This is a genomic window from Ignavibacteriota bacterium (genome assembly GCA_016218045.1).
Lineage (GTDB): Bacteria > Bacteroidota > Ignavibacteria > SZUA-365 > SZUA-365 > JACRFB01.
Genome location: JACRFB010000010.1, coordinates 57,672 through 173,014, shown reverse-complemented (window position 1 = coordinate 173,014; position 115,343 = coordinate 57,672). Strand labels below are relative to the sequence as shown.

Annotated in this window: 95 protein-coding genes, 2 tRNA genes and 1 riboswitch (2 of these 98 cut by a window edge); of the genes, 65 read left to right on the top strand and 32 right to left on the bottom strand. The window is 59.2% G+C overall.

Features of this window, described 5'->3' with window-relative positions:
- From HY962_03100 to HY962_03035, 14 genes are all read right to left on the bottom strand, one after another.
- Positions 1-1,121 carry the 5' portion of a VWA domain-containing protein gene (locus HY962_03100; protein ID MBI5645894.1) on the bottom strand. 2,014 nt of this gene lie to the left of the window's left edge, so 1,121 of the gene's 3,135 nt are visible here — the first part of the coding sequence; it begins with the start codon at positions 1,119-1,121; its stop codon lies beyond the left edge, outside the window.
- Positions 1,122-1,165: 44 nt separating this feature from the next.
- A complete protein-coding gene (locus HY962_03095) occupies positions 1,166-4,000 on the bottom strand; it encodes a T9SS type A sorting domain-containing protein (GenBank protein ID MBI5645893.1) in 2,835 nt (944 codons plus the stop codon).
- A 237-nt stretch (positions 4,001-4,237) separates the two neighbouring features.
- Positions 4,238-6,043 (bottom strand): M14 family metallopeptidase, encoded by a 1,806-nt coding sequence (locus HY962_03090; protein MBI5645892.1) that lies wholly within the window; start codon positions 6,041-6,043, stop codon positions 4,238-4,240.
- 63 nt (positions 6,044-6,106) lie between these two features.
- Positions 6,107-7,081, bottom strand: coding sequence for a flippase-like domain-containing protein (locus HY962_03085; GenBank protein ID MBI5645891.1), 975 nt, complete (start codon positions 7,079-7,081; stop codon positions 6,107-6,109).
- A complete protein-coding gene (maf, locus tag HY962_03080) occupies positions 7,065-7,670 on the bottom strand; it encodes a septum formation inhibitor Maf (protein MBI5645890.1) in 606 nt (201 codons plus the stop codon). Before maf ends, HY962_03085 begins: the two co-directional genes overlap by 17 nt.
- 175 nt (positions 7,671-7,845) lie before the next feature.
- Entirely contained in the window at positions 7,846-11,664 is a 3,819-nt protein-coding gene (locus tag HY962_03075; GenBank protein ID MBI5645889.1) for a HAMP domain-containing protein, read from the bottom strand.
- 19 nt (positions 11,665-11,683) lie between these two features.
- Positions 11,684-12,151, bottom strand: coding sequence for a DUF4783 domain-containing protein (locus HY962_03070; GenBank protein MBI5645888.1), 468 nt, complete (start codon positions 12,149-12,151; stop codon positions 11,684-11,686).
- A 168-nt stretch (positions 12,152-12,319) separates the two neighbouring features.
- Positions 12,320-13,999, bottom strand: a complete 1,680-nt coding sequence (locus HY962_03065; GenBank protein MBI5645887.1) for a DUF4384 domain-containing protein — start codon at positions 13,997-13,999, stop codon at positions 12,320-12,322.
- 43 nt (positions 14,000-14,042) lie between these two features.
- The gene (locus HY962_03060; GenBank protein ID MBI5645886.1) at positions 14,043-14,861 is read right to left on the bottom strand and encodes a hypothetical protein; all 819 of its coding nucleotides are present in this window, start codon (positions 14,859-14,861) and stop codon (positions 14,043-14,045) included.
- A gap of 223 nt (positions 14,862-15,084) precedes the next feature.
- Positions 15,085-16,785 (bottom strand): TIGR03790 family protein, encoded by a 1,701-nt coding sequence (locus HY962_03055; GenBank protein ID MBI5645885.1) that lies wholly within the window; start codon positions 16,783-16,785, stop codon positions 15,085-15,087.
- Between the two features lie 455 nt (positions 16,786-17,240).
- Positions 17,241-17,888 carry a hypothetical protein gene (locus tag HY962_03050; protein MBI5645884.1) on the bottom strand — a complete coding sequence of 216 codons (648 nt, stop codon included), beginning with the start codon at positions 17,886-17,888 and terminating at the stop codon, positions 17,241-17,243.
- 92 nt (positions 17,889-17,980) lie between these two features.
- Positions 17,981-18,057 (bottom strand) — tRNA-Arg (locus HY962_03045).
- 208 nt (positions 18,058-18,265) lie between these two features.
- A complete protein-coding gene (locus HY962_03040) occupies positions 18,266-18,934 on the bottom strand; it encodes an MBL fold metallo-hydrolase (GenBank protein ID MBI5645883.1) in 669 nt (222 codons plus the stop codon).
- Between the two features lie 45 nt (positions 18,935-18,979).
- Positions 18,980-19,052: transfer RNA gene (locus HY962_03035), tRNA-Asn, on the bottom strand.
- A 442-nt stretch (positions 19,053-19,494) separates the two neighbouring features.
- Here HY962_03035 and HY962_03030 point away from each other — a divergent pair.
- The 7 genes from HY962_03030 (at position 19,495) to HY962_03000 (ending at position 31,253) form a co-directional block, all read left to right on the top strand.
- Positions 19,495-20,208 carry a DUF4397 domain-containing protein gene (locus HY962_03030; protein MBI5645882.1) on the top strand — a complete coding sequence of 238 codons (714 nt, stop codon included), beginning with the start codon at positions 19,495-19,497 and terminating at the stop codon, positions 20,206-20,208.
- A gap of 74 nt (positions 20,209-20,282) precedes the next feature.
- A complete protein-coding gene (locus HY962_03025; GenBank protein MBI5645881.1) occupies positions 20,283-23,384 on the top strand; it encodes a TonB-dependent receptor in 3,102 nt (1,033 codons plus the stop codon).
- Positions 23,385-23,446: 62 nt separating this feature from the next.
- Positions 23,447-26,605, top strand: coding sequence for a T9SS type A sorting domain-containing protein (locus HY962_03020; protein ID MBI5645880.1), 3,159 nt, complete (start codon positions 23,447-23,449; stop codon positions 26,603-26,605).
- 78 nt (positions 26,606-26,683) lie between these two features.
- Positions 26,684-27,733, top strand: coding sequence for a PorV/PorQ family protein (locus HY962_03015; GenBank protein ID MBI5645879.1), 1,050 nt, complete (start codon positions 26,684-26,686; stop codon positions 27,731-27,733).
- A gap of 185 nt (positions 27,734-27,918) precedes the next feature.
- Positions 27,919-29,286: a GWxTD domain-containing protein gene (locus HY962_03010; GenBank protein MBI5645878.1), complete on the top strand. Its 1,368-nt coding sequence runs from the start codon at positions 27,919-27,921 to the stop codon at positions 29,284-29,286.
- Positions 29,287-29,307: 21 nt separating this feature from the next.
- Positions 29,308-30,237 (top strand): hypothetical protein, encoded by a 930-nt coding sequence (locus tag HY962_03005; protein ID MBI5645877.1) that lies wholly within the window; start codon positions 29,308-29,310, stop codon positions 30,235-30,237.
- A complete protein-coding gene (locus HY962_03000; GenBank protein ID MBI5645876.1) occupies positions 30,234-31,253 on the top strand; it encodes a glycosyltransferase family 9 protein in 1,020 nt (339 codons plus the stop codon). The genes HY962_03005 and HY962_03000 overlap by 4 nt, the downstream gene beginning before the upstream one ends.
- 31 nt (positions 31,254-31,284) lie before the next feature.
- Here the strand turns inward: HY962_03000 and HY962_02995 are convergent, their stop codons facing one another.
- The 11 genes from HY962_02995 to HY962_02945 form a co-directional block, all read right to left on the bottom strand.
- The gene (locus HY962_02995; GenBank protein ID MBI5645875.1) at positions 31,285-31,599 is read right to left on the bottom strand and encodes a zinc ribbon domain-containing protein; all 315 of its coding nucleotides are present in this window, start codon (positions 31,597-31,599) and stop codon (positions 31,285-31,287) included.
- A 73-nt stretch (positions 31,600-31,672) separates the two neighbouring features.
- The gene (coaD, locus tag HY962_02990; protein MBI5645874.1) at positions 31,673-32,155 is read right to left on the bottom strand and encodes a pantetheine-phosphate adenylyltransferase; all 483 of its coding nucleotides are present in this window, start codon (positions 32,153-32,155) and stop codon (positions 31,673-31,675) included.
- Positions 32,152-32,721: a 16S rRNA (guanine(966)-N(2))-methyltransferase RsmD gene (gene rsmD / locus HY962_02985; GenBank protein MBI5645873.1), complete on the bottom strand. Its 570-nt coding sequence runs from the start codon at positions 32,719-32,721 to the stop codon at positions 32,152-32,154. The genes coaD and rsmD overlap by 4 nt, the downstream gene beginning before the upstream one ends.
- Positions 32,718-33,641: a hypothetical protein gene (locus tag HY962_02980; GenBank protein ID MBI5645872.1), complete on the bottom strand. Its 924-nt coding sequence runs from the start codon at positions 33,639-33,641 to the stop codon at positions 32,718-32,720. The genes rsmD and HY962_02980 overlap by 4 nt, the downstream gene beginning before the upstream one ends.
- A gap of 36 nt (positions 33,642-33,677) precedes the next feature.
- Complete coding sequence (locus HY962_02975) at positions 33,678-34,160, bottom strand: helix-hairpin-helix domain-containing protein (GenBank protein MBI5645871.1); 483 nt, start codon at positions 34,158-34,160, stop codon at positions 33,678-33,680.
- A gap of 52 nt (positions 34,161-34,212) precedes the next feature.
- Positions 34,213-35,370 carry a molecular chaperone DnaJ gene (gene dnaJ, locus HY962_02970; GenBank protein MBI5645870.1) on the bottom strand — a complete coding sequence of 386 codons (1,158 nt, stop codon included), beginning with the start codon at positions 35,368-35,370 and terminating at the stop codon, positions 34,213-34,215.
- A gap of 26 nt (positions 35,371-35,396) precedes the next feature.
- The gene (grpE, locus tag HY962_02965) at positions 35,397-35,936 is read right to left on the bottom strand and encodes a nucleotide exchange factor GrpE (GenBank protein MBI5645869.1); all 540 of its coding nucleotides are present in this window, start codon (positions 35,934-35,936) and stop codon (positions 35,397-35,399) included.
- Positions 35,937-35,944: 8 nt separating this feature from the next.
- Positions 35,945-36,997 carry a heat-inducible transcription repressor HrcA gene (gene hrcA / locus HY962_02960; protein MBI5645868.1) on the bottom strand — a complete coding sequence of 351 codons (1,053 nt, stop codon included), beginning with the start codon at positions 36,995-36,997 and terminating at the stop codon, positions 35,945-35,947.
- 188 nt (positions 36,998-37,185) lie between these two features.
- On the bottom strand, positions 37,186-37,557 hold the full coding sequence (locus tag HY962_02955) for a hypothetical protein (GenBank protein ID MBI5645867.1): 372 nt from the start codon (positions 37,555-37,557) through the stop codon (positions 37,186-37,188).
- Positions 37,554-38,324 (bottom strand): hypothetical protein, encoded by a 771-nt coding sequence (locus tag HY962_02950; protein MBI5645866.1) that lies wholly within the window; start codon positions 38,322-38,324, stop codon positions 37,554-37,556. Before HY962_02950 ends, HY962_02955 begins: the two co-directional genes overlap by 4 nt.
- A gap of 9 nt (positions 38,325-38,333) precedes the next feature.
- The gene (locus HY962_02945; GenBank protein MBI5645865.1) at positions 38,334-38,867 is read right to left on the bottom strand and encodes an NUDIX domain-containing protein; all 534 of its coding nucleotides are present in this window, start codon (positions 38,865-38,867) and stop codon (positions 38,334-38,336) included.
- A 399-nt stretch (positions 38,868-39,266) separates the two neighbouring features.
- Between HY962_02945 and lon the strand changes: the two genes are divergently transcribed.
- From lon to HY962_02885, 12 genes are all read left to right on the top strand, one after another.
- Entirely contained in the window at positions 39,267-41,603 is a 2,337-nt protein-coding gene (gene lon / locus HY962_02940) for an endopeptidase La (GenBank protein ID MBI5645864.1), read from the top strand.
- 70 nt (positions 41,604-41,673) lie between these two features.
- Positions 41,674-41,913: a hypothetical protein gene (locus HY962_02935; protein MBI5645863.1), complete on the top strand. Its 240-nt coding sequence runs from the start codon at positions 41,674-41,676 to the stop codon at positions 41,911-41,913.
- A gap of 223 nt (positions 41,914-42,136) precedes the next feature.
- Positions 42,137-44,782, top strand: a complete 2,646-nt coding sequence (locus tag HY962_02930; GenBank protein ID MBI5645862.1) for a hypothetical protein — start codon at positions 42,137-42,139, stop codon at positions 44,780-44,782.
- Between the two features lie 25 nt (positions 44,783-44,807).
- The gene (locus tag HY962_02925; protein ID MBI5645861.1) at positions 44,808-45,950 is read left to right on the top strand and encodes a glycosyltransferase family 4 protein; all 1,143 of its coding nucleotides are present in this window, start codon (positions 44,808-44,810) and stop codon (positions 45,948-45,950) included.
- Entirely contained in the window at positions 45,947-47,422 is a 1,476-nt protein-coding gene (locus tag HY962_02920; GenBank protein MBI5645860.1) for an oligosaccharide flippase family protein, read from the top strand. Before HY962_02925 ends, HY962_02920 begins: the two co-directional genes overlap by 4 nt.
- Complete coding sequence (locus HY962_02915; GenBank protein MBI5645859.1) at positions 47,412-48,173, top strand: methyltransferase domain-containing protein; 762 nt, start codon at positions 47,412-47,414, stop codon at positions 48,171-48,173. Before HY962_02920 ends, HY962_02915 begins: the two co-directional genes overlap by 11 nt.
- Positions 48,170-49,201: a glycosyltransferase gene (locus HY962_02910; protein ID MBI5645858.1), complete on the top strand. Its 1,032-nt coding sequence runs from the start codon at positions 48,170-48,172 to the stop codon at positions 49,199-49,201. Before HY962_02915 ends, HY962_02910 begins: the two co-directional genes overlap by 4 nt.
- A 7-nt stretch (positions 49,202-49,208) precedes the next feature.
- Positions 49,209-50,384, top strand: a complete 1,176-nt coding sequence (locus tag HY962_02905; protein MBI5645857.1) for a glycosyltransferase family 4 protein — start codon at positions 49,209-49,211, stop codon at positions 50,382-50,384.
- Positions 50,381-51,511, top strand: coding sequence for a glycosyltransferase family 4 protein (locus HY962_02900; protein MBI5645856.1), 1,131 nt, complete (start codon positions 50,381-50,383; stop codon positions 51,509-51,511). The genes HY962_02905 and HY962_02900 overlap by 4 nt, the downstream gene beginning before the upstream one ends.
- A 368-nt stretch (positions 51,512-51,879) precedes the next feature.
- Entirely contained in the window at positions 51,880-52,665 is a 786-nt protein-coding gene (locus tag HY962_02895) for a hypothetical protein (protein MBI5645855.1), read from the top strand.
- A gap of 278 nt (positions 52,666-52,943) precedes the next feature.
- The gene (locus tag HY962_02890; protein ID MBI5645854.1) at positions 52,944-53,852 is read left to right on the top strand and encodes a proline dehydrogenase family protein; all 909 of its coding nucleotides are present in this window, start codon (positions 52,944-52,946) and stop codon (positions 53,850-53,852) included.
- A 7-nt stretch (positions 53,853-53,859) separates the two neighbouring features.
- Positions 53,860-54,810, top strand: a complete 951-nt coding sequence (locus tag HY962_02885) for an ABC transporter substrate-binding protein (GenBank protein MBI5645853.1) — start codon at positions 53,860-53,862, stop codon at positions 54,808-54,810.
- 41 nt (positions 54,811-54,851) lie between these two features.
- Here the strand turns inward: HY962_02885 and HY962_02880 are convergent, their stop codons facing one another.
- From HY962_02880 to HY962_02870, 3 genes are all read right to left on the bottom strand, one after another.
- Entirely contained in the window at positions 54,852-55,472 is a 621-nt protein-coding gene (locus HY962_02880; protein MBI5645852.1) for a hypothetical protein, read from the bottom strand.
- 127 nt (positions 55,473-55,599) lie between these two features.
- The gene (locus HY962_02875) at positions 55,600-57,786 is read right to left on the bottom strand and encodes a PBP1A family penicillin-binding protein (GenBank protein MBI5645851.1); all 2,187 of its coding nucleotides are present in this window, start codon (positions 57,784-57,786) and stop codon (positions 55,600-55,602) included.
- Entirely contained in the window at positions 57,762-58,583 is an 822-nt protein-coding gene (locus HY962_02870; GenBank protein MBI5645850.1) for a UDP-2,3-diacylglucosamine diphosphatase, read from the bottom strand. The genes HY962_02875 and HY962_02870 overlap by 25 nt, the downstream gene beginning before the upstream one ends.
- A gap of 274 nt (positions 58,584-58,857) precedes the next feature.
- On the opposite strand from HY962_02870, the gene HY962_02865 reads away from it, so the two are divergent.
- Entirely contained in the window at positions 58,858-61,626 is a 2,769-nt protein-coding gene (locus HY962_02865) for a T9SS type A sorting domain-containing protein (GenBank protein MBI5645849.1), read from the top strand.
- 454 nt (positions 61,627-62,080) lie between these two features.
- Positions 62,081-62,506, top strand: a complete 426-nt coding sequence (locus HY962_02860; GenBank protein MBI5645848.1) for a hypothetical protein — start codon at positions 62,081-62,083, stop codon at positions 62,504-62,506.
- Positions 62,507-62,751: 245 nt separating this feature from the next.
- Here the strand turns inward: HY962_02860 and HY962_02855 are convergent, their stop codons facing one another.
- Complete coding sequence (locus HY962_02855) at positions 62,752-64,113, bottom strand: insulinase family protein (GenBank protein ID MBI5645847.1); 1,362 nt, start codon at positions 64,111-64,113, stop codon at positions 62,752-62,754.
- Positions 64,114-64,261: 148 nt separating this feature from the next.
- A riboswitch (TPP riboswitch) is annotated at positions 64,262-64,367 on the top strand.
- Between the two features lie 91 nt (positions 64,368-64,458).
- Here HY962_02855 and HY962_02850 point away from each other — a divergent pair.
- From HY962_02850 to HY962_02830, 5 genes are all read left to right on the top strand, one after another.
- On the top strand, positions 64,459-66,906 hold the full coding sequence (locus HY962_02850; protein MBI5645846.1) for a TonB-dependent receptor: 2,448 nt from the start codon (positions 64,459-64,461) through the stop codon (positions 66,904-66,906).
- Positions 66,907-66,962: 56 nt separating this feature from the next.
- A complete protein-coding gene (locus tag HY962_02845) occupies positions 66,963-67,613 on the top strand; it encodes a thiamine diphosphokinase (protein MBI5645845.1) in 651 nt (216 codons plus the stop codon).
- A gap of 230 nt (positions 67,614-67,843) precedes the next feature.
- Positions 67,844-68,128 carry a co-chaperone GroES gene (gene groES, locus HY962_02840; GenBank protein ID MBI5645844.1) on the top strand — a complete coding sequence of 95 codons (285 nt, stop codon included), beginning with the start codon at positions 67,844-67,846 and terminating at the stop codon, positions 68,126-68,128.
- Positions 68,129-68,179: 51 nt separating this feature from the next.
- The gene (gene groL / locus HY962_02835) at positions 68,180-69,808 is read left to right on the top strand and encodes a chaperonin GroEL (GenBank protein ID MBI5645843.1); all 1,629 of its coding nucleotides are present in this window, start codon (positions 68,180-68,182) and stop codon (positions 69,806-69,808) included.
- Between the two features lie 212 nt (positions 69,809-70,020).
- Positions 70,021-70,527: a GyrI-like domain-containing protein gene (locus HY962_02830; GenBank protein ID MBI5645842.1), complete on the top strand. Its 507-nt coding sequence runs from the start codon at positions 70,021-70,023 to the stop codon at positions 70,525-70,527.
- 270 nt (positions 70,528-70,797) lie between these two features.
- Here the strand turns inward: HY962_02830 and HY962_02825 are convergent, their stop codons facing one another.
- Together HY962_02825 and HY962_02820 are read right to left on the bottom strand one after the other, a co-directional pair.
- Positions 70,798-71,718, bottom strand: coding sequence for a TPM domain-containing protein (locus tag HY962_02825; GenBank protein MBI5645841.1), 921 nt, complete (start codon positions 71,716-71,718; stop codon positions 70,798-70,800).
- Positions 71,715-72,374, bottom strand: a complete 660-nt coding sequence (locus tag HY962_02820; protein ID MBI5645840.1) for a hypothetical protein — start codon at positions 72,372-72,374, stop codon at positions 71,715-71,717. The genes HY962_02825 and HY962_02820 overlap by 4 nt, the downstream gene beginning before the upstream one ends.
- A gap of 288 nt (positions 72,375-72,662) precedes the next feature.
- On the opposite strand from HY962_02820, the gene HY962_02815 reads away from it, so the two are divergent.
- The 28 genes from HY962_02815 to HY962_02680 all read left to right on the top strand — a co-directional run bounded on the left by HY962_02815 (position 72,663) and on the right by HY962_02680 (position 103,589).
- Positions 72,663-73,142 carry a hypothetical protein gene (locus HY962_02815; GenBank protein ID MBI5645839.1) on the top strand — a complete coding sequence of 160 codons (480 nt, stop codon included), beginning with the start codon at positions 72,663-72,665 and terminating at the stop codon, positions 73,140-73,142.
- Positions 73,143-73,203: 61 nt separating this feature from the next.
- Positions 73,204-75,444: a caspase family protein gene (locus HY962_02810; GenBank protein MBI5645838.1), complete on the top strand. Its 2,241-nt coding sequence runs from the start codon at positions 73,204-73,206 to the stop codon at positions 75,442-75,444.
- Positions 75,445-75,557: 113 nt separating this feature from the next.
- Complete coding sequence (locus HY962_02805; protein MBI5645837.1) at positions 75,558-76,556, top strand: hypothetical protein; 999 nt, start codon at positions 75,558-75,560, stop codon at positions 76,554-76,556.
- Positions 76,557-76,778: 222 nt separating this feature from the next.
- Positions 76,779-79,199 carry a CHAT domain-containing protein gene (locus tag HY962_02800; protein ID MBI5645836.1) on the top strand — a complete coding sequence of 807 codons (2,421 nt, stop codon included), beginning with the start codon at positions 76,779-76,781 and terminating at the stop codon, positions 79,197-79,199.
- A gap of 67 nt (positions 79,200-79,266) precedes the next feature.
- On the top strand, positions 79,267-79,926 hold the full coding sequence (locus HY962_02795; GenBank protein ID MBI5645835.1) for a hypothetical protein: 660 nt from the start codon (positions 79,267-79,269) through the stop codon (positions 79,924-79,926).
- A gap of 23 nt (positions 79,927-79,949) precedes the next feature.
- The gene (locus HY962_02790) at positions 79,950-81,257 is read left to right on the top strand and encodes a bifunctional folylpolyglutamate synthase/dihydrofolate synthase (protein MBI5645834.1); all 1,308 of its coding nucleotides are present in this window, start codon (positions 79,950-79,952) and stop codon (positions 81,255-81,257) included.
- 319 nt (positions 81,258-81,576) lie between these two features.
- The gene (gene rho / locus HY962_02785; protein ID MBI5645833.1) at positions 81,577-82,824 is read left to right on the top strand and encodes a transcription termination factor Rho; all 1,248 of its coding nucleotides are present in this window, start codon (positions 81,577-81,579) and stop codon (positions 82,822-82,824) included.
- A gap of 163 nt (positions 82,825-82,987) precedes the next feature.
- Positions 82,988-84,166 carry an acetyl-CoA C-acetyltransferase gene (locus HY962_02780; GenBank protein MBI5645832.1) on the top strand — a complete coding sequence of 393 codons (1,179 nt, stop codon included), beginning with the start codon at positions 82,988-82,990 and terminating at the stop codon, positions 84,164-84,166.
- 29 nt (positions 84,167-84,195) lie between these two features.
- Positions 84,196-85,047, top strand: a complete 852-nt coding sequence (locus HY962_02775; protein MBI5645831.1) for a 3-hydroxybutyryl-CoA dehydrogenase — start codon at positions 84,196-84,198, stop codon at positions 85,045-85,047.
- A 17-nt stretch (positions 85,048-85,064) separates the two neighbouring features.
- Positions 85,065-86,207 carry an acyl-CoA dehydrogenase family protein gene (locus tag HY962_02770; GenBank protein ID MBI5645830.1) on the top strand — a complete coding sequence of 381 codons (1,143 nt, stop codon included), beginning with the start codon at positions 85,065-85,067 and terminating at the stop codon, positions 86,205-86,207.
- A 7-nt stretch (positions 86,208-86,214) separates the two neighbouring features.
- Positions 86,215-86,352, top strand: coding sequence for a hypothetical protein (locus HY962_02765; protein ID MBI5645829.1), 138 nt, complete (start codon positions 86,215-86,217; stop codon positions 86,350-86,352).
- 48 nt (positions 86,353-86,400) lie between these two features.
- A complete protein-coding gene (locus HY962_02760; protein ID MBI5645828.1) occupies positions 86,401-86,934 on the top strand; it encodes a hypothetical protein in 534 nt (177 codons plus the stop codon).
- A 133-nt stretch (positions 86,935-87,067) separates the two neighbouring features.
- Complete coding sequence (locus tag HY962_02755) at positions 87,068-87,592, top strand: hypothetical protein (GenBank protein MBI5645827.1); 525 nt, start codon at positions 87,068-87,070, stop codon at positions 87,590-87,592.
- A gap of 245 nt (positions 87,593-87,837) precedes the next feature.
- On the top strand, positions 87,838-88,419 hold the full coding sequence (locus HY962_02750) for a hypothetical protein (protein ID MBI5645826.1): 582 nt from the start codon (positions 87,838-87,840) through the stop codon (positions 88,417-88,419).
- 305 nt (positions 88,420-88,724) lie between these two features.
- On the top strand, positions 88,725-90,428 hold the full coding sequence (gene acsA / locus HY962_02745; protein ID MBI5645825.1) for an acetate--CoA ligase: 1,704 nt from the start codon (positions 88,725-88,727) through the stop codon (positions 90,426-90,428).
- 41 nt (positions 90,429-90,469) lie between these two features.
- Entirely contained in the window at positions 90,470-90,721 is a 252-nt protein-coding gene (locus HY962_02740; protein ID MBI5645824.1) for an acyl carrier protein, read from the top strand.
- Positions 90,722-90,731: 10 nt separating this feature from the next.
- Positions 90,732-91,976 (top strand): glycine C-acetyltransferase, encoded by a 1,245-nt coding sequence (gene kbl, locus HY962_02735; protein MBI5645823.1) that lies wholly within the window; start codon positions 90,732-90,734, stop codon positions 91,974-91,976.
- Between the two features lie 95 nt (positions 91,977-92,071).
- A complete protein-coding gene (locus HY962_02730; protein ID MBI5645822.1) occupies positions 92,072-92,638 on the top strand; it encodes an acetate uptake transporter in 567 nt (188 codons plus the stop codon).
- 119 nt (positions 92,639-92,757) lie between these two features.
- Positions 92,758-94,059, top strand: coding sequence for a hypothetical protein (locus HY962_02725; protein ID MBI5645821.1), 1,302 nt, complete (start codon positions 92,758-92,760; stop codon positions 94,057-94,059).
- A 135-nt stretch (positions 94,060-94,194) separates the two neighbouring features.
- On the top strand, positions 94,195-94,617 hold the full coding sequence (locus tag HY962_02720; protein MBI5645820.1) for a hypothetical protein: 423 nt from the start codon (positions 94,195-94,197) through the stop codon (positions 94,615-94,617).
- Between the two features lie 104 nt (positions 94,618-94,721).
- On the top strand, positions 94,722-94,928 hold the full coding sequence (locus tag HY962_02715; GenBank protein ID MBI5645819.1) for an AbrB/MazE/SpoVT family DNA-binding domain-containing protein: 207 nt from the start codon (positions 94,722-94,724) through the stop codon (positions 94,926-94,928).
- A complete protein-coding gene (locus HY962_02710; GenBank protein MBI5645818.1) occupies positions 94,925-95,299 on the top strand; it encodes a type II toxin-antitoxin system VapC family toxin in 375 nt (124 codons plus the stop codon). Before HY962_02715 ends, HY962_02710 begins: the two co-directional genes overlap by 4 nt.
- A 68-nt stretch (positions 95,300-95,367) precedes the next feature.
- Positions 95,368-96,141, top strand: coding sequence for a hypothetical protein (locus HY962_02705; protein ID MBI5645817.1), 774 nt, complete (start codon positions 95,368-95,370; stop codon positions 96,139-96,141).
- A 119-nt stretch (positions 96,142-96,260) separates the two neighbouring features.
- The gene (locus HY962_02700) at positions 96,261-98,819 is read left to right on the top strand and encodes a sodium-translocating pyrophosphatase (GenBank protein MBI5645816.1); all 2,559 of its coding nucleotides are present in this window, start codon (positions 96,261-96,263) and stop codon (positions 98,817-98,819) included.
- Positions 98,820-99,009: 190 nt separating this feature from the next.
- Complete coding sequence (locus HY962_02695) at positions 99,010-99,390, top strand: cupin (GenBank protein MBI5645815.1); 381 nt, start codon at positions 99,010-99,012, stop codon at positions 99,388-99,390.
- Positions 99,371-100,780: an MFS transporter gene (locus HY962_02690; GenBank protein MBI5645814.1), complete on the top strand. Its 1,410-nt coding sequence runs from the start codon at positions 99,371-99,373 to the stop codon at positions 100,778-100,780. The genes HY962_02695 and HY962_02690 overlap by 20 nt, the downstream gene beginning before the upstream one ends.
- A 106-nt stretch (positions 100,781-100,886) precedes the next feature.
- On the top strand, positions 100,887-101,834 hold the full coding sequence (locus HY962_02685; protein MBI5645813.1) for an NAD-dependent epimerase/dehydratase family protein: 948 nt from the start codon (positions 100,887-100,889) through the stop codon (positions 101,832-101,834).
- 3 nt (positions 101,835-101,837) lie between these two features.
- Entirely contained in the window at positions 101,838-103,589 is a 1,752-nt protein-coding gene (locus HY962_02680) for a hypothetical protein (protein MBI5645812.1), read from the top strand.
- Between the two features lie 7 nt (positions 103,590-103,596).
- Here the strand turns inward: HY962_02680 and HY962_02675 are convergent, their stop codons facing one another.
- Positions 103,597-105,087, bottom strand: a complete 1,491-nt coding sequence (locus HY962_02675; protein ID MBI5645811.1) for an aldehyde dehydrogenase family protein — start codon at positions 105,085-105,087, stop codon at positions 103,597-103,599.
- A 168-nt stretch (positions 105,088-105,255) separates the two neighbouring features.
- Here HY962_02675 and kbl (HY962_02670) point away from each other — a divergent pair, with 168 nt between their 5' ends.
- From kbl (HY962_02670) to HY962_02620, 11 genes are all read left to right on the top strand, one after another.
- Positions 105,256-106,524 carry a glycine C-acetyltransferase gene (gene kbl, locus HY962_02670; protein MBI5645810.1) on the top strand — a complete coding sequence of 423 codons (1,269 nt, stop codon included), beginning with the start codon at positions 105,256-105,258 and terminating at the stop codon, positions 106,522-106,524.
- A 57-nt stretch (positions 106,525-106,581) separates the two neighbouring features.
- A complete protein-coding gene (locus tag HY962_02665) occupies positions 106,582-107,550 on the top strand; it encodes an NAD-dependent epimerase/dehydratase family protein (GenBank protein ID MBI5645809.1) in 969 nt (322 codons plus the stop codon).
- A 92-nt stretch (positions 107,551-107,642) separates the two neighbouring features.
- Positions 107,643-108,233, top strand: coding sequence for a LemA family protein (locus HY962_02660; protein ID MBI5645808.1), 591 nt, complete (start codon positions 107,643-107,645; stop codon positions 108,231-108,233).
- Positions 108,234-108,989 (top strand): TPM domain-containing protein, encoded by a 756-nt coding sequence (locus HY962_02655; GenBank protein MBI5645807.1) that lies wholly within the window; start codon positions 108,234-108,236, stop codon positions 108,987-108,989.
- 101 nt (positions 108,990-109,090) lie between these two features.
- Complete coding sequence (locus HY962_02650) at positions 109,091-110,002, top strand: hypothetical protein (GenBank protein MBI5645806.1); 912 nt, start codon at positions 109,091-109,093, stop codon at positions 110,000-110,002.
- Positions 109,999-110,601: a hypothetical protein gene (locus HY962_02645; protein MBI5645805.1), complete on the top strand. Its 603-nt coding sequence runs from the start codon at positions 109,999-110,001 to the stop codon at positions 110,599-110,601. The genes HY962_02650 and HY962_02645 overlap by 4 nt, the downstream gene beginning before the upstream one ends.
- Positions 110,601-111,377 carry an outer membrane protein assembly factor BamD gene (gene bamD, locus HY962_02640; GenBank protein MBI5645804.1) on the top strand — a complete coding sequence of 259 codons (777 nt, stop codon included), beginning with the start codon at positions 110,601-110,603 and terminating at the stop codon, positions 111,375-111,377. The genes HY962_02645 and bamD overlap by 1 nt, the downstream gene beginning before the upstream one ends.
- A gap of 13 nt (positions 111,378-111,390) precedes the next feature.
- Entirely contained in the window at positions 111,391-111,906 is a 516-nt protein-coding gene (locus tag HY962_02635; GenBank protein ID MBI5645803.1) for an acyl-CoA thioesterase, read from the top strand.
- The gene (locus HY962_02630; protein ID MBI5645802.1) at positions 111,903-113,627 is read left to right on the top strand and encodes a hypothetical protein; all 1,725 of its coding nucleotides are present in this window, start codon (positions 111,903-111,905) and stop codon (positions 113,625-113,627) included. The genes HY962_02635 and HY962_02630 overlap by 4 nt, the downstream gene beginning before the upstream one ends.
- A gap of 3 nt (positions 113,628-113,630) precedes the next feature.
- On the top strand, positions 113,631-114,242 hold the full coding sequence (locus HY962_02625; protein MBI5645801.1) for an ABC transporter ATP-binding protein: 612 nt from the start codon (positions 113,631-113,633) through the stop codon (positions 114,240-114,242).
- A 198-nt stretch (positions 114,243-114,440) separates the two neighbouring features.
- Positions 114,441-115,343: the 5' end (the start) of a PAS domain S-box protein gene (locus HY962_02620; GenBank protein ID MBI5645800.1), read on the top strand. It continues 2,205 nt past the right edge of the window; 903 of the gene's 3,108 nt are visible here — the first part of the coding sequence; the start codon lies at positions 114,441-114,443; its stop codon lies off the right edge, out of view.

Below are 115,343 nucleotides of genomic sequence, written 5' to 3'. Positions count from 1 at the left end.
CCCGAAAAGGGACTGTACGAAGGAAGCATGACGGAATCGACAGTAACCTGACCGGTATCATAGAGACAGCGGAAATGGACACTGTCTGTCGACTCGTTCGCGAAGTATCCGGCCCAGCGGCGGCGGAGCAGCACCTGACCGGACCTGTTGAGACGCGCTGGTGTTGTCGCAAGTTCCAGTTGGTCCTTCATTCGTGGCGCCCTGTATGACTTCGTCCTGCTGTCACTTCCGCTGCAGAAATCCAGGAGTGAAAGATCCACCGACCGGAACGATCCATCCGTGCAGGACGCCTCATAGGTGATGATGCACTCCGGGAGTCCTTGGAGGATGATTGCAGACAGTTCCTGATAGATCGCGGACATCTGCGCCGCGTTAGGCCTATCGTAGTATCTCGCTCCGGTGAGATCTGCGACTCGCTGCAGTGCGGAAGCATCGATGCTTCGTCCGAAACCCAGGGTGAAGATGCGGATGCGGTTGCGATTCGCCAGAGCGATGACATCGTCCTGTGTATGAATACTGCTATTGTCGACGCCGTCAGTGAACACGAGAAGCCCGCGGCAAGGATTAACTCCGTCTCTGATTAACACGGTGAGTCCCTCGTACACAGCATCCCAGATCGACGACGAAGCGGTTGCCGGCACCTGATCAATTGCCTGATAGAGCACATCGTGAAACACCGTCATCGGCTGGGCGACGTGCGGATCCGTGCGGCCCCAGATCACCGTCGCTTCGTCATTCACGCCATCCATGAGATTGACCATGTCTCTGCCAGCTCGTATCGCAGCCGTCCGTGGCGCTCCCGCCATCGATGCACTGGCATCGAACACCAGGGACAGCGAAAGAGCACAGCGTATAACCGAATCCGGACACCAAAGCTCGAAGTCCGGGATGTCAACCCCGTTTTCCCGCACGCGAAACTTCTCTTTGTTGTAGATATAGGTCGGATGGCCGTTGCACGCCACGGTGAAGTACAACTCGATCGTGGGCCAGTTGTTCACCACACGTTTGAAGTTGAGCACGGGTTGTGCCGAGGCGGTGGAAACAAGCGCACACCATGATATGCATACAGCGATGATACATACAGCCGTATTGCTGTTTCCACGAATCTTTGACGGCTTCATAGGTGCTCCTTCTGCATGTTTCCGACCTCGAATGAGTTCCGGGCCTAATACACGACAATGAATTGCCGTGTCAGAATCGTACGTCCACTGCGCACTACCGCCGTGTACACGCCACGCGGCCACGAGCGCACGTCGATGCTGGCTGTTTTGTATACAACTCCGGCTTTTACCTCGCGCCCGAGCGCATCAATGATGTGATACGCGGACGTTGTCCCTGTACTGCCGGGGAGCCGCAGGGTCAGGCTCGACGCAACAGGATCGGGGAACAGCACGAGCGTGTGGGCGGGCGATTCCGTGTTCTCGATAGTTGTTGTCATGTCGACCTGCACATACTGCGTGCGCGCGCTGCATCCGCCGCCCCACGGTGTGACATCGGCATAGTAGATGCCCGGTTTTGTCACGGTGATGTGATCCGAGGGGGAGCCCGTATTCCACGTATATACTGCATAACCCGGATCGACGACGAGTGTCTGACTTGCGCCCGGTTGCAGGTGGATCGGGCCATCCGGATGAATGCGTGGTACGATGGGCTCGTTCGCGATGACACGCAGCGTGTCGGACTCCATCTCGCAGCCGTGTGAGTCGATGACACGCACGTGATACATGCCGCTGTTCTGTACATCGATGACCTGCGACGTCTCGCCTGTGGACCAGACATAGCTCGCGTTTTGTGCCCCGGTTCCCACGGTCTCCACGCCGTTCGGGCATAGTACGATAACTCCGCCAGGAGTGAGTCGCGGTCTCTGCGAGGCGGTTATCCGCACCGGCTCGGTTCTCAGGCGACAGCCATCGGCGAAACGTACCCATCCTCCGTACGACCCTTCCGTGTGAACGGTCAGCCGACGTGTCCGCTCGCCTGTATCCCAGATGTACTCAATGGGCTCGTCTCCCATGTCGAGCTGTGCCGTTTCACCCGGACAGATGTGACGGTCGCCATCCACCTGTATCCGCCAGGGTACGTCTGCGCCGGTGGTTACGAACACGACTTTCGCGGAGGACGCGCATAGTGAATCGATACGCAAATCGACAGTATCGGTGCCGCCGTCCGGACAGGGATCCTCGTACAAAAGTATACAATCCGTGGATTCACCCTGGCATGTAATTGACGATACCACGGCCTGCCTGCCGTTGACGGACACGTGCGCTGCTCCCTCGGCTGTCTGCTGCATCCCGTCGCAGTAGGCGCGATAACGGAGTTCGACACGGCCCCCGCGTACCGACGTGCCATGAACTTCCACAAGAGGACCTTGTTGCATGAGCCGCACCACAGCATCGCAGTACACCGTGTCATCGTGCTCGAAAACCAGCACCAGCCGGATACCGTAGGTGCCGGACGGTGCGGATGCCCGCGCATGGAACCTTCGTTCGATGTAGACGGATCCGCCCGCACTGATCACCCGGCTATCATTCCAGACCGAATCACTATCCGCGTGTAAAAACGAAGTGCTGTCGTATTCGAAGCGGAAGGATGCGAGGCGGGCGGGAACAGCACCGATGTTCTTCATCCTGTAGCGGAGGATGCACGGATTGGGCGAGTACGTGCCTCCGGCGGCATCCCATGCCAGCGTGATCGAATCCCGCATATCCGAGACGGGAACCGGATCAGGTCGCGTCAATTGTATATCCGCGGCTGCATCCCGAATCTGCAGACACCCCCGCTCGAAAACCCAGCGGGAGATTTTCACCTGAAGAGATCGGCTCGAATCGACACAGGATGCGCTGGTGAAATGGATGTCGACGAACGTTGACGGAGTCGAAAAGGCCGACAGATACGTGCTCCCGATGATACTGACGATGCTCCCTTGATCATTCGGCCGATGCCACAGCGCGACCGATGCCAGCGGCGAATCCGGAGGAATGCTGATGCTGTCGAGTCGTGCCAGACTCGTGTCGAACTCGACGCGGAACTCGGCGGGATGCAGTACTGTGCGTTTGGACAACGATGGGAGAGAAACACGTAACACACTGCGCCCGCCCGCTGAAGGTGCTGCCTCCGAAAGCCTCAGTTCGGCGGTCTGTAGATCGTTCCCATCGAGAGACGGGCTATACCAGGCATGCTCGATCGCAGTTCCGCCGCACATGCTGTCGGCGCGTAATACAACCTCCCGTACGAGGCCATCGGCGCAAATGCCCGAGTATGTGAGGACGGTGCACGCAGCATACCGACGCAACGCTGTGAAAGCATTCGCGAAAACACTGAGAAATTGGTCCCTGTCGTAGGCGGCGTAGAGCTGTCCGCCGCTCTGTGTGGAGAGGGCGCTCAATTCTGTCACAGGCGCTCCGCCCCCGGATCCGATCGCAAAAATACGCACACGGTGCTGCCGCGCGAGTGTTATGATTTCCTGCTGTTTGTGTGTGCTTCCGACATCCGTCGAAGACGCGGTTACAAGGATTGCGCGAGCGCGCGCTTCTGAATATTGCGACAAATCCATGATGGCCGTGTACAACGCGTCCATGCGGGCACCGGATCCACCTCCGAGATTCAGCGAAGACAGCACGCCGCGAAGCGAATCAACCGAGGTGATCGCAGACATATTCCTGCGTGTGCTTTGATCATACTGGTTCACCGAGGCACGATCGCAGATACCGTCGAGTCCTTCGAGAAACCGCATACTCCCTTCGCGAACGTTCTCGAAGCGGGCTGCTCCCTGCATACGATTCCCATCGAGCACCAGCGCCACCGCGATCCCGTTCGGGCAGGAATCACCCGGAGCGGAAACATGCAACGAATCGACGGCGAGCCCGAATTCGTGCGCGGTGACAGGCCCCTTCGTCATGGATGTGTCGAGCACACCGGCGCAATATTTTTCGAATGCAATCTCGACTCGCGGCCAGACGACGTGTGTCTGCAGAACTCGCAACTCGGGCTGTGCGGTCACCGCCACCGCACATACGCACATCCAGAATATGGCGGCACACGTCGCTGTCAGTATCCCATCGCGCCTGCTGACCGAACACGAACGGCTTTCCCGTGTAGAGCATGGTCGATGAATTGTGTCAGAAGGGATACACATGGCTCCAAGGGAATTTGCCGGCCTGCAGCGGATTGGGTCCTTGGAATGACAGCGCAAGGGCTGAATTCCTGACCATGCGCCTCAACGACGATGTCGGAATTTTCAGCGCCGCCGAACGGGGTCTTCAATCGCCTTGAGCGCGCTCGGATCGAACACTCTACCGACCGGATACACGTTCAACTTTGAATCATACCACGGCGAACGTTCGTAGAAAAAATTCAACCGAGCACGCGGATTTTTCGCGAACAGACTGTCCGACGCGACCTTCGCCGAGAATTCTGTTCGCAGTGCCGAGTCCGCTGCGAGCATGTCGCGGGCAACGCCCTCCATCACGTAACTCTCGAAATACTCCTTCTGCTCGAAGATGGTGTTGAAAAATCCCCAACCGAGGAAGGAGTCCGGCGCGTCGGGTTCGAGCAGGTGCACGGCGACGCGGGCTCCAGGCTGATCGAGGCGCACGATCCACGTTCCCGCGGGGTAGGTCACAGTGTCGAGACGCGTCGAGGACGTTGCCCTCACTGTGTGCCGACCTTCGTATGGCTGTTCCCGCCACTTTGGTTTGGAGAATACAGTGCCAGCAACAGGAAGCCGCTGTTCGCGCGACAGCCGCGTCATGTGCAGGCCGTGCGCTTGGAGCACGACGATCACATCGGACCATTCCTGCGGGATCATATACGCCCGCGGTGTACGCACACGCCTTGTGGGTGTGACCTCGTCGAAGAAGGGCACAGTGACCTTCATCGGTGCGTTTCTGTCCCACTGCACGTACGTACCACCGCTGATGTCGCTTGTCCGGATGGCGCTCTGATAGCCGAGAAAGTCGATCGGACGCGTGAATTCCGTCTGCTGGAAATCAACGGGAAACCAGGCGCTGTCGCGTGGCGAGGAGAACAGCCGTATCGTTTCGCGGTCGGCCTCGTCGATTGCGCGCCGCAACGCCGATGGATCGGCATGGATGTGCCCGAGTATTTCAACGAGCAGGCGGTAGGTGGACGTCACGCGTGTCGCGTACGGCTTGAGCATGTGTGTTTCCACAAGCACCGCCGCGCGGTTGCGCACCGCCGCGTAGCCCGTGCTGAAGCGGGGAGGCGCCGCATAATTCAGCAGGCCCTTCGAGAGGTCGAGGTCCTCACGCGGGAATACATACGGACATACCGGATCACCGAGCGCAGCCATGCCGCGCACAAAGGCCTCCCGTAATCCCTTCTGCCATGCAACTACTGAAGGAGGGCAGTTCTCGAACAGCTCCATCGAATATGTCAGATTGTACTGGAAGTCGATGCCGTCGGTCACGTGGCAGTCGATCAGCAATTCCGGTTGCCAAACGTTGTAGCAACGGAGCCAGGCGCGCATCTCGGGCGCGTCGGCTTTTATATAGTCGCGATTCAGATTCAGGTTTTGCGCCGTTGTGCGCCAGCCCTGAATATCGGGACCATTCTGGTTGATACGGTTTGTCGGACTGCGCCGCTCGTGCCCGTCCAGATTGAAGATGGGCATGATGAGAAGAGTGACGCCGTCGGCGAGATGGGCAAGTGATTTAGTGACGGCAATCTCGCGCAACAGCATGAGACTCGCATCTTTCCCGTCGATTTCCCCTGCATGTATGCCGCTTTGCACGAGCACCACGGGCTTGCCCGATGCACGCGCGCGATCGGGAGTAAAAACACGGTCTTTCGACACGATGATCAGAGGCAGGCGGCGTCCCTGCGGAGTTGTGCCGAAGTCCGTCACGCGTATCCAGGGCGATGCCTTCTCAAGCCGCCGGGCGTATGACATCGTCGCGGCAAAGTCGGGCGAGGACTTGCCGCCCGATTTCTCGAAATCGGTGCGCCAGTCCAACCCCTGTGCGGGCGATTCGGTGAATGCTGCAGCAATGATGCAGGCCGCCAGCGCGAAGTACCATCGCATGGAATACTCTCCAAGACTGTGAGGATAAACCGGTGACGCTCCGCGTTTCCTGCGGAACGGGCTTCAGCGCTCCTTGACGGCGTCGAGTTCTAAATCGGTGATACGCACGCGCAGGCGGTGCTGAAAACCGAAGGTGACGACAATGCCTATAAGAACCGCGAACCACAGCGTGGCGACCCGGATTATGAAGGTGGACGCAACGGCAACGTCCTTCGATGCGCCCGCAAGCATGGTGAGGCCGGTCAGACTGCCCTCGGTTGTTCCGAGTCCGCCGGGCAGCATCGTCACCGCGCCGACTATGGTCGAGAACGCGTAGATGAAGGCCGCTTTCAGGACCGTGGGCGGCGCCTGGAATTCGTGAAGAACAAGCCAGTAACCGAAACACTCGAACGCCCAGGCAACGACGCTGAGCAGCACTGCAACAACAAGAGCACGAGGACGCACAAGGGCGTACATGCTTTCGTATGCCGTGCGCGCGTGAGCGGTAAGTGTGCGAAGCCGCTTCACGCGTTCAAGTGCGGCTATGATACCCAGGGAACCCTTCCGCCAGCTCAACAGCACAGTAACGCCGGCAAAAAACACCGCAAACGCCGCCACCACACCACGGGCGTATCCGAACACCGAAGCCCCCGCGATGATGATGACCATCAGGCCGATAAAATCCGTCAACCGCTCCGCGAGTATGATCGGTGCCGAGATCGCGATAGGCGTGTTGTTCACTTCCTTGAGCAGATACGACTTTAACACCTCGCCGAGTTTACCGGGTGTCACCGCCATCACAAAGGCCGCAAAAAAAATGATGATATTTTCGCCGAGTGCCGGACGCACCCCAAGGAGGCGCGTGTAGTAATCCCATTTGAGGTATCGGAACGTGTAGTTCGCGCTTGTGCAGAGAAGTAGCAGCGGGACGACCGTGAGGGAGAAGCGGCCGAACGCGGACGCGAGTTTTTCCGCGTCGGCGAAAACCGTAAACCCGAAGAAGACGAGTGCGCCGAAGGCGAGGGACAGCAGCAGCCGCTGCTTAAATTTCTTCCTCACCCTGCGGACTCCCGTTCTTGATGAATTTCATGAAGGTGCAATAGAAATGCGAGAGTGGGAGCCCGACGACGTTGTAATAATCACCGTTGATGCGCTCCACGAACACCGCGCCGAAATCGTCCTGTATCCCATATCCGCCGGCCTTGTCCATCGGGCTTCCGCTGTTCACGTATGCGAGGATTTCTTCGGTGGAGAGTTTCCGGAACCAGACTTCTGTTTTTACGAATTCGGTGGCACGGCGCCAGGTGGGAATTTCGAGCAGAGAATACCCGGTGTACACTTCATGGCGCTGGCCGCTGAGCCGTTGCAGCATGCGCACGGCATCATCCTTGCTCACCGGCTTTTGCAGGATTTCACCGTCGATCACTACAATCGTGTCGGCCCCGAGCACAATGCCGGATGGAAGATGGAAGGCCACGTCACGCGCTTTGCGCTCGGCGAGGATCCGGACATGGTCCGCCGGCGGCACGTCGTCAACGATGGTCTCGTCGGTGGAACTCGGAATGATATGGAATTTCAGTCCGATCTGGCGTAGCAGTTCCTTTCGGCGGGGCGATTGGGACGCGAGTATGAGGCCTGATGGTTGCATGTCTCGATTCGATTCACTCCAATTTACCATAGTACGAAAAAGAGACTTCATCCGAAAGGGCAGGGCCTGTCCGGTATAATACGGTCCTGCTACGCCCCCCCCCCCCTCGATCAACGCCTCATGTCGCAAGTCGGGGCGCCCAACACGCGGGCGAGACCCGCACAAATCGGGACGGTCAGCGTACAGGCAGTAGAATGACGACCGTGGTGCCGTGTCCCGGTTCGCTGTCGATCGTAATGCTGCCGCCCATGTCGTCGAGTATTTTTTTTACGATCGCGAGGCCCAGTCCCATGCCTTCTGTCTTTGTCGAAAAGTTCGGTTCGAAAATCCGAGGCAACGCTTCGGCCGGGATGCCGATGCCGGTATCGCGCACAAGGACGGTCAGCGCGTCACCTTCCAGCCTGGCTTCAACATCGATGCGTCCGGCTCCGTTTATCGCTTGGACGGCATTGCGCAGGACGTTTGTCACGGCGCGGGAAAATTCCTCGCGATCCCCGGCCACGGCGGGGAGGGGAGTAGAAAGCGCGAGCCGCCACTCGATGGATTCATGATGCCGGAACAGGTCGACCGTCTCCGCGAGGATAGCGGCGATGTCGAGCCGCACGATCGCGCGGCGTGGCATGCGCGCGAAGCGCGAGAATTCGTCGGCGATACGGGAGAGCGATTCGATCTGATCGATTATCGCGTGAGTCACTTTCGTGATGATCTCGTCGAGATTTTTTGCACCGTCGTGCTGCGCCCTCTGGAGATGTTGCGCCGCCAGTTTCATCGGCGTGAGCGGATTCCGGATTTCGTGCGCGACCTGTTTCGCCATCTCCTTCCAGGCGAGATCGCGCTCGGCTGCTGCAAGTTCTTCGCGGCTCTGCCGCAGTTGGTCCGTCATCGTGTTAAAGGACGATACAAGCTCACTGATCTCGGGCGACGAGGCGACGGACACCCGCTTGTCCAGATTACCCGCGGCGATATCGCGGGTGGCGGCTGTAAGTGCGCCCAATGGCCGTGAAATCTGCCGCGCAAGGGCCAGACTGGCAATGCCGACCAGCAGCATGATGAACGCGCTGCCGAGCAGTATTGCGGCCGAGGAACGGATTGTCGCCTCCTCGGCCCGATCGCTCTCGAAGAGTGTGGGCGAGGCCAGCAAACCGAGCGCTTCACCGCCCGCGTCACGCAAGGCGACATACCCCACGAAATACGAGAAACGGCCGATGCGTTCGGTGCTGAGATAAAAATCCGCACCATCGAGAAAGACCGCGCGGTATGCCTCGGGATTCGCCCGTCGTGGCAACAGGCCGGCTGTGTACAATTCTGGCCGGCTTGATGCGCGCAGATCGGGGCCGCGGAAAACGGTTATCTCGCGTCCTGCTCGCGCCGCAATGTCAATACACGCGTCGTCGCGTAACGTGTCAAGAGCAGTGGCCGCGCTTGAGCCGCGTGGCGAAAGGGTGACGCGCAATGCGGAGAGTCCTTCCCGGAGCTGTGCCTCGGCGACACGCCTCTGGCTTTCCGCGAAAAATCCCTTGGCAAAAATCCATACGAGGAGGACGGGGATGGCGGCAACAGCGAGAAACGCGATGCGCAGTCGTGTGGAAAAGCGTAATGATCGCGGGACTCGAATCCGTCTGCAGCACAACGCCGCCGCGGCGAAGATGAGGGCGAGCACACTCGCATGTACCAGCGCGGATCGAACCCACCGATATACGCTGAACAGGAATTCCCCACGACCGGGCGCGAGGCAGATGACGCCGTCGTCCACGGCGATGAAGAGCGAGAGCCGCGCCCCGTCCGGCGCGCTAAAATCCGCCCAGATCCGGTCGCTGCCGGAGGAGAAGGCGTGCCGCACGACCTCCGGCAGTTTTGCTCCGCGCGGGAAAGCTGCGTCTGATGAGGCCGAGAGCCGCCCACCGCGGAACGTGGATATGACAAACCTGTCTTCAGGGACGGATGTGGACGGGGCAGCCGTGTTGCGCAGGACTTCGACGCCCTGCTGCGACAGCGCGAGCGGATCGAGCCGTTCAACCAGCACCGCCGCGATCCATCCCGAGCCGCCGCGTGTGATGCCGAGCGAGAAATTGCGCCGCAGAGGATCGTCGCTCTGCTGTATGACAAAACTCGTGTCGCGCGCGCGCAGAAGCGCCGCGTGCAGACGTTCATCGCGCAGTACGCGCGGATGAATGCCCGCGCTGAATTCCGACACAGTCCCGCCGCGCGCGTCGCGTAAGATGATGGCGCTGTTGTTGCGCTGTGCGCTGAGTGGCGACGTGGCCCAGAGTGAGTACGCGAGCGCGCTCCCTTCGAGGATGCGCCGGTCGTCCGCTGAGGCGAATGCCGCGCGGCCCCCAATGTCGAAAAGTGTCTGCGCGACGAGCGCACCGGCCCAACCATCCACCGGACGCGCAAGCTGTTCGCCCATCGCCTCCATGTCGCTATGTCGTCGCTCGCGCATGAACATGTCGAGCATTGTTGCGCTGCACAGCGTCGCGATGAGCAATAGGAGGATCGATCGTGTAAACCACCCCCGTTGATGAAGACGGCGCACATGTTCCGCGTCGACGCTCAACAGGAGAAAAACAAAACTCAAGGCCGCTGTGATTGACAGCGGGAGCAGCAACCGCTGTGTTGTTCCTGCGTAGAGCGCGATGCCAGCCGCAGTGAGCAGCACCACCAACAGGATTTGTGCCGACAAACGAATGTGCAAGCCAAGCATGGCGCGGCGTGCAAGACCGAGCAGCAGACCCCATGCGGCCACACAACCGCCTGCGAGTAAAAACACGTTCGCGGTCATGATCACATACAGCGGATCCGAGAACAGGGGCGCGACGGTGTCGTAGTTCAACGACGAATCTGCAACAAAGCTCTGGAGACTTGCAGCCAACGCCCGGACGAGGAATGGGAACGCCAGGGCCAGACCTGTGATAATTCCGGATGCCGCTGCACGCGACATCGGCGGCCGTGTCGCGTCGCGAGTGAGTATCACAACGGCCGCGGCGATGTTCCACACAAAGAGGAGGAGAGTGACCGTCAGCTCACCCAACGAGCTTGCGATTCCAAATCCGAATGACGAGGCGAACACGGCGGGATTCAGCATGCTGTCGGGCAACAGGGATCCCGCGGCGTCGAGAGCGAGCAGCAGCGCGCGTGCGCTCCAGAATGCGACGCTGATCACCGCCACACGCGCCGCAGGATGCATGTCGCGCGTCAGACGTATGAGGAGCACGAGCGCGAGGAACGAAACGGCGAGGGCGAGGAAGCCGACAACCCGCGCGAACGATGCGTTGATCGACTGTGCATGCACGTCGGCGCGCGCGCGCAGTACCGCTGCGCGCGCGATGAGAACACCGTTGTGTTCAACGGGTGCGGACAGGTAGCGCCCATCCTTCAACAACGGGGCGTCGGGATAAAAAAGGAGTGAAACATCCGATATGTCTTCATCGTGCAGATACCCCTGCAACGACAACTCCCGCGTTATCCGATCCGACACCGGCGGAGGCGCGATCAAGGCCCGGCCCGCTATCAGCGCACCTCCGCACTGCAGCGGAGCCGAGGCCATGAAGAGCACGCGCGCACCATCGTGCGCGACCCAGACGCTGTTGACGCCGGGTGCCGGGAACGGCCCCGGAAGCGCGCGCCCGCGGTACACGAGCAGGCGTCCCGACGAGTCCCGCGCTTCGATCGACACACCGTCAGGGAGTTTTGCGGCCAGCAGGGCTGTCATGGCCGCAACCCGTGTTGTTCGATTCCGCGGGTCGATCGCCGCGAAGGCCGGGGTTGCGCGCAGTTCGCGCAGCACGTCCGTGGTTTCGCGCAGATACTCCGCACTGCGACTCTGTACTCGTGCCACCGTGGCGCTGTCCAATTCGGCCGACAGTTTCGGCCATGACGCGGATACGCGCGATACAAAGATCTCCCTGCCGCCCAGGACTAGAACCAGGCACACGGCCGCGGTGAGCGTCGCAGCCGCCAGTTGCCTTTCGCCGCCCGGAAGGAAATGCGCCATGGGTGAGCCGCGCCGCGTCTCAGCGCTGCGCGATTGTGATCTGGTTGATCCGCCAGCCGCGATCGGAGGCGGCAAGTGACACAAACACCTGCGCCGTGCCGCGTTGTCCGCGCTTCGTGTATTTCAGCGCACCGACGCCGTACACACTCTCCGACGACACGTTGGTGGTTGTGAATTCGAAAGCAAACGGCATGTGAACGGAGAGGAAATTCCTGAGGATGAAGAAGCTCTGCTCGCCGCTGTAATATCCGTTTTCACCGGTGGGGAGCGTCAGGAATACTTTGCCCGAAAAATATCGCTGCAATCCCTTTGTGTCGCCATGTGCCAATGCTTCCCCGATCGCGGTCAGAGATTGTCGGGCTCCCTGTTCGTCGACGGCCTGGAAGATGCGGAGCGAATCAGAGCCCGTGCCGCTTGCCATGCCAACGGTGGCCTGTGTCCACAGGTACACGAGCAAGAGTGGCGCTATCGTCCATCGAATCCTCATCCTGCTGTCCTCATGCCTGCCAACTTACTTCCATCTCGTCCGTAAAATCAATTCCCGGCACCGAAACGAGCCGGGACCGGCGTTGCGCGTAAGAACGTCACGACGCCGGTCCCGCCCGGTCTCAGCGCTCCGTCGGGCAGGCCGGAGCACCGAGTGCATCTATCGTTGTCATCTGCTTCTCTGCGAACGTCCGCCCGGGGCGCCGTCGTCGCGTGTGCGTGTGTTGGTGTTCGACGCAGGCGCCTCGACACGGGGCGAGGAGCTTCTGTCTCGCACAGACTCGTCTCTGCCTCGCGAGGAGGGGACATCGACTGATTCGGCTCTTGCCCGTTCCTGGCGTGCCCGTTCCTCGCGCACCCTTTCCTCACGTGCCCTCTCCTCGCGCACCCGTTCCTCACGTGCCCTCTCCTCGCGTGCCCGTTCCTGGCGTGCCCGTTCCTCGCGCACCCGTTCCTCACGTGCCCTTTCCTCACGCACCCGTTCCTCACGCACCCGTTCCTCGCGTACGCGTTCCTCGCGCGCCCGTTCGTTTTGGATACGCACTTCCTCCGTGCGAGCACGCGCCCGTTCGTTCTCGAGACGTGTCTGCTCTTCGCGGGCACGCGTCCGTTCTCTCTCGGTGCGGAGCTGCTCGTCGCGCGCTCTCGCACTTTCCTGCCGTGCCTGTTCTTCCCGGACGCGCTCTCTCTCACTTTGCAACTGTCCATCGTTCGTGCGGGAACGGTCGGTCTCAGTCCGTATTTGTTCATCCTGAACGCGTGCGCGGTCGTTTTCGGTGCCGGCGCGGTCGACGCGGTCGCGCGTTGTCCCGTCGCTGCGCACACGGTCGCGTGTATTCCCGGGGGTAGAGACGCCACTGCCGTCACGATCGCGACCGCTTCCCGGCACCTCGTCGCGGATCCGCTCGTTCCGCGAACGTGTGGTGCCGTAATCGCGGCTGCGCGTCTGTCTGTATGTGACGGGTTCGTAGTTCCGGACGTATCCACGACGTGTTTCGATGCGCGGATCCACACGCACGATGCGTGTGTGCGGGCGGATCGGCACGACGTGCGGCCGGTAATTTCCGAATCCCCACGCGCAATTGAGGTAGCCGTGTCTATGCGGTCTGCGCACGCCGGGTCCGCGGAGTTCGAAGCGCCAGAACGGGCCGTCGAAACGCAGGTGTACACGCGCGGGATAGTAATCGTACCCCCACCAGTAATCGTATCCGTGCGTTACAACCACATCGTATCTGCCGCATGAGGAGTTGTAGGGATCGAAACCTCGCGCATTGTGGTGACAGCTTCCACACATGTAGCGGGGATACCAGACCAGGCCGTCCACAAAATACCAGGTGGTCGCGGACGCGCGGATAACGTGCGGATGCGCGATACGCTCGTTGATGGAGTTGATGGCCACGAAGGGGTCGCCTGTGATGGGGGATATGCCGAGGTGATAGCTGCGACCGCGGACTCCGTAGCGCAGTCCGTCCCAACGCGAGGTCGCGATGGCGTGAATGTATTCGACGCCGCGCGGTCCCGACACGCGCAGGTCTTCGACCTCATAATACTCGGGCAAACGATACGTGATCCCTCCGTACACGAAGCCATCGTCGGGATAGCGCGGGAAGAGGATGCGCACATCACCTTCCGTCGAGATGGAATAGATGGTGACATGGCAGTCGTCGCTTGCGCGGAAGTAGATTGACAGAGGATCGCCGTCGCGGTACACGGCGCCCTCGCCCCGGTCGGTCCAGACGTCGACGTCGAGATCCATGCCCGAGCCGGGGATGGGGCGGGGTGGCGCCGCCGCGAGCGGGAGGGCGAGCGCAAGAGCTAGCAGTACGCAGATATGTCCGATCGTTTTCATGGCTGCCTCCGTCATGGGATGCGAATGAGTCGTGTCGTTGTGCTTAGTGGCCCGCCCGCGCCGACGCCGAGCCGCGTGCGCGTTTGCTGAGGGAACCCTTGCCGCGATGGAAGAGCTCGGGATTGCCCGTCGCCGTCTGGTATGCCCAATCGAATGTTATCGCTGTCGCTCCCACATCCACGACGCGAACCTTGGCGAAATGGTTGTCGAATGTCTTCACGACATATGTGTGGCCGCGCACGATGGCCGCATCTTTTGTCGGATTCCAGCCGGCCTCAGGCGCGGCCGAAATCTCGTCGATGTTGCGTGTGTATCCCATGTCTTGAATCTCTCCGTCGTCCCATACGACGAAGTAGGGCACGTTCTTCGTGTCAATTTCGAGATACAGATCCGTGTTGTCTGTGTCGTAGTGGACGATCCGGTAATCGGAAAAATCGTACCCGCCGCGCCCGGGATCACGGAAACGGTCGGTCATCACAACATTGCGTCCTTCCGGCCGGGGCGTGTCGTACACGACGTCGCGGCTCAGATCGCTTTCGTTGCCGTTGATATCGTAAGCCGCAACCGCGTAGTAGTAGGTGACGCCGTTCACTGCATCGAGGTCAACGAATGATGCAGTGCGTGTGTTTCCGATCAAATCGTAGCGCCCGCGATAGCTGCTGCTCACGTACACGTTGTACCCCGCGATGTCCCCCTCCTGGTTCTCGATCCAGCGCAGCTCCACCGCGCGGTCGAGCGAGGTGCTCGTGATGCCGACGGGCGGAAGGGGCGGGACGACGTCGTAGTCGGGACCGTGCCCCTCATCGCAGGCCGACAACAAGAGGATCGGAAGGACGATGGAAAGAGTGACGAGGCGTTTCATGATTGGCTCCTGCTTGTGCGGTTCTTGAGTGTATGCGGCAATTTCGATGCCAGTTTCATTGCGACCGGTGTTGATCCTTTGACGCGAATTCCGCGCTTTCGTTGCACGAGTGTCTTGGGTGTGTCGTGGAAAATGGACGCATGCGTCCTGCGGGACATAAAAAAAGCCGGCTCTCGAAGGAGCCGGCTTGTGCCCTGAATAGAGCCGGTGATTGTGTTCGTGATTACCGCACGACGGTGAGGATTTTGCTCTCGGCAAATATCTGATCCTCGCCGCGCGTCACCTGCATCCGATAGATGTAGCGGCCGGCGGCAACCGGTGCTCCGCTGAGATCGGTTCCATTCCAGAATGCCACGTGTGTGCCGGTGCCGCGTGTCTCGCCCGGGACCAGCCGTGCTATTTCCTGCCCCGTGACGGAATAGACGCTGATCGAAACCGCGCCTTCCTCGGGAAGAGTGTATGCCACGGACGTCGTATTCATACAGGGATTGGGATAATTCTGTGTCAGCACAAATCCGTTCTGCACCTGGCCGGCGACATTGATGACTGCGCTCGACGACACTGTGCCGTCACGATCGATCTGCATGAGACGATAGGTGTTGTCGCCGCGGACATCGCGGTCGTTGAAGCGGTAATACTGCGGGGTGCTGACAGTGCCCATGCCCTGAACGAAACCGAGCGACTTCCACACGCCGCCGACGCGCTTCTGCACGTCGAATCCGTGATTGTTTGATTCAGTCGCTGTCTTCCACGAAAGCACGATTTCTCCGCCACGCAGTGCGCCGCTGAACGAAACCAGTTCGACGGGCATGTGACCGTCACCCGCAAACGTCGCTTTCGGATCGCCGATAATGACGTCCATCCAACCCATGTATGCGGAGGCCATGTAATAGGTCTCGGCAAGGTTGTAGCTCTGCGCGTTGGTCCAACGCTCGTACAGATAATCGACGCGCGTCATGGCGCCGCTGTACGGCTCCCACACGTATCCCTTTGTGCCTGTCACGCCCTGCTCGTGAATGAGGTCGGCGACCATCGACTGCCATCCGATTGTCGGTTCGACAAAAGTCGAGTCCGCAAAGGAGCGCCCGCTCGAGCTGACGTATGTGTCACCCAGCGCCTTGGCCGACCAGTTGAAGCACGGTTTTGCTTCGGAGGTGTACGACGACCAGTTGGCGTCGTTGCTGCCCCAACTGACGTAGCCGAGCACGTTCGTCTGGTTGGTGACGAAGGTGGTGGTGGAATCGAGGTAGGTATTGTATCCGCGATTGCGGAGCAGGTTGCGTGCAGTGATCATGTTCTGGTTCAGGAGCGCGCTTCCACGCGTGATATCGATATCGAACACAAAAGTACCGGCCGATTTGTACGGTTGGCGCGCGCGGTCGATAAGTCCGACGATGTCACTGTATGAGTAACCCGCAAGTCGTGTGACCAGATACACGTTCGAGTACGTGGAACTCCTCGTGAAGTGTGCATTTGCAAATCCGTACGGATTGGACACGGGACCGTTTTTCCCGATCTGTGCTTCAAGGGAACTGTTCAAGAGGCACAGATCGCTGTCGAAGGATCCCGCATTGGACTGAAGACTGAAAACGCCCGATGACCGACGCACCTTCAAAGGCACGCCCTGTGTCGTCACGATGTACTTGATGGACGTGGTCAAGCTGTTCGACTGCATGTAGACTTTGATCTGCTGCAGAATGCCAGCATACGTGGTGGAATCGATTTCCTCGGTTGTTGGCATCGATATCGAACAGATGTTCTGTGTCGGTATCGAGCGCTGTGTCTTGAAATATGTTGCGACATCCTGTGAGATCGTGCTGTTGGAATTCACCACCACAAGTACATCGGAATATCCTTGCGCACGAACGGTTGCATAAGCAAGAGCGCAAAGGGTCAGGAGGGCGAAGAGTGTCGTTCTGTTCATGGGGATTCTCGGTGCTTGGTTCAAGTTTCTAACCTCACACACCCCTTATACATTTGACGGGCCAAACCTCCATTCAAGTCACACACGTTTACCAAAGTCGTTGATAATTAAAGATATAACGGCTGCAGTTCTTGCCATTCGGTGGCGGATTACCCCTCGATCCGTGTAATTACTGCAATGCGCGGGTCTATTCTCGCAGCCGTAATGCAAGTCGGGGTGCGAGAATTGCATAAATCGATTCGTTTGCGAGTATTTTAATGCAATTTCCGTCGAAGTCTGACCTGAGAGAATCCCAGATTCCCCTCGTTTGCGCCAATTTGAGGGTGTTATATCGGTGCCGATGCGGAATTTGCAGTAACCGACATCGAACCGTCGACGGTCCCAGGCTGCCGTCAGCAGTGATTCAAAAAAAAGCCACCCATTCGGGTGGCTTCACAGACTTTTATGAAAAAGGTCTACTGTTCCGGCTCGAGATCGTACTGGCTGACCAGTCGCTCCACATCTTTTTCGAAGCGCGGTGTTTTTGCTTCCCGCACCTTCTCAATGGCGGCGAGGGCCTTTTCCTTGTTACCGGAGAGCGCCCATGCGCGTGCTGCGCTGAAATAGCGACTCGCCGTGAGGAAATCATTGGTAAACATCCCGGCCGCATCTTCAAAGAGGGCTGCTGCTTCTGCGAATTGTTTTTTACCCTCGTAGCCTGCCGCCTTGCCCGCCACTGCGTTCGACTTCAGCAGATCACCAGAGGGGGAGGCCTTATCGAAGGCGTCAATCGCCAGATCGTACTGCTCCGTGTTCAGATAACAGGTGCCGAGAAGCAGCGAGGCTGTTTCACCGGACGTGGTACCGCTGTACGTGTCGGCAATACTTTTCAGGCCCGTGATACCCTGTGCAGGATCGCCGTCGATGGCAAGCTTGAACTGCTGTTGCTGAATGAGCACCTGCACTTTGCGCAACTGCATACCCGCATCAGCTTCTTCCTCGGCCTTGCCGGCAGAATAGATGTACGCGAACACGATGATTGCGGCGACAAGCACAACACCGCCGATGATGAACCGGCTGTACTGCGCATAAAACGACTTGGCGCGATCCATCGTCGTTGCCATTTCGGACGTCGGGACCACTTCGCGGACGGAAATTTTCTTTTTCGCGGTTAACACTGCCTCTCCAGTATCGGTATTGTATGCGTGCTCGTAAGTGGTACGCCTGGGGGGAATCGAACCCTCAACCTTTGGCTCCGGAGGCCAACGCTCTATCCGATTGAGCTACAGGCGCATCGAATCACAAAGATAGATAGAATCTGCGGGAAAAACAATCAGTGGTGTTCGTTCGACAGCGAGCCGAATCTTTTTCCTGGATGCCGACAAGAGATAGGTGTGTGAGGATGTCCGCTGTTACACGTGAAGATGAATCGTCCGCGAAAAATCCCGCGTCACACGAGCTGCAATTCAGTAAAACCCTGCGCGTGAAATATTCCGGACGGTTATCCAAAGTGATCGAGGTAGTCCGAGATGAAAGGATTATCTCGACGCTCGCTGCCAATAGTTGTGAACGGACCGTGACCCGGATACACGGTGGTCTCGTCCGGCAATGGCAGCAAAACCTCGACGATGGATTCCAGAAGTTGGTCGTATGATCCGCCGGGGAGATCGCTTCGGCCGATGCCTCCGCGGAACAGAACGTCGCCCGCGAAGAGTATCCCCAGCCCCGCTTCGTGGAGCGCAATATGTCCGGGAGTGTGACCAGGCACGCACAACACGCGAAAACGCAGCGTGCCGCATTCGATGATGTCGTTTTCCCGCAGGAGTCGCTCCGGAACATGTGCGCGGAGCGGGTATGGAAGCGGGTAGCCGAGCAAGTCCGGCGTCTCCAGCATCGCGGCGTCTTCCGCGCCTAAATACACGGGGATTCCAAGAGTTTCGGCGAGTTCGTCGGCGTCACCCGTGTGGTCCCAATGACCGTGGGTCAAGACCAACGCCCGAGTGTCGAATCCGGTGCACTGCAGACGGAGGTCCGTGGCGCTCGCGAGCGGAGCGTCGATGATAAGAGCGGCGCCGGCGTTCGGATCGCGTACGATGTAAGAAATGGTGTCGAGAGGACCACGCGGGAGAGCGAGTACTTCGGCGTATGAATGCTGGTAGCGGGAAATCATGGCTGTGTGGATGCGAAAAAAAAGGTCCGCCTGTGGCGGACCGTGCTCCTCGAGTAGGACTCGAACCTACAACCCTGCGGTTAACAGCCGCATGCTCTACCTATTGAGCTATCGAGGAATATAAGGACTACAAAAATAGCCACGGCCGCATACGAAGTCAAGTTCACCGGCCATTTTTTCCTTGCCCTGTTTCCCTCGAAGCGGCGGGGTTTCGGTGGACGAAACATCGCTTTCTTCGGTTACCGATTCGCTTCTCGCGTGTCCCCAGAGAAAGCGGGCTATTTTGTCCCGGAACTTAGAAACCCGGATTCACCACGGCACTTTTGGTGATACGGAGGAACTGCTTCCAATCGGTTGCATTTTGCTTCATGTCATTGTATGTTCCTCGAACTGATCGACGGTGTTTTCAAAAACTCCGCCCCCCCCACACAACGTACTTGAACCTTATGAACAGGAAGGATCCGCCTCGTCGGCGGAAGCTTGTGCTCCCGCCTGCATCACGCCCTTCCGCAATAATTGTTCATACTTTCCTTCCATATCTCACTTACAAGGAGGACGATATGCAACAAAAGCTGCTACGAAAGGCTGGGTTGCTCGGGGTCGTCGCGACTGCCCTCGGCTTTTTCATTGCAGGCTGCGTGGACGAGCCCACACCGCCGGTGGCCCCGCCCGTCACAAGTTCCGTGCGCTTCGTGCACGCGGTGGTCGGCGCACCTGCTGTGGACATCTGGGTTGACAGCCTGAAGGTCTACTCGAATGTGTCTTATTCGCAGAACACGCCGTACAAAACGGACGTCAAATCGGGTAATCGGTTCATCCGCCTCGTGCCCGCCGGCAGCGACACCGCCTCTGCCGTGTTCCGTCAACTGGTCAGCATCCGCTCATTCACGAAGATGACCGCGGTGTTTGTCGGCGATGTAACCGACATGGGACTCCTCCTGACGCAGGAACGTTTCACGTATTCCAACGAAACGAAGAAACTGGCAGACACCGCGCAGGTGAAATTAATCAACACCTACCTCGTCGGAAGCCCGGTCAAGATGGTGAAGGATGCAGTGACGGGTCCGACGGTGATTGGCGCAGTTAACGCCTTCGCACCGTCATCGTACACGAACGTGCTTGGTGGCGCGTACAAGTTTTACGTCGTCACAGCGGCCGATGAAGAAGTAAAGGAAGTGAACATTACCCTGACCGGCAAGACACGTTACACATTCATTCTTGTTGGCGACCTGGCTTCCCCCCAGGTACTGACACTGGAGGATGACAAGGACTGAGTTCCCGGATAGGATGCTCACGTCCATCTTCGGCTTTCGACTGTACTGAAACACACAGTTCTTAGGAGGATATTATGCACAAAAGGATGCTGATTGCCATCCTCTGTTTTGTGTTCATCCCAGCAGCGCTGTTCGCGCAGACGGGCAAAATAGCAGGAAAGGTAATGGATCGCGAGACGGGCGAACCGTTGATCGGCGCGAACGTCAAGATCGACGGCACATCGCGCGGCGCGACCACCAACATCAATGGTGAGTACGTAATTCTGAACGTACCCATCGGTAAAGTCACTCTGGTCGCCACATATGTGGGCTATCAGAATATCACCATCCGCGACGTGCTGGTTCGCAGCCAGGAAACGACGCAGAAAGATTTCCAGCTTCCGTCCGAGGCCTACAAGGTCGGCGAAGTGGAGATTATCGCCGAGCGCCCGCTCGTCGATAAAAACGTGACGAACAGCAAGAGCACCGTCACGCAGGAAGATATCGAGAACCTGCCGGTCCGCGGTGTCGAAAGCATCGCGGCCCTTCAGGCCGGTGTTGTTTCGTCTGGTGGCACACTGTTCGTCCGCGGCAGCCGCGGCGACGCGACGGGGTACGTGGTTGACGGCGTGGTTGTGAACAACCCGCTCGCCGGCGGACGCGCCCTGACCGTGATTCAGAATTCCATCGCGGAAGTAAACTTCCAGGCCGGCGGTTACTCCGCTGAATTCGGCGGCGCCAACGGCGGTCTGATCAGCACCACCACCCGTTCGGGCGGTCGTCGTCTGCAGGTCGGTTTTGAAGCGTTCACCGACGGATTTTACTGGACCGGTTGGGATTACAGCAAGCGTCCCGTGACGCTGTCTGATGTGCCCGGCTATTATGATGCCGCCACCGGTAAATACGATCTGAGCAAACTCAATGCCGCGATCCCCGATCGCGAATCAGCACTTGGCACATACAGCACTGGTACGAGCGTCTATACGATGACGGTCGGCGGCCCGCTGTGGGGCCCGGTGAAATTCTTTGTTGCCGGCGAGAATTCGTTCGCGCGCACAGGCGGTATTAACCGCCGCGCGATCAACCTCACGCAGATGTACGACGCGGCGCTTCGTAGCACCGCGGCGCACAGTCTCCTTCCGGAGTCCGAGAGGAACAAGATCGGCATCTTCGATCCGTCCAATGGCCAGAATGCCGAGAAAGTGAACGTGAGCTTCCCGGCCGCGTATATCCCGAATCAGGCGGGTCAGAACTGGGCCAGCAATGGTAACCTGACCATCGATCTCAGCCCGATCAATTTCCGTCTCGGTGGATCGTATTCTTACAGCACCAGCCGTGGTGGCGTGGGAATCGGCGCGCTGGCAAACGAGCGACGCGCTAGTCTGAATGAGGGTGAGAACTACGCGGGTAACCTCAAGATGACGCATCTCCTGAACAACAGTACGTTCTATGAAATCTACTTGAATTACTTCGGCAGCTTCGGCATCACCTACGATCCCGATCACAAGCACAACATCTTCGCGTACGGCGATTCCATTGCCAACGCCGCTTTCGGATACACGTATCGCGCGGGCGACAACCTTCCGTTGACGACCGCCCTGTTCGACGGCAGCTTCACGCCGTTCGGTTATCCGATGACCAATTACGCGAAGACCCGTTACAATTCGATCGGTGGTAAGATCAACTTCGTGCACCAGATCGGCCGTACCCACGAAATCAAGGTGGGCGGCGAGGCGACAAAGTACACGATCCGCAGCTACGGTATCGACGCCATCAACCTGTGGCGCAACATCCGCGTGACGCCCGACATTTCCGCCGAGCAGCTCGCGGTTACAGCGCGTTCCAACTACTACGGGTATGACATGTATGGCGCGACCGACGATACGGAATTCGACGGTCCGAAAGAGCCCGTGTTTGCTGCGTTCTACGCACTTGATAAAATCGAACTCGAGGACCTCGTCATCAACGTCGGTCTCCGCTACGATTATATCAACACCGCGTCGAAGCAGTTCAAGGATCCGCGCAAGGTCCTGTTTGATGACAATGGAAACATCGATCCCGCCGGCATGGAAGACGTGCCCGCCTCCGAAACAGTGAGCCCGCGTCTCGGCTTCTCGTTCCCGGTGACGGATCAGACCGTGTTTTATGCACAGTACGGCAAGTTCGTGCAGCAGTCGCGCCTCCGCGACGTGTATCTCGGCAATTCCGTGAGCGCGTCGAATATCCGCGGCGGTTACGCGATCCAGACCCCGGTCGGTTACGGCCTGAAGCCCGAGCGCACCACGCAGTACGACTTCGGTTTCCGTCAGCAGATCGGCGAATACATGGCCTTCGACATCGGCGCGTTCTACAAGGACATCCGCGATCAGATCCAGATGCAGCAGATCACCGCGGCCGCCGGCGCGCAGCATTCGGCCTACTATTCCTGGGTGAACGGCGACTTCGCCACCACCTCGGGCGTCTCCCTGAAACTCGACCTGCGTCGCGTCGAGCGCATGCAGGCCTCCCTCGATTACACGTACTCCGACGCGCGCGGCACCGGTTCCTCGCCTTCGGAATCCTTCTACGCCATCTGGCAGTCGCCGACGGAAACGCCGTACCTGCCGAAGTACACCATGCCTCTCGACTTTGACCAGACCCATCGCGGTTCGGTGAACATCGACTACCGTTTCGGCAAGGACGACGGTCCTGCAATCGGCGGCGCGAAGTTCCTTGAGCGCACGGGTTTGAACGTGGTGTTCGCATTCCACAGTGGTAGCCCCTACACGCGCGTCGACGAATTCAGCTTCGGCAACCGTCGTCAGCCTGTGGAGTCTATCAACAGCTCGCACACGCCGTGGGTGTTCTCCGTTGACGGCCGCCTCGACAAGTCGTTCTCCGTCGCCGGTCTGGATTTCAACGTGTACCTCCGCGTGATCAATCTCCTGAACATCCGCAGCGCGACAGGCGTCTTCTCGACGTCGGGCGCGGCGGACGACGACGGGTACCTCGCCACCGAGGAAGGCCAGTCGCGTCTGAAAGGCATTCAGGAAGCGGCCGAGCGCGTAGCGCGCGAGAACGGTTCCGCGAATGCCGCGGCGGAAGGTCAGCTCTTCCGTCAGATGTATCAGGACTATTACTATCAGATGAACATACTGAACGCAGGAACCTACGCCGGTCCCCGGCAGATCTTCCTCGGCCTCCGTGTGGACTTCTGATGCGGCTGCAGGCACACACACCCTGTGAAGACGAAATTTTGTTCATACAAAGGAGAGTAGGCATGAAACAACTCCGCAACGCATTCCTGCTGCTGGCGCTCCTGGGGCTCGCTGCCCCGTTGGCCGCGGGCGAATTGCCCGGCGGTGACAAGTCGCAGAAAGGAATGTCCAAAACTACCGACAACGATATTTGGGACTTCATCTCGATCAACAACATCCTGATGTGGATCTCCAATAACGGCGCCACTGCGCACAACCCGCGCAACGACGCATCGGGATTGGAATGGCCGCGCGGCAGCGCGAAGTACTCCATCTTCACCGACGGTCTCATCTGGGGCGGCACGGTGAGTGGTGAAATTCGCGTCGGCGGCGCCACGTATCGCTACGGTCTCGCCGCCGGTCCGATCAAGGCCGACGGAACCCGTGCTGATGCATCGGATCCCCGCTACACTATCTACAAAGTCCGCAAGGCGACCCCGGAATCGTACGCTCGCATGAGTAACGACGACTCCACCCGCCTGCACAATGATTTCGAAAAATGGCCGACTGCAGACGGCGCGCCTTTCGTCGACAAGAATAAGAACGGCATCTATGAGCCGAACTTCTACGATTGGCTTTCCAAGGGCGATGCCACGACGTTCGACACGCCATGGTTTATCGGAGACGAGGTGTTGTGGTTTGTGTCGAACGATCTCGACGACAGCCGCGCGCTCAATCTCTACGGCACCGCCGGTGTTGGTCTCGAAGTGCAGACCATGGTCTGGGGTTATGAGCAGACCGGTCCTCTCGGCAACATGATTTTCACGAAGTACACGGTCATCAACAAGGGCACCAACGATTTTGACAATGTCTATTTCTCGAAGTGGTCGGATCCTGATCTCGGCGACGCGAACGACGACTTTGTCGGTATCGACACCACCCTCGTGCTCGGTTACGTGTACAACGGCTTCGCGAAAGACGGCATCTACGGCGTCCCACCGGCAGCGGGATACGACTTCTTCCAAGGTCCCATTGTACAGGGCGATCCCTCCGATGTCGCACGCTACAATTTTGGTCTTCGCGAAGGATACAAGAATCTCGGCGTCTCGTCGTTTGCATTCTACATCAATTCCGACGGTATCTATCGCGATCCACAGCTCGGTCTTGCGGCTGGTGCCACGCAGATGTACAACTACATGGGCAGCCGTCTGTACTCCGGCAACCCGATCACGGATCCCACCACGGGACTCCAGTCGAAGTTCTGTCTCGCGGGCGATCCGATCACCAAGACCGGATGGATCGACGGCCTCGTGCACTCGCCGGGCGACCGCCGCATCCTGATGAGCACCGGACCGTTCACGCTTGCGAAGGGTGACACGCAGGAAGTTGTTGTTGCGACCATCGTCGGCCGCGGCTCCGATCGCCTGTCGAGTCTCCAGGTTCTCAAGTATTACGATCGTTTTGCCCAGCTCGCGTTCGACAACAATTTCGATCTTCCGAAAGCTCCGCCGGCGCCGAATCTCAAGGCGTCGCTGCAGCACCAGACGATCGTGCTCCACTGGGGCGATGCTCCGAGTGCTCTTGCGTCCGAGAATTTCATCGATCGCGGATACAAGTTCCAGGGCTACAACGTGTATCAGTTCCCGACCAAGAGTTCGACACTCGCCGATGCCAAACGTGTCGCGACGTTCGATGTGGTCGACAATATCGCCACTATTTTCGATGAGGTCATCGACGATCGCAGCGGTGCCGTTGTGCGCCTGCCGGTGCAGTTCGGTTCCGACGCGGGTCTAGCCCGTTCGATCGAAATCACACGCGACTTTCTTACCGATCGTCCGCTCGTGAACAATCAGCCGTACTACTACGCGGTCACGGCTTACTCGTACAATCCGGACGAGGAAGCTCCGCCTCCGCATCAGCTCGAATCGACGCCGCGTATCATCGAGGTCCGTCCGCAGACCCTGGATCCCGGCTACCGTGCGGGCATCCTGTACAATGATGCGATCCGTGCCAATCACGACCAGGGCTTCTCGACTGGCGAGATTGAGGTGAAGGTCATCGACCCGATGCTCCTGACAGGCGACACGTATGAAGTGACGTTTGATTCGGTGGGCGTTGTCGAGATCATCGTCGATCCGGATACGCTGTACTTCCCCTCGTACGCATGGAATGTGACCAACAAGGTCAAGGGCGTGCGTCTTGTGGACAAGGCCACCGCGTACAACGGTCTTGAGTCCGACTATTTCTCCATCGACGGCTTCATCATCGGCGCGAACGGTTCGGGCATCCCCGACTACGATAACCCGATCCAGAGCATCTCCTGGAACGGCGGACCGCAGGTGTACGAAGCGACCGTTGATTGGGAAAATGGTGAGACATGGGGCTGGGGAACAACCATCCCGTGGTACGAAGTGAAAAAGACGGTCGAGATCCGTTTCACGAAGGATCAGGCCAAGTGGCAAAAGGGATACAACTACCGCCGTGGCGCGTCCCCGAACTACGCGTATCAGGGGTACTTCGCGTGTCCGTTCCAGGTATGGGACGTCTCGAGTTCGGATCCTGCAAAGCAGAAGCAGCTCGCTTTTGCGTTTGTCGAGCAGAACGCCGGACCGCGCATGAACCAGACGTGGGATCCTGTCCTTCAGGGCGACCGCGAGTATCTCTTCATTCTCGACGAAGTGTACGACGGCAATCCGAATCCCGCGTACACAGCAACCCCGATCTTCCCGAACGGCGCGGCGACCATGCCGCTCATGTATGCCGGCTGGTTCCAGCATATCGCGAACCAGAATTACCCGACCACGATGCCCTGGCGCGAAGGCGACACGTGGACCATCGTGCCGAAGGTGCCTTTCACCAAGGAAGATGTGTATTCCTTCACGACCAAGAAAGCATCCTTCACGACGGAAAACGCCACGAAGGATGTGGACAACATCAACGTGTTCCCGAACCCGTACTATGGCGCCAACGCGCAGGAACTGAACAAGTACCAGCGGTTCGTCACCTTCAACCATTTGCCGGTAAAAGCAAACTTCCGGGTCTACACGCTCTCCGGAACGCTGGTGAAGTCCTTCAAGAAGGACAGCCCCAGCCAGATCTTCAACTGGGATCTCCAGAACGAGAACAATCTCCCTGTGGCCAGCGGTGTGTACATCATCCACATCGAGATGCCGGACCTCGGCACCGAGAAGATTCTGAAGCTCAGCGTCGTGTCTGAAACCCAGTACCTCGATCGCATCTAGCGAGCGAGGACGGGAATGACGACACCCGCGAACCACAAATGGAAGATTGAATTGACAAGAATGAAGGAGAACCACACTATGCGTACAATGCTCACATCACTCACCGCGGTTGTTGTTGTGCTCGCGGTTGCGTGCGCGACGGCACTGGCTGGTGGCGGCAATCGCGTGGGCACCGCGGGAGCGGAACAGCTCCTGATTCCGGTGGGCGCCCGCGGAGTCGCGCTGGGCAGTTCGTATACCGCCGGCATAACCGGCGTCAATGCGATCTACTACAATCCCGCGGGTCTTTCCGCTTCGACAGCCCGTGCGGAAGCCACTTTCTCGCAGATGTCGCACATCGGCGGCATCGACGTCTCGTACGTCGGTATCGGGGCCAATTTCTCGGGCTTCGGTCACCTCGGATTCACAATCAAATCGATGTCGTTCGGCGATATCAAACTCACCGACGAACGCAATCCTGACGGCTCGAACGCGACGTACTCGCCGACCTTTGTCACCATTGGTCTGACGTACTCGCGTGCGCTCACGGATCGCATCCGCGCCGGTGTGACGGCAAACATCGTGTCGGAGACCATCGACCGCGTTTCCGCGGCGGGTGTTGCCTTCGACGTCGGCGTGCAGTACACCGGTCTGGCCGGCGTGCGCGGTCTGCAGCTCGGCGTGACGCTTCGTCACCTCGGCGGCAACATGGCGTATGATGGTCCGGGCCTCTATCGTTCGGCGAAGGAATCGTCGGCAAAGCGCGACGCGCAGCTTCTGAAAATCGACGCCGCGGGTTTCGGCATGCCGACCTCGTTGGAACTCGGAGTGGCCTACACGCAGGCGCTTGCAGAGATGCACTCGCTCACCGTGTCAGGCGCCTTCGAGAACAACAACTTCCAGAGCGACCAGTACAGGATCGGTCTCGAGTACGGATTCAACAACCTGTTCTTCGTCCGCGGCTCCTTCAATGTGCCGGGTGACGCAGCGGAAGATGAATTCGCGGATCCCGCTTACCTGTATGGTGGCGCGCTTGGTGCAGGCGTGAATTATTCCGCCGGCGACATTTCGCTCGGTCTGGACTACGCCTATCGTATCAGCCGCGTGTTCGACGGCAGCCACGTGTTCACCGTGAACGTCGGATTCTGACAACGCACTGATTTGCACAAGGGCCGGTCCGGGTGGACCGGCCCTTTTTATTGCGCTCCATAAGGTGTCACCTTTTCCGCCATCCCGTGTTTTACCGGAGAAATGTAAACGCCGTCAGGTCCGCGCCGTCTGGTTTCCATGAGGGCACCTGAGTATTTTGCCGTGTATCAATCTGGAGGCACATCATGTTCGTCCGCACCTCTCTCGTCATCACGCTGCTCTGCTGCTCCGCCCTGTCCTGTGTGGCTCAAACGCGCTTCCAGGTCTGGGCCGACGCCGGAGCATTCCGTTATGACGAAGAAAAATCCTATGTGGAACTGTGGTACGCCTTCCCGCGCAGCGCCCTCGCCTATAGAAATGAACAGGGCGCCTACCGCGCGTCGGTGATGATGACGGCGATTGTGAGCCGTGAGCAGGCGGGAAGCGAACCGCTCTCGCGGATCTGGCGCGTACCGGTGCAGACAGGGGACACATCCGCCAGCGACGCGCGTCTGCTGATTGGCAAGATCCAGTTTACACTTGCCCCGGGGCGGTACGCGGTCACGGTCTATGGCCGGCAGGAGGACCTTCCTTCCCGCGGTGATACCATTAAATTCCCGCTCGAAGTGCGGCCTTTCTCCGCGCGTGGCGTGCGGTTCAGCGACATTGAACTGTGCAGCTCCGTTCAACGAGCGAGCGGCGACACCACAAACATGTTCTACAAGAACACCCTGGAAGTGGTCCCGAATCCTCCGCTCATTTTCGGCGGTTCGCTTCCGGCTGTCATGTATTACGCGGAGCTGTACAATCCGGATCTTGACGTCTATTCCATTCGCAGTGAGATAGTGAGCTCGTACGGCAACACTGTGGCCGCCAAGGTGCAGAGAAAAACGGGACGGCATCCTTCTCGCGTCGAGACGGGCGGACACGCGGCAGGCACGCTTCCCACGGGAGTGTACACGCTGATTCTCTCGTATGGAGACACGACGGGCGCAATGCGCGTATCGCAGAGCAAGCGCTTCTATGTGTACAATCCATCCGTCGCCGCCGACAGCAGCGTCATTCGCCGCGCGGTCGCGAGCATCGCCTATGAGTTTGCCTCGCTTGCCGAGGATGAACTCGACGCGCAGTTTTCGTCGGCCATATACATCGCGACGAGCGATGAAAAGAAATTGTGGTCCTCTTTGTCCGGTGCTGAACCGAAACGGAAGTTCCTGACACAGTTCTGGAATACGCGTGATCCCGACACGATGACTCCCGTCAACGAGGCGTACATCGATTATCAGGCGCGTGTCCAATACACGAACCAGCATTATCGGACCTCCTACCGGCAGGGATGGAAGACCGACAGGGGACGCGTGTACATCATGTACGGGCCTCCGGACTACGTACAGCGCAATCAGGTGGAAAGCGACACCAAACCCTATGAAGTGTGGACCTACGACAGCATACAGAGCGGCGTGGAGTTTGTGTTTGTGGACAAGGGCGGTTTCAACGAATTGGAACTCGTGCACTCAACCATGCGCGACGAGATCAGCAATCCAAGCTGGCAAAGCCATATTCGGACCCGCTGATCCGATAGTACGGCTTCAACAATGCACACGATAGAGTACTGGGCATTTTCCGGTGTCGGACGCATACTCCGGCTGCTTCCCCTGTCTCTGGTGCGTTCTACCGCCCGGGCGACGGCTGATTTCCTGTTTACACTTGTGCCCGTGCGAAAAAAGCTTACTCTGGACAATCTCCACGCATCATTCCCGGATTTTCCGGAGCGGAAGCTGCGAGGCATCGCGCGCGAGGCGCACAGGAACCTGGTCACCGCAATTTTTGAACTCATGTGGACTCCGCGCATGACGCGAGAGCGTTTCTCGCGGGAGGTGCGAATTGTCAATCCCGAGGCCATTGAGGACGCATTAAAACGTGGCAGAGGTCTGGTGCTGATGTCGGGCCATTTCGGAAACTGGGAGTGGCTCTCCATCGGCAGCGCCCTCGCTTTGGAAAAAAAGTACACGGTGATCGTGCATCCGCCACACAATCCACGCGTGGCCGCGCTGATCGACCGATGGCGCACGTCGATGGGCAACAGGACCGTCCCGATGGGGGTTGCCGTCAGGGATGTTGTGCGCACACTCCGTGAGCGGGGTATCGTCGCGATTCTTGCCGATCAAAGCGGACCCGGCGGAGGACTTTTTGTGGACTTTTTCGGCAGGCCAGCCGCAACATACGAGGGCCCTGCAATCTTCGCCTTGAAATACGGGGCGCCCGTGCTGATGGGCTTGGGAGTGCGACGCGACGATGGAGCGTACGATGTGAAGCTCGAGTCGATTCCAAGCGACGACCTCTCCGGCGCGACGGACGAAAACATCCGCATCTTTACGGAGAGGCATGTCAAAGTATTGGAGCAGGGCATACGTGCAAATCCCGGGCACTGGCTGTGGCAGCACCGACGTTGGAAACATACTCCCCCGGCGGCAGCCACAGCGAATCCGGTCGCCGAAACGAGAGAAGAGCAACTGTCCAGGTGACTCGTGTCCTTGTAATACAGACCGCATTTGCGGGTGATCTGATCCTCGCGCTCCCGCTTGTTCAGGAGGCCGCGCGGCTCCTCCCCGGCGCACGAATCGATCTCCTGTGCATCCCGGCGACAGCAGCACTCGTTGAAGGACACCCGGATGTGCACCAGGTGATCGTCTATAACAAACGCGGACGCGAAAGCATGACGGCGCTTGCCCGACGGCTACGCGCAACCGGCTATTCGCTGGTATTGTGCCCGCATCGATCGGTGCGCAGTGCGCTGCTCGCGTTTGCCACGGGTGCCCCGCGGCGTGTGGCGTTCGACCGCTCGGCCGGCAGTTGGCTGTTTACCGATGCCGTGCCCTACCGGAAGGATGCGCATGAGGTGCAGCGAAACCTTGATTTGCTCGCATGTATAGATGCTCGCGTCGACAGGAACGCGCAGCCGCTGCTCGCTCCCTCGCCCAGAGACGTGGAAGACGCTGCGCGTTTTGTGAGCGACACCGTAGGTGATACGCCCTACGTGTGTCTTGCACCCGGATCCGTGTGGGCGACAAAAAGATGGACCATCCGCGGCTTCGCGGAAACGGCAATAGCGCTCTCAATAGAGCACGCTGTTATACTGATAGGTGGACCCGATGACGCTGCCGTCTGTGTTGCTGTCGAGGCGGCCGCGGGACCCGGCGTCTGCGTCAATGCAGCCGGGGTGCTGCGCTTCCAGTCCACCGCCGCTCTCATTGCGCGTGCGCGTCTTCTTGTCAGCAATGACAGCGCTCCCGTACACATTGCCGTTGCGGTCGGCACCCCCGTCGTCGACATTTACGGACCCACCGCACCACGATTCGGTTTCGCGCCGTACGGAGTATCACACGAAATTGTCGAGCGGACCGATCTTTCCTGCAGGCCTTGTGCAATACACGGTGGGAACCGCTGCCCCATAGGCACGTTTGAATGTATGGAATTGCTGGGATCCGACCGTGTCGTCGCTGCAGCGAGACGGTTGCTCGCCGCGGGCACGTCACCCTGAATGCCTGCCGGCATTGAGCCGGAATGCGGTGTTACGATTTCTCCGATGCCGCGGGTGGTGTTGATGATGACGGAGCGCTGGATGCGGAGTTCGAGGAAGATGAATGGGTTTCCTTTTTTTCCGATGTCGACGATGAAGATGCGGACGCGGGCTGCGTCGCCGATTTACGATAATCGGTGAGGTAAAATCCCGTCCCCTTGAAAAGGAGTCCCGCACCCGCGCCGATGAGACGTTGCAATGCGGGTGCTCCGCATGATGGACAATCCTTCAGAGGATCATCCTTCATGGTCTGGAACTTCTCGAAGAGGTGTCCGCAGGAGTCGCATCTGTATTCGTACGTTGGCATTGGTGTATCCTTCTTTCGCTACAAGGTGGTACGGGTGAATCAATGGTACCTGATATGATGAGCCGGGCACCGATCAGGTTTCGCGGAATCGCCCGATCAACGCATCACGGACATTAGGGGGAACAAAATCCGATACGTCGGTATGAAGCCGCGCGAGTTCACGAATGATGGACGAATTCAGGTATGTATATTTTTCATTCGGCATCAGGAAGACAGTTTCGAGATTGCCCGCGATTTTTCTGTTCATCAGGGCGATTTGGAATTCGTATTCAAAATCCGAAACCGCCCGCAATCCACGCACCAGCGCCACGGCACCCTGTCGTGTTGCGTAGTCGACTATAAGCCCCTCGAAGCGGTCCACTTTCACCCGATCATATCCGGCCACCGCTTCTTCAAGCAGGCCTACACGTTCGTCGATCGTGAACAGCGTACTTTTCGAGGAGTTGACCGCTACTGTCACGATGACTGTATCAAAGATCTCGAGCGCGCGTTCAAGCACATCGATGTGTCCGTTTGTGACGGGATCGAAGGAGCCGGGATAGACGGCCGTCTTCATCGTGTTTCCTCCGGGCTGCTGTCTGAACGAGAAACAAACGTAAGCGCGGTATCGCCGATGATACGACTGTCGAGCCGGACTCCGGACACGGCATCGTCAAACTGCGTCCCGCGTGCATGCTCGATGCAAAGGACGCCGTCTTCCACCAGGCAGCGGCCTTCAGCAACAGGCAGGAGCAGGGCGTCATACGCGCTGTAATTATAGGGCGGATCGGCGAACACAACATCGAACACGGTGGTGTTGCTTGTGAGCCATCGCTCCACCGGCACCGGCACCACCGTGCAGCGGTCCTCAAGATGAAGTGCGGCGATATTCGCTTTTAAAACAGCGAGCGAATCCCTGTCCTTTTCCACAAATACCGCCGATCCAGCGCCACGGCTCAACGCCTCGATGCCGAGACTTCCCGAACCAGCGAACAGATCGCAGACGCGTGCATCCTCCCACGAAACGCGATTGGATAGGATGTTGAACATAGTCTCTTTCACACGATCGGTGGTGGGACGAAAGTCGCGTCCACGAGGCGGATGGAGAGTGCGTCCGCCATAATCTCCGGCGATGACTCTCATGACGCGCCCTTCACCGCGGCAAGCAAGGCGGAATTGAACGTATGCGGTGGAAATGCGCCCGCGTGTGCCGCTTCGGCGCCCGAAAGAAAGGTGACAGCCCGCATCGGATTGAAGGTGCGAACGGGAATGCCTGTCACCGAAGCAAGCTCGGCGCGGGCCCGTTCGTCTCCGTGTTGACCGAAGACAAAGGCCTCGTCGATGGTGGCGTCCGTGTTCTGCAACACCGCGCGCAATGAATGCAGGGCCGTGCGGATCCGTGTCTCTGAAGTGTCGACGGCTACCGACCTGAGTCCGGCCGGATGTGCATCCGATACAATGCTCGAGGTGCAGAGATGTTCGTGCATGCCGAGCACGGCACGTGCGGGTGTGGCGCCATCTGCGGGCGCCGGAAGCATCGATTCAAACAGGAGGTGTTCGACTTCGATCGCGTGAACGGCAAAGGTCAAATGCGAGAAAGTGGCCGTCAGGAAATCGATCGTTGTCTGCGGCATGCCCGCAAGCAACCTGAGGCGCTGGTCGCCGCTTCTGCCCGCCTCCCGTGTACGGACCCGGAATCTTGTCCCCTCGGGCAGGCCTGACAACGTTGCGCATTCCCACTGGAGATGTTCCTGCAGATCCGCTTCCGGGAATCGTTCTTCCACGGGCAGGACCGTGAGCACAGCCGCGTGGTCCGGTACGACTATCGACATGTGGGATGCAAACAGGGCTCGTTCATGGAACATGATCGACGCGTCGTGTACAAAACTCTTCGCGAGCGCGTGATCGAAGGGAACCTGATGCAGCAAAGAGGATCCAAACGCGTGTGTGGTCGGATAGACGCCGCAACGCAGCACGACCACGAGGCCGTCGTTCATGCGAATTTCGACGAGTCGGAACTCCGCGCGCGTTATCTCGATGCCGATATGATGTCTCAATGCCATGCGGGAATGGGGCCTGCGCTGTCAGCGTTGTGTCCGTTATTTTGGAGTCAGAGCCGTGGAAAGATACGGTTTTATGCGTTCAAATTTTTTGGGGCCGATACCTTTTACATTCATCAGGTCTTCAACCGCCTGGAAGATTCCCTGCGAATCGCGGTATTCGATGATACGCCGCGCAATTGAAGGCCCGACACCCGGGAGCGTGGCAAGGTTCTCCGCGCTGGCCGTGTTCAGATTGATGGAGGCCTCAGCGGGTGTCTCCGAAGCGTGTGCCGTTCCTCTCGAGGAGGGATGCGTGGTCACTGCGCCATCACTCTCTCGAGGCACGAGCGCGGCGCTTCGCGCAGCAAATACCGAATCGTGCCGTTTGTAGGCATCGGCTAGTGAGTGTTTCTCCGCCGCCGGTGTGAAAAGCCGCACGAGACCGCCACACATGGCCGTAATCGATAGGAATAAAACAACAACCGCTTCGTTCCGAGTGAAACCAAAGCGTCGGCTTGTCGCGAAAAATTTCTGCATCATGACACGTGTCTCCCGTTGTGAGCGCCTGCGGTGCACGCCCTATCCCGGATTCTTACGAGAACGCGTCGAACACGGACCCGAAGAGACCCTTCTTTGAGCGCGCCTCAGAAGGTTGTACGCCTGAAACGGAATTCAGTTCCCGAATCTTATCCTTTGCCTTGCCGGAAAGATTCGTCGGGACATGAATGTGAATCCGCACGAGCAGATCACCGCGACCGCGCGCCTGCAGGTGAGCGATGCCTTTCTCACGCATGCGGAGAATCTGTCCCGCGCTGGTCCCGGCCGGAATTTTCAATCGCGATTTTCCTTTTAATGTCGGGATCTCGACCTCTGTTCCCAGGACTGCGTCGGGAAAACTAATCAGCAGTTCGTAGATCACGTCGTCCTCTTCACGTACGAAATACTCGTGTTCCTCCTCGCGGATATACACGAGAATGTCGCCCGCCTGACCGCCGCGGCGCCCCGCATTTCCTTGGCCTTGCAGTGTGATGTAATTCCCCTCGTGCACGCCCGCGGGCACGCGTATTTTCAGCGTCTGATCACCCTGCACGCGTCCTTCACCTGAACAGTCGGGGCAGAGATCTCGGATGATCTGCCCGTCGCCACCACAATTTGTACAGGCAACTTCTGATACTATCTGCCCGAAGATGGAGCGTGAAATCTGTCGCAGCACGCCGCTGCCGTTGCACGATGTGCATGTGCTCTTCGAGCTTCCCGGTTTCGCGCCGCTGCCCGTACAGGTATCGCAGGTCTTCTGTTTCTTGACCTTGATGGTCTTCTCGACGCCGTCGGCGATTTCCTCGAGAGTGAGTTGAATCTGCATTTTAAGATCCGAGCCGGGCGTGCCGGTCTGTCCGCGGCGCCGTCCGGATCGCGCTCCACCACCAAACATCTCCTCAAAAATTCCGCCGCCGAATGCACCGCCGAAAATGTCGCCGAAGCGGCTGAAGATGTCATTGATGTCGTTGAATCCCTGCGGGCCGCCGCCTCGCAAGCCCTCATGCCCGAATTGATCGTAGCGCCGTCTGGTTTCATCGTTGCCCAGAACCTCGTACGCCTCCGCGGCCTCTTTGAACTTCTCCTCGGCTTCAGCATTATCCGGATTGCGGTCCGGATGATATTGCATGGCCAGTTTTCGGTATGCCTTTTTAATCTCGTCTATCGATGCAGAGCGGCCTACGCCGAGCACCTCGTAATAATCTCGTTTCATGTTTTTCGCCCGGCTTTGATGGCTCGTTATTCTGCCGGCGCCGAGGCGACGGTAACTTTTGCGTGTCGAATCACGCGTTCGTGCAACATGTATCCCGGCTCTATTTCATCGAGGATGGTGCCCGGCTCGACTTCGGTCGAAGGTACTTGCAGAAGCGCGTCGTGGTAATCCACATCGAAGGGCAGACCTGCTGCCTGCATGCGCTTCAACCCCCGTGCCTCCAGTGTCTTGAGGAGTTTCGTTTGGACGAGTTCCACTCCCGCGTAGAAGGAGTCGAAGTCGGGATGCTCCTTGCCGGCCCTCATCGATCGTTCGAAGTCGTCGAGCACGGCGAGCAGTTCGAGCACAAGGCCCTCGTTCCCGTATTTGACAAGTGCCTGCTGCTCTTCGCGCGTCCGGCGTTTGTAGTTTTCGAATTCCGCCGCGCGGCGGAGCAATTGATCCTTCAGCGCATCGATGGAGGTTTGTGCCTCGGCGAGCTGTGCCGTCGTGTCGTCGGCCTGCTGTGCGTCGAGGCGGTCCTCGTTTTCGTCCGGAGCATGATCGGATGATTGTGTGGTGTCCATGGAAACTTTCATTCCTGAAAAGATGTGGAGATGCAGCGCGCAATAACGTCGACGGCGCTGATCATGCGCGGATAATCCATCCGCCTCGGTCCGACGACGCTGATGGTGCCGCCGACCTGCCCCACCCGGTAGGGCGCGGCAACGATGCTGTAATCGCGAAGTTTTTCGTCTTCCAGTTCGCGGCCGATACGTATCGTCAATGCCGTGTCATCGGTGCAGCTATCGAGGACATGCACGATGATGTTTCTGTTTTCCACCAATTCGATGATGTTGCGCAGCCGTTCGGCGTCGCCGAATTCCGGCTGTTGCGAGATCAGGCCTACTCCCTCGATATAGAGGCGCGTGTCGTTGAGTGAGTCCGAAAACACGCGGTCGCTCCATTGCACAAAGAGTTCAATGAGCGAGGGCTCCCCTATGTGGGAATCGCGGATGCGGTCGGTGAAGGTTTCGCGGATCTGCCGCAGTGTCAGTCCTCCGAGCCGCTCGTTCAGAAGCGAGGACAACTGCTGCAGGGTATGGCGGGGCACTTCGGCGGCGATTTCCATCACGATCGTTTTCACAAAACCGGAACTGATGGACAGTACCGCCATGATACGCGTGCTCGATACGGAGAGCAGTTCGATGTGTTCCAGGCGGCCGCTTCCGACATCGGGCGCGGAGACAATGGCAAGCTGATGCGATATCTGGCTCAAGAGCCGTGAACTCTCGCGGATAATATCCTCGACCGAGCCGCGCGACTCATCCAGCCGCGCTTCGATCATGTCGATCTCCAGAGCGCTCAGGGATTCCTGCTGCATGATCGAATCGACATAGCAGCGGTAGCCTGTGTCTGTCGGGATCCGGCCCGCGGATGTGTGCGGATGACCGATGAGCCCCTTGTCCTCGAGATCTGACATGATATTCCGGATCGAGGCCGGACTCAGATTCAATTCCACCTGCTTTGAGACGGTACGTGAGCCGACAGGATTAGCCGTCGAAATGTACTGACGGATAATATGCTGCAGCACGAGACGCTCGCGCGAGTTCAATCCGTAGTGATCTCTCTGGTCCTGCTCAGTCATGGTATTGCGATTCGTTCCGCTCTCTCATTCATCATTGCGCACTGTGTGACGTACACACAGCACGGGGCAAAATAGGGAAATACACAAAGTGCGTCAAGATGGCACTCGTCGGCATCGAGTGCTAACACTCTGATGGGCAACAAGATACGGGCAACCTTCGGTTCCCGGATGGTGTGGGTGAAACGCGATCAGCGTTTGAGCAGTTTCCCGCTCAATATATCGGGCAGCGCTTCAATGAATTGGCTCCGGCTGAGTACGAGATCACAACCCGCTTCTTCAGCCGACGTGCGCAGGGTTTCGTCAATGCGGGTTTGGAAGCCGACCACTGCGATACCGCGGGTATGCGGATCACTCTTCATCGCGGCGACGGATTCCAGCGGTGCGAGGGCGTCGGCATTAAGATCCAGAATCAACATCGACGGAGTTTCGCCGTGCGCCTTCGAGAGGAGATCATGCTTTGTAAAGGTGGCGACAACAGGGATGCCCTGTTGCCGCGCCACCGCGTTTACTTTGGAACTGAAGAGAAGATCCGGAATACCGATTAATACGGAGGTGCTCATGGTGTGCCGATGGTGAAAGATTGTGTGTTAGCGGTCGTGCCGTTCACCGCAATATCGCAATAATACGTGCCGGGTGGAAAATTGCCCGAGGGCCGCAGCGAAAAGGCGATCCATCCCGAACCCGCGAAAGGGAAGTCCGTCGATACAATGTCCTGCTGTGTTCCCGCGGCATCCTTTGCATACCAGCGCGCGGAAAAGACACTGCCTTCGGGAGCATCCGCCGTATTGATCACGGCATACACCACCGCGGGTGTTGTCGCGAATGTCGCCGTGCGGTCCTGCGGATACTGGTCCTCGCCAACAGCAGATGCGATGGTTGCCTCGCGGATCAGGCCGTCCTTGAACATGGGTTCGACATTGAAGGACAGGGTCTGCGCGGATTTCCCATCAATGAAAAGTTCGACGCTGTACTTGCCGTACACCCAGCCGTCGCGGGAAATCGCGAGATGGAAAGCGATCCATACATCGGACGCCACTGTGACCTCGGACGAGTCGAGGATTTCCGCTGAGCCGCCCTCGGGTAAATGGCGCCAGACGGCCTTGACCTTGGTGTCCTGCGGCGTGTTTGCCATTTTCACGGTGCAATACATCGTACGGTCGCAACGATGAAAGCTCTGAACCCGTTCGATCGGCTCCTTGTTCTCGCCGATGCTGCGGGCGAGCGTGGCCTCCTCGAAATGAGCGGTGGTAAATGAACAACCTGAAATACCGCTGACCAAAACGATGAGTGCGGCGATGAATGAGAAGTAATGCTGGCGCAAGCGCATGGTTTCCTCCTAAGGTGTGACCGGTGGTATCACGACGGGGATGGTGAGTAGATCAGCAAGTACGGGGTTGCCGAGTATGTGTTCGCGAACAATGCGCAGCGACTCTCGATGTGACGGGATCAACAGGCGGGAGGCCGCGTCATCCGCTGCGAGCCACTCGCCCGCCTGATGTTCCGATGAAAGACGGATGCGCGCGTCGCGGGTGACAATTGCCGCGAAGACGGGAATGATGTGCACGGTGTCTGTTCGCATCGAGTAAAACGTGGCGGTTGTAGGTGCTACATGGAGCGATAGCGGCACCAGTCCTGTTTCTTCCATCAATTCCCGGCGGGCGGTGTCAACTGCCGATTCACCGGAATCGATCGTTCCGGTGACAACCTGCCAGACATCAGGATACACTTCCTCATCACTCGAGCGCTGCAAAACCAAATGCTCATACGAACCATCCGGGGAAGGACGGCAGACATGGCACTGTATCATGTCGCTGCGAAGCTCAGGCATGGCGCGCCCATTATTGTGTGTGGTGAGGCACTGAATGTACATCCTGCCCTCCCAATGTCAAAATGCGCGGATCGTCACGAATTCGTCCCGTTGATTCGTCGGCGCGGGTTACGACAGCTATTCGGAATTGGGACATCCGTTTGTCAGTTTTGTCGCATCCGGCTTGCCTATCCGTCAGACGGATCACCGGTCGTGTCGCGGGATGTCGGAAACTGAACGGATTATCAAGGAGGAATGCTGGCCTGGAAATTGCATCACCCTGCTGCTCCTTCAGAACGAAGCGTCCGATCACGGCAAGATTGATCACACGATGTGGACAATCACATCGGAATCAGATACTTTCGTTTCTTTTGGCGTCGCACATTCACTGGCACAGGACAGCTCATGTCGGACACTTCAGCAGAACCCACCTCATCCTACGATATCGGCGACACAACGCACATGGACGCACGTTTTGAAACCATGCCGGTGCTGCCTCTGCGCAACGTCGTGTTTTTTCCCGGGCAAATCATGCCCCTCTTTGTCGGACGGCCGAGTTCGATACGCCTGATCGAGGACGCGTATCGCGCCCAATCCTCCGTCATCGTTCTTACGCAGCGCGATTCGTCGATCGACCTGCCGCACATCGACGACCTCTATACCATCGGCACCGTCGTGCGTGTGGTCAAGATCTACCCTATGCCCGACGGTTCAAAAAGTGTTGTCGTGCAGGGTGTTCACAAGGCCAGGTACGTTTCCCTTGTGTCGGAGGAGCCGTACCTCAACGCGCACGTCGAGCGGGTGGAAGACCTCCTTGCGGTCCCGGTGGAGTCGGATGAACTCGCGGCCATGGTCCAAAACATCCGCACACTTTTCAAACGGCTCTCGGAGCTGGTGCAGGACTTTAATCCGGAGCAACTCAGTCTCATCATGAACACCGAGGATACCGCAACCTTCGGATATCTGGTCTCCTCCCTCGCCAATCTTCCCGTGCCGGAGAAACAGGCGTTGCTCGAGACCCTGAGCGTGAGGGAACGCCTCAATCAGGTGACCATTGCACTCGCAGGGAACATACAGCGGCTCGAACTGAGCCAGAAGATCCAAAACGATGTGCAGGACACGATCAATAAAACACAGCGCGAGTACTTCCTCCGTGAACAGCTCCGAGCGATCAAGAAGGAACTCGGCGAGGATCAGGACCGGCTCGAGGTCGACGAGCTGAAAAAGAAACTCGAGGAAACTGTCATGCCCGAGGACGTGAAGGGCGTGGTGGAAAAGGAACTCAGCAGACTGCAGATGATGAATCCCGCATCCGCGGAATACACTGTCGCCCGGACGTACCTCGACTGGCTCCTCGAAATGCCCTGGAGCATCTCGACCGATGACAGTCTCGACATCAAACACGTCAGGGAAAAACTCGACGAAGATCACTTCGGACTCGAGAAGGTGAAGAAACGTATCCTCGAATACCTCGCCGTCCGGAAGTTAAAAAACGACATGCGCGGTCCCATTTTGTGTTTTGTCGGGCCTCCGGGCGTCGGAAAGACGTCGCTCGGCCGCTCGATAGCAGAGGCGATGGGAAGGAAATACGTGCGCTTTTCACTCGGCGGGATACGTGACGAAGCCGAGATACGCGGCCATCGGCGCACCTACATCGGCGCCCTCCCGGGTCGTATCATCCAGAGTATCAAGAAAGCCGGATCCAACAATCCCGTTCTCGTTCTGGATGAGATCGACAAGGTGGGCATGGATTTTCGGGGCGACCCAACATCGGCGCTGCTCGAGGTGCTCGACCCGGAACAGAACGTGAATTTCAGCGATCATTATCTGGAGGTCCCGTTTGATCTCTCGAAGGTCCTCTTCATCGCGACCGCCAACATGATCGAACCTATCCAGGCCGCTCTCAAGGACCGCATGGAGATCATCGAGATCCCGAGTTACATCCTCGAAGAAAAGGTGCATATCGCGCGGCGGCATCTGCTGCCGAAACAGATTGCCGAACATGGACTGGATCCGACACAGATCGAGATCGGTGACGACGTGCTGTCAATACTCGTCGACCGGTACACGCGCGAATCCGGTGTGCGTAATCTCGAACGGAAAATCGCGGATGTGTGCCGCGGGGTGGCACGCCGGGTGGCGGAAGGCGAGATCGAACGGGTCACAATCACCGAGACCGATCTCCCCGATTACATCAGTTCGCACCGGTTCTACCCCGAGGTGTCGGAGCGGCTCACACGGCCGGGAATCGCCACGGGGCTTGCATGGACTCCCGTCGGCGGCGACATCCTCTTTATCGAGGCAACCAAGATGCCCGGCAAGGGGCAATTACAGGTTACCGGACAGGTGCGCGACGTGATGAAGGAAAGTGTGCAGGCCGCGCTCAGCTATATCGCCTCCCATGCTTCGGATCTGGGCCTCGATCCCTCGTTCCGCCATAAGATCGATATCCATGTGCATGTTCCCGCCGGCGGTGTCCCGAAAGATGGTCCTTCAGCAGGGGTCACGATGCTGGCCGCGCTTTCGTCCCTTCTTACGAACCGCCTCGTCCGGAACGACCTTGCGATGACAGGCGAGATCACTCTCCGAGGCGCGGTTCTCCCGATCGGCGGCGTCAAGGAAAAGGTCCTTGCGGCGCACCGCGCGGGTATCCGCCACGTGCTGCTGCCGAAAAAGAACGAGGAGGACGTAAAGGAAATTCCAGAGAAAATACGCCAGGAGATGACGTTTTCACTCGTCTCTGAGATGAAAGAAGTGCTCGAAATTGCGTTAATAAACGAAAAATCGGATGATGCGTGACGATTTATATTGATTTTGATGAAAAAAATAGTATCTTACTGATTACAAATTTTTCATCATACGGTGACGAATGAAAACAGTCGATAAGCCCCTTACAAAACCCGTCAAGGTCAAACAGACCGGCAAGGTTATCGGTATGGTGATCACGGATTGTCCCATGTGCCAGAACACTATCAGTTTTGATGTGCAGACCGCGAAATTCTGCCCGTATTGCAATGCCGAAGTGTATGTGGATCTGGACCGCGTGGAAGTGACGGTGCGCGCGTCGCGCACGCAGCCCGCCAAAGGCGGCCAGAAACGCGTCGCCTGATCGACAGTGAGACGTAGTGACTATCAACCCCGGTTTTGCCGGGGTTTTTTTTTGCGGGCTCCGGATGCGGCATCCGCGAGTGCGCCGTACCGGTCACGGGAGGGCGGGTCAAGGGCACCGATGAATGCGCTCATATCGGCATGCATTGGAAGTTGGCCGCCGCTTCTCTATTTTTCGCGATGTTTCACGCAAAAATTTCGATTCCCACTCCCTCGGTGAGATGATGTCCAAAACACCGCCCAAGACCGTCAAGTCCGCAGTGCGCAAACCAGCAGCGTCAACCGGTTCCCTCGGACTTCTATTTCAGCAGCACCCTCATGCCATTTTTATGGGATTGCTGGGTCTTCTATTGATCATCTTCTTCCATGAGGCCTTTTTCTCCGGGAAGGTGTTCAACGTGCCCGATTCCGTGACCCCGATTCAGTACGAGCAGGGGTATCTCGAAAAGGCGCGTCAGGAAGGTGTCAACGCCTTTTGGAATCCATATATCTTCGCCGGCATGCCCACATGGGGGTCATCATCGCCCGGGCACGGCATGTACCTGCACACCTTTCTCGATCCGTTGAAGCCGATGATCCTGCTTCAGATCTACGGATGGGCGCAGGCCGTGATCAACGTGCTGCCGCTGCCTCCGATGTTCTGGGATATTTTCAACTTCTTCCTGCTGGGTCTATTCACGTATCTGTTTGGATTACGAAAAAAATTCGAACCCGTCACCGCCTTTCTCGTATCGGTCTCGGTTGTGTTCTCCCTGTATTCTCTGAACTGGATCATGGGCGGGCATAACACCAAGATTACGGTGTTCGCCTGGCTGCCCGCGATTCTACTGCTCATCGATCTTCTGTTCGAGAAAAAGACCGTCTTGCGAATCGCGCTGCTTGTGGCCGTCCTCCACTTCACGTTTAATTCCGGCCACGTGCAGATGATCTTCTACAACCTGATGGCGGTTGCGCTGTATTTCCTGTACAAACTGTACGAGGGCGAAAAAGCGGTCAACACGATGCTGGTTGCTGGTATCACGATCGGAGCCGCGGCGTTTGCGTTCCTGATGCTTTCGGGTCCGTACTTCGCAACGTGGGAGTACAAGGATTTCTCGATCCGCGGCGCGGGGTCAGGCGGATCAGGGCACGGACCGGCGGGCGGCGGACTCGACTACAATTACGCCACCAATTGGTCTTTCAGTCTGCCCGAAGTGGTGACGTTCTTTGTTCCATCGTTTGTCGGATTTGGAACACCGACGTACTGGGGCACCATGCCATTCACGGAATCACCCATTTACCTCGGTGTCGTAATTTCATTCCTCGCGCTGCTCGGGATCATTCTCCAGCCGAAGAATCGTTTCGTGCATTTCTGGATGGCGCTTGGTTTGATCGCGCTTCTCCTGTCGTTCGGCCGCAATTTCGGCGTGCTGTACGACCTCTTTTTTAATCACGTGCCTTTCTTCAACAACTTCCGCATCCCGTCGATGGTCCTGTACCTGATGGCACTGTGTATGGGCATGCTTGCGGGCATCGGCTTGTCGGAACTTGTGCGGCGCGTGAAGTCGAAGAATAAAAACACCGAAGCGACGGTGCAGCGGAGTCTGACGAAAGCAGTCTGGTTGCCGGTCGCGGGAGCGCTCGTCCTTTTCCTCGGACTGATTGTCCTCAGCGGCGAGGTGAAATCCGCCATCGCCGAAGGTATGCAGACCCATCAGCCGCAGTCGTGGAATTATATGCAGCAGGTGGAACAGGCCGCGGCGCAGGGACAACTCTCGCAGGTACCTGCAGAATACCGGTCGCTTACGCGCGACGGGATCTACAAAATGGCCATGAACGACGCGCTTGTTGCGCTGGTGTTCATGGTGCTCTGCGGGGCGCTCTTATGGGGCTTCAGCAGGGGCAAGGTACCCGCAGGTGCTCTGTACGCAGGCCTGTTGGTGTTGCTGGTCACGGACTGGTGGATCGTCGATTACAAGCCCATGAACATGGCACCCGCGCAGGTGCAGCAGGCGACATTGCAGAAAACCGACGTGGTGGATTTCCTCCAGCGTGACACGGGGCCATTCCGCATCCTGCCCGTGTCCGCGCACGGCAGCGACAATTACTACGTGGCCTTCGGCATCGAAAGTATCGCTGGCTACCACCCCGCGAAGATGAAGTTCTACGATGACATCAGGAACCGCATTTTCGCAGAATTCCGTTTCGAGAGCGCGGAGCAGATCGACAGAATGAACTGGCCGTTGCTCAGCATGCTCAACACCAAGTACGTGGTTGGTCCGCGCGGTCTCGCTTTGTCGGCGCCGTGGCTGCGGCCGACGTTCCAGGGCCAGAACGAGGATGTGTTCGAGAACACTGCCCTGTTGCCGCGCGCGTTTTTTGTCGGCTCGTACGAAGTTATTCCGGATGACTCCGTCCTTTTCTCGCGCATAGGCACCGTGCCCGGTTATCAGCCCGATAGGGTGGCATATCTGAGTGCGCAGCCGGACAAGGCGCCGGCGCCCGTCCCCGATTCGGTGATTGCCCAGGCAACGGCCTCGATCACCGCGCGCGGAATCAACGGTATGACCATCAAGACCGAGTCACCGGCCGACGCCATCCTGAAGCTCAGCGAGTCCTACTACCCGAGCGGCTGGACTGCAACGATTGACGGCGCCCCCGCGGAAATACTGCGCACGGATTACGCGTTCCGTGCTATTGTCGTTCCGGCGGGTTCGCACACGGTGACGCTCGACTTCGAGCCGCGCACATATACGGCGGGCCTGTTGCTCACAACCATCACCAACTACCTGCTGATCGCGGTCCTGCTCTTTTATGCGGGCCTGTGGCTACGTGCGCGGCTTCGCGCGCGGCAAGCGGCCGCTCCCGCGTCGGACGAGCAGGTCTCCTGACGCGTTCAGCGCGGCGCGGGCAGGCGTGAAAGTCGTCATCTCCGTCGGCGGGCGCTTCCACGCGGTGGCGCTCGCGGAACAGCTCGAAAAACGCGGGCTGCTCGAGCGCATCATCACCACGAAGGCGTGGTATGTCAGGGACGTGCTCCCAGCGGCGCGCTGGCGCGCCCTGCCCGCTGCAGAATACGCGGGCATGATCGTCCGCGCTATGGGACCGTTCAGACGGCGCGGGTATTATTCATACGTGAAGGACAATCTCTTTGACGCGATGTCGCGCCGCTATATTCCTCCATGCGATGTGTTTCATGCCTGGGGAAATTATGGTCTGATAGCGATGCCGTACGCGCGGGCGCACGGAGCCTCGGTGGTGATCGAGCGCGGCTCCACGCACCCGAAGTATCAGGACGAAATACTCCGCGAAGAATTTGCCCGCTATGGCGTGGCCACCGAACGAGCGCACCCGCAGATCATCGAGAAAGGCCTGCGCGAAATCGAGCTCGCAGACAGGGTGATCATTCCGTCGGAATTCGTGCGGCGCACCTTTGTTGCCAATGGAATACCCGATGAAAAGCTGACCGTCATCCCCTACGGCACCGATCTTTCCAGATTCGCGGCGGCCCCGAAGAAGGATTCAGTATTTCGTGTCCTGTTTGTCGGAAATATCGGCATTCAAAAAGGCGTGCACTATCTCCTGGAGGCATGGAAGCAGCTTGCGCTCCGGGATTCGGAACTCGTGCTGATCGGCCGCGTGGAGGCCGATGCCCGTCCTGTGCTGGAGAAATACGCGGGATTGTTCACGCTGCGCGGGCATGTGCGTCATGAGGATCTTCCCGCGGAGTACACAAACGCGTCCGTGTTTGTACTTCCCTCCCTGCAGGAGGGAAGCGCGCTTGTCACCTACGAAGCCATGGCATGCGGTCTCCCGTTGATCGTGTCGGAGAACACGGGAAGCGTGGTTCGCGACGGCATCGACGGTGCCGTCGTACCCATCCGCAGCGTCGAGGCGCTGAAGGAGGCGATTCTGGACTTCCATGAACACCCTGACAAGGCCGTGAGCATGGGCTCGCAGGGCGCCCGGCACGTTGCGGCGTTCACATGGGATCGCTATGCGGAGAGCGTGATCGACGTGTATCACACTCTGCGGCGCGGAGCTGGAGCGGTAAAATGAGCATCGCCAAACGCGCACTTGTCGGTGCACTGTGGACGAGCGGTGCAAATTATCTGAGCCAGGGTGTTGGTTTCTTTTCGCAAGCGGCTCTCGGCCGCCTCGTGCTGACGACACATTTCGGTCTGTTCGACACCGCGGACAGCATCATCAAATTTATCTTCATTCTCACCGCGTTTTCGTTCAATATCTCCATCATACAGACGCAGGAGGACCGCCCGCATTTTTATTCCACGGCGTTTGTCCTCAACATTTTTCTGAGTGCCGTGTCTGTTGTGTTAACCATTCTGACAATTGCCGGTTACTCATTCTTCCGCGAACTGACCACTCTGGAAATTTCCGTCATCTCGGTCCTGGCAGCGGTGAACATAGCGAACCTCTTTGGCCAGCATTTTGACGCAATCCTCCAGAGGAATCTCGAGTTCAAGCGAATCTCCATCATTTCCTTCCTGAGCAATCTCGCGAATCCTGTCACAGCCGTATCCCTTGCGCTTGTCGGGGGAGGCGTGTGGAGTATCGTAACGGGTCAGGTTGTGGCAAGTGCGATATTTCTCATAGGGAGCTGGAAATTTGCACGCTGGAGTATCAGTCTGGAATATTCAGCGGAGACAGCGCGTTGGTTCCTCACACAGGGCGTTAAATTTCTCTGGTCGCGTTCGCTCGAAGTTGTGTATGACAGTCTGGATCGAATCGTCATCAAGTCGATGAACAGTTACGAACAGGTGGGAATTTATTCGCGCGCGAACAACATTGCCCGGTATCCCACAAGAATCGTGAGCCCTGCAATCACCAACGTCGCGCTACCGGTGTATGCACGAATGAACACCGATACGGCTCGGCTGTCAGAAGCGTACGGCCTTGTGAACTTTTTCCTGATCCGCGTACTTTTACCTTTCGGGCTGGTGTTCCTTCTCGCCTCCGAGACGTTTATGACCGCGCTCCTGGGAGAAAGTTGGGCACCTTCAGGTCCCGTCCTGCGGGTGCTCGCGCTTTACGCGGTGTTGTTTCCAGTGGTCGAAAACATACGGGTACTGTTCTATTCCGTCGGTCGTCCGGAAGTTGTGGCGAAGGTGCGCATCGTGCAGCTTGTCGTGTACATTCCGATGCTCGTTTTCCTCGTGACGTCCATGGGAATTCTCGGTGCGGCTTGGGCTGTGCTCGTGAGTCTGGTCGTGACCTACGTAGCGTTTCTCGTGTGGCTGCGCAAGGAAATTACATATACGCTGTATAAAACTGTGATGATTCCGGTTCTCGTCGCCGCAATAACGTGGGGCCTGTACGTCATCATCCCTCATCCCGATATTCAGAACCGCCTCCTATCGCTGGTATTTTCATCGGCGGTAATTTTCATCATTTTTATTGCAGGCGAGCTTCTGCTGGAAGGCCGGCTCATCAGGCGGCATCTCAGATTTCTCACCTCCACACTCAAACAACCATCTTCTGAAGAACTGAAGGCAATATCCTGTGAAGAGTAAATCGCAGTACAACGAATCATATGTGTATGATGCCTCTGCGGACCAACGCGAAGCGTCCACTATCGAACCGCGATTCGGCCGTTTTCTTCTCTCCGTCGCCGGAACGGGACATCGCGTTCTCGATGTGGGTTGCGGCACGGGGAGGTACACCATCCACACGCAGCAGGCAGGAAACGAGGTCGTGGGAATAGAGCTTGTGTTCAACGCGGCACGAGGCGCGCGGGCGCGTGGTCTCGACGTTGTCGTGGTCGACTCCGAGAATCTTTTCCCGTTCCCTGATGCGACGTTCGATCGCGTCCAGTGTATCGAAGTCATTGAACACCTTATGGATCCCGTCACAACGCTGCGCGAGATTCATCGGGTGTTGCGTCCGGGAGGTGAACTCTTTATCTCAACGCCAAATGCAGTCTGGTGGGCGCATCGCACGCTCATGGCTTTTGGCGTCCCGAGTTTTGGACACAGCCCTGCGTATCCGACCGAAGTGAACATGCACATCCGGCATTTCTCCATGAAGACGCTTACTCGTTTTTTGGAGAAGATGGGGTTCGAAATCCTACGGAGGCAGGGCACCTACACAGGATTCCCCGGCGCACTTGCCGAATACGCACCAAGCCCGTTGGCGGCACTCCTAAACGGACTCAGCACAATCACACGTGGATTGGGCTTTCTTGCGAAGAACAATGTACTTCTCTCAGTCACATCGGCGGGGCTAGTACTTCACGCGAGGAAGCAGGGGAATGGGCACGGATGAAAGTCCTCCTCGTCTGCGAATACTGGTACGGCACTGGGGGATGGTCGTATAAAAAACACCTCGAAGGACTCGGCTGCGAGGTGGAAGTGTTTGATTACCGCGGATCGTACTTTTCCGTGGGCGCCACCGTGCCGCTTATTTCCGCCGCGACACGCCGCATCAACCGGCGCCTGATGAACGCCGCCTTTGTGCGCACCGTTGCCGAGCAGCGCCCCGACCTGGTATTTTTTCTCAAGGGGGAAACGATCTCAGCGGCGTCTCTCCGCGAGGTCAAGGAGCGGTACAAACCCCTGCTGGTTCAGTGGTACCCCGACGGCCCCTTCAATGTCGCCGTGAAAAACGCCACACGCGAGAGCATCGCGAGCATACCGCTCTTCGACATCTACTACATCTACGCGCGCTCTCTTGTTCAGCCGCTGCGCGATGCGGGAGGACGGCGGGTGGAATATCTTCCGTTCTGTTACGATCCCGAGATGCTGAAACGGCCCGACTCCGTCGATCCGGACGATGTGAGGCGTTTTGCCACCGACGTGGTTTTTGCAGGGACATGGGAGCCGGACCGCGAGAAGTGGCTCTCGGCCGTCGCCGATGAACATCTCGCCATCTGGGGAAACATGTGGGAGCGTGTGTCCGAAGGGACGCCGGTGCGTGCGCGATGGAAGGGGAATGCGGTGTACGGTGAGGAGATTTCGAAACTGTTCGCCGTCTCGAAAATTCACCTCAATTTTTTACGGGAACAGAACCGCGATTCGAACAACGTCCGCACCTTTGAAATACCCGGCTTCGGCGGCTTCCTCCTCACGCAGCGATCGCGCGAGCAGGCGGAGGAACTGTTCGTGGAAGGCAGCGAGATAGCGTGCTTCGAGAACGAAGCGGAACTGCGGGAAAAAATCGTGTACTACCTGGAGCATGACCGCGAGCGCCTCGAAATCGCGGAGCGGGGACACGCACGCGCCGTCCGCGAACACCAGGCCATCCATCGTCTTCAGCGCGTGGTGGAAGACGCCCGCGCTTTGCTCGGAATCTGATGCGCTCATGAATATCATACTCCTTACATCCGACTTTTTTCCGAACGTGGGCGGCATGGCCACCCATGCCTATGAACTCGCGCGCGCGCATGCGGCGAATGGGCACACTGTCAATCTTGTCGTACCCGTGTACGGAACGGGCGAGAACCACCGGGAGGAGATGGACGGTTTCACGGTGCATCGGCTCTTTATCACCAACACCACGCCGCGCGTGAAACACGTCATCTATATCCGCATGGTGCGTTCCTACATTCTTGCCCTGATGTCGCAGATGAAGGTGGACGTGCTTCACTGGCACGACCTCACACCCAACTGCTGGTCGACCTGGACCTTGCGCAGCCGCCTTCCGCTCGTGTGGACCAATCATACCTCGAATTATCTCGAGTATTGCGAAACACCCCGTGGCAGGGCGAAGATCCGGGCGTATCTGCATCATCCGCAGGCGATCATCAGCCCGAGCAGGGAACTGCACGAGAAGTCCGCGCGCACCGGCGTCCGCTCGGACCGACTCTATTACATTCCCAACGGCGTCGATGCGGCGAAATTCAAGCCGGGTCTCTCGTTCGGAGTTCTGGACAAAGATTTCGGCATAGATCTGACACGGCCCGTCATTGTCTGTCCCCGCCGCCTCGAACCGAAAAACGGCGTGGAATATCTTATTCGCGCCGTGCCCTTGATACGCGAGCGGGTTCCCGGTGCGCAGATTCTGATCGTGGGCGGAGGATTTCCCGAGGAACGCGAGCGCTTTGAGGTAATGCTCTCCGATGCCGGCCATCGCGAGGGAGTGTTCTTCACAGGGAACGTGCCGAATCAATCCATGCCGGGTTTCTACGCACTGTCAACCGTGGCCGTGCTTCCATCGCTCATGGAAGCAACCAGCATATCAGGGCTCGAGTCGATGGCGAGCGGACTGCCTCTTGTGGGGACGAATGTCGGAGGCATCCCCGAGCTGATAATACCCGGCGAAAGCGGATTGCTCGTCGAAGCGAGGGATCCACGCGCGCTTGCCGACGCCTTGATCCGTGTGCTCACTGAACCTTCCCTGCGCGAGAGTCTCGGACGCGGAGCCCGTGCACGCGTGGAGCAAGTGTTTGCCTGGCCCGAGATCGCGAGGCGTACCGCCGATGTGTATCTCACGGCGCAGTCCGACTGGCACAGCAACCATGGCGGGAGCGCCGGATGAGGGTTCTGGTTATCAGCCATACCTACATCACCCGCGTAGGCAGGGAAAAGTGGAGATCGCTCGCGCGGAACTTCGGTGTGGAACTGAGGATCATCGTCCCGACGGAATGGCGTGATTACCTGTTTACCATCAATGCCGCCGATCATCCGGACGACGAGTTGGATGTTGTGCCCATGCCGGTGTTCTTCAGCGGGAAGGAGGCGGCGCATTTCTACCGCTCGCTCTCCCTGCACATGCGGGAGTTCAAGCCCGACATACTGCATGTGGAGGAGGGCACCGACGCGCTGTCGTACCGTCAAGCCCTGTGTGCAAAACGAATCTTCGCGCCCCGCGCAAAGACCGTGTTTTTCACCTGGATGAACTTTGAAAAACACCTGCGCTTTCCCTTCGGCGCCATTGAGCGCGCCAACCTCCGTCGTTCGGACGCAGCCATATGCGGGAACCGCGATGCGGCGGACATACTTCGGAAAAAAGGATTCACGAATCCGATTTTTGTCCTTCCCCTTCTGGGCATCGATCCGCAGCTCTTTCAACCCTCGCGCAATGAGGCGTTACGCGCGGAACTTGGCCTTGTTGGAACGGTCGTCGGCTTCATCGGGCGATTCGTCCCAGAGAAGGGTGTTCTCGACCTGATCGACGCCGCGGCCCCGCTTGCACAACCCTACACGCTGCTGTTTATCGGGGGCGGAGCGCTCGAGCAGGACATGCGCAACCGTGTCGAGGAACATGGCATTTCCGCGAAGGTTCGCTTTGTTCCACCCGTGCCGCACGCGGACATCCCACGGTATATCAACACCATGGATGTACTGGTCCTTCCCTCGTACACCGTGCCGCACTGGAAGGAGCAGTTCGGTCAAGTGTTGGTGCAGGCGATGTGCAGCGAGGTGCCGGTCCTCGGATCAACCCATGCGGAGATTCCGCATGTGATTGCCGATGCCGGCCTCACGTTTGAGGAGCAGAATGTGGATGGGCTACGGGCGCAACTTGCCCGGTATCTCGACGATCCGGCACTGCGGCGTGAATACGGGGAAAAAGGGAGACGCAGGGTGCTCGATCATTACACAAACGAAAAAATAGCAGAAGCGACCTACAAAATCTACAACGGCCTGCTCCACGGCACGCGTTGACTGATTGTGCGGGATGGTTTGCCGGGATATTTCGATATCCTTGCGTGAGCTATGCCAAATTCAAAAAAAACAATGATTAGAGGCGGATCGCCGTTTGTCGTTATTTCATCTACTTGAAAAAAGTACACGAATGTGTACGCACTGGAGTGTCGGGAGACAAACGGAGATCTGTTTCATGAAAACGGGTTATGTCTATTAAAACAACAGCTTGCATCGAGAATCACCCAACCATTTTGTCCATTCGACGCGTTTTCGATCCCATGCTTCAACAACTGGCATGTGCATTGTAATCATATCGAAAGGTTGGTTGATGGTTCCAAAAATCAGGTTTCTATCGCACAACAGACACAATATCGAGAAGTCCTGCAATGATCAGGTTCGACGAAAAGAATTCGGCAAACAAGCAAACATTCATCAAAGTCATGCAGTATTCAGGCAATATCCGGCCGCACGAGCGCTCCTCCGACACCCCCTGGGAACAGGAGAAAATGCTGCTCTCGAACACTTTGAAGGAGCTGGAAGACACGCATGACAAGAATGCGGTCGGCCTGCTCAACACATTGTTCATGTCAAGCACCTCGCATGTACTCGATAAAGTGTGCTTGAACATCTTCTCGAAACTGGGTGACGATCACTCGCTCGAGTTGTTACACAAAAAATACCCGACGCCGGAAACAATCAGCATCTCCCTGCTGCCGTATTACATCCGCGTTCTCCAGTTTCTCGGCGGCCGGAACGAGATCGAGCTTCTCGCCCGGCTTGCGAACACGTTCTGGGGATTGTATCGCGCTGAAATTCTGATGGCGTTTGAAGACATCGTACACCGTGTCGGACCGCAGGAGATATCGGACGAGGTCGTACGTGCGCTGCAGTATCTGTACGACACGGGCGATCCCTCGGAGAAAAAGAAAGTCGTTTCCCTCTGCCCGCAGTTTTCCCATCAGCTCCTCCTTTCGGTGATTCTTTGCGGTATCGAATCCGAGGACATGGGAGTCCGCAAATCGGCCATCGCGGCCCTCGGCGCCGCAGGCGGAGCGGTGGCGTTAAGCACTCTTCGACGCGCATTTCAAAATGAGACCGAGGAAGGCCTTCTCGAAGAATACGAAAAGTGGCTCTTCCGCGGTAAAGACACAGCCTCCACCACCACTTCATAATATCCCTCCCCCTTCCCCCCCCCTATTCCTCCCTCCTTACGGGCACGGAGATCGGAAAACACCCTCGTTTTCCGATCTTCACTTTTTATGGGGGTCCTGCCGGTCTTGCATTTGCTCAGGGCCGGCGGTACTTTTGATGCTGATCTGCAGAGCCCCGGCCCCCGCAACGAGTGCCGATCCGTGCGAATACGCATCACGTACGGGCCTCGAACTCCGGCCGCGCAGCAGCTTCCTTCTTCCGCGTCACATCCCTCCCACTTCCCGCACCTGAGTCTCCCATGGCTTTCCTGAGCACCGTTATCGCACGCAGCATCCCATTCATCCCGAAGCCGGTCGTCGGGTATTTCGCCAAGCCCTACATCGCCGGGGAGTCGCTCGCAGACGGCGTGCGCGTGGTGAAGGATCTGAATGCGCGCGGTATCATGGCCACCATGGACGTGCTGGGCGAGAGCGTATCAACGCGCGAGGAATCCCTGGACATGCGCCGGCAGTGCGAGGAGGTGTTGCACACCATTCATCGCGAAAAACTCGATTCGAACCTCTCCATCAAGCCCACGCAGATGGGATTGACTCTCGATACGGATTTCTGCGAGGAAAACGTCCGCGTGCTCTGCGAGATAGCGAAAGGGTACGGCAACTTCGTGCGCATCGACATGGAGGATCATCCGACTACCGATGCAACGCTGCGGATGTACCGGAATCTTCGACGCGACTTCCGCGGACATGTGGGAACCGTGATTCAATCCTACATGCGCAGGAGCGAGAACGATATCACCACGCTGCTTGATGAAGACGAGACCAACCTGCGGCTCTGCAAGGGTATTTATGTGGAGCCGGAATCCGTGGCGTTCAAGGGCCGCGAGGAAGTGCGCGAGAACTACAAGGCGCTTCTCCGTCTTATCCTGCGCCGCGGCGGGTATCCGGGCATCGCGACGCATGACGATCCCCTCCTGCAGGATGCTCTTGCACTGGTGAAAGAACTCGGTCTTCCCGCGTCGGCCTACGAATTCCAGATGCTGCTTGGCGTGAGGCCGCAGACTCGCGACGCGATCGTGGCGGCGGGGCATCGCATGCGTGTATATGTGCCGTTCGGCAAACAGTGGTACGCGTATTCCACGAGGCGTTTGAAAGAGAATCCGAACGTGGCGATGCACATCGTCAAAGCCATCCTGGGTCTGAACAAGTAGGACGCGGATGCGAGTCGATACTCCGGGCGCCGCGCACACAGCGGCAATCATCGCGCTCGCTCTGCTGATCGGAAGTTCCGGGGGATGCGGTTCCCGTCGCGCACCGGGCGACAGGGCGAATTCCCGCATCGTGCGCGACGATCTCGGCAGAGCGGTGAGAATTCCGGAACACGTTCGCCGCATTGTGACTCTTGCACCGAACCTCACGGAAATAATCTGCGCGCTCGGAGCGGAACCAGACCTGGTCGGTGTGACCTCGTACTGTGATTATCCCCCGTCGGTCGCACATATCCCTCGTGTGGGTGATATGATTGCCCCGAGCATCGAGGCGATCGTCGGCCTGGCGCCGGATATCGTCTTTGTCACGGTGGAGGGGAATACGAGGGATGCGCATGATCAGATGACGCGCCTCGGGCTTCGAACCTTCGTCTCGAATCCGCACTCGTTCGATGGGATACTCAAGACTCTGAGTGATGCGGGAGAAATACTTCATCGTGAGGCCCGGGCGGCGCGGCTCGTGGATTCGCTCGGGGCAATACGGCGCGCAGTCGCCGACCGTGCCCGAGAACACGCAGGCGGAGAGGCACCGTCGGTGCTGCTTATCGTGTCTCTGGACCCGCTAATTGTCGCGGGACGCGGCAGCTTCATCGATGAGATGATGACAATCGCCGGAGCCAGGAACGCCGGCGCTGCCGCGGTCGGACGCTACCCCGTGGTCGGCCGCGAGGAGGTGCTGCGCGCGAATCCCGACTGCATTCTGCTTTCAAACGATGTGGCCGTCGATGCGGCCGGCGTACTGGATCATTTTCCCGAATGGAAAAAACTTCGTGCAGCGCGCACACGGAACATCCGGGTCATAGACGCCGACGTGTTTCTGCGGCCGGGGCCGCGCGTATTCTCGGGGTTGCGTGTTATGCGCGACCTTCTGGACGACATCACCGCCTCGTCCGCCCGATAAAAAAAGCGGCCCATGGGCCGCTTGAAAGTTCGCCGGGTCCCTCAGCTTGCCGTTGTTGTTGCGAGCTTTTTCAGGTCGATGCCCTCCGCCACCTTGCGGGCCGCGGTCTCGTCCAGACCTTCCGTATTTACCACCACGATGAAACGGTCGGCGACGAGGACTGTAAATTCAGCCGTTTTGGATTCGGTTGTCCATTTTTCAAAAGCCGGATACTCACCCAGCTTGCTGCTTCTTTCAAAGCCCTCCGTCGTCTCGCGCGAGAATTTCATGTTAAACAGAATGTTGTATGTCGCATAGAGACCGGAGATGAATGCCAGATCGGAAATTTCGACTCGGGCATTTTTCGTGCCGTCGTCGGTGCTGTAACTCGTGCTCGCTTTTGAGAACGACCACTTACCCATCGTCCCTGTTTCACCGTCGGGATTCTGCGCTTTCATGCCCGCGACCTCTGCCGGCAGGAAGGTCATCAGAACTTTGAAGGATACGGGTGGTACGGGCGTCCTGTCGCCCTGCTCGCCGCCCTGCATCTGCTCCATGGATTTTTGCATCTGCTCGGCGGACTTGGTGAGCTGGTCTAAGGCACTGCCTTCGTCCTGAGCCGCCTGCTCTTCCTTGTTTCCGCAGCCCGTCACAATGACGAGGCACAGGGCGAGAATGTTCAAAGAGACGGGGAATCTCATACGTTACTCCTGTATCGTGTGTTTGATTTTGGGGAAGCAGGGGATGATGCCGGATCAATATTGGCATTACGGGGTTGAGTTCAAACCGCAGCAGACATTTGAAGAACCGTCAGTACTCGATGACAGACTCGCGTTTGCGCGAAGCGCCGCCCGACGTGTGCACGGTGCAAACCCCGGGCATGTATTTCTTGTTCACAAATTCCGTTACGGTGGCGGGACAGAACGATGTGGCGATGCTCTGTGAATCCAGGCAGATGTGCTCCTGCACCACGCCGGGTGGGAGAGTGAAGTCCGCGACAGGCAGCTTGATTCTCCTGTCGCCGTACACGTACTTCATGAACCGCGCCCAGATGGGAGCGGCCGCGACACTGCCTTGACCATACGAGCCGGTGAAGGTAATCCGGCGGTCGTCGAAGCCTGTCCATGCTCCGGCGACAAGATTCGGTGTAAATCCGATGAACCAGGCGTCCGCATAATCCTGTGTCGTCCCGGTTTTTCCCGCGGCCGGACCTGCGTACCACGCGCGTGTGGCCGCACCGGTCCCGCTCGCGACGACGGACCGCATCATCGACGTCATGATAAACGCCGTCTCTTTGCTCAAGACTTCGCGGTATTCGCCGGGATCTTCCTCGATGACGCGACCGTCACGGTCTTCGATGCGCAGAATCGCACGTGGTTTGGCAAGGATGCCCTCGTTGGCATAGGCGCCGTAGGCGGATATCATTTCGAGAGGAACCACTTCGGATGTGCCGATTGCAAGCGAGGGATACGGGCGGAGATTGCTCGTGAGGCCCATGCGATGCGCGTAACGGACCACTTCCTCGGCTGGAGCGATCTCGAGCATGGCGCGAATCGCGACGAGATTTACCGACAGCATAAGACCGCGACGCAGCGTGTACATGCCCCCCGTTTCTCCTCCGAAGTTTTTCGGTGACCAGCGTCGTCCGCTGCCGTCGGAGATACCGATGGGTTCATTCGGAAGCTGGAAGGCAGGCGTGTAGCCATTATCGATGGCGACCGTGTAAACAAACGGTTTGAATGTCGATCCCGGCTGCCGCTCGATTTGTGTACAGTGATTCAGTCCGTAGCGGAAATCCATCTCCGAATTCCCGACCATCGCACGGATTTGTCCCGTCGCGGGATCGATCGCCGCAAAGCCAACCTGGATTCTGGTCAAGGCCGCCTTTACTGAATCCACGAAATACGGATTCCTTCTGCATCGGATCAAAGCCAGTTCCCGCGCATCCGCTGTGCGCGCGGACTGGTATTCAGGCGTCTGCCGGGCGGCGATGGTGATGGCACCCGCGAGCAACGCGCGACGCTGCGGGGTTTCCCAATTCCAGTGCGCCGAAAACGTTGTCTGAAAGGTCGAGAGATGTTCGCGCACCGCGCGGTTCGCACTCTCCTGCATCCTGCTGTCGAGCGTGGAATAGACCGTGAGCCCGTCCCGGTAGAGGTTGAATCCGTGTTTTTCGGCCTTCTCGCGAAGCTGCTGGCGCACGTATTCGACAAAATGCGGTGCAATGCCTGCGGAGCGCACGCGTGAACGCGTGACGATGGAATCGTATCTACGCGCCTCAAACATGCCGCGCGGAATAAATCCCTCGTCCTCCATTCGCAGGAGCACGACATTTCTTCGCGTGACAGCCCGGTCATAGTGCCGCCGCGGGTCGTACCGGGTCGGATTCTGGAGGAGTCCGACAAGAAATGCGCATTCGCCCAGAGTGAGTTGTGACGGAGCTTTCGCAAAGTACTCTTGTGCCGCGGCCTGCAGCCCGTACGCCCCGCGTCCGAAAGGCACGACGTTGACGTACATCAGGAGAATTTCGTCCTTGGTGTATCTGCGTTCGATCTGAACCGCGGTCACCATCTCGCGTAGTTTGCGCATGATAGTGACTTCATCGGAGAGATAGAGCTTCCGTGCAAGCTGCTGGGTCAGTGTGGAGCCGCCCGGTCCGCGGAGTGTGAATTTGGAGAGATTCAGAAGTATGACACGGGCCACGGCGCGCAGGTCTACTCCCCAATGCTCGTAGAACCGCGTGTCCTCCGTTGCCAGAAGGGCGTCAAGGAACGCTTTCGGGACGCTGTCGAGTGTGGAGATGCGCGAGCGGTTCTCCTCGAAGAACTTGTCGATCAGCTCTCCGTCGGCGGAATACACACGGGTCGCCAACGGAGGCCGGGGATTCTCGAGTTCTTCCAGCGAGGGAAGTCCGGTGAACACTCCGTCAAAAAAGAAGTATCCGCCGACAAGGGCCGCGATCGCGGCAACGGTCAACCAGAAACGTTTGGGTTGCATGCTTCCTGTGCGATAAGTACTTCCCGGTCGTCCTTGCGCGAATACAGGCGCATGAAGCCGTCGTGATACACTGCGTATGTATAGGACGTTATCCAGTCGCCCAAATTCACGTAGAGTCCCTGACCCATTCGTTGAAGGGTGGCCTGGTGCCTGTGACCCATTACGACGCACGACGCTCCCGCGTCGATGCGGCGCATGGCCTCACGGTGCATACCATCCGTCTCGCCGTACTTTTTCGTACCCGTGTATTTTCTGCTGGAATGGGAAGACATACGGGCGAGAGCAAAACCGATATCCGGGTGAAGCCAGCGGAACAGCCATTGGGCGAGCGGATTTCGGAGGATCGCCTTTATGGCTCTGTAGCCGGCATCCTTATCAGCGAGACCGTCACCGTGATAGACATAGAAGCTCCGGCCATCGATCGAAAAAGTCACGTCGTCGCGAATGATGTCCACACCAAGGTCGTCACGCAACACCTGGCCGATAGCGAAATCGTGATTCCCCGCAAGATAGGTGATACGTGCGCCGGATTGCGCCAGATTCTCAAGCGCCGACAGCACTGCATGGTGTCCGCGAGGGACTACGGACCGGTATTCGAACCAGAAATCGAAAAGGTCGCCCACGATATAGAGATCCCCACGATGATCCTGAACCTCTTTCAGAACCTCAAGCAGGCGGGCGCGTTTTATTCGTTCAACTCCCGGCGCACTCAAGCCAAGATGTACATCGGAAATGAAATACAGGATTTTCCCCCGGGCAGGGGCACTCCTCTGAGTAGGAGGCGAATCGGGAGTCATCCCTATATGCGAAACTGGAGACATCGCTGAAAAATGGAGAAGACCGGCCTGAATTCCAAGGCAGGCACGCTGTGGTTCTCGTCCGCCGGGTGATCATGACCCTGATACATGTCGAGGCGAGCTTAGTATGTCGAAAATGCCCATTTTACGGGCAGATCTTTTCATTTTCCCCGGCTTGACTTTACGGGTGCGAAATGGTAGTTTAGGTCCAATTCGATATTCTCGTCCGATAAATCAGCCACATAGCAATTTTCACTTTCGTCAGGAGGTTTCAATGAAAACAGCTCGACTGTTTTTCGCACTCTTTGTGCTTGTCCTCGTCGGCGCCAGTCCTGCGTTTTCGCAGGGAACGCCGCCGTGGGAGTACTGGAGGGATGTCGAAGCGCCCATCACGGATTACAACACCACGTCGAGCACTATTGAGATCACCGACGTGTTCACGATCAGCAGTTTGCAGGTCATGGTGGACATCGATCACACCTCGGCCAACGACCTCATGATCACGATGAGCGGCCCCGGCGGCAATTACATTCTCTCGCTTTACAACGGTAGTGTGTACGACAATTTCGAAAACACCATTTTTGATCCCGCCGTGGCTCAGATGCCCTGCAGCGGCATCGTGCCTGCCGGCGCGGCTATTCCCGGCGTCGGAATTGCGGACGCCTCCAATGTGACCGCGTTCTTCCGCGGTGTGTACAAGCCGCAGCCGGGAACAGTGTTCCCGACCTCTGGCAGTCCTGTTGGCCTGTGGACGATCAACGTCTACGATCGCGCGTCCGGCGACGTCGGCACCCTGCGCCGCTGGGCGTTGATCTTCAACCGTTACGGCGCGTATAAGGATGTGCGCATCGGTTGGGACATCAACTACTGGAACACCTGCGGTTCGGCCATCGGTCCGCGCCTCCCGGTTCCGTTTGTGGATGACATGGCTGCGCATTCGATGACAAGCCTGTATCCGTACACCGTGCTCGGCCGTCGTCCGCAGAACGGTCAGTCACTGTTTGTGCCGCTGATTCAGAACAGCAAGACCGCCAGCGAAACCCGTATGAACTTCTACGAGACCTCGCCGACCGGTTCGATGGTTCAGAAGGAATTCAATCTGAACATGCCTCTGGGTTTCTATGCGTTTGGTAATGTCGCGAACCTTCCCGCAGAGCAGGGCACGTACAGAGTGTCGATGAACCTCTTCCAGCGCGGCGATCTCTTCGCCTCGCGCGGCGACAATTCCAAGATGATTCAGTACACGTTGACCCCCGGCTCGCTCGCATACGACAATGGCGTATCGCAGCAGACGTACAATGGCGGCGCAAACGATTGCGAAGCCAACGTGTTTGAAATCGAGCAGGATCAGACTCTGACCAGCGTCGACATCTGGCAGGGAAGCAACGTCGAGCTCGAGCCGACGAATTCCGCAGCGCGTATTTCCGTGCGCGTCTTTGACGCTGCGAGCGGAGTGCCCGGCACACAGATCGCAACCACGGGCAACCGCCAGCTCCCGATCCAGGGCGCGAAGTGGGTGTCCTACGATTTCACCCCGCCCATCTATCTCCCGGCAGGCCGGTACGCATTCGGTATCTGCACCGACGTTGCTCCGACAACAGGCGGCGTGGGCATGGGTATGGACCAGCTCGGCAGCCCCTTCGACATCAATGGGAACATCAGCCGTTACGGCAACCACGGCATCCAGTTCTGGTCGCCGAACGGTGGCACAACCTGGAACAACGACATGCTCCGCCAGTTCGGTGGCAAGATGATTCGTCCGAACTTCGTGACCGGCGCCGATGTCGGCGTCATCGCGATCCTGAATCCCTCCGGCACGAACCTGCCCGGTTCGTTCTCGCCGGTCGTGCGTTTCGGTTCCTTCGCGAACCACCCGCAGCTCCCGAACGCCGTGACCTTCGGCAAGGTGTACATCACCAACAGCGCCGGTCAGCAGGTGTATTACAGCGAGCGTCGCGTGACCCTTTCCGCGGCGCCGTACATTGCGGACGTGACCTTCGACGCCGTGAGCGGCCTCGCCTCCGGATCGTACACGATCAAGGCGACAATCGAGCGTGCCGATGAAGAGAACTTTATCAACAACAGCTACAGCCGCAATTATGTGAAGACCTTCGCGCCCGTCGTGGTGAGCCACCGCGGACCGGTTGCGCAGGCGCTTCGCGCAAACATCGAAGCTGCGTTCGGCAATGTCGAATTCAGCGATCGCGCACTCAACACCTCGCTGCCGACCGAAGGCCGCGTGCTGTGGATCGGCACGATGAACACCGACGAAGCCGCCTCCGCCCGCGCGTTTGCCAAGGCAGGTAACGACTTCATGGTTCTTCCGACCGCGGAATACGCGGGTGACGTGCTTTCGAACGTGTTTTCGACCGTGGCAACCGCCGACGAGCAGAAGTCCATTCTCGCATCCACTCTCGCAGTGCGTCTGGCAACCCGTCCCGAGATCGTTATCAACCCGCAGATCGCCGCGATGAAGGACAACGCCGCCGCAATGGTGATGTCGAAAGACATCTCCGAGCGTGAGGCGGTGGGTGCGAAGATCGCCGGTGCGATCGCGCAGTTCGAACAGCGTATCGACCTCATCAACCGCATGCCGCAGCTCGACATGAGCGGCCGCAATGTGAGCATCTCGAATTCGCAGGACATCCGCGTGGAAGGGCTCCGCGTCGGTGACCTCTCCGTTGCCAAGCTCGTGCCGGTCGTATCAGCCGCACCGCGTCAGGTTGTGGAAGCCATCTCGGATCCGACCGAATTCCAGATCGCGCAGAACTACCCGAACCCGTTCAATCCGACGACAAACATCGCGTTTAATCTTCCGAGCGATGCGCAGGTTTCGATCCGCGTGTACGACATGCTCGGCCGCCATCTCTCCACGCTCGTGAATGCCACGCTCAGCGCAGGCAAACACATCGTCAGTTGGAATTCGACGAACGATGCGCGCGAAGTCATGCCCAGCGGCATCTACGTGTACCGCATGGAAGCCACGCCGCTCAACGGCACGGCGCCGGTCGTCCAGACCAAGAAGATGATCCTTTCGAAATAAACGGATCAGTTTTTCCGATTCAAGCGGCCCGCGATTCGCGGGCCGCTTTTTTTATGGGCTGTACCGGACCAGGGAGGACTGACACAATGTGGACCTGTACCGTCACGTGCCTGCAGAGACAGGCCGTGCAGTGTCCGCAGAGGCGCTGGATAGGGCCGCAGGGTGGGGGCGCGCTGGGCCCCCCGAGATACCACTGTACACTAAAAGCAGACATCAACAGTGCACAGCCGTGATGCCGCGGTCAGGACACATATACATTGTTTCGCGAGCAAGAAAATGTGCCATGTGTGAAGCCGCTTCACACGTGAAGCGACTTCACAGGCGTGGGACTTGCATTCACAGGGAAAAAAAGATCCCCATACAATGCGGCTGAAATTCACAAGAATTTCACATGGCACGGTTTTGTTATTGCTCCATGCAGACACGTTACACAACCTCAGACATGGAGGATACAATGGCCCTCAAAGGATTTCTTCCCATACTCGCAGCCGCTATGGCATTCGTTTCCATCACTGCAACCGCGCAGCACGACGAACGCGCAGCCGCGCTTTTGTGCCGCAGCAACGACGGCATCGTGGTTATTACCCAGAACACGATCAGTGTGCGCGACTACGCTTTCGAATTCGACACCCATGTAAAGGCCGGTGTCATCCGCATGCGCGATGCCCACAGCGGCGCAACCGCGGTGGTCGATGTGCGTGACGAGGACGGGCTCTACGTCACGATCACCGAGGGCAGCCTCACCATGCAGCTCGCCATACCGCGCACAAACATTACACTGCGCAGCAGCGATACAGCGGCACACGACGTCGCATCAGGAATTTCCGCAGCCGATCTCATCTCATTCGTGCAAGGCGCGCCGATCGCTGCATCCCGCTAGGGGTTGCGACGGCACACGATGATGAGAATGGACGGAATGTTTCACCCCCCACCACACACCGAATGAACCGCGAGCCGAACGGCTCACCCGCACATTACCCACCGCCGTAGCAGACGGCACCGCCTGTCACATCGACGCCCGGATCCTGGGGAGCCAGAGGAGCCGGGCGCTCGTCTTTTATACGCGGGCCCTTTCTTTTGCAGCGATTCCGCGCCGCACTCTCGCGAGGCGGGGCGGATATGGGTTTACAACGTGACGCCCAGTTCCTGTCGTCCCGCTGGAACGATGCTCAGCACTACCACAGACGCGCCGGAGAGGTAACGCCGTGCCGCCTCGCGGAGCGCAAATGGTGAGACACGCGCCTGCGCCTCGATGCCGGTAAATTGTGACGCGGGATTTGAGGTGTAGAGATTGCCGAGGTTCAACGCGTCACCCCGGCCGCCAAAACCGTGCACCGATTCCATCGGCAGAAGAAATTCCATTTCGTTGAGCGACCGCGACATCGACATCTCATCCTCCGACACCGGAGTCCGCGGGATGGTTTGCAGAAGGGTCAACGCCTGCTCGAACACCGTACGCAACTGCGTCTCGGCCCTGCATGTGATGGTGATGGCGAACATCCCGTGCAGATCCTGGCTGGTCTGCCGTGCCGTTACATCGAGCACGTTGGGATTGTTGTCGAGGAACAATTTCTTGAGCCGCGCATCCCCCGCGCCCGCGAGCAGTTTGGCGAGCAACTGCAGGGCCGCCTCGTCGGGATCGCCCAGGGGCACGGTGGGAAAGACGATCTGCAACGTCGAAAAATCGACGGGTGCCTGTTTGATCAGCGCGACGGGTCCTGCCGGATCAAACTTTCGCGCCTCGGTTTTCCAGACGAAGCGTTTGCTCGCGGGAAGTCCCGCAAAATATTTCCTCACGAGTTTTTTTGCATCATCGATTCGGAAGTCGCCTGATATTGTCATGCTCGCATTGCCCGCCGTATGGAAGAGTTTCATAAACTTCCGTACTTCGGCGAGCGTGATCTTTCGCAGTTCGGTTGTGTCGCCCGTGCTCAAATGCGCGTAGGGATGACCCTCGGGATACATTTCCCTGTAGAGCGCTTCCTGCATGTCGGCCGATGGATCCTTTGCCGTTTCGCGCCGCTGTGCAATCATATACTCAACAGTCTGTTTCAGCATGATCTCTGTGACTGCATCGCCCGCGGCTTTCAGGCGTTCAGATTCTATCCAAAGCCCCGCGTCGAGATATTTGCCCGGATACGTGAGGGTGATGTTGGTCCAATCAACACTGGTTAAAGACGCGTATGCGGCAGTCGCCTCGGTCTGAATTTTCCCGAGTTCGCTTGCCGCATGCGCTGGAAGCGAGGCAAGCAGCAGATTGCCTGACACTGTGGCGATGCCGCGGAGTCCGCTCGGATCCCAACTGGAACCGGCACGGAAGGCGATATGGATGGACACGGCGGGCAGCGTCGTATCCCGGTGGAATACCACATCCATACCGTTGGACAGGGTGATTTTTTCGAAAGCTGGTTTGTAGGTCTGCGCATGCAGAAGAAGTGTCGCTGGCAGCATGGCGAGGATCAGGGCGAGAGTGTGTCGAGTATTCATCCTTACAAAATACCCACGGAGAACCGCGACGTGCAAGGGGATACGCCCGCCGGGTGTGCGGAATGAAGGCCGTTCCCCCGCTACCGGTGGCCATCCGCGGTGAGATGTGCTCCGGGCCTTGACAGAGTGCATGGCAACGCGTAGATTGGTGTGTCACTCGGGGTGCTGTCCCGCACCAAAAAAAGGGACGGCTGAGAACACACCCGTCGAACCTGACCCGGATAATGCCGGCGTAGGAATGAACTCCACACCGCGCTGCCTTTTTCCCGGCACGCGGTTTTTCGTTTCCACACCTCTCCGCGTCAGGGTCGAGTTTCCTGATACCTCTCGATTGGAGCATCGCTCATGAGACACACATGGATACTCGCCCTCGCACTGTTTCTGTTCGCGCAGGGCCCACTTGTTTCACAAACAATAACCGGAAGCGTGGTGGACGCACGCAGCGGACTCCCACTCGAAGGAGCCAACATTGTGCTGGTCCCGGGACCCGGGGGCACGGCCGCCGACCGCTCGGGACGATTCACACTCGAAGCCGCTTCCGGTCCCGTATCCGTCCTGCGTGTAACACACGTCGGTTATACGTCGATCTCTATCATGATACCGCGTTCGCAGGCGGGCGTCTTTCAACCGATACGGCTGGATCCCGTGCCGATGCCAGGTCCGGAAATCGAAGTGTCGGCCTTTCGTGCCACGGAGCGTTTTTCACCCGTCACCTTTTCCGAGTTGCGCGGGAGCGATCTGCGCGACTCGTACTTCGTGCAGGATGTGCCCGTGCTCCTGAGCGACCTACCATCGTCGACATTTTATTCCGAAGGCGGAAGCGGGATCGGGTATAATTACCTGCGCATACGCGGCTTCGATCAGCGGCGTCTTGCGGTGATGATCAACGGCGTGCCGCAGAACGATCCGGAGGATCACAACGTGTACTGGGTCGATTTTGCCGATCTGCTCGGCAGCACGGAACAGATTCAGGTGCAGCGCGGCGCGGGCAGCGCGTTTTACGGTCCGCCCGCGATCGGCGGATCGGTGAATCTGGTGACGGGCGATTTTGCCGATCGCAAAGGCGTGCGTGTGGCCGCGGGCGCGGGTTCGTGGAATACACAGCGCTACGCCCTGTCGTTCGGATCGGGTTTGCTCGATCAGACGTACACGCTCTACGGCCGACTCTCGCGCGCGGTCACCGACGGCTACCGCGACCGCTCGTGGGTGAAAACCAACAGCTATTATTTTGCGGCGACGCGCTACGACCGGAACATGACCACGCGTGTCAACGTGTACGGCGGGCCGATCAGCGACGGGCTTGTGTATTACGGACTTCCGAAATTTGCGGTGAAGGACAGGCAGGAGCGCAGGAAGAATTACAACTACTGGTCGGCGGAAAACGGCGTCTACACTTGGTCGCAACAGCGCCGCGCTCAGGAAGTGGAGGAATTCTCGCAGCCGCATTACGAGTTGCTGCACGAGTGGACCATCTCCGACGACGTCACTCTCAACAACACCTTCTTCCATGTCGCGGGCCAGGGCTACTTCGATTACGACGGCACGGGGTGGACGGACACCTCCTACTACCGGCTTACCGAAAAATACGGATATGCCGGAGCGGGTAATCCGATAAATCCCATCATCCGCGCCTACGTTGACAACCGCCAATGGGGCTGGATGCCGCGGCTCACCGTAAGGCATGCGGGCGGAACGCTGACCGCGGGTCTCGAACTGCGCACACACGGGTCGCTGCACTGGGGACGCATTCAATGGGCCGAGGGGCTCCCCGCGGGTCTCGATCCCGGCAGGAAGTACTACGAGTACCGCGGCGGCAAGACCATCGTCTCGGTCTATGCGCAGGAGCTGTACGGACTCTCGGAGCGGCTGAACCTCATGGGCAGTCTCCAGGCCGTGTACAACCGGTACCGCCTCGGCGACGAGGCCTTTGTGGGTACGGATTTCGGAGTGCCGTATCTGTTTTTTAATCCGCGTCTCGGCCTCAACTACAATCTCGACGCCGTGTGGAATTTTTACGGGAACATATCCTACACGCAGCGGGAACCGCGCCTCAAGAACCTGTACGACGCGGCGGAATCCAGCGGTGGCGCCGTGCCGCAGTTCGAGCGGACGGACGCGGGCGGTTACGACTTCAGCGCACCGTTGGTGAAGCCGGAAAAACTCGCAAATCTGGAATTGGGCGCGCGGTATTCTGAAGGCTCCGTTCGCGCACTTGTAAACGGGTACATGATGGACTTCAGCGACGAGATCGTAAAAAGCGGCGGACTCGACCGATTCGGCCAACCCATCACCGGAAACGCAGAACGCACGCTGCATCTGGGCCTGGAGTTCTCCGGAACAGCGACATTGCTCCCGGGCCTCGATCTCGACGTAAACGCTCTCCTGAGTCGCAGTCGTCTGGCGCGGCATACCGTGTGGGAAAGTGATCCGGTGAGCGGCGCCGCACGTGCTCTGGAATTGGACGGCAACCGCATCGCCGGTTTCCCCGAGCGCATTGCAAACGTCCGGCTGACATGGCGCGGAAGCGGCCTGACAGTGGGCTGCGGATGGAAGTATGTGGGCGACCAGTACACGGACAACTTTCAGAACGAGGAAAACAAAGTGGATCCGTTCTCCGTCTTCAATCTCACCGCCGCATACCGCACCCCCGCGCTGCTCGGCGTGCGCGGCATCGATCTGCGTGTGTCCGTCGAGAACCTGTTTGACGCACTGTATGCTCAGAGCGGGGAAGCGGATCAGTTTTTTGTAGGAGCGGAACGCAGCGTCTTTTTCGATATTGCGATCGATTGGTAGATGGTGCGGTAGGGGTGTCACGGCAACTGTGCGACGGATTACGAACTGAGAAGAATATGAAGGCATTGATAATCGCGAACGGCACACAACCGACGAGCGAGCGATTGCGCATTTTGTCCGCGGAGGCGGGCTATGTCGTCTGCGCCGATGGCGGAGCCAATGCGGCACGAAGGGCAGGGCTTCTGCCCGATGTGCTCGTCGGCGATTTTGACTCCGTGCATCCGACCGTCATCGCGCATTTCACAAAACACGGAGTCGAGATCAGGCACGAATCGGGACAGGACGACACGGATCTGGAAAAGGCGTTGCGTCTGGTAGTGGAACGAGGAGCGCGATATGTGACCATTACCGGTGCGACGGGACGCCTGCTGGACCACAGTCTCGGGAATCTCGCGATACTGAGTAGATATGCCCGTGCGCTCGAAATCACCCTCGAGGATGCCGACTACTTCATCGACATACTGACTCGTGCGCGTCGCTTTCCGGCCTTTGCCGGACAGCGTGTTTCCATTGTGCCTCTGCCGAGTGCAGAGGGGATACAATTCAAAGGACTCAAATACACACCCCCCGGCGGCCGGCTCATTTTCGGTGAGAACGAGGGCACCTGCAACCAGGCGACGGGTCAGTCCATCTCCGTTTCCTGCAGCTCGGGAGTACTTATGGTTATGCGGGACAGGAAGAATGTTCCTTCACATGGGCGTGAATAATAATTCTCGTTCAAAAACCGACCGGCTCACTCCGGAAGAACCGTTGTTTTGGCAAAACCCTTAAATTGATCGATAATTAAGGGTTTTTGGAGATTTGGCACTCTGGTCTTGACAGTGCCAGGGAGAAATTGTATATTAGCACTCGCATAATACGAGTGCTACCACACGATATAGCAGTAGATAGAAGCAATCCCCAACACCCATTCAATTCATGGAGGAACATCATGGCACTGAAGCTTAAGCCGCTTGCTGACCGCGTTGTGGTTCGTCCGCTCGAGGCGGAGGAAAAGACCGCCGGCGGGCTGTACATCCCCGACACCGCAAAAGAGAAGCCTATGCAGGGCGAAATCATGGCGGTCGGACCGGGTAAGGTCGGAGACGATGGCAAGAACATCGCGATGGAAGTGAAAGTCGGTGACAAGGTGCTGTACGGCAAGTACTCGGGCACCGAAGTCCGCATCGACAGTGAGGACTACCTCATCATGCGCGAGAGCGACATTTTCGCGATCATCTAAGCTCCCTCATCGAATCAGCGAACGCAAATACGAATACAGGAGAAAAGTACAATGGCAGCAAAGATCATCACGTACGATGCCGAGGCGCGTAATGCGCTCAAGCGCGGTGTCGACAAACTCGCCGACGCGGTGAAAGTGACTCTCGGTCCGAAAGGCCGCAACGTCATCATCGACAAAAAATTCGGCGCGCCGACCGTCACGAAGGACGGCGTCACGGTTGCAAAAGAAATCGAGCTCGAGGATCCGATCGAGAACATGGGCGCACAGATGGTGCGTGAAGTGGCCTCGAAGACCTCAGACGTTGCGGGTGACGGTACCACAACAGCGACAGTGCTTGCACAGGCGATCGTCCGCGAAGGCCTGAAGAATGTTGTTGCCGGCGCCAATCCGATGGATCTGAAGCGCGGCATCGATGTGGCCGTGTCGAAGATCATCGAAGGCCTCAAGGAAATGAGCCGCGATGTGAAGGACAAGACCGACATCGCGAACGTCGGGTCCATCTCGGCCAACAACGACCGCGCCATCGGCGAGCTGATCAGCGACGCGATGGACAAGGTCGGCAAGGACGGCGTGATCACGGTGGAAGAAGCCAAGGGTACGGAAACGCATCTCGACGTTGTCGAGGGTATGCAGTTCGACCGCGGTTATCTGAGCCCGTACTTCATCACGGATCCCGATTCGATGAAGACCGTGCTCGAGGATCCGCTCATCCTCATCCACGACAAAAAAATCAGCTCGATGAAGGACCTGCTTCCGATCCTCGAGAAAATCGCGCAGCAGGGCCGCCAGATCCTCATCATCTCCGAGGACATCGAAGGCGAGGCGCTTGCGACGCTGGTCGTGAACAAGCTCCGTGGCACGCTGAAGGTTGCCGCCGTGAAGGCGCCGGGCTTCGGTGACCGCCGCAAGGCGATGCTCGAAGACGTGGCCGTGCTCACCGCAGGCACCGTCATCAGCGAGGAGAAGGGCTACAAGCTCGAGAACGCGACTTTGTCGTATCTCGGAACGGCCAAGAAAGTGGAGATCGACAAGGACAACACCACGATCGTCGAAGGCGCCGGAAAAACCGAAGACATCAAGAAGCGCATCAACGAGATCAAGGTCCAGATCGAAAACACGACGTCGGACTACGACCGCGAGAAGCTGCAGGAGCGCCTGGCGAAACTTTCGGGCGGTGTTGCGGTACTGAAGATCGGCGCGGCGACGGAAGTCGAAATGAAAGAGAAGAAGGCCCGCGTCGAAGATGCGCTGCACGCGACACGTGCCGCTGTCGAAGAGGGCATCGTGCCCGGCGGCGGCGTTGCGCTGCTCCGCGCGATGAAGAAGCTCGAAGGCCTGAAGCTCGACAACCACGACATGCAGGTGGGTGTGGATATCATCCGCAAGGCCGTCGAGGAGCCGATCCGTTGGATCGTCAACAATGCCGGTCTCGAAGGTTCGGTCGTTGTGCAGAAAGTGAAGGACGGTGAAGGCGATTTCGGTTTCAACGCCGCTAACGAGCAGTACGAAAACATGACCGCCTCGGGCGTCATCGATCCGACCAAGGTGTCGCGCATCGCGCTCGAGAACGCGGCCAGTGTCGCCGGTCTGCTGATCACCACCGAGTGCACCATCGTTGAGAAGAAGGAAGAGAAGCCGGCTATGCCCGCCATGCCCCCGGGCGGCGGAATGGACTATTGATCTCTCCCTGCTGTATGCTTGCAAGGCCCTGCGAAAGCGGGGCCTTTTTTTTTTTTGAAGGAGGTTGGAGGGAGGATCTAGGATCTAGGAGTGGTGAGTGGGGAGGTGTGCGGGGCTGAAGACGGGAAATATTTCCAGATATCACGCTCCGATGCTTGCTTTTTTCAGATTTGGTGGTTAGTTTTATGTCTAACCATTTAGGAGAGTTGAGTATGAATTCTTTCGAGCAGCTTCACGCGTTGGAAGTGACCGTGCCGGAGGCCATCGGCGTGCAGGTGAGAAGCACGGTGGGCAGCAACCCCGAGGAAATCGGTCCCGCGATGGGAGCGGCCATGGGCACACTGATGGGTTATATCGGACAACATGGTCTGCAATGTGTCGGTGCACCGCGTTGCGTGTACCTTGAATACGGTCCCGACGGAACAACCTTCCTCACAGCCATGCCTGTTGCCGCGCCTCCCCTTGATGCGGGCACCGGACCTGTGTCCGTCGGTCCTTTACCCTCGGGCGAGGCGTTTCGTTTTACACATACCGGACCCTACCCTCAGATCGGCGCGACCTATCATCTGATCACCGACTATATGCGGGGCAAGGGGCTGATGGAGTCCGAGGCCGACTGGATGAAGTACATGCCGATGTGGGAGGAATACCTCAACGATCCCGCCACCACACCCGAAGCGGAACTCGTCACACATATCTATCTGCCGATAGCGCGGTAGTTCGAATTCACACGTAGAGGCACAAGCCCGCTTCCACGCGTAAAAACTACCACACGAATATCACGGCAATAACAAAGAGGAACATCCGACGATGTGCCTTGAGTTATTGCCGTGAGCTTTGTGGTGGTTGTGTTCCTTCACGTCCAAGCAGATGGTCCACAGTCACGTCGTTAGGTGAAACGTGGAAACGTGCTATGTGGGAACGTGCTACGCGGAAACGTGTATCGCGGAAACGTGAAACGTGGACACGTGTAACGTGGAAACGTCCATTTACCAGCTTCCCGACGAGCCGCCGCCGCCGAAAGATCCACCGCCGCCTGAGAACGAACTGCCGCCGCTGGACCAGCCGCCTCCGGAGGAGGAGGAACTCATCCACCCGCCGCTGCTGCGTGAGGTCGTGACCTTGGTTGTAAGGTATCTGCCCCACTCGGTTTTTGGCGCGAGCAGCTTTAAAAGCGGGAAGCCGATGATGTATACAAGGAAGAAGACCGGTCCGAGGAACGATACGGGCGAGTCGAGGAGGATGAGCGCGGGAGCTGCCCAGAACGGAATCAGAAACGCGTACATGAACCACGACGTGCAGCCCTTCGAGAAAATGCCGAGGAAGGTGAAGACGCCGACGATGCCCATCCAAAACACGAGGAAGAAGATCATGCCTGTCGTGTCGAAACCATCGGCGGACGAAGAAGCCGTGCTTGTGTCGAGTGTGCCGTCGGCTGCGGCGATCATCGCGCGCACGCCTTCAAGCACGCCCGCGTCGAAATTCCCGTTCTTGAATTCCGGCGTGATTTTCTCGTTTATGATGAAAGAACAGACGGCATCCGTGAGCGAGGCCTCGAGGCCGTAGCCCACTTCGATGCGCAGCTTTCGGTCGTCCTTTGCGATGAGAAGCAGGGCGCCGTTGTCCGAGCCTTTTTTGCCGAGTTTCCATGTCTCGGCGACGCGGAGGGCATACTCCTCGAGAGATTCTCCCTCGAGGGTTGTGATGGTCAACACGGCGAACTGATTCCCCGTGCTGTCCTCATGCGCCTTCAGCAGGCGTTCGATTTCCTCGATGGTGCCTGTCGACAGGATGTGCGCCAGATCATTGATGCGACCGCCCAGGTACGGCACGTCGAGTGCACGCGCGGCCGCAAGGGCGATCAGCAGACATGCGACCGTCAGCGAGAAAAAAAGATGCGCGCGTCTCATTTTGTGTGCAGACGGACGGCGTTGTCAAGTTCGTTTGTGTCGTCGGGCCTGATCTCGACCCCCATGCGCGCGAGCAGTTCGCCGCAGCGTCCGATCGCGCCGACAAGCGCCTCGCCAGGTGCGCCGCGCTTCATGCCCGCCACCATGTCGGCCACTATGCCATCCCATTCCTCCTGCTTGACTTTCGCATTGATGCCGCTGTCGCCGAGTATGCGCACGCGGTGTTCGAGCAGCGACAGGAAAATCAGGATTCCCGTGCGGTCGCGCGTGGCGAACACCTCTTCGTCGAGGAAGGCGAGTCCGGCGCGTTCATCCACACGCTGTTTCACGACCGCCGACGACACAAAAAGCAGTTTGAGCGAGGGAAAGAGCAGCGTGAGGCCGGCTCCGAGTATGAAGCCCGCGATGGTGAGCAGCGCGACCTCGGCCACACCATAGGGCAGCCACAGGTTTGTGCCCATCCACAGTCCTGCGAGCACCCCCAGCACCAGCAATGAGACGAGTGTGCCCGCGCGCCATGGGGCCTCGGGATAGGGATCGCTCCGGCCTACGATGTACGGTACGATTTCGCCGGAGGTTCGGCTCTCCGCTGCCTTCACCGCCTCGGCGATGCGTTTTTGATCATCCTGTGTCAGCAATGTTGCTGGATTGCTCATGGGTGTCCTTTAGTCGTTTCATGCAAGTTATACTGTCACATGCTGGGTGGCAAGAGACGGGCAGTGTTGTCGGGTATGCCGCCGGTGCAGACACCGGTGCCGATGTGTGATAGCGCGCATCCGAATGCACCCCAGTGCCCAACGAACGGGAGGTGCGGAGTCCGCCTGTGTGTACGGTTGTAACGAGTGGTCGTCGTGAACGTCGAATTCTGTGGCGACACTCCGCGATTATCGATATTTTCCGGCACAACATCCCCCACTCACTTCCCACACAATCGAGAGGCAGTCATGTCGCCGGAACTCGTACACGTTGATATTCTTCTGCGTCGCGTCGAGACGCTGGAACGCCAGAACCGCCGGATCAAGCGTGGCGGGGCTGCGGCGCTGCTGTGTGTCGTCGCGCTGATGCTCGTCGGCTGGATGAGCGCATACGAACAGCAGACCTACGAAGGGCGCTTTCTGCTCAAGGACCAGAACGGTACACTGAAAGGCGCGATGCTCACGGATCCCCAGACCGGACTCGGAGGATTCTTCATCGGAACATCCACCGCGGAAAAGTCCACATCGCAGGACAACGTCACAGTCACCACAAAAATCGCCACACAGCCGCACATCAACATCGGCTACAGAAAGGACAACGGTGAACCCTATCTCACGATCTTCGATCGTGCGGGACAGGTGCGTGTGAGTCTCGGAGTGGACGGCGCCGGGGAATCCCATCTTGAACTCTATGACCGCAAGGGCGGGCTGATGTGGAAGGCCAAGTAGTGCCTTCCGAAACACGGGTCGAATCGCTACATTGTTGTTCTACCATCAGCGACTTGAGCACATGAGACGATTCTTGCGAATTATCGGCCTTTTTGTATTGCTGTCAACCTTCTCAGCGGCGCAGGACGACCGTGTTTCGATGTACCTCGAAGAAGGGAAATCGGGCGCCGTGTGGGATGTGGCCATGAGCCCCGACGGGAAAGTGATTTACTCCTGCGGCCGCGATTCCACGGTGAAAATGTGGAGCACGGTCAACGGCGAATGCTTGCGGACGATGCGCGCCGAGCGCGCGACACTGAACACTGCGCTCGCGCTCAGTACGGACGGATCGGTTCTTGCCGTTGGCGACATGAACGGTCGTATCACCGTGTACGACGCCGTCTCGGGAAACAGGCGCGTCGAATTCCATGCGGGGTATTCCTATGTCACCGACCTGTGTTTTATGCCCGATGGGCGAGGCATAGCGGTGTCAGGCAGAAACGACAGCATCGCGGTCTACGACACTGATGGCCGGAGGCGTTTCGCGTCCGCAGCGGGATCGGTGTGGGTGACAGGCATTGCCGTATCGCGCGACGGGGCACTGCTCGCGTCCGCCGGGCAGGATGGCACCGTACGCCTGTGGAATGCGCAGTCGGGTGCGGCGGTGGCGCTGCTCGGCAGGCACAGTCGCTTCGCGCGATGTGTGGAATTCACACCCGACAACACCACGCTGCTGAGCGGAGGACGTGACCGCATCGTCCGCGCCTGGGACGTGCGCAAACGCGCGCCTATGCAGTATTTTGAAACGGGCATCGGTTTTCCGCATCATCTGTCCTTCGACCGGAGCGGCAAGACCGTTGCGGTGAGCATGATGGACGGACTCGTCGAAGTATGGGACTGGCAGAAGTCGCTGCGTGTACGCGCGGTGCCCGAGTCGTATGGCGCAATGGCGTCGGTGTTCGAACCCAAAAAGGGCGAACGCCTCACCACCGCACATATTGACGGCGCGGTGAAAACCTGGCGGGTGAAGGATGCCGCGCAGCTCGTGAGCATGGTGGGATTCAGCGACGGACAATGGCTGAGCTTCACGCCGGACGGGTACTACGACTGCTCGGTGTTCGGCGACCGGTATGTGCAATGGCGGCGCGGAGAAGAGCTTTTCCCCCTCGAGCGCTACGAGGCGCTCTACAAAAAGCCTTCGGTAATAGAGGATGCGCTGGCCGGCACCTACGCGCCCGAGGCGCGGCTTGCGCGCGTGATCGATCCGCCCACGCTTGAATTGCTGTCACCACGGCATCAGCAGCTCTTTGCCTTCGGCAGCGAGAAAATGGAAATCGTTGTGGAGTTCCGCGCGCGGGACAAGAAAAAAATTGAATCCGCGCAACTGCGTCTCAACGGCCGTCCCGTTGCGGATGAAAATCTCGTGTCCTCCGAAACACTCACGCGGAGCGAGACAGAACTCGTCCGCCGCGTGCGCCTCGAGGTGCTGCCCGGCATCAACGTGATCGAGGCGGTCGCATACAACGCGGCCCGCGTACACAGTAAACCGGCACAGGCAGTGATCAAGGTCGAGACCGCCGACCAGCAGCGCGCCAATCTCTTTGTATTGAGCGTGGGGGTGGACCAGTACGGCGGCGCCTTCCCCGATCTGACGTACGCGGCGCTCGACGCCAACATGTTCGCCCAAAAACTCGCCGCGCAGGAGGGCAAGGAATACACGCGTGTCTACAGCAAGGTGCTCCTGAACAAGGATGCCTCGCGGAAGGGCGTGCTGGATGCCATCGCCCAATTCCCGCCGATGCGATCAAACGACATGCTGGTGCTGTTTTTCAGCGGGCACGGCGTTCGCGCGCGCAATACAAAGGGCGGGACCGAGTACTTCTTTGTGACCGCCGGCGCCGCGCGTAAAACCGTCGCGCGGGACGGTCTGTCATGGGAGGATGTGGCACGGCAGATTATGCGACTGCGCGCAGGCCGTGTGGTGATGCTGCTCGACGCCTGCCATTCGGGCGAAGTCTCATCGGGCGCGTCGAACGACAAGGTCGCGGGAGCCCTTGCAAACAAAGTCGGCATCATCCTTGCATCAAGCTCCGGTAACGAGTACTCGTTCGAGAACCGCGAGTGGGGCCATGGCGCGTTCACCAAAGCCCTGATCGACGGACTCAGCGGCAATGCTGATTTCACAAAGAACAATATCATCGACTGGAGCGAACTGCAGCTCTACGTCACAACAACGGTGAAGGAACTCACCCGCGGTGCGCAGACGCCGATGATTCCACGGCTCGAGGAGTTCGCAAATTTCAACGTGGCGCGAGTCAGGTAGGTGGAATGTGGAATGTGGAAAGTGGAAGGTGGAAGGTTGAAAGTGGAAGGTGGAAAGTGAAGAGTGAAGAGAGAGAGAGAGAAGGGTGTCATTACACGAAGAAGGACATTGACATGCGATTCATACTACTACTGACTGTTTTCCTGATCACCGCTGTGCGGGCCACTGCGCAGGAGCAGCCCGTCGCGCTGGTCACAAGCAACGGCGGAAAGTCCGACATTAAAGCCCCTGCCGGAGGCGCGGTGACGGATGCGTCCGTGGGCGCGGAATTGCGTCCCGGCGACGTGCTGACCGTCCGTACTGGAACTACTTCAATTGTTTTTATGGCCGGAGATTTTCTCGAAGTGCAGGCCGGTGAGCAACTGACAGTGGGCGCCACCGCATCCGCAAGCAAGCTGGCCGATGCGGGCGGCACCCGCGGTGTCACGCGTGATGAAACGGTGGCCGTGCCCGGCGGAGGCATCGCACGCCAGCAGGGCAAAGATGCGCTGTCGCAGCTCTCCATCGCATCCGGAATTCGCGGCGACGCCATGCCCGTCGCCGTGTCGCCGCGTCTCGTACTTTCGGATCCGAATCCGCTGTTTTGCTGGTTCGATACCGACTCCTCCGCATCCGGGAAAACACGGACCTACACGATCATCATACGCGATGCCGAGAATGCCGTGGTCGCGCAGAAGGACGTGGAAGGAGCCGTATATCGCATGAACAGCATGCGCGCCGATAAATTGAGCGCGGGCCTCAAGCCCGTTCCCGAAAAGCGTTATACCTGGGCCGTGTACGAACAAGGCAAGGTGCCGAATCCCCTCCCTGCTTTTGACGCGTTCTTTATGTTCGCAGACAAGGGCGGACTCGAGAAGGCAGCGCAGAAACGTGAGGAGTTGCAGGCCTTGTTCTCAGGAAAAAAAATCGACGAACAGTCCTATCACACGCTCAGCGTCCTGGCGTACAGTGACGACAGGGAGCGGCTCTTTGCGGACGCATTCCAACATCTCCTCGTTTTAGCCGCATCCCCCACTTCGTCACGCTTTGCGGTCGAGCAGTTCGCGAGAATTCTTCCGCGTTTCGGAAATCAGACGACCGTGGTTGCGGCGATACTTGGTGGGAGGAGATAGTAGGTGGTAGTTGGTAGTTGGTAGTGGCTGGTGGTAGTTGGTAGATGGTAGGGGTGGGGTCTTTTCAGAGCGGTGTGAGGAGACAGGATTGAGGATACAGGAGACAACCTCAGCTAATACTAGCAATATCGGACCCCGATCCTTGTTCGTCATTTTCCACTCGCGTTTCGTCCTTCACCATTTCCCGTTTGCCGTCTGCCGTTCCCTGTGCCTGCTAAAACGATGACCCGACGCCTCCTTATATCGATAGTGCTGCTTGCGTGTGTCGCATCGTGTTCCGCGCCGGATGTGGTGGTGAATGAAGATCCGCGTATCAGTCAGGGACGCGCGATGGTGGACAGGGGACAGTACGAAGCGGCCGAAACCCTGTTCAAGGAACTGCTTCGTGAGGCGGAGCGTGACCGGGACGGCCTGCTGCAGGCGCAGTGCAGAAAGTGGCTCGGCAATGTGCGCCTTGCCTACAGACGTGATGCCGACGCTCTTGTGCTGTATCAACAGGCCCGCGCGCAGCTCGACAGTCTGCTTTCCGCCGCGGGAGCAAGGACGCCGCGCCTCGCGCGTCAGGAACGGGCGAACGTGCTCAACAACATTGCAGTGGTGGAAAAAAACGCGGGACGATACAACGAGGCCGAGGTGATGCACCGGCTCGTGCTTGCGGACGACCGGCTGCGCGGAGAGCCGCTTCCTGTCGCGGTCTCACTGTACAACATCGGAACCGTGTACTATCTGCGTGCTGACGCGGCGCGTCGCGGGGCCGACACCGCTCGCTTCCGCGCGAACCTCGACACGGCCCGCGCGTACTTTCGCGAGTCGCTCGCCGTGTTTCCCACCGCCGACGCATGGCTGAATCTCGGCAACACGTTTGCACACGAGGGTCGGCGCGACAGCGCGGTCACCGCGTTCCGCCGCGCCAACGACGAATACCGCGTCTCCGGATTCCGCGTGCACGAGGCGATGTGCCTCGGCAATATCGGTCTGATGCTCGACGAGGACGGTCGAGGCGAGGAGGCCGCGGAGGCGTTGCGACGGGGAATCTCGATCATCGAGGAATTGCGCGGCGGACTCACGTCCATCGACGTGCGTTCGAGTTTTGTCTCGAACAAGTACCATCTCTACGAGCGCCTCATCTCGATACTCGTGCGCCTCGGAAAGTTCGACGAGGCTTTCGAGTATGCGGAACGAGCGAAGGCGCGCTCGTTCCTCGACATGCTCGGCAACAAGACCATCGGCGAAAAAAAACAGCGTACCGCGCGCGGCGCCGCGTTGGTGGCGGAGGAGCGCGCGCTGCACGAGCAGATAGCCCGGCTCATCGACACTCCCGACAGCAGCGCACAAGTAGCCATCCTGCTGCAGCGGCACAGATCCGTTCTCGACACGCTGCGCGATGTCGATCCCGAATACGCGTCTGTGAAGAGCATCGAGCCCGCCCCGGCGCGCGATCTGCGCGCGCTGCTCGACGATTCGACCGCACTCGTCGAGTACTTCATCGGTGAGACTGTGGACGACGGCGAACGCGCCGCCTTCGTCTTTCTTCTGCGCCGCGACACACTCGTCGCCAAACGTCTCACCATACGCGCCGAGTACGGACTCGAGCGCCGCATCGAGACGCTGCGACGGCGGTTGTACGCCGATTTCCCGAATGCCCGCGCCGCGGCGCTGCGCGCGGCTCGCCTGCAGAAGGGTCTGACAATGGACCAAGCCCTCGCTGAATGGCGGGCGGGCGCAACGGACAGCCGCTGGCAGTTCGAGCTGATGGAGATGTACAGTGTGTTGCTCGCTCCCGTCGATGCATTGTTGCGTGGTGTGCGGCAGGCCTATGTCGTCCCGCACGGACCGCTGCATCATCTGCCTTTTCAAGCGCTCGTGCGCATAGGCAATTTCGACAAACGTCGCGATGTCCACGTCGCGCGGCCGCGTTTCCTGATCGAGGACATGGCCATCGCCTATCTTCCTTCGGCAAGCGTGCTGGCCTTTGTACGTTCGAAGGCCCCTGCGGACGGCGCCACGAGCCTCGTCGTGGGTGATCCCGCCTACGCCGACCCCGTCTATCGCGCGCGTCCTCTCGCGGGCGCTCTGGTCGAGGCCGATTCCGTCGCGCGATACATCGATGGCGCCGTTGTCCTGACCGGTGCCGCCGCCGAAGAGGCGCGCGTGAAACGTGAGGCCGTGCGCGCCGACGTTCTGCACTTCGCCACGCACGGTGAACTCAACAAGCGTGAACCACTGCGCTCGCGCATCCTGCTGGCCGCGGCAAAACCCGAAGGTGATGACGACGGCAATCTCACGGTCGGCGAAGTGTTCAACCTCGACCTGCATGCCGCGCTCGTCGCCTTGAGCGCATGCCAGACGGCGCAGGTCGCGGGCGAGGAAGGCGGCTTCACGCAGGGCGACGAACTTGTGGGCCTGACCCGATCCTTCGTTTATGCTGGAACACCATCCGTTATTGCGTCGTTGTGGGTGGTGGACGATGCCGCCACACTCGCGTGGATGATCGAGTTTTATCGCGCATGGCGGCGCGACGGCATGGCCAAGGCGCAGGCCGCGCGGCTGGCCGCACTCTCACTGTTGAATACACCAAAAGATCCCGATTGGGTTTTCCCGTATTATTGGTCCGCCTTTATTTTCTTCGGGGACACCCGATGAGCACGCCACTGCAACTCCGCTTCGAGCGAACAAGAACAGTGCACCACGATTTCCGGAGGATACCGACATGACACGCTTCGCTCTTTCCATCCTTGTACTTCTCACGTTGTCCGCGCCCGCGCTGGCGCAAAAAAACAGCAGTCTTGTCAAGGCCGCGTTCCCGCGCCTCGCGTATACCGATGTCGGGGGCGAATTCGGACTCGCGTCCGATCCGTTGCCGGGCTTCGGCGTGCGTGTTGACAATGCGCGCCGTTTTGCCGATGCGCAGGCCCTTGCCGCCGAGGCCGTGCTGCTCGCGTATGTCGAGGAGTTGGCCGGGAAACGCGCCGCGTCCGTCACGGCCCTCGCGATACTCAATGAGGCGGTGCGCATCGCGGAAGACCGCCAGGATCCCGTCCTCGAGAAGGCGCTCGCACTCGCGGCGACACGTATACCCGGAGGCAACGAACCTCTCTCGCGCCTGCGGCAGACGCTCGCCATGGCGCCGCGTACACGGGGAGAGGGGACATTCATCGGCTACGTCCGCGTCGTGAATCAGGCCGGCCGTCTGCTCGATGTGTACATAGACGGGAAATACATGGGCTTCCTGCATGACGCGGAGGAGCAGACCTTTTCCACCGGAAACGGCACGACACACGTGCGCGTGACCGACGCCTTCGGCAACACCGCGGGCGAGGTTGTGGACGTGAAGCAGGAAGACACGTTCACGTGGACCATCAAACCCTGAATGTGCAAGGAGAGCTTTCCCGCATGACATCCTACGCCGAGGCAGTCGCCTACCTCTACGGCCTGCAGACATTCGGCATCAAACTCGGACTCGACAATATCCGGACCCTTTTGTCCGATTATAGCAATCCGCACCGCGCCTATCCCGTGATACACGTCGCGGGAACAAACGGCAAAGGTTCGACATCGGCCTACATCGCATCCATTCTCTCGTCCGCCCGCTACCGCACCGGACTGTACACCTCGCCGCATCTTGTGGATTTCCGCGAACGGATCCGAGTGGATGGCGTGCCCATCCCGGAGGCCGACGTGCTGCGCATGACGATCGAGATGGCTCCGCGCATCGACGAACTCAAGGCCACGTTCTTCGAGGCGACAACCGCGATGGCCTTCCGCTATTTCGCAGAGCGGCGCGCGGGAGCTGCCGTGATCGAGACAGGTCTCGGCGGCCGCCTCGATTCCACCAACATCGTGGAGCCGGCGCTCAGTGTCATCACAGGCATCGCCTTCGATCACACGGAGTACCTCGGCACGACCCTTGCCGCCATAGCCGCCGAGAAGGCGGGCATCATCAAGAATGGCGTGCCGGTGGTGTCGGCCGATCTCCAGCCCGATGCGATGGACGTCGTGGTGGAGGTCGCGCGCGAACGCGGCGCGGCGCTGCACGTTGTGCCCACGGCCGCGGGCATTGAACAGATCATCGACATCGACCACATGGAATTCGACGCCGCGGTGTTGCGCTCGATCGAGCGATTCGTCTCGCCGCTCGTCGGCGACCATCAGGCGGCCAACGCGCGACTCGCGATACGGGCGGCCGAGCTGCTCGCCGCGGCAGGTTGGCGTGTCGGCACACCCGTGATCATTCAGGGCATAGGCGACGTAAAACGCCGCACCGGCATCGCGGGGCGCCTCGACCGCATCGCCGCCACGCCCGAGTGTGTCGTCGACGTGGCGCACAATCCCGACGGTGTTGCAGCACTTCTCTGCGCATGGCGCGCCGTGCGCGAGACCGCGCGCACACATCTCGTGTTCGGCCTGCTTCGCACAAAAAACAGCGCCGAAGTTTTGGCGTTGCTTGCAACGCACCGCTGGGCATCGGTCACCATTGTCGACATTCCTCATCCCGACGGCCGGCCCGCGTCCGAAATCGCGGCAGCAGCGCAGGGACTCGAGCCGGCTCCGCGCGTCGCAACGGACGCCGTTACTGCGGTCGTGGATCACGTGCACAGCGCCCGATCCGACGAATCCATTCTTGTTTTCGGATCACATTATCTTGTGGGCGCGATTCTCGCCTCCGGAAAAAAATCGGGGAGCGACGGAGAACGATCTTGACATATCGCGGGAAAGCCCTATTTTTGCACTAGACGTCCTTCCAACAGGCTTTCTCTCTCTCGCACTCATCCTTCGCTTTTCCAAGCCGTACCGTTTCTATTTCTCCCATCGTTTCGCGCCCCGATTTCTGACAGTCGGGACGAAGCAGCAAAAGCCATTCGCCTTCAGTGTCCGTCGTTCCTGACGGACCACCTGCGGCTCCGGCCCCCCGTTGCCGCGGGTATTCGGCGCCCCCACCACGCGCCGTACGATTCCTTCTCCCGACACTTTCATCCGACAATACGTCCTCTACCCAACATCCACGGGGATCACCATGAGCATGGACATCGCTGAACTGAAGTCCAAACGCATCGCCGAGCTTTCGCAGATTGCGAAAGACCTGAACATCAGCGGCCACAGCGACCTCAAGAAGCAGGAGCTGATTTTCAAGATCCTCGAAGCACAGACACAGAAAGACGGCTTGGCATTCAGCAAGGGCGTGCTGGAAGTGCTGCCCGACGGCTACGGATTCCTGCGCTCAGCCGACTACAATTACCTGCCCTCGCCCGACGACATCTACGTGTCGCCGAGTCAGATTAAAAAATTCGGTTTGCGCACGGGCGACACCATCAGCGGGCAGGTGCGGCCGCCCAAGGAGGGCGAGCGATTCTTCGCCCTGCTCAAGGTCGAGTCCGTCAACTACGAGGATCCGGAGAACATCCGCGACCGTCCGCTGTTCGACAATCTCACACCCCTGTATCCGAACGACCGCTTCAAGCTCGAGGTGCTTCCCAACGAGCTGTCGATGCGCATCATGGATCTGCTCACGCCGATCGGGAAGGGAAACCGCGGTCTCATCGTGTCGCCTCCCAAGAGCGGCAAGACGATACTGCTGCAGAAGATCGCAAACAGCATCAGCGCGAATCATCCCGACGTGATACTCATCGTGCTGCTGATCGACGAGCGCCCCGAGGAAGTGACCGACATGGAGCGTTCGGTGAAGGCCGAGGTGATAAGCTCCACCTTCGACGAGCCGCCCGAACGGCATGTGCAGGTGTCGGACATGGTGCTCGAGAAGGCCAAGCGTCTCACCGAATGCAAGAAGGACGTCGTGATCCTGCTCGATTCGATCACACGACTGGCGCGCGCGCACAACACCGTGGTGCCGCATTCCGGCAAGATCCTGTCGGGCGGTGTCGACGCGAACGCGCTGCACAGGCCGAAACGATTTTTCGGCGCTGCGCGCAACATCGAGGAAGGCGGATCGCTCACGATCATCGCAACGGCATTGATCGAGACGGGCAGCCGCATGGACGAGGTGATCTTCGAGGAATTCAAGGGCACGGGCAACATGGAAATCGTGCTCGACCGCAAGCTGTCGGACCGCCGCGTCTTCCCCGCGATGGACGTGAACCGCTCGGGTACGCGCAAGGAGGATCTGCTGCTGACACCGGAAGAACTCAGCCGTGTCTGGGTGCTCCGCAAGGTTCTCAGCGAGTACACCACCGTCGAGGCGATGGAGTTCCTGATCGAAAAGATCCGCGGCACGAAGAGCAACAAGGAATTCCTGAAGTACATGAACAGTTAGCGGCCCGGGAGACGGGACACGCGCGGAGGGAGAGGGGCCCGGCTTCAGGCGGGGCCGCATGTGGACGCCATTCCCAAATCCTATATCTTACATCCCGATTCCCATTTTCACCCCCCTTCAGCGGATATTCCATTCACTTCACCACACGCAGAGTTACAGACCCATGAATGATGTCGTCATCGTCAGCGCGGCCCGCACCCCGATCGGTGCATTCAACGGATCGCTCAAGTCTTTCACCGCGCCGCAGCTCGGCGCCATCGCCATCAAGGAAGCCATCACGCGCGCGGGTATCACGCCGGGCGACGTCAGCGAAGTGATCATGGGTAACGTGCTCACTGCCGGTGTGGGACAGGCGCCCGCGCGCCAGGCGGCGCTGTTTGCGGGCCTGCCGAACTCGGTGCCGTGTATGACCATCAACAAGGTCTGCGGCTCGGGATTGAAGTCCGTCATGCTCGGAGCCCAGGCCATCATGGCCGGCGACGCCGACGTCGTTGTTGCGGGCGGGCAGGAGAGCATGACCAACGCGCCGTACATGCTGGACCGCGCGCGCAGCGGCTACAACTTCGGCCACGGGCAGTTGCTCGACTCGATGATCAAGGACGGGCTGTGGGACGTCTACAACGACTATCACATGGGCAGCGCCGCCGAGCTCTGCGCGCGTGAGTGCGCGATCCCGCGCGACGCGCAGGACGCCTACGCCATCGAGAGCTACCGGCGCGCCATCGCGTCGGCCGACGCGGGCATTTTCGACGAGGAAATGGTGCCCGTTCCCATCCCGCAGAGGAAGGGCGACCCCGTTTTCTTCAAAGAGGATGAAGATATCCGAAAAGTGAACTTCGATAAGGTCGGATCGTTGAAGCCCGCGTTCCAGAAAGACGGCACCGTGACCGCGGCCAACGCCTCGTCGCTCAACGACGGCGCCGCGGCGGTGGTCCTGATGTCGGCCTCGAAGGCGGCGTCGCTCGGTCTGACACCGCTCGCGACCATCGTCGCGCAGGCTTCGGCCGCCAAGGCGCCCGAGTGGTTCACCACCGCGCCCGCCGACGCGATCGCGAAGGTGCTCGCCAAGGCCGGACTGAACAAAGACGACATCGACCTCTTCGAGATCAACGAGGCCTTCTCGGTCGTGTCGCTGGCCGTGAACCAGGTGGCCGGACTCGATCCCTCGAAGGTCAACATTTACGGCGGCGCCGTCGCAATGGGTCATCCCATCGGCGCGTCGGGCACACGCGTGCTCGTCACCCTGCTCTACGCGCTGCGCCGCGAGAACAAGCGCCGCGGACTCGCCACGCTGTGCATCGGCGGCGGCGAGGCGAGCGCACTCATCGTCGAACGCGTCTGACATATCCAACATATACCGCGGAGCACTCCATGCAGAAAATCGCAGTCATCGGCGCGGGAACGATGGGCAACGGCATCGCGCACGTGTGCGCGCAGCACGGCTACAAGGTTGTGCTGATCGACACAAAGACCGAATTCCTCGATCGCGCCCTCATCACCATCAACGCGAACCTCGACCGCCAGGTCAAAAAGGAAGCCATCACCGAAATGCAGAAGGCCGAGATACTCGGACGCATTCTGCCGACGGTGGATCTCGAGGAATACATCGCCGACGTCGATCTCGTGATCGAGGCGGCGTCGGAAAATTCCGAGATCAAGAAGCAGCTTTTCCGCACCTTCGACGCACACACGCGTCCCGAGTGCATCCTCGCCTCCAACACGTCGTCGATCTCCCTCACCGAAATCGCGGCCGTCACCGGCCGTCCCGACAAGGTGATCGGCATGCACTTCTTTAATCCCGTGCCCGTGATGAAACTCGTCGAGATCATACGCGGCATCTCCACGTCCGACGAGACCTACGCCGCGATACGCGACCTGTCGGAGAAACTGTCGAAGACCCCCGTGGAAGTGAACGACTACCCCGGCTTCGTGTCGAACCGTGTGCTCATGCCGATGATCAACGAGGCTGTGTACTGCCTCATGGAAGGCGTGGCCACGGCAGAATCGATCGACACCGTGATGAAGCTGGGCATGGCGCACCCCATGGGTCCGCTCACGCTGGCGGATTTTATCGGCCTCGACGTGTGCCTCGACATCATGAACGTCCTGTACAAAGGACTGGGAGATCCGAAATACCGACCCTGCCCGCTCCTTAAGAAAATGGTGGCCGCCGGGCATCTCGGCCGCAAGTCCGGAAAGGGCTTTTACTCGTACGCGACATAAGCACGGAGCACACGACAATGCACTTTGATTTCACCGAAGACCAGAAAATGATTCAGCAGACCGCGCGCGAGTTCGCGCGGGAGGAAATCGCGCCGAGCGCGGTGCAGCGAGACAAGGACGGCGTGTTCCCGACCGACATCGTCAAGAAGCTCGGGGAACTCGGTTTCCTCGGCATGATGGTAAAGCCCGAGTACGGCGGCGCCGGACTCGACACGCTCAGCTACGTGCTCGCCATGGAGGAGATATCCAAGGTCGACGCCTCCGTGGGCGTCATCATGTCGGTCAACAACTCCCTCGTCACGTACGGCATACAGAAGTACGCATCCGAGGAACTCAAGCAGAAGTACCTCGTGCCTCTCGCGACCGGCGAGAAACTCGGCGCGTTCTGCCTCAGTGAACCCGAGGCCGGTTCCGACGCCACCTCGCAGCGCACGGAAGGCGTGCTTGCCGGGGAGCACTGGGAATTGACGGGCACCAAGAACTGGATCACCAACGGCATCCATGCCGACTACTACCTCGTCGTCGCGCAGACCGACCGTGAGAAGGGCTACCGCGGCATCACGACCTTTCTCGTCGAGAAGGGTGCGCCCGGTTTCACACACGGCGTGAAGGAAGACAAGCTGGGCATACGCAGTTCCGACACAGCGAGCCTGCATTTCGAGAAGACACCCGTCGCCGCCGAGAACATCGTGTGGGAGGTGGGGAAGGGATTCAACTTCGCGATGGACACGCTGAACGGCGGACGCATCGGCATTGCCGCGCAGGCGCTCGGCATCGCGGCCGCGAGTCTTGACGCGTCGATCGCGTACAGCAAGCAGCGGAAGGCCTTCGGCCATCCGATCAGCGACTTCCAGGCCATACAGTTCAAGCTCGCCGACATGGCGATGAAGCTCGAGGGCGCACGGCTTCTCACCTACCGCGCAGCCGCGCTGAAGGATGCAGGACAGAAGTACGTGAAGGAAGCCGCCATGGCGAAGCTGTACGCATCAAAGGTGGCGGTCGAAAACGCACTCGAGGCGATACAGATACACGGCGGCTACGGCTATGTGCGCGAATATCTCGTGGAGCGCTATCTGCGCGACGCGAAGATCACCGAGATTTACGAAGGCACATCCGAAGTGCAGCACATCGTGATTGCGCGCGAGCTGTTGAAAGACTGACAGTCCCATGAACAGGGATCACACGCCGTCCGGGTCTCTGGATCCGGACGGCGTCGTGCTGTATGGCGCACCCGATGAGGCGCGGGGACATATCGGACTCCCGAGTCTTTTTATTGCCGACATCTTGCGTCACAGGGTCGTGTGATTTACATTGTGCGGGAGTCTACCACACAACATTTCCCAGGAGGAATCGATGAAATTCTTTATCGGAATCAGTGCTCTTTTTCTGGCCGTGGCGCTGTTCGCCCCGCAAACTTCCCAGGCACAGTACAATCAGGGCAAGATGTTCCTCGGACCCGTGCTCGATCTGAACACACCGATCGGCTTCGGCGCGGAATTCGAAGTTGGTGTCAGTCCGAACATCGGCATCGGCGGACTTATCCGCTACTGGGGGAAGTCAGAGACCGTCCCAGGCGGCGAATCGTCCTGGTCTGTGATCATTCCGCAGGTGGTCGGCTATTATCACTTCATGCCGGGCAACCAGCTCGATCCATACGCCGGCGCACGGCTCGGATACGGCATCTACAATTCGTCGTTTGATTCCAACATCCCCGGGTACACGTATTCCCTCTCTGGGAAAAGCGGTATATTTCTCAACGCAGCCGGCGGTGTGCGGTACTTCTTCAATCGCTCCATCGCGGTGAACGGCAGCCTCGAATTCCGTATTGCGGGCGAGGAGTACGTGAACGATCTCGGTTTTCTCGTGGGTCTCGATTTCACTCTTTGAACACCACGTCTCATGCATTTCAACGTCCCGTTCGCGGGACGTTTTTTTTTGGCTGCGCCTCCACGCCTTTGCACATGAACACACCGCTCCCTAGCTTCCACGACAACCAGCGCCTTTCCTCTCCCCGAAAGTTATGTCGATGCACCGCGCCCTCTGTCTGTTTGCCGTGATACCGCTGTTATGTCTCAGTGCCCGGGCGCAGGAGAATGCCCGCGGGAAGGGCGTCAGTCTCAATCCCTACGGTATCGTGGCGGGCACGATAGAGCTGCGCTACGAGTCGCGCACCGGACCCGGTACAAGCGCACACGCGGGACTCCGCTATTACGCGCTCAATAAAAACTGGACAGCGCCAGGCCTTGGCGGCGGCCTTCGCTGGTACCTGTATCCCGACGACGGCGCTCGCGCACTGTCGGGTTTTGCGATCGGACCACACGCGTACTTTGTATATTGGCTGTACGACGAAGACCGCGAGTACGACATACGCCGACTCGCCCTGCTTGTAGGGGCCGATGCGTCGTACAAATGGGTCTGGGAGAATTTCTTTTTTGAACCCTCCATCTCGCTCGAATTCTATCCTCTCACCGCAGCCGACAGTCCCAAAGGGCGGACGGTGCTCGAGCCCGTCTTCGGCATCCATGTCGGATTCGCGTGGGATTGAAATGGCATCGGCACGGTGCCCGTCTCCTGACTCCGGTCTCCTGTATCCTCACGCTCGTGTGAGGAGTAAGGATACAGGATACAGGAGGCACGGGTGGGCACGATGCCAGTGCTATCCTCACTCTCGCGTTTGACACTACGCCTCGCGATCATTACTTTTGCAGGACTGCCGCGGCACCGTTCCGGCGCCCGGCCCCCATCCCCCTCAATCGCACATCCGATTTCATCCCAATCCCGGAGGCACGCATGAAAAAACTGACGGCCATTTTCCTCTTTGCGGGACTCGTCCTGTTCCTGCCCGCGATGCACGCCCAGCAGACCTATGTTGGCGGACAAGTCGGGATCGGTATTCCCGGCGGCGAGTTCGGCAAGTCATACGGATTGGGATACGGGGGATCGGCACAGTTTCTGTACAACCTGGTTGAAGAGAACATCTGGGTCAACGGGCATATCGGATACACACGGTTCGGCTATAGCTCCGATTCCCGAACAGACAGGACTGGCTCCTGGTCAACGGTGCCGTTGCTCGGCAGCCTTCGTTATCAACTTTCGAAGGGAAATTTCCGATTCTACATCGGCGCACAGGCCGGCCTGCATTTCGTTTCACGCACAATTGAAACCAAGAAAAATGAAGTTGATATCACTACCCAGTCCGGCACCGAGACCGCCTTTGGCGCGGGTTTACTCGGCGGATTTTTCTACCCGATTTCGAAGTCGCTGACACTCGACGCGACCTTGTCGTACAACACTCTTCTGACCGAAGAACTCGAAGACAACCCGGGCTTCTTAACGCTGATGATCGGCATCATTTACCCGATTACGCTCTGAACCGGTTGCTCCAATAATGTTTCGAAGGCCCTGCGGAAGCGGGGCCTTTTTTTTTGGAGCTAGGAGCGAGGATGTAGGATCTGGGAGATAGGAGGTAAGATTTGGCCGGTTACTAGCGCGGCGGGCCGGTGTTTTTGTGGATGTGGCGGGGGAGGAAAAAGTGACAGTAGCTTCGTTGGCTCCGCGATGTTACATTTGTGAAATATTGGCCGAGTCTCGACAGTGCCGATATCCCCTCGATTTTCCTTCCGACAAATCCACGCCTCTCAGACACCCCTCGCATTCGACCAGGAGGACACATTTCGATGAGTCACATCGGCAACTACGAAGAAGCCCGCAAGAATTTCTCATGGGAAATTTCGGAGAAAGAACTCGGTTATACACCGGGCGCCGTCATCAATATCGGCGAATACTGCACCGACCGGATCTGCCGCATGGGCAAGGGCGAGAAGCTCGCCCTCGTGTGGGAGGGTCATGACGGGCACCAGAAGCGCTACACGTACAACGACTTGCGACAGCTCACGAACACGATCGCCGCATTCCTCAAGGAGAAGGGCATCGAGCCGGGCGAGCGCGTGTGTCTGTTCATGGACAAGGTGCCCGAGCTGTATTTCGGTTTCCTGGGCATTCTGAAACTGGGCGCCATCGCGCAGCCCCTGTTCTCGGCGTTCGGCAGCGAGTCGCTGCTCACGCGTCTCGAGGACGCGCAGACCTCCGCGATTTTCACGCAGAAGAAACACGTCGCGAAGGTGCGTAATCTCGTCGCGCAGCTTCCGTCGCTGCGCCACATCATCGTGGTCGACGACGACGGTGTGAAGCCGCTGCGCGAGCGCGAAGTGGCGTTCGACATGGACAACGCTCCGCGGGTGGACAGCTTCGACATTTTCCCGAGCACGGCCGAGACGCCGTCGGTGCTGCACTACACGTCGGGCACCACGGGCAAACCCAAGGGCGCCCAGCATGTGCACTACTCTCTCGTGTCGCAATACATCACCGCCAAGTACGTGCTCGATCTTCATGAGGACGACATTTACTGGTGCACCGCCGATCCGGGTTGGGTGACCGGCACCTCGTACGGCATCATCGGTCCCTGGGCAAACGGCGTGACGCAGTGTGTCACCGACACGGGTTTCAAGGCCGAGAACTGGTATTCGTTCATCGAGAAGATGAAGATCACCGTATGGTACTCCGCGCCGACGGCGATCCGCAGTCTGATGAAGGAAGGCATCGATGTCGTGAAGAAGTTCGACCTCTCGTCGCTGCGCCATCTCTGCAGCGTCGGCGAGCCGCTCAACGCCGAGGCCGTGTTGTGGTCGCAGGAGGCCTTCGGCAAGATGTTCCACGACACGTTCTGGCAGACCGAAACAGGCAGCATGATGATCACGAATTATCCCGGCATGCCGATCAAGCCGGGGTCCATGGGCAAACCCTTCCCGGGCATCGAGGCATGCGTGGTGGATCTCACCACCTTCGAGCCGATTGCCGATCCGGGTATCGTGGGCCTCATCGCCATCAAACCGGGCTGGCCGTCGATGTTCCGCACGTACTGGAACAACGTCGAGACGTACAAGAGCAAGTTCCGCAACGGCTGGTACCTCTGCGGCGACCGCGCCAGCATCGACGAGGAGGGGTACTACTGGTTCGTGGGCCGCGACGACGACGTGATCAACACCGCGGGACATCTGGTCGGACCCTTCGAAATCGAATCGGCCCTGCTCGAGCATCCCGCCGTGGCCGAATCCGCCGCGGTCGGCAAGCCCGATCCCGTGAACATGGAAGTCGTGAAGGCCTTCATCGCCCTGAAGCCGGGCCACGAGCCGGGCAAGCTGCTCGAACTCGACATCATGAATTTCATCCGCAAGAAACTCTCGCCGCTCGCGATGCCGCAGGAGATCGAATTCGTGCCGACACTGCCGCGCACGCGCTCCGGTAAAATCATGCGCCGCGTGCTCCGCGCGAAGGAGTGGGGCGAGGAAATCGGCGACATCTCGACGCTCGAAAACGACTGATTCCACACACAGACACCATACACCTCATTCCAGGAGTTTCCATGTCGCAAATTAAGGACGTCGTCCTCACCTACGTCAAGAACGAATACCTCGAGGCCGATGACGACCGCGAAATCACCTTCGACACACCGCTCATTTCCAGTGGCATCGTGGACTCGTTCTCGATGGTATCCCTGAAAGTGTTTCTCGAGACCACGTACAGCATTTCGATTCCCGATGCCAAGGCGTCGCCCGAGGCCTTCGACAGCGTCAATAACATCGCCGCCCTGCTGAAAGAATTCGGCATCGAGTAAGGGAGGCGCCATGTTTAGCTCCGATATTCGCGAGGCCTACCAGAAACAGCTTGCCGACATGCAGGCACAGGGCATCTTCAAGCAGGAACGCGTCATCGCGGCCCCGCAGGATGCCGACATCGAAGCCGAATTTCCGATCGGCGCCGAACGCAAACATGTGATCAACATGTGCGCCAACAACTACCTCGGGCTGTCGTCACATCCCGACGTGGTGAAGGCGGCGCACGAGGGCCTCGACGTGCGCGGCTACGGCATGTCGTCGGTCCGTTTCATCTGCGGCACGCAGGACATTCACAAGGAACTCGAGGACAAGCTCACGACCTTCCTCGGCACGGAAGACACGATTCTTTTCCCCTCGTGTATGGACGCCAACGCGGGCGTGTTTGAGGCCGTACTGACCGAGCAGGACGTCATGATCGCCGACCGCCTCGTGCACGCGTCGATCGTCGACGGCATGCGGCTGGCCAAGGCGCAGCAGGACACCTACAAACACAGCGACATGGACCACCTCGAGTCCAAACTGCAGCTTCATCAGGACAAGCGCATCCGCCTCATCATCACCGACGGATCGTTCTCGATGGACGGTGATCTCGCGAAGCTCGACAAAATCGTGGAGCTGGCCGAGAAGTACAATGCGATGGTCTTCCTCGACGATTCACACGCCACCGGCTTTATCGGCAAGACCGGACGCGGCACGCAGGAACATTGCGGCGTGCTCGGACGCATCGACATCATCACCACAACGCTGGGCAAGGCGCTCGGCGGCGCCTCCGGCGGTTGCGTATCCGGCCGTCGCGAGATCGTGGAGATGTGCCGTCAGAAGGCGCGTCCCTATCTGTTTTCGAACACCGTGGCTCCGGTGGTGGTGAGCGGCGCCAACGCCGTGCTCGACATCATTTCGAAGACCACCGAGCGCCGCGACAAGCTCGAGGCGAACACCGCATGGTGGCGCGAGGGTCTGACAAAGGCCGGCCTCATCATCAAGGCGGGCGAGACGCCGATCGTACCCGTGATGCTCTTCAACGCGAAGCTTTCGCAGGACTTCGCGCGCGACCTCTACGACGAGGGCATTTACGCGGTCGGTTTCTTCTTCCCCGTCGTGCCCAAGGGCCAGGCGCGCATCCGCACGCAGCTCTCGGCCGCGCACGAGCAGCATCACCTCGAGAAGGCGCTCGCCGCGTTCACGAAGGTGGGCGAGAAGTACGGCATCCTGCACAAGACGAAGCAGGAAATCATCGCGATGTACGGGGAATGAACCCGCGCAGTGCATGACCATGGCGCCTGCCGGATCCGCGGATCCGGCAGGCGCTTTTCATCCCGATCAAAACTTCCAAACACCCCCACAGCACCATGAACGACAAACTCGCAAATCCCGCACCGCTGGGCCTCATGGGCTTCGGCATGACCACCGTTCTCCTCAACATTCACAACGCCGGATTCTTTCCGATCAGCGCGATGATTCTGGCCATGGGCCACTTCTACGGCGGCATCGCGCAGATCATCGCCGGGGTGATGGAATTCCGCAAAGGCAACACCTTCGGCACCACGGCCTTCACGTCGTACGGACTCTTCTGGCTCACGCTCGTCGCACTGTGGGTGCTCCCGAAACTCGGCTGGACGGAACCGACCGACGTCGCCTTCATGGGCTGGTATCTCTTCATGTGGGGCGTGTTCACCTGTTTCATGTGGGTCGGCACGTTCGGGAAAAACCGCGCCGTGCAGTTCGTTTTCCTCTCCCTCACGATCCTCTTCTGGCTGCTTGCCATTCGCGACTGGACGGGCAACACGATGATCGGAACCATCGCCGGCTGGGAAGGCATCGTCTGCGGTTCATCGGCCATCTATCTCGCCATGGCGGAAGTCATCAACGAAGCCCGCGGAAGGACAGTGCTGCCGATCGGGGAACGGAAAGCGTAAGACGTAAAGGCGCGAAGGTGTAAAGGCGTAAAGATGTGTCGAGAGGATGGTTGATACGGCACATATCATTCAGTAACACGTGACGATCTTTGAAGCGCGTCCGAAAAAAAGCACCTACGATGAAACGATACACTCTCGTTCTGTTTCTGTGGCTCGTCCTCACCCCGCAGTGGGTACATGCGCAGGAGTCATCCCGGACATTCGGGATCGGATTTTCCGGTTTTGTCAAGACCGACTTTTTCATGGACACGCGGCAGACGGTCAGCAGCAGGGAGGGACATTTCCTGCTGCTGCCCGCGGCCGAGAACATGGATGCACGCGGCGAGGACATCAACGGCGCGCCGAGTTTCAATTTCCTGTCGATACAGACGCGGCTCACGGGTGCAATCACCGCGCCCGACGCCTTCGGCGCAAAGACGAGCGGCGTGATCGAGGCCGACTTTTTCGGCAATGAAAACGCAGCGTTTGTGGATGCGAACGGCTTCCGGTTGCGCCACGCGTACGCGAAGCTGAGCTGGGAGAACGAAGAATTGCTCGTCGGGCAGTACTGGCATCCGCTCTTCATCCCCAAATGTTTCTCGGATGTCATATCCTTCAACACCGGTGCGCCGTTCCAGCCGTTCTCGCGCAATCCGCAGCTCCGCTACACGCACACACATGCTCCGATGTTGTTTACCTTCGCGGCCTCGGCGCAGCGCGACTTCACCAGTCCGGGCGGCTCGACCGCGCAGCGGAATGCGGCCCTGCCCGCGCTGCACGCGCTTGCGCAATTCGAGGAGGCCGACGCGGCCAGCAAACGCGCGCTGCTCGCGGGTATCGGCGGCGGGTACACCACGATACGTCCCCTTCTGTTCACCGAGAAAGGGGCGAATAAATTTGCCGCAGACGAGACTGTCGGCGCGATGAGCGCGACGGCGTATTTTCTCTGGCGGAACAAGGACGTCGCGTTCAAGGTCCAGGGACTGTACGGCGAGAACACGTTCGACCTCACCATGCTCGGCGGCTACGGCGTCGCATCTGTCACCGACAGCGCGCGGAACAGCGTGGTCTATACGCCGCTCACGACGGTGTCGGCATGGTCGGAGTGTATATGGTACCTCGAATCGTTGCAGCTTGCGCTGTGGGGCGGGTACACGCAGAATCTCGGAGCCGCCGATCGCGTGCTCACATTTTCGAACAAATCCGGCGGCACCGACGTCACGACGCGCGGCGCCGACATCGCATCGATGTGGCGCCTGTCTCCGCGCATCGTGTACACCTCCGGCAAGATGAGTTTTGCGCTCGAGACAGAATACACCGTTGCCGCCTACGCCACTCGCGATGCGGCGGGTGTGCTGCAGCGCGACGAGAAGGGTGTGGTGACCGCGAGCAAAGACGTCGCGAATCTGCGGGTGCTGTTCGCGGCGACACTGCGGTTTTAACGGCGAGGAAGGCGGAAAACGCAACACGGAAGAAGAACACAAAGCGCGGAAGGTACGAGACAATCTGAGTGCGGCGGGAAAACAGAATTACTCACCACGAGGAGTTTTCCCGTCAAGAAGGAGGCAGTGAGAGTTATGGAGAATACGCCGCTGCAGCAGAGGTCGGGGGCCCTGATCATCACGGGAACCCTCTGTTTTTTCTTGTTCCTGTATATCGTTGAGCTACTCCCCGAGATGTTTCCGGCGCTGGACAATCCGGTGTCCCGGGCTGTGCCCGTGTACTTTTATCCGCTCACGCTCGTGGCCGGATTGATTCTGGTGCCTTTTTTACTGGGATACGCCGGCGTGGAGCTTCAAGAACGTGACGCCACCCAGGTCTCGCGATTGAAACGCTGGATGTCCCTGGACTATTTGATCTTCCTCGTTGCGCTGATCCCCGCACACATCCTGCGCGCGTATATCACCATAGAGATGGTGTTTATCGCCGTCTGTGCAGCCTTTCTCTATTGCCTGTTACGCCTAATCCACCTGCTCCTGTCGCCGCGAGTGGTCGAGTGACCAGCCCATGAGGCGCGGTGCGTTGACGGACATGGCGATCGATCGCCATATTGCTTTACGTATATGCGATCGATATCTTCCGTGGTAAACTTGGAGCGCATGCAATGGACACAGTCACATTATCGCCGAAGTATCAGATGGTCATTCCCCGCAAGGCGCGTGAAAAACTCGGCCTGGAACCGGGACAAAAGTTCCGGGTGATGGTGTATGAAGGACGCATCGAGCTGATACCGCTCCATTCGCTGCAGCGATTACGTGGATTTCTGCATGGTATTGCGACGGATGTACCGCGTGAGGATGACAGGCCATGAATGTTGTGGATTCGAGCCTGTGGCTTGAATACTTCGCGAACGGACCGTTGGCAGCATGGGCCGCACCCGTCATCGAGGAGCCCGAGCGCCTGGTGATCCCGGCCATCTCGCTCTTCGAAGTATTCAAGCGTGTCTTGCAACAACGGGACGAACACGATGCTCTGCTGGCCGTGGCGGCCATGCAGCAGGGGACAGTCGTGCCCCTCGACGCGGATCTTGCACTCGCCGCCACGCGGCTCGGAGTGGAGAAACATCTCCCGATGGCAGACAGCATTATACTCGCCACTGCACGCGCCGCCGAGGCGACACTATGGACCTGTGACGCTGATTTCGAGGGACTGCAAGGAGTTCGGTATAAAAAGAAAAAATGAATAGTTTATCATAAACTTCTTCAATGAATGGAGAAGTCGTTGTTCCACATCACTACGCACCTCCTCCAATGAACATCCACTACTACCTCCTCTGCTACCGCACCGAGGCCCTTGTCGCCTCGCATCTGGAACCTGAAGCGTTCGGGCGCTACATGGCGGTTGGCACCAAAAAAAACACGCGCGGGAACGTGCTCTTTCTGGAAATCGATCCCGCGTTGAAACACGAGTGGTTTCCGCTTCACAACATCGAGGAGCGCTGCGCTCCGCACGTGGACGGGAGTCCCAAGCGCAGCAAATACATCTCGATCTACCGCGTGCTCGAACATGTCGACATGTCGTTGTTCGGCAAGCTCTGGCTCTGCACCGCCGATGGGCGCGTCCTCTCTCTCGATCCCACGCCGTACGCGGATGACGACGACGGCTACGGACCGAATCTGTACGGCGAACTGTGTCCGGTATCACCCCTGGTGGTGTCGGCGCTGCCGCCCTCCGGCTTCCTGAAGTTCATGACAAATCCCAAGCACCCGATCAGCGTCCCGAAGCTGTTTTTTGTGGACATGCTTCTCGACCGCGATGAGACAGGAGCACTGGCCGGCTATTTGCCCTACCCGGATCCGCTGCACCTTATCGACTGTATCACCGATCTCGAAATCGGATCCGAGAAAAAAACGAAGACCGTCTCCCGGTCGCCACGGCACAGGGGATTTTTCCGGACGATACGTCGGGGATTCTATCTCGGTGGACACGACGGCATGCTTTTCTACCGCTTCCCCGATCGGCGCGAACTCGAAGTCAAACACTCGTCCTGGTGGCGCTCGGCGTCGGAGAGTCTTATCTCGTGAGACGATCGGACGATTAGACGATCAGACGATTAGACGATCGGACGATTAGACGATCGGACGATTAGGTGGTTAGGGATAGGACGGATACAATCATCGAAGAACTTTTAACGAAAGCACATATGAAATCACTCCGCACCTTGATGTCGTCGCGAAAGACGCGGCGCGTGTATCTTTTTATCATGATGCTCGTTTTTGCGGGCGCGTTTCTCTGGCAGCCGGGGAGCGGGCAAACCGCGGCTCCGGCGGTGCAGCACGGCACCGGGAGTTTTATGCCGTTTGCTCTTTTCGGCGATCCGAAGTACGACGAGATGGAAGTCATCAGCCTGCTCGCGGTGTTGGGAATAGCGATCGTGGGCCTGCTGTACGCTTGGCTGCTTGTCGGACAGGTCAAACGCGCCGATCAGGGCACACGCAAGATGCGCGACGTAGCCGACGCCGTGCGCGAAGGCAGCGACGCCTACCTCCGAGCGCAGTTCCGGCGCATCGGACCATTGATCGGCATCATTACCATTCTGCTCTTCGTCACGTACACGGGCGCCGAGGAAGCGTACCGCTGGGGACGCGCCATCGCGTTTCTTGTCGGCGCGCTGTTCAGTTGGACCGTCGGCTTTGTCGGCATGCGCCTGGCGACCACCGGCAACCTCCGCGTTGCCAGTGCGGCAACACGCAGCTATGGCGAGGCCATGCAGCTCGGGTACCGGACCGGCACCGTCACCGGCATGCTCACCGACGGACTCGGCCTGCTGGGCGGCACCGTGATCTTTCTCACCTTCGGCGAACAGGCCTACGAAGCGCTGCTCGGCTTTGGCTTCGGCGGAACGCTGCTGGCTCTCTTCATGCGCGTCGGCGGCGGCATCTACACGAAGGCGGCCGACGTGGGCGCCGATCTTGTGGGCAAGATCGAACAGGATATCCCCGAGGACGATCCGCGCAACGCGGCGACCATCGCCGACAATGTGGGCGACAACGTGGGAGACTGTGCGGGCATGGCCGCCGACATCTTCGAGAGCTACGAGGTGACAATCGTCGCGGCGATGATTCTCGGCATGGCGAGTTTCGGACACAAGGGTGTGATATTCCCGCTGCTCGTCCGCGGCATCGGCGTGCTCGGATCCATCATCAGCACCTATACCGTGCGCGCCGGATCGAAGGACACCTCCGACACCGCGCTGCGCAGCGTGCACCGCGGCTTCTGGATCGGCAGCATATTGAGCGTGGTGGGATTCTTCATCCTCGGCGCGTTCTATCTGCGCTTCGATGCCGCATATTTCCTCGCCAATCCGATGGCCGCTGCGGGATTCCCCGGCGGACTTCCCTCGGGCCTTCCCGCCTGGGCCAACTTCGGCGTGCCCGGACTCGACATGCGGCCGGCGCTGACCTGCCTCGTGGGCGTGTTCCTCGCGATCTGTCTCAACAAGGTCACGAGCTATTTCACACACACCGGGCATGATCCCGTGAAGAGTATGGCCAAGGCCTGCACGACGGGGCATGCGACCAACATCATACAGGGATTCGCCGTCGGGTACGAAAGCACCGTGGCAACGATCGTTGTCATCGCGATATCGATACTGCTGTCGGCCCTGCTCTACGCGGGCGCGCCGCCGCTCTTTATCGCGTACGGCATCGCCATGACGGGCATCGGCATGTTGACGCTCACGGGCAACACCATCTCGATGGACGTGTTCGGCCCTGTCGCCGACAACGCCAACGGCATCGGCGAGATGGGCTACGAACCGGAAGCCATGGAGGAAAAGGAGCCGGGCAGCTACAAGCGCGCGCGGCAGATTCTGGCGGACCTCGACGCCGTGGGCAACACCACCAAGGCCGAGACAAAGGGCATCGCGATCGGATCGGCGGTGATCGCCGCAGTCTCGCTGTTCGCGAGCTTCATCGCCGTGATTGCCGTGGGAAGCGAAGACAACATCCGGCTCATGACCGTGGCGCAATACCTCGCTATTGCGGGCAAGCTGACGGTGGCGGACCCGATGGTGTTCATCGGCTTCCTGCTCGGCGGAGCTGTGCCGTTCCTTTTCAGCAGCATGCTGATACGCGCCGTCGGACGCGCGGCATCGTGGATCGTGCGCGAATGCCGCGCACAGTTCCAGGACAACGAAATCTGGGCCGGAACCAAAAAACCGGACTACGGCCGCGTAGTCGACATCTGCACAAACACGGCGCAGAAGGAACTGATCGGTCCGGGATTCCTCGCGATCGCGTCACCATTGTTCGTCGGTTTTCTTCTCGGTCCGTACGCGCTCGGCGGTTTCCTTGCGGGTATGATTCTCGTCGGACAGTTGCTCGCGGTGTTCATGTCGAACGCGGGCGGCGCATGGGACAACGCAAAAAAAATGATCGAGGACGGTGTGTACGGAGGCAAGGGCTCTGAGGCGCACAAAGCCGCCGTGACAGGCGACACAGTCGGTGATCCGCTAAAAGACACGGCGGGTCCGGCGATCAATCCGTTGATCAAAGTGATGAACATGGTGAGTCTGTTGACACTCGGTCTTGTCCTTCAGTTCAACACCATTTCTCCCGCAAGCGGGACACCCGAAAACATGTGGGCATTACGCACCATCGGCGGTCTCGCCGCCGTGATCTGCGCGCTGGCCATCGGCTGGGCCGTTTGGCAGAGTAAACGTGAAGGCGCGCCCCCCGCGGAGCAGGACGCGGGAGCGTAACACGTAACACGTGTCCACGTGACACGTTCCACGTAACAAAGTAGCAAGGTAGCAAGGTAGCAAGGTTGAAAGACTGCAGTCTGTTGGGGCAGTGTCATACTTTCTACTTTGCTACTTTGCTACATTGGTACCTGCCCACGGTGTTACGTTCCACCTTTCACTTTCCATGTAGCCACATTCCGAGACGGCCATGCCAACATTTGTATCTGGACCCACCATCATTGAGTCGGCGGGGAATCTTCCGAAACGGATCGAGGAGTACTTCGGCCGCGTGAATACGGGAACCGCGGCGTTGAGCATCGCGCGGATGACGAGTCCGGGCGGCTGGGTGGAGCCCGGACAAAGACCCGAGTTCGACGAGTACACCATCGTCCTTGCAGGCATGCTGCGTGTGGAGCACGCGGACGGGAGTTTGGAAGTGCGCGCGGGCCAGGCGATCCTGACCTCGGCAGGTGAGTGGGTGCGGTACAGCACGCCCGAAGACGGCGGAGCCGAGTACATTGCGGTCTGTCTTCCCGCGTTTGCTCTCGAGACCGTACATAGGGACGACGATGGACACGCCGACGAGTGAGGTGACTCCCATACCACGCGGCACGCGCGGGGTGTTGCTCGTCACCTCGTCGGCGGCGTTTACCACCCCGTTCATGAGTTCCGCCGCGAACATCGCGATGCCGATGATCGGCGACGAATTCGTCCTCGACGCCGTGTCGCTCGGCTGGGTCGCGACGGCCTATCTGCTCGCGGCCGCGGCACTGCTGCTGCCGTTCGGGCGGCTGGCCGACATCCGCGGCCGCCGCGGCGTCTTCCTGTGGGGCCTTGTGGTGCACACACTCACCTCGTTGCTCATCGCTGTTGCCCCGACCGGCGCGGTGCTCATAACACTGCGCGCGGTGCAGGGCGCGGGCGGCGCCATGGTGTTCGCCACCAGTGTCGCCCTGCTCGTGTCGGCCTCGCCGCCGCGGGACCGCGGGCGCCTGCTCGGAATCAATGTCGCGGCCGTGTACCTCGGACTTACAGTCGGACCGTTTGCGGGAGGACTCCTGACGCATACTTTCGGATGGAGAAGTCTTTTTCTTGCCGTCGCCGCGCTCGGTGTAATCACACTTGTCGTCGCTCCCCGCGTCCTGCGCGCCGAGAAGCCGCAGTCGGCGGGCGAACCCTTCGGTCTCGCCGCATCCGTGCTGTACAGCTCGGCCCTCACCGCGCTGATGCTGGGCTTCTCGTTCCTGCCCGCGGCGGCGGGCATCGGCTGCCTCGCCGCGGGATTCGCCGCCCTCGCCGTTTTTGTTTCGTTGCAGGCACGCAGCACACGCCCGCTGCTCGATGTCGGACTGTTCCGCAACAACAGGGTGTTCGCACTTTCGAACGCCGCGGCGCTCATCAATTACAGCGCAACTTTCGCCGTCACCTTCCTCATGAGTCTTGCCCTGCAATACAGCTTCGGACTCGATCCCCGCAGCACCGGGCTCGCCCTCATCGGCCAACCGCTGATGATGACGGTCGTTTCACCATTGGCCGGGCGGATGTCGGATCGCATCGAACCGCGCGTGCTCGCTTCGTCGGGCATGGCGATGCTCGCCGCGGGACTCGGCGCGCTCGTCTTTATCGACGCACATACGCCGCTCTGGTTCATCGTCGCGCTGCTGGCTTTTATCGGCATCGGCTTCGGTCTCTTTTCATCGCCCAACACCAACGCGGTGATGAGCTCCGTCCCGCGGAGCAGCTACGGCGTCGCGTCGTCCGTGCTCGCGACTATGCGCCTCAGCGGACAGATGTTGAGCATGGGCATCGTCATTCTCGTTTTCGCCACCTCTCTCGGCAAAGTGCGCATCACGCCCGACCAGTATCCGCGGTTTCTCGGGGATGCGCGCATCGCGTTCGGTATTTTTGCCATTCTGTCAGTGGTCGGAATGCTTGCATCACTCGTGCGCGGCAGCGTAAGAGATACGTCTGATTCGTAGGTGCCGCGGCCGGTGTTCGGCTCACGTCGCGTCGGGGATACGGGCTCCGTCAAACAGTTTGTCTCATCGAATCCATCACATGTGACCGCCAGGAAAATACCAGCGAATGAATTCCACCGATGAACTCCATGTGATTTTCGGAACGGGACCTCTGGGTCTCAGTGTAGCGCGCGCCCTGCAGCGGCGGAACCACCGCGTGCGCCTCGTGAATCGCGGCGGCCAGGCCGATGCGCCCGCCGGTGCGGAATTACTCGCGGCGGATGTGTTCGACATGAACCGGATGGACGCGCTGTGCAGCGGCGCCACTACTGTCTATCAATGCGCGAATCCACCCTACCACCGCTGGCCCGAAGAATTTCCTCCCCTGCAGGGAGTGATACTCGACGCCGCCGCCCGTGCCGGTGCGCGGTTGGTGATCGCCGACAACGTGTACGCGTACGGAGATCCCGACGGACGGCCGCTCGTCGAGGACATGCCGTACAACGCCGCGACACGAAAGGGCCGGACCCGCGCCATGATGGCGGAAGCGGCGATGGAGGCGCATGCCGAAGGTCTGCTGCCGGTGACCATCGGTCGCGGCTCCGATTTTTTTGGTCCAGGCGTCCTTCTCTCCGCGATGGGCGAGCGCGCCATCGCGCCGGTGCTGCGTGGCAAAGCCGCATCACTTCTGGGTGACATAGATCTGCCGCACACCTACACCTTTATCGATGATTTCGGCGAGGCGCTCGTGCGCCTTGGGGAACATGAGGACGCTTTCGGCCGGGTCTGGCACGTGCCGAACGCGCCCGCCCTCAGCTCGCGCGAATTCATGACCCTTCTGTGTGAAGAAGCGGGGCAAGCGCCGCGCATGCAACGCGCGGGAAGGGGAATGATGCGTTTCTTCGGACTCTTCTCGTCGGGCGCTCGCGAAATGGTGGAGATGATGTACGAATTCGAGAAACCCTTCGTGGTCGACAGCACGCGCTTCGAGACGGCCTTCGGGATGCGCGCCACACCGCTGCGTGACGCGATCGCGGCCACCGTGGCCTGGTATCGCGCGCGGAAACACGCCTGATCCATGCCGCGCGACCTGCTCCGCTACGGCTCCTTCGCGGCAACCGCACTGCTGCTTGTCGCGGCCGTTGATGGCGTCCTCGCGTATCCGCAGATGCTGCTGTTCGGAGGCACAGTCGTGCTTCCAACCGTCTCTGTAAAAATCGCGCTGCTGCTCGTGTGTCTCGCCGGAGCCGCATGGCTCCTTGTCTCGAAGCACAGGCAGGACGTGGCATCGACGAGTGCGGTGCCGCAACGTGCAAGCGTGGGTGCCGGCAGGGTGAAGCTGCTTGCGTCCGTCCTTCTCGTGTACCTCGGGATTCACGCCACTGTTTTTTCACAGCACCCGCTGTTGTACACGGCGCGCGGATTCAACGCGTATTATTTCTACCTCCTGCTTGCTCCGCTGCTTGTGATGAGCGGCTTTCGTGTTCGTCCAAAGACCGTCGTGACCACCGTGCTTGTGTCCGCTCTGCCTCTGCTGGTCCTGGGATTCCTGCAGTCCGCACTCGGCGCGCCACTGCTGCCCGTCACAGCGTCGGATGTTTCCTTCGAAACACATGCATGGAAATTTTACGGTGCCGTCCGCGCGTTCTCCCTGTTTTCGTCGCCCGCGAGTTTCGGTGCGTTCCTCGTGTTCGCCGCCCTGCTGTGCCTGGCACTTGTGCGTGACACATCCAGCACCGGCGTGTTCACGCACCCACGTGCCCTGCGCATAGTACTGCTCGTGCTGTTCGCGCTCGTTCTTGCCGGCCTTCTCTACACGCGCACCCGCGCCGCGTGGTTGCATGCCGCGTTCTCGATCGCGACCCTTCTCCTGTGGCCGCGCATCACTCGTATGCCGCGTTTGTTGTCACTGCTCCCCGTTGTGGCGGGCGTGGTGGTCCTCGCGGGAATCGCGGCATTTCTCGCTGCGGGAGGGGCGTCGATGGCCGCGGCCGAGTCGTTGCTGCAGCGCTTCGACGGCTGGTGGTATGCCGTCTCGCGATGGATGAGCGGCGATGTCGGGACTGCGCTGTTCGGCACCGGATTCTTCCAGCATGGAACAGCGAATGGGCCGGGAGATCTGCTCATTGATTCCACGTTTATCGGCGCGGGTCTGCAGATCGGTATCGTCGGACTTGCCCTGCTCGTCCTGCTTCAGACCGCCATGTGGCGCGCACTGGCGACTGCCGCGGCGCGGCGCAGTCCGCTGGCAATCGCCGCAGCGGCGTACTGCGCACCCTGGACGCTGTTGTGGCTGCAGGGAATCGCCGTCGTGCCTTTTGCGATTGTTTTTCTCCTCGCGATTCTCGGCGGAGTGGTGGATCAGGAGGCGGATACGCCGGGCCCGGGATCACACTTCACGCGCGGATCCGAACGTGTCCTCCATCTCGCCTCCCTGGCCTTCGCCGCGCTTGTTGTGTATGGCGCCCTTCACACGCCCGCCGCACCGGCGGGTGAGGAACGATGGGAATCACGCGCGCGCATGAAAATGCTGCAGGAGGCCCAGCACCGTCATCACGCGCGGTACGGCCGCTGGTGCGACGGTGTCGATTCGCTCGTGGCCTTTGCCGGGCGCGCGGATGCGGGGATCGATGACGCTTCGGCGTATCTGCCGTTATACGGTCGCGACGTGCCCGTCGATTCGATAGGCAGGACACCGGGAAGCGGCCGCAGCTATGTGGTGATAACAACACCCGACGGCGCACGGTACCAGATTCGCGATCCGGACGGCCACGGGTATATCGGCTCGTGGACCGTGCCGGAGGAATTCGACCGCGCCTCGTGGCGTTAGGGCGTGCTCAGGATACCAGGGCCGGATCGGGCGTGATTTCCTTGCAGGTGCCGACTGGCCCGTGAATGTGGCTGCACTTTGCGTCCACCGTCCGCGCATCCATCGACGTCTCGAGCGCCCAGCGTTCCGCGCACTCGAAGCAGGAGTGCTCCTTCATACGCGCGATGCGCTGGATATTCATCAGGTGTTTTGCGGAGATGTTGTCGGTGGTGATGTTTTTCCCGCCGCTGCCGCACGCGAGCGTCATGGAGGGCTGCAGCGCGTTGAAGGTGCCTCCAAGCGCACCGAACGAGGCGGGGGTGTTCACGAGGATGCGCCCCGCGTTCATCGCGTTTGCGAAGTACTCGATGCGTTCCTCGTGCGTGGAGAAAATGCTGGCGGTGTGGCCGAGTCCGCCGTAGCGGTTGATCTTGCGGCAGATGTCGATCGAGCTGTCGAAATCGGGCGAGGTGTAAAATGCCAGAATCGGTGCGAGGATTTCGAGTGAAAGCGGTGCCTGGAGCCCGACCTCGTCGAGTTCGGCCATGAGCACGCGTGTGCCTTCGGGAATGCTGATGCCGGCCATTTGCGCGATGCGCCCGGCGGGTTGTCCGATCACGGCGGGATTCATGACACGCTGCGCGTGATTGATCGCGATGGCGCTTACCTTTGCGATCTCCTCGCGCGTCATGAAGTACGCGCCCGCCTCCGAGAACAGCGTGCGGACCTCGTCCGCATAATCCTCGGTGCACACCACCGCCTGTTCGCTTGCGCAGATGGTGCCGTTGTCGAACGTCTTGGAACGCATGATCTGGTTCACGGCAAAACCGAAGTCGGCCGTGCGTCCGATGTACACGGGAACATTGCCCGGGCCGATGCCGATCGCCGGATTGCCCGAGCTGTACGCCGCGCGCACAAGGCTGACCGAACCCGTGGCAAGAATGAGCGCGGTGCGCCGGTGCGCCATAAACGCGAGCGTTTCCTCTTCCGACGAGCGTTTGATCCACTGAATGCAATGCTGCGGCGCGCCCGCCTCCACCGCCGCCTCGTAACAGATACGGGCGGCCTCGATGCTGCACTTTTTGGCTGCGCCGTGCGGGCGTATGATGATCGGGTTGCGCGTCTTGAGCGCGATGAGAATTTTAAAGAGAACCGTCGATGTCGGATTCGTGATCGGTGTCACGCAGAAAATCGGACCTATCGGCTGCGCGATCTCCGTGATGCCTGATTCGGGATTTTCAGAAATGATACCCGCGGTCCGCAGGGAGCGTATGTCCTCGTACACATATCGTGTCGCGATGATGTTCTTCAGGACCTTGTCCTTCACCACTCCGATCCGCGTCTCCTGATGCGCCATCTCGGCGAGCTGGAGCCGGGCGTTAAAACCGGCGTGATACACCGCTTCGACAATCGCGTCTACTTCGTCCTGCGTGTACGACTGGAAGGCCAGCGCCGCGGTCTGCGCATTGTCCATTATCTCATCGATGTTCAGTCCCGGCGTGGGATTGGCAATGTTCATTCCTGGCTCGCTGTTCGGTGGTAGGGTTGCGGAAGATACACGTCTTCATGGCAATGGAGCAATGCACCGCCGCGCCGTATCCATATTTTCCGATTCCCGCGCAATCATCGTCCGCTCGTTCATTTGAGAAAAAAATCCTAATTTGGCGAGGATATTCTGGAGTGAACAGTGTACCAACGAACCCGTTACGATCTCAAGCAGGAATTAAACACCATAAAGGCCTCCGGCTTGTACAAGGATGAAAGGGTCATCCTGTCGGACCAGAAGGCTGAGATCACCGTCAGTTACCCGCAAGGCGCCGCGCCGCGCAGCGTGCTGAATTTCTGCTCCAATAATTACCTCGGCCTTGCGAATCACCCCGTGGTGATCGACGCTGCGCACAAGGCGCTCGACGAATACGGCTTCGGCCTTTCGTCCGTGCGTTTCATCTGCGGCACGCAGGACATTCACAAGACGCTCGAGCAGCGCATCGCGGCATTCTACGAACTCGACGACGCCATCCTGTACTCCTCGTGTTTCGACGCCAACGGCGGCCTCTTCGAGAGTTTTCTCTCGGCCGACGACGTGATCATCACCGACTCCCTGAATCACGCGAGCATCATCGACGGCATCCGTCTTTGCAAGGCGAAACGTTACATCTACGAACACGGCGACATGCAGTCGCTCGAGGCGAAACTTGCGCAGGCGCGCGAGGGAGTGGACGTGTGGGATCACACCGGCCTGGGCAAGGAGCCGGCGCCGGCGCGCAACATTCTCATCGCGACCGACGGCGTTTTTTCGATGGACGGCGACATCGCCAAGCTTGCGGAGATCGTACATCTCGCCAACACCTACGATGCGCTCGTGATGGTCGATGAATCACACGCCACGGGCTTTTTCGGTCCGACCGGCCGCGGTGCCATCGAGTACTGCGGCGTGCTGGGCCAGGTCGACATCGTGACCTCGACGCTGGGCAAGGCCATGGGCGGCGCTTTGGGAGGTTTCACGGCCGCGCGCAAGGAGATCGTCGAGATTCTGCGCCAGCGTTCGCGTCCCTACCTCTTTTCGAATTCGCTGGCGCCCAGCATCGTGGCCGCATCCATCGCCGCCTTCGATCTTGTGAGCCAGAGCGACGATCTGCGCACGCGCCTCATGTCGAACACGCGCCGTTTCCGGCAGAAGATGACCGCGCTCGGTTTCGACATCACCGACAGCGTGCATCCCATAGCACCGATACTACTGCGCAAACACAGCCCGAACGACGCGCAGCTCGCCGGGGCGCTTTCCACCGCGCTGTACGATCTCGGCATCTACGTCGTCGGATTTTCCTACCCCGTGGTGCCGAAGGGCCAGGCGCGCATCCGCGTGCAGATCTCGGCCGCGCACACCGAGGAACACATCGACACCTGCATCAGCGCCTTCGAGACCGCGGGACGCTCGCTCGGCATCATTCCGTAAATCCGCTCCCCTCCCTCCCGGGACATCCAGAACCTCCACTCATTTTTCCGCACGGACATGAAAAAGAACATCTCGAAAATCCTGGTCACCGGCGCGCTTGGACAAATCGGCTCGGAACTGACCGCCGCTCTGCGCCAGCGCTACGGCGCCGAGAACGTCATCGCCACCGATCTCAAGGAGGCGCCGCAGGCGATGCGCGATGCGGGACCCTTCCATCTGCTCGACGTCACCAACGAGGCCGAGATGGACGCCCTCATGCAGAAGCACTCCATCGACACCGTGTTTCATCTCGCGGCGCTGCTCTCGGCGGTGGGCGAGAAGAATCCCATGCTGTGCTGGAACGTCAACATGAACGGCACGATCAACGTGCTGCAACTCGCGGTGAAATACGACATGGCACGTGTCATCATTCCGAGTTCCATCGCCGTGTGGGGACCCGGCACGCCCAACTGCGCGCCGCAGGAGACGGCCCTGAAACCCACGACGATGTACGGCGTGACCAAGGTGGCGGGCGAAGTATTATCGGACTACTTCGTCCGGAAATATAATCTCGATGTGCGCGGCCTGCGCTACCCTGGCATCATTTCGGCGGAGACCTTCCCCGGCGGCGGCACGACGGATTACGCTGTGGCGATCTACTACGATGCCGTCAAACACGGCGCCTACACCTGTTTCGTGCGCGAGGACACAAAACTCCCGATGATGTACATGCCCGATTGCATCAAGGCGACGATGGATCTCGCCGAGGCGGATTTTGCGGCGCTGAAGCATCACTCCGACTTCAATGTCGGATCGATGAGTTTTACGGCGCGTGAACTCGCCGCGTCGATCACCGCGCGCGTGCCCGGTTTCACCGTGACCTACGAACCCGATTACCGCCAGGACATCGCCGATTCGTGGCCCGATTGTGTGGACGACTCAGCCGCCAGGCGCGAATGGGGCTGGAAACCCGCCTACGATCTCGAGGCGATGACCGACGACATGCTGGCCCGGCTCCGTGAAAAACACGCGAGCGGGCAGATCTGATTCTGTGCGAGAATGATTTTCCGTACTTTTTTGTTATGACAGCGGGCCGTGATCCGGCCCACGAATATTCGAAACAGCCGTCTGGAGTTTTCATGAAAAAGTACACAACCCTCTTCATCGGTCTCGGCATCGTCCTGGTACTGGTGATCTGGTACATCAACGTGCACAATGGCCTCGTGTCATCGCAGGAAAACGTGACCGCCAAGTGGAGCCAGGTCGAGAACGTGTACCAACGCCGACTGGACCTTATCCCGAATCTTGTGGAGACCGTCAAGGGGTACGCGAAGCAGGAAAGTTCGGTGCTGACCGAAGTCACCGAGATGCGCTCCCGCGTGGGACAGATGAACGTCTCGAAGGAGATTCTCGACGATCCCGCGGCATTTTCGCGTTTTGAACAGGCGCAGAGCCAGCTTGGCGGCGCGTTGTCGCGCCTGCTCGCGGTGACCGAGAACTATCCCGATCTGAAATCGAATCAGAATTTCCTCGCCCTGCAATCGCAGCTCGAGGGAACCGAGAACCGCATCGCCGTCGAGCGCAAGAGGTTTATCGAGGCCGCCCAGGAATACAACACGCGGATAAAACGCATACCGACCAGCATCATCGCGTCCCTCGGCGGATTCAAGGAGAAGGCCTACTTCTCGGCAACGCAGGGAGCCGACCAGGCACCGAAGGTCTCTTTCTAAGTGGCCGCGCGCCTGCGTCATATCGCGGTTGCGCTGCTGTGTTTCGCCGCCTGCGCCCCATTTCCGATTCGTGCGCAGGAAACCCCGACGCTGACGCGCTACGTAAACGATTTCGCGGCCGTGCTTCCATCCACAGCGGCCGACGAACTCAACGCCCGCCTGCGCGCCTACGACGAGGCCACATCGAGCCAGTTCGTCGTGGTCGTTGTGCGCGACCTGCAGGGCGAGAACATCGAGGACGCCGCGCTCCGCATTGCGGAGAAGAACGGCATAGGACGCAAAGGGCGCGATAACGGCCTGCTGTTCCTCGTGTCCATCGACGACAGGAAAATGCGCTTCGAGGTCGGCTACGGCCTCGAAGGCGCATTGACCGACGCGCTGACCTCGTCGATCATCCGCGACGCGGTTGTGCCGCGGTTCCGCGAAGGCGATTATGCCGGCGGGATCAGCGCGGGCATGGATGCGGCGATGAAGGCGGCCCAAGGCGAGTACACGGCGCCCGAAAGAAAACCCGCGCGACGAGAGAAAAAGACCAACGTGGGCAGTATTGTCTTCTTCATCATCCTCATCATCATCGTCGTGCGGGCAATGAAAAAAGGCCGCGGCGGACGCGGCGGCGGGATCTTTTTCCTGCCGACACCTTTCGGCGGATTCGGGAGCGGCGGCGGATCCGGCTGGTCGTCCGGCAGCGATTTCGGCGGCTTTTCCGGGGGCGGCGGGAGTTTCGGCGGCGGCGGCTCGAGCGGGGACTGGTGAACGGAACACGAGACATGCGCGCGTGTTTTGTAGTGTCTCATTGGCGGGCGCCGCGATTGCCGCGACGGACACAAACACTCGGGAGCGCTCTGTGCGCCGCCTTGTTGTGTATTCTCGCCGCCGGATGCGGCACCCGGGACACGCCCGCGGAGCAGGCGCCCGTCCGTGAATGGACGGGCCCGACCTTCCAACCCTACGATTCGTCGCGGCTCATACTCGACAGCATTCGCGTCGACCTCGACCGGAACGGAATCGACGAATTTGTCATCACCTCGCGCGACGCATTCGAACAGGGGAATCCCGCGCTGCCCCGGCAATTCGACCGGCTCGAGATTTTCGCCTTCGATACATCGAGGGGCGTGTGGGGTTCCATGTTTGTCGATCCGGTACAAAATGGCGAGACGGTGGAATTCCGCGACATCACCCGGAGAGGAAAACTCGAGATACTCGCCACGACGAACACCGGGGGAAACGATCCGGTCGCATCGACAGGACTCGCAGTGTACGGATTTCGCAAGGACGGGAGTCTCTCGGTACTCTTCGTCGCTGAAAGCGGCGCACCCGAACTCCGCGACATCGATGGCGACGATGTGCCGGAAATTCTCGTGACGGGACAATACTGGGGTGTCACCCCGCGTGCCGACGTCGTTGCGTACACAGCCGAGATCCACTCGTTCAACGGGAGCGAGTATGCGGAAAATAATATCCGATTCAGAGCATATTACGACACCCGCATCGCCGAGGGGCGGGCCGAATACACGCGCCTGGCCGTCACGTCGGGACGCTTCGACGCGGCGCGCGCGGCCGCCCTGTACGATTCCTTCCTCCGCTATGTGGTGTGGATCATCGCAAAGGGCGACCTCTATGCTGTCCGCACCGTGTGGAACACCGAGAAACAGGCACTGCAGCAGCGGCTTGACGCGGAACAGTTCGAGGATCTCGACGGCTTGATCGAGGATGTGCTTTCGTCGTCACAACAGGCGGATACGGGCACGGGAGACATCGGCGCATGATTCCGAAACCCGTACGCGTCTTGCTTTGTGCCGGGGTCCGCGCGGCCGTGTTGTGTTTCTGTGTTGTGACGACGTCGCCGGGACAGACGCCAGGGACGGACGTTTCAGATCTCACACGGCTTTCCGCGCTGACGCGGACCCTCGCGGCCGAGACAGCAGCGCGCCTCGGCGGCGGCAGCGCCGTGTCGCTGCGCGTGACGCCGTCCGATGCCCATCCCATGGTGTTGCAGATCTTTTCCGAAGAACTCTCGCGTGTACACGCGCGTGTGCTGCTGGGTGGATTGGAAGAGGGGACCGTGCTGCGCGTCGACGTGCGGGAGATGGCGATCTCCACTGTTTCGGTAACCGATTCTTCCTATTTTGCACGTTCGACTGCAGCATGTGGTGTTGTCGCGACAGACCCTGTCGCGGGGACGGTACTCTGGTCGAAGGAATTTCGCGCGGAACGCGTGGATACACTGCGCGGCACCGCACCCGCATTTACCGACTATCGCAGCGCCGAGTCGCCGTCGTGGTTTGACGGCGTCATCGGACCGATCGCCGCCATCGCAGCCGCGGCGGTCATAGTTCTGTTGCTTTTCACCGTACGAGGATCCTGATGTCACGCACCCTTCCTATCGTCGCAGCCGCGGTTCTCGCGGTGTGTTGCGCTGCCTGCAGTTCGACAACACCCGCCGATATCCCCACGGCCGAGCAGCGCTTCCGGCTCGGCATGGCCGAGTATGCCGACGAGGATTATTTCGACGCGATACAGCACTTCGAGGTGATTCGTCTGCAGTATCCCACCAGCCCTGTGGCCGACAGCGCCAGATTCTTCATGGGCATGAGCCGCTTCAATCGTGAGGAGTACATACTTGCCAGCTACGAGTTCAGCCAGATCGGACAGGTGAGTTCCTCACCCGCGCTGCAGACCGAGGCCCAGTACATGTACGCGCGGTGTTATGTGGAACTGTCGCCCAAGGCCGCGCTCGATCAGACCTACACGATGCGCGCGATCGATGCGCTTCAGACCTTTATCGAAACGAATCCGAAGCACCCCAAGGCGGCGGACGCGGAGAAGGACATGCTGGGCCTCATCAACCGCCTCGCCGAGAAAGAGTATCGCACGGGCCTGCTGTACATGAAACTCGAAAACGCGCGCGCGGCCGAAGTGTACTTCGATACGGTGATCGACAAGTATTACAGCACCGAGTACGTCGACGACGCCGCGGCGATGAAAATCCGCGCGCTTATCTCGCGCAAACAATATGCCGCGGCAGGCGACCGCATCACACAGTTTCTGGAGAAGTACCCCACGAGTCCGCTTCGCGACGATGTCGCGGCACTGCGGGCCGACCTGCCCGCCGAAACGCGGAGCAACGCGCGCCCGAAGTGACTCCGCGCGGGACATGACCATGGAGGATGGGATGGAATCATTGCCGCGCAAACATACCGTGCGCGCCTCGCATGTCGAGATGACGGAATTGGTGCTTCCGAATGACACGAATCAGCTCGGCAACCTGCTCGGCGGCAAGTTGATGCACCTGATGGACATCGCGGCCGCCATCGCCGCGGCGCGCCATGCGGGCTTGGTCTGCGTTACGGCCTCCGTCGACCAGATTGATTTCCTGCATCCGGTCCGCCTGGGTGAAGTGGTTGTGTTGCGCGCGTCGGTGAACCGTGTGTTCCGGACCTCGATGGAAGTCGGCGTGAAAGTATTCGCCGAGAACATCCGCAGCGGGGAAGTGCGTCACACGAATTCCGCGTACATGACATTTGTGGGATTAAACGCCGAAGGCACGCCGACGCAGAGTCCGCAGGTCATCCCTGAAACGGAAGCGGAATCACGGCGTTTCGACCAGGCGTTGATACGCCGCAACATGCGGCTCGAGCGGCGCATCGCGATGGCGAGGTCCGGCGAATGAAAACGCGACGTTCACTTTCCGCCCTTGTGCTCGTGTTCATCGCGCCGATCTGGACTAGCGCGCAGGACATCGATCTGCGCGCGCTCAGCGACGCCGAGTTCCTTCAGCGCCTCGCGGAATATCGTTCGGGCCGCGCGCCGGGCAACACGCTCCAGCAGCGTATTGTGCCGGGATGCGGTTTCGGCTGGACCATCGAAACCGCGCGCCGCGCAGAAACCATGTCGCCGGCGGACCGTGCCACAATGCGCCGCCTGCTTGCGCCGGCCACGTACGACATGTCGCTCCTCAGTCCTTCCGGACGTTTCCGCATCCATTACGACACAAGTGGTACGCACATGGCCGCGATGATCGATGCGACGGAGACGCCAATCCGCGGCACATCGCGCGCATACGCGGAGGCCGTGGCGGCATTCTTTGATCACACCTATGTGGTGGAAGTGCTGCAACGCGGCTATCAGGCACCGCCGTTCGAAGCGGGGCAGAATACGTACAACATCTTCCTCCGCAACGTGGGGTCCGATTACGGCAATACGCAATGGGTCGATCGTATCCCATCCACGACCGTGCAGCCAATATTCACGTCGTTTATTGAGATCGACAACGATTTTGCTGGCGGATATTTTTCGAAGGGACTCGAGGGCGCCAAAGTCACCGCGGCACACGAGTTCCACCATATGATTCAGATGGGAAGTTACGGGCTCTTGCTCGACGACCGCTACATACACGAACTGACGTCTGTCTATTATGAGGACGAGGTGTATCCCGACGTCAACGATTATTACCAGTACCTCGGCGGCAGCAGCGGGCTGTTTACATTCCCCGAACGTTCGATACACGCGTGGGGCGCCTACGGGTATCCTCTCGTCCTTCTGCCGAAAATGCTCGAACGCCGCCACGACACGACGCTGATGCGCCGGACCTGGGAGGGGATCCGCTCGCGGCACCCGTACTTCGCGCTCGACGACGCCTTGCGCGCGAGCACGGATCCGAGCGATCTCTCGATCGAGTACTGCGCCTTTGCGCGCTGGAATTTTTACACGGGCTACAGGGCCGCGGACGCCGCGCCGTCGGAACGGTATGACGAGGCCGCATCGTATCCCACCGTAAAGATCGCTTCAACCATCGCGGTCACAAACGGCAGCGCGACACTGTCGGGCGCGGTCTCGCCCTATGCCACCGTGTACATGCGCGCCGCCATGGATGCCGACACCGCGGCATTCTCGGTCTCGCAGGTGAATCTCACGGCCGCCGTGCAGGCGGCGACAGGGGGCGGGGGTGCCCCCGTGCAGTTCACCATCGACATACGCACCAGCGGATACGGCGCCGAATATCTGCCGGTGGGCAACGGGTGGGGGTACCGCTTCCTTCCCGCAAGCCCCGGCATGTTGTGCCTGAACGTGTACTCAAAAGGAGCCATACCGGATCGAAAAGTCTATTTCTCGCCGAATCCGTACGATCCCGCCGGTGACGGCATAGCGCGCGTCTCGGTGCCGAACAGCGTGCCGCAGACGCGCGGCACGCTTGCGATCTTTACGGGAAGCATGAACAGAATCGCGCTGCTCGAGGATGCCGCCATACTTGGTGATCCCACGTTTGGGCGGTACATCGCCTGGAACGGCCGCGACGATGCGGGTGAGAATGCCGCGTCGGGTATCTACGTGTTTGTGTTGAATGTTGGCGGCACGATGCACAGCGGTAAATTTGTCATCGTGCGCAGGTGATCCGTGCAGATCGCGGTTAGGAACATCACAAAGTCATTTCACCGCTCGCGCATCCTGAACGATGTGTCGTTCGATGTGTCCGCCGGGGAAGTGGTCGGCATTACGGGCCGCAACGGGTCGGGGAAGTCCACATTGCTCAAAATTATTGCGGGGCTGTTGCAGCCGAACTCCGGGAGTGTGGAATACACGCGCGACGGTGTGACACTTCCGATGGAGGTCCTGCACGAGCATCTCGGATTCGTGGCCCCGTATCTGCAGTTGTTCGACGAATTCAGCGCTGAGGAGAACCTGGCGTTTTACGCCGATGCGCGCGGACTGCGGCTCTCGCGCGATGATCTACGCGCGCGCATCGAGGGAGTGGGCCTGCCTCCAGGACGCAAGGATCCGATCCGCGCATTTTCCTCCGGCATGAAACAGCGCATGAAGCTGCTCTTCGCGACGATACACAACCCGTCCTTCCTTCTTCTTGACGAACCGATTTCGAATCTTGATGCCGACGGGATAGCCGCCGTGTATGCGATCGTGTCCCGCCAGCGAAAGCAGGGATGTGTGATCATCGCCTCGAACGATCAGTCCGACGTGGACCAGTGCGACCGCATCGTGCGGCTCGGCTGACCTCATCGCCCGCCCCGGAGCGATACACATGCCGAAATCGCAGAATAAAAGAGCCGGGCGTCTTGACCTTGGCATCCCACTGCCCTAGATTCACAGTCGAACAAGGCACACACGCGGGCACACTACCGCTGCGCCTCGCTGCCTGTGTTGCGCCCCGGCGCGCAACTCCATCATTGCACTGACGGACCACCTATCACGATGGCCTTTCGACACAACCGCAGCGCGGGCACTGAACACCCAACCGACGAGGAGCGCGGGCACAGCGATGCCTTGGCGACCGTGGATTTTGCAACCGTTCTCGAAGCACTCGGTGACTTGGTGTATGTCGTGGACTTGCGGGAGAATCGAGTCGCGTCGATGAGTGCCGCGTTGCGGACCGCCCTCGGCGTTGACGGAAACCACCTTGACGCGGATCTGCTCCACAGAGCCATCGTCCACCCTGATGCACTCGCCACGACACTCGACCTTGTGCGCTCGGCTCTTTCGACTCCGGGCAACACCCTGATCGAATTCGCCACAGCTCCGGGCTGCGGACTCCCGGCCATGCTGCGTGAACGATGCCTCACCACCGCATCGGCGGATGGCCGGCCCGTTCAGCTCGTTGCCGTGCTCACCGATATCAGCGTGGAATGTGAGAAATACGCCGACTTGCAGCGCGGCATGGAGAAGTACCGCGGCGTGTACGAGGATTCCGCGGTCGGCTTTGTGCGCGTCGACGGCGCGTACCGCATTTGCGAGACCAATGCCGCGTTCGCCGCATTGACGGGCTATTCGCAGAGCGAATTGTCGAGCATGACCCCCTACGATTTCACACATCCCGACGATATCGCACGCGAGGAGATGTTGATGCATGCGATGATGACGGAGGGACGCTCGTCGACACGCTTCGAGAAACGGTATATGCGCAAGGACGGGAGCGTGCTCTGGGCCGATGTCACGGTCAACATCGAACGCGACGAGACGGGGAAACCCATCGAATTCGTCGGCTTCGCGCGCGACATCACCGGGCGACGCATGGCGGAGCACGCCCTGCGCCGCAGCGAGGAACGCTATCGTACGCTGGCAGAAGCCGCGCCTGACGGAATATTTATTGTCGACGCG

What these genes read in the sequence shown, in the direction of transcription:
- HY962_02855 (MBI5645847.1), bottom strand. Translation starts at nt 64,113, where the DNA reads ATGAATACTCGACACACTCTCGCCCTGATCCTCGCCATGCTGCCAGCG.
- HY962_02815 (MBI5645839.1), top strand. Translation starts at nt 72,663, where the DNA reads ATGTCGCCGGAACTCGTACACGTTGATATTCTTCTGCGTCGCGTCGAG.
- HY962_02910 (MBI5645858.1), top strand. Translation starts at nt 48,170, where the DNA reads ATGAAAGTCCTCCTCGTCTGCGAATACTGGTACGGCACTGGGGGATGG.
- HY962_02740 (MBI5645824.1), top strand. Translation starts at nt 90,470, where the DNA reads ATGTCGCAAATTAAGGACGTCGTCCTCACCTACGTCAAGAACGAATAC.
- HY962_02660 (MBI5645808.1), top strand. Translation starts at nt 107,643, where the DNA reads ATGAAAAAGTACACAACCCTCTTCATCGGTCTCGGCATCGTCCTGGTA.
- HY962_02725 (MBI5645821.1), top strand. Translation starts at nt 92,758, where the DNA reads ATGAAACGATACACTCTCGTTCTGTTTCTGTGGCTCGTCCTCACCCCG.
- rsmD (MBI5645873.1), bottom strand. Translation starts at nt 32,721, where the DNA reads ATGAGAGTCATCGCCGGAGATTATGGCGGACGCACTCTCCATCCGCCT.
- HY962_02900 (MBI5645856.1), top strand. Translation starts at nt 50,381, where the DNA reads ATGAGGGTTCTGGTTATCAGCCATACCTACATCACCCGCGTAGGCAGG.
- HY962_02675 (MBI5645811.1), bottom strand. Translation starts at nt 105,087, where the DNA reads ATGAACATTGCCAATCCCACGCCGGGACTGAACATCGATGAGATAATG.
- HY962_02865 (MBI5645849.1), top strand. Translation starts at nt 58,858, where the DNA reads ATGAAAACAGCTCGACTGTTTTTCGCACTCTTTGTGCTTGTCCTCGTC.
- HY962_02830 (MBI5645842.1), top strand. Translation starts at nt 70,021, where the DNA reads ATGAATTCTTTCGAGCAGCTTCACGCGTTGGAAGTGACCGTGCCGGAG.
- HY962_02980 (MBI5645872.1), bottom strand. Translation starts at nt 33,641, where the DNA reads ATGGCATTGAGACATCATATCGGCATCGAGATAACGCGCGCGGAGTTC.
- HY962_02720 (MBI5645820.1), top strand. Translation starts at nt 94,195, where the DNA reads ATGGAGAATACGCCGCTGCAGCAGAGGTCGGGGGCCCTGATCATCACG.
- HY962_03010 (MBI5645878.1), top strand. Translation starts at nt 27,919, where the DNA reads ATGTTCGTCCGCACCTCTCTCGTCATCACGCTGCTCTGCTGCTCCGCC.
- dnaJ (MBI5645870.1), bottom strand. Translation starts at nt 35,370, where the DNA reads ATGAAACGAGATTATTACGAGGTGCTCGGCGTAGGCCGCTCTGCATCG.
- HY962_02825 (MBI5645841.1), bottom strand. Translation starts at nt 71,718, where the DNA reads ATGAGACGCGCGCATCTTTTTTTCTCGCTGACGGTCGCATGTCTGCTG.
- acsA (MBI5645825.1), top strand. Translation starts at nt 88,725, where the DNA reads ATGAGTCACATCGGCAACTACGAAGAAGCCCGCAAGAATTTCTCATGG.
- HY962_02860 (MBI5645848.1), top strand. Translation starts at nt 62,081, where the DNA reads ATGGCCCTCAAAGGATTTCTTCCCATACTCGCAGCCGCTATGGCATTC.
- HY962_02645 (MBI5645805.1), top strand. Translation starts at nt 109,999, where the DNA reads ATGATTCCGAAACCCGTACGCGTCTTGCTTTGTGCCGGGGTCCGCGCG.
- HY962_02945 (MBI5645865.1), bottom strand. Translation starts at nt 38,867, where the DNA reads ATGTACATTCAGTGCCTCACCACACACAATAATGGGCGCGCCATGCCT.
- coaD (MBI5645874.1), bottom strand. Translation starts at nt 32,155, where the DNA reads ATGAAGACGGCCGTCTATCCCGGCTCCTTCGATCCCGTCACAAACGGA.
- HY962_02635 (MBI5645803.1), top strand. Translation starts at nt 111,391, where the DNA reads ATGACCATGGAGGATGGGATGGAATCATTGCCGCGCAAACATACCGTG.
- HY962_03065 (MBI5645887.1), bottom strand. Translation starts at nt 13,999, where the DNA reads ATGAAAACGATCGGACATATCTGCGTACTGCTAGCTCTTGCGCTCGCC.
- HY962_03005 (MBI5645877.1), top strand. Translation starts at nt 29,308, where the DNA reads ATGCACACGATAGAGTACTGGGCATTTTCCGGTGTCGGACGCATACTC.
- HY962_03050 (MBI5645884.1), bottom strand. Translation starts at nt 17,888, where the DNA reads ATGGCAACGACGATGGATCGCGCCAAGTCGTTTTATGCGCAGTACAGC.
- groL (MBI5645843.1), top strand. Translation starts at nt 68,180, where the DNA reads ATGGCAGCAAAGATCATCACGTACGATGCCGAGGCGCGTAATGCGCTC.
- HY962_02715 (MBI5645819.1), top strand. Translation starts at nt 94,722, where the DNA reads ATGGACACAGTCACATTATCGCCGAAGTATCAGATGGTCATTCCCCGC.
- HY962_02845 (MBI5645845.1), top strand. Translation starts at nt 66,963, where the DNA reads ATGAAGGCATTGATAATCGCGAACGGCACACAACCGACGAGCGAGCGA.
- HY962_03030 (MBI5645882.1), top strand. Translation starts at nt 19,495, where the DNA reads ATGCAACAAAAGCTGCTACGAAAGGCTGGGTTGCTCGGGGTCGTCGCG.
- HY962_02700 (MBI5645816.1), top strand. Translation starts at nt 96,261, where the DNA reads ATGAAATCACTCCGCACCTTGATGTCGTCGCGAAAGACGCGGCGCGTG.
- HY962_03070 (MBI5645888.1), bottom strand. Translation starts at nt 12,151, where the DNA reads ATGAGGATTCGATGGACGATAGCGCCACTCTTGCTCGTGTACCTGTGG.
- HY962_02780 (MBI5645832.1), top strand. Translation starts at nt 82,988, where the DNA reads ATGAATGATGTCGTCATCGTCAGCGCGGCCCGCACCCCGATCGGTGCA.
- HY962_03075 (MBI5645889.1), bottom strand. Translation starts at nt 11,664, where the DNA reads ATGGCGCATTTCCTTCCGGGCGGCGAAAGGCAACTGGCGGCTGCGACG.
- HY962_02795 (MBI5645835.1), top strand. Translation starts at nt 79,267, where the DNA reads ATGACACGCTTCGCTCTTTCCATCCTTGTACTTCTCACGTTGTCCGCG.
- HY962_02955 (MBI5645867.1), bottom strand. Translation starts at nt 37,557, where the DNA reads ATGAGCACCTCCGTATTAATCGGTATTCCGGATCTTCTCTTCAGTTCC.
- HY962_02775 (MBI5645831.1), top strand. Translation starts at nt 84,196, where the DNA reads ATGCAGAAAATCGCAGTCATCGGCGCGGGAACGATGGGCAACGGCATC.
- HY962_02665 (MBI5645809.1), top strand. Translation starts at nt 106,582, where the DNA reads ATGAAAAAGAACATCTCGAAAATCCTGGTCACCGGCGCGCTTGGACAA.
- HY962_02750 (MBI5645826.1), top strand. Translation starts at nt 87,838, where the DNA reads ATGAAAAAACTGACGGCCATTTTCCTCTTTGCGGGACTCGTCCTGTTC.
- kbl (MBI5645823.1), top strand. Translation starts at nt 90,732, where the DNA reads ATGTTTAGCTCCGATATTCGCGAGGCCTACCAGAAACAGCTTGCCGAC.
- HY962_02995 (MBI5645875.1), bottom strand. Translation starts at nt 31,599, where the DNA reads ATGCCAACGTACGAATACAGATGCGACTCCTGCGGACACCTCTTCGAG.
- HY962_02805 (MBI5645837.1), top strand. Translation starts at nt 75,558, where the DNA reads ATGCGATTCATACTACTACTGACTGTTTTCCTGATCACCGCTGTGCGG.
- HY962_02695 (MBI5645815.1), top strand. Translation starts at nt 99,010, where the DNA reads ATGCCAACATTTGTATCTGGACCCACCATCATTGAGTCGGCGGGGAAT.
- HY962_02890 (MBI5645854.1), top strand. Translation starts at nt 52,944, where the DNA reads ATGGCTTTCCTGAGCACCGTTATCGCACGCAGCATCCCATTCATCCCG.
- HY962_02875 (MBI5645851.1), bottom strand. Translation starts at nt 57,786, where the DNA reads ATGCAACCCAAACGTTTCTGGTTGACCGTTGCCGCGATCGCGGCCCTT.
- HY962_02765 (MBI5645829.1), top strand. Translation starts at nt 86,215, where the DNA reads ATGAACAGGGATCACACGCCGTCCGGGTCTCTGGATCCGGACGGCGTC.
- HY962_02905 (MBI5645857.1), top strand. Translation starts at nt 49,209, where the DNA reads ATGAATATCATACTCCTTACATCCGACTTTTTTCCGAACGTGGGCGGC.
- HY962_02685 (MBI5645813.1), top strand. Translation starts at nt 100,887, where the DNA reads ATGAATTCCACCGATGAACTCCATGTGATTTTCGGAACGGGACCTCTG.
- HY962_02730 (MBI5645822.1), top strand. Translation starts at nt 92,072, where the DNA reads ATGAACGACAAACTCGCAAATCCCGCACCGCTGGGCCTCATGGGCTTC.
- HY962_02895 (MBI5645855.1), top strand. Translation starts at nt 51,880, where the DNA reads ATGATCAGGTTCGACGAAAAGAATTCGGCAAACAAGCAAACATTCATC.
- HY962_02930 (MBI5645862.1), top strand. Translation starts at nt 42,137, where the DNA reads ATGTCCAAAACACCGCCCAAGACCGTCAAGTCCGCAGTGCGCAAACCA.
- HY962_03055 (MBI5645885.1), bottom strand. Translation starts at nt 16,785, where the DNA reads ATGAACAGAACGACACTCTTCGCCCTCCTGACCCTTTGCGCTCTTGCT.
- HY962_02975 (MBI5645871.1), bottom strand. Translation starts at nt 34,160, where the DNA reads ATGATGCAGAAATTTTTCGCGACAAGCCGACGCTTTGGTTTCACTCGG.
- HY962_02710 (MBI5645818.1), top strand. Translation starts at nt 94,925, where the DNA reads ATGAATGTTGTGGATTCGAGCCTGTGGCTTGAATACTTCGCGAACGGA.
- HY962_02770 (MBI5645830.1), top strand. Translation starts at nt 85,065, where the DNA reads ATGCACTTTGATTTCACCGAAGACCAGAAAATGATTCAGCAGACCGCG.
- HY962_02800 (MBI5645836.1), top strand. Translation starts at nt 76,779, where the DNA reads ATGACCCGACGCCTCCTTATATCGATAGTGCTGCTTGCGTGTGTCGCA.
- hrcA (MBI5645868.1), bottom strand. Translation starts at nt 36,997, where the DNA reads ATGACTGAGCAGGACCAGAGAGATCACTACGGATTGAACTCGCGCGAG.
- HY962_02950 (MBI5645866.1), bottom strand. Translation starts at nt 38,324, where the DNA reads ATGCGCTTGCGCCAGCATTACTTCTCATTCATCGCCGCACTCATCGTT.
- HY962_02680 (MBI5645812.1), top strand. Translation starts at nt 101,838, where the DNA reads ATGCCGCGCGACCTGCTCCGCTACGGCTCCTTCGCGGCAACCGCACTG.
- maf (MBI5645890.1), bottom strand. Translation starts at nt 7,670, where the DNA reads ATGCAACCATCAGGCCTCATACTCGCGTCCCAATCGCCCCGCCGAAAG.
- HY962_02690 (MBI5645814.1), top strand. Translation starts at nt 99,371, where the DNA reads ATGGACACGCCGACGAGTGAGGTGACTCCCATACCACGCGGCACGCGC.
- HY962_02755 (MBI5645827.1), top strand. Translation starts at nt 87,068, where the DNA reads ATGTCGATGCACCGCGCCCTCTGTCTGTTTGCCGTGATACCGCTGTTA.
- HY962_02870 (MBI5645850.1), bottom strand. Translation starts at nt 58,583, where the DNA reads ATGACTCCCGATTCGCCTCCTACTCAGAGGAGTGCCCCTGCCCGGGGG.
- HY962_02850 (MBI5645846.1), top strand. Translation starts at nt 64,459, where the DNA reads ATGAGACACACATGGATACTCGCCCTCGCACTGTTTCTGTTCGCGCAG.
- HY962_02760 (MBI5645828.1), top strand. Translation starts at nt 86,401, where the DNA reads ATGAAATTCTTTATCGGAATCAGTGCTCTTTTTCTGGCCGTGGCGCTG.
- HY962_03040 (MBI5645883.1), bottom strand. Translation starts at nt 18,934, where the DNA reads ATGATTTCCCGCTACCAGCATTCATACGCCGAAGTACTCGCTCTCCCG.
- HY962_03090 (MBI5645892.1), bottom strand. Translation starts at nt 6,043, where the DNA reads ATGCGATGGTACTTCGCGCTGGCGGCCTGCATCATTGCTGCAGCATTC.
- HY962_03015 (MBI5645879.1), top strand. Translation starts at nt 26,684, where the DNA reads ATGCGTACAATGCTCACATCACTCACCGCGGTTGTTGTTGTGCTCGCG.
- HY962_02630 (MBI5645802.1), top strand. Translation starts at nt 111,903, where the DNA reads ATGAAAACGCGACGTTCACTTTCCGCCCTTGTGCTCGTGTTCATCGCG.
- HY962_03025 (MBI5645881.1), top strand. Translation starts at nt 20,283, where the DNA reads ATGCACAAAAGGATGCTGATTGCCATCCTCTGTTTTGTGTTCATCCCA.
- HY962_02935 (MBI5645863.1), top strand. Translation starts at nt 41,674, where the DNA reads ATGAAAACAGTCGATAAGCCCCTTACAAAACCCGTCAAGGTCAAACAG.
- HY962_02705 (MBI5645817.1), top strand. Translation starts at nt 95,368, where the DNA reads ATGAACATCCACTACTACCTCCTCTGCTACCGCACCGAGGCCCTTGTC.
- HY962_02810 (MBI5645838.1), top strand. Translation starts at nt 73,204, where the DNA reads ATGAGACGATTCTTGCGAATTATCGGCCTTTTTGTATTGCTGTCAACC.
- HY962_03020 (MBI5645880.1), top strand. Translation starts at nt 23,447, where the DNA reads ATGAAACAACTCCGCAACGCATTCCTGCTGCTGGCGCTCCTGGGGCTC.
- HY962_02885 (MBI5645853.1), top strand. Translation starts at nt 53,860, where the DNA reads ATGCGAGTCGATACTCCGGGCGCCGCGCACACAGCGGCAATCATCGCG.
- HY962_02790 (MBI5645834.1), top strand. Translation starts at nt 79,950, where the DNA reads ATGACATCCTACGCCGAGGCAGTCGCCTACCTCTACGGCCTGCAGACA.
- HY962_03060 (MBI5645886.1), bottom strand. Translation starts at nt 14,861, where the DNA reads ATGAAACGCCTCGTCACTCTTTCCATCGTCCTTCCGATCCTCTTGTTG.
- grpE (MBI5645869.1), bottom strand. Translation starts at nt 35,936, where the DNA reads ATGGACACCACACAATCATCCGATCATGCTCCGGACGAAAACGAGGAC.
- HY962_02820 (MBI5645840.1), bottom strand. Translation starts at nt 72,374, where the DNA reads ATGAGCAATCCAGCAACATTGCTGACACAGGATGATCAAAAACGCATC.
- rho (MBI5645833.1), top strand. Translation starts at nt 81,577, where the DNA reads ATGGACATCGCTGAACTGAAGTCCAAACGCATCGCCGAGCTTTCGCAG.
- HY962_02920 (MBI5645860.1), top strand. Translation starts at nt 45,947, where the DNA reads ATGAGCATCGCCAAACGCGCACTTGTCGGTGCACTGTGGACGAGCGGT.
- bamD (MBI5645804.1), top strand. Translation starts at nt 110,601, where the DNA reads ATGTCACGCACCCTTCCTATCGTCGCAGCCGCGGTTCTCGCGGTGTGT.
- lon (MBI5645864.1), top strand. Translation starts at nt 39,267, where the DNA reads ATGGACGCACGTTTTGAAACCATGCCGGTGCTGCCTCTGCGCAACGTC.